Annotated in this window: 93 protein-coding genes and 1 tRNA gene (2 of these 94 only partly in view); 44 read left to right on the top strand and 50 right to left on the bottom strand. The window is 68.6% G+C overall.

The window, feature by feature from the left end:
• The 5 genes from LA521A_RS02175 to LA521A_RS02155 form a co-directional block, all read left to right on the top strand.
• Window positions 1-639, top strand: the final stretch of a protein-coding gene (locus tag LA521A_RS02175; RefSeq protein WP_281780754.1) for a TolC family protein. It extends 639 nt beyond the left edge of the window; only the last 639 of its 1,278 coding nucleotides appear in the window; its start codon lies off the left edge, out of view; it ends in the stop codon at window positions 637-639.
• The gene (locus LA521A_RS02170) at window positions 636-1,886 is read left to right on the top strand and encodes an efflux RND transporter periplasmic adaptor subunit (protein WP_281780753.1); all 1,251 of its coding nucleotides are present in this window, start codon (window positions 636-638) and stop codon (window positions 1,884-1,886) included. The genes LA521A_RS02175 and LA521A_RS02170 overlap by 4 nt, the downstream gene beginning before the upstream one ends.
• 7 nt (window positions 1,887-1,893) lie before the next feature.
• The gene (locus LA521A_RS02165) at window positions 1,894-5,055 is read left to right on the top strand and encodes an efflux RND transporter permease subunit (protein WP_281782163.1); all 3,162 of its coding nucleotides are present in this window, start codon (window positions 1,894-1,896) and stop codon (window positions 5,053-5,055) included.
• Between the two features lie 112 nt (window positions 5,056-5,167).
• Window positions 5,168-6,175 carry an XdhC family protein gene (locus LA521A_RS02160; protein WP_281780752.1) on the top strand — a complete coding sequence of 336 codons (1,008 nt, stop codon included), beginning with the start codon at window positions 5,168-5,170 and terminating at the stop codon, window positions 6,173-6,175.
• Window positions 6,176-6,185: 10 nt separating this feature from the next.
• Window positions 6,186-6,800 (top strand): nucleotidyltransferase family protein, encoded by a 615-nt coding sequence (locus tag LA521A_RS02155; protein ID WP_281780751.1) that lies wholly within the window; start codon window positions 6,186-6,188, stop codon window positions 6,798-6,800.
• 120 nt (window positions 6,801-6,920) lie between these two features.
• On the opposite strand, the gene LA521A_RS02150 is transcribed toward LA521A_RS02155, so the two are convergent.
• From LA521A_RS02150 to LA521A_RS02140, 3 genes are all read right to left on the bottom strand, one after another.
• On the bottom strand, window positions 6,921-7,304 hold the full coding sequence (locus LA521A_RS02150) for an HU family DNA-binding protein (protein ID WP_281780750.1): 384 nt from the start codon (window positions 7,302-7,304) through the stop codon (window positions 6,921-6,923).
• Between the two features lie 192 nt (window positions 7,305-7,496).
• Entirely contained in the window at window positions 7,497-8,132 is a 636-nt protein-coding gene (gene eda, locus LA521A_RS02145; protein ID WP_281780749.1) for a bifunctional 4-hydroxy-2-oxoglutarate aldolase/2-dehydro-3-deoxy-phosphogluconate aldolase, read from the bottom strand.
• A complete protein-coding gene (locus LA521A_RS02140) occupies window positions 8,119-9,126 on the bottom strand; it encodes a sugar kinase (protein ID WP_281780748.1) in 1,008 nt (335 codons plus the stop codon). The genes eda and LA521A_RS02140 overlap by 14 nt, the downstream gene beginning before the upstream one ends.
• Before the next feature lie 268 nt (window positions 9,127-9,394).
• Between LA521A_RS02140 and LA521A_RS02135 the strand changes: the two genes are divergently transcribed.
• Window positions 9,395-12,238, top strand: coding sequence for a TonB-dependent receptor (locus LA521A_RS02135; RefSeq protein WP_281780747.1), 2,844 nt, complete (start codon window positions 9,395-9,397; stop codon window positions 12,236-12,238).
• Window positions 12,239-12,288: 50 nt separating this feature from the next.
• On the opposite strand, the gene LA521A_RS02130 is transcribed toward LA521A_RS02135, so the two are convergent.
• Complete coding sequence (locus tag LA521A_RS02130) at window positions 12,289-12,447, bottom strand: hypothetical protein (RefSeq protein WP_281780746.1); 159 nt, start codon at window positions 12,445-12,447, stop codon at window positions 12,289-12,291.
• A 32-nt stretch (window positions 12,448-12,479) separates the two neighbouring features.
• Here LA521A_RS02130 and LA521A_RS02125 point away from each other — a divergent pair, with 32 nt between their 5' ends.
• The 3 genes from LA521A_RS02125 (at window position 12,480) to LA521A_RS02115 (ending at window position 15,880) form a co-directional block, all read left to right on the top strand.
• A complete protein-coding gene (locus LA521A_RS02125; protein WP_281780745.1) occupies window positions 12,480-13,817 on the top strand; it encodes a pectate lyase family protein in 1,338 nt (445 codons plus the stop codon).
• A gap of 206 nt (window positions 13,818-14,023) precedes the next feature.
• A complete protein-coding gene (locus LA521A_RS02120) occupies window positions 14,024-15,031 on the top strand; it encodes a pectinesterase family protein (protein WP_281780744.1) in 1,008 nt (335 codons plus the stop codon).
• A gap of 93 nt (window positions 15,032-15,124) precedes the next feature.
• Window positions 15,125-15,880: a rhamnogalacturonan acetylesterase gene (locus LA521A_RS02115; RefSeq protein ID WP_281780743.1), complete on the top strand. Its 756-nt coding sequence runs from the start codon at window positions 15,125-15,127 to the stop codon at window positions 15,878-15,880.
• Between the two features lie 157 nt (window positions 15,881-16,037).
• Here the strand turns inward: LA521A_RS02115 and LA521A_RS02110 are convergent, their stop codons facing one another.
• Window positions 16,038-17,414, bottom strand: a complete 1,377-nt coding sequence (locus LA521A_RS02110) for a pectate lyase family protein (RefSeq protein WP_281780742.1) — start codon at window positions 17,412-17,414, stop codon at window positions 16,038-16,040.
• Between the two features lie 105 nt (window positions 17,415-17,519).
• On the opposite strand from LA521A_RS02110, the gene LA521A_RS02105 reads away from it, so the two are divergent.
• The 10 genes from LA521A_RS02105 (at window position 17,520) to LA521A_RS02060 (ending at window position 25,637) form a co-directional block, all read left to right on the top strand.
• Complete coding sequence (locus LA521A_RS02105; RefSeq protein ID WP_281780741.1) at window positions 17,520-18,353, top strand: 2-keto-4-pentenoate hydratase; 834 nt, start codon at window positions 17,520-17,522, stop codon at window positions 18,351-18,353.
• A complete protein-coding gene (locus tag LA521A_RS02100; RefSeq protein ID WP_281780740.1) occupies window positions 18,350-19,360 on the top strand; it encodes a TRAP transporter substrate-binding protein in 1,011 nt (336 codons plus the stop codon). The genes LA521A_RS02105 and LA521A_RS02100 overlap by 4 nt, the downstream gene beginning before the upstream one ends.
• An 8-nt stretch (window positions 19,361-19,368) precedes the next feature.
• On the top strand, window positions 19,369-19,878 hold the full coding sequence (locus tag LA521A_RS02095) for a TRAP transporter small permease (protein WP_281780739.1): 510 nt from the start codon (window positions 19,369-19,371) through the stop codon (window positions 19,876-19,878).
• Window positions 19,878-21,161 carry a TRAP transporter large permease gene (locus LA521A_RS02090; protein WP_281780738.1) on the top strand — a complete coding sequence of 428 codons (1,284 nt, stop codon included), beginning with the start codon at window positions 19,878-19,880 and terminating at the stop codon, window positions 21,159-21,161. The genes LA521A_RS02095 and LA521A_RS02090 overlap by 1 nt, the downstream gene beginning before the upstream one ends.
• Window positions 21,162-21,301: 140 nt before the next feature.
• Entirely contained in the window at window positions 21,302-22,396 is a 1,095-nt protein-coding gene (locus tag LA521A_RS02085; protein WP_281780737.1) for a LacI family DNA-binding transcriptional regulator, read from the top strand.
• A gap of 498 nt (window positions 22,397-22,894) precedes the next feature.
• A complete protein-coding gene (gene kduI, locus LA521A_RS02080; protein ID WP_281780736.1) occupies window positions 22,895-23,740 on the top strand; it encodes a 5-dehydro-4-deoxy-D-glucuronate isomerase in 846 nt (281 codons plus the stop codon).
• A 45-nt stretch (window positions 23,741-23,785) separates the two neighbouring features.
• Window positions 23,786-24,541, top strand: coding sequence for a 2-dehydro-3-deoxy-D-gluconate 5-dehydrogenase KduD (kduD, locus tag LA521A_RS02075; RefSeq protein ID WP_281780735.1), 756 nt, complete (start codon window positions 23,786-23,788; stop codon window positions 24,539-24,541).
• Window positions 24,542-24,730: 189 nt separating this feature from the next.
• Window positions 24,731-25,162 carry a cupin domain-containing protein gene (locus tag LA521A_RS02070; RefSeq protein WP_281780734.1) on the top strand — a complete coding sequence of 144 codons (432 nt, stop codon included), beginning with the start codon at window positions 24,731-24,733 and terminating at the stop codon, window positions 25,160-25,162.
• Window positions 25,163-25,288: 126 nt separating this feature from the next.
• Window positions 25,289-25,471, top strand: a complete 183-nt coding sequence (locus LA521A_RS02065; RefSeq protein ID WP_281780733.1) for a hypothetical protein — start codon at window positions 25,289-25,291, stop codon at window positions 25,469-25,471.
• Between the two features lie 10 nt (window positions 25,472-25,481).
• On the top strand, window positions 25,482-25,637 hold the full coding sequence (locus LA521A_RS02060) for a hypothetical protein (protein ID WP_281780732.1): 156 nt from the start codon (window positions 25,482-25,484) through the stop codon (window positions 25,635-25,637).
• 1 nt (window position 25,638) lies between these two features.
• Here the strand turns inward: LA521A_RS02060 and LA521A_RS18935 are convergent, their stop codons facing one another.
• The 7 genes from LA521A_RS18935 to LA521A_RS02030 form a co-directional block, all read right to left on the bottom strand.
• Window positions 25,639-25,899, bottom strand: a complete 261-nt coding sequence (locus LA521A_RS18935; RefSeq protein WP_425494552.1) for a KUP/HAK/KT family potassium transporter — start codon at window positions 25,897-25,899, stop codon at window positions 25,639-25,641.
• A complete protein-coding gene (locus LA521A_RS02055) occupies window positions 25,815-27,527 on the bottom strand; it encodes a potassium transporter Kup (RefSeq protein ID WP_343226702.1) in 1,713 nt (570 codons plus the stop codon). The genes LA521A_RS18935 and LA521A_RS02055 overlap by 85 nt, the downstream gene beginning before the upstream one ends.
• 81 nt (window positions 27,528-27,608) lie before the next feature.
• A complete protein-coding gene (locus LA521A_RS02050; RefSeq protein WP_281780731.1) occupies window positions 27,609-30,131 on the bottom strand; it encodes a mechanosensitive ion channel family protein in 2,523 nt (840 codons plus the stop codon).
• 103 nt (window positions 30,132-30,234) lie between these two features.
• Window positions 30,235-32,079: a DUF885 domain-containing protein gene (locus LA521A_RS02045; RefSeq protein ID WP_281780730.1), complete on the bottom strand. Its 1,845-nt coding sequence runs from the start codon at window positions 32,077-32,079 to the stop codon at window positions 30,235-30,237.
• A 347-nt stretch (window positions 32,080-32,426) separates the two neighbouring features.
• Window positions 32,427-33,809 carry an aspartate aminotransferase family protein gene (locus LA521A_RS02040; protein WP_281780729.1) on the bottom strand — a complete coding sequence of 461 codons (1,383 nt, stop codon included), beginning with the start codon at window positions 33,807-33,809 and terminating at the stop codon, window positions 32,427-32,429.
• 22 nt (window positions 33,810-33,831) lie between these two features.
• Window positions 33,832-34,263, bottom strand: coding sequence for a VOC family protein (locus LA521A_RS02035; protein ID WP_281780728.1), 432 nt, complete (start codon window positions 34,261-34,263; stop codon window positions 33,832-33,834).
• Window positions 34,260-35,036, bottom strand: coding sequence for an iron-containing redox enzyme family protein (locus tag LA521A_RS02030; protein ID WP_281780727.1), 777 nt, complete (start codon window positions 35,034-35,036; stop codon window positions 34,260-34,262). The genes LA521A_RS02035 and LA521A_RS02030 overlap by 4 nt, the downstream gene beginning before the upstream one ends.
• Window positions 35,037-35,410: 374 nt before the next feature.
• Here LA521A_RS02030 and LA521A_RS02025 point away from each other — a divergent pair, with 374 nt between their 5' ends.
• The gene (locus tag LA521A_RS02025) at window positions 35,411-36,238 is read left to right on the top strand and encodes an adenine nucleotide alpha hydrolase family protein (protein ID WP_281780726.1); all 828 of its coding nucleotides are present in this window, start codon (window positions 35,411-35,413) and stop codon (window positions 36,236-36,238) included.
• 182 nt (window positions 36,239-36,420) lie between these two features.
• On the opposite strand, the gene LA521A_RS02020 is transcribed toward LA521A_RS02025, so the two are convergent.
• The 4 genes from LA521A_RS02020 to LA521A_RS02005 form a co-directional block, all read right to left on the bottom strand.
• Window positions 36,421-38,475 carry a M13 family metallopeptidase gene (locus LA521A_RS02020; protein WP_281780725.1) on the bottom strand — a complete coding sequence of 685 codons (2,055 nt, stop codon included), beginning with the start codon at window positions 38,473-38,475 and terminating at the stop codon, window positions 36,421-36,423.
• Between the two features lie 547 nt (window positions 38,476-39,022).
• On the bottom strand, window positions 39,023-40,567 hold the full coding sequence (locus tag LA521A_RS02015; RefSeq protein WP_281780724.1) for a M20/M25/M40 family metallo-hydrolase: 1,545 nt from the start codon (window positions 40,565-40,567) through the stop codon (window positions 39,023-39,025).
• Between the two features lie 224 nt (window positions 40,568-40,791).
• A complete protein-coding gene (msrA, locus tag LA521A_RS02010) occupies window positions 40,792-41,298 on the bottom strand; it encodes a peptide-methionine (S)-S-oxide reductase MsrA (protein ID WP_281780723.1) in 507 nt (168 codons plus the stop codon).
• 98 nt (window positions 41,299-41,396) lie between these two features.
• Entirely contained in the window at window positions 41,397-41,681 is a 285-nt protein-coding gene (locus LA521A_RS02005) for a hypothetical protein (protein ID WP_281780722.1), read from the bottom strand.
• Between the two features lie 210 nt (window positions 41,682-41,891).
• On the opposite strand from LA521A_RS02005, the gene LA521A_RS02000 reads away from it, so the two are divergent.
• From LA521A_RS02000 to LA521A_RS01990, 3 genes are all read left to right on the top strand, one after another.
• A complete protein-coding gene (locus LA521A_RS02000) occupies window positions 41,892-43,697 on the top strand; it encodes a YbhB/YbcL family Raf kinase inhibitor-like protein (RefSeq protein ID WP_281780721.1) in 1,806 nt (601 codons plus the stop codon).
• 116 nt (window positions 43,698-43,813) lie between these two features.
• Window positions 43,814-44,158, top strand: coding sequence for a gamma-glutamylcyclotransferase family protein (locus LA521A_RS01995; protein WP_281780720.1), 345 nt, complete (start codon window positions 43,814-43,816; stop codon window positions 44,156-44,158).
• Window positions 44,159-44,227: 69 nt separating this feature from the next.
• On the top strand, window positions 44,228-45,787 hold the full coding sequence (locus tag LA521A_RS01990) for an alpha/beta hydrolase (RefSeq protein ID WP_281780719.1): 1,560 nt from the start codon (window positions 44,228-44,230) through the stop codon (window positions 45,785-45,787).
• 796 nt (window positions 45,788-46,583) lie between these two features.
• Here the strand turns inward: LA521A_RS01990 and LA521A_RS01985 are convergent.
• The 5 genes from LA521A_RS01985 to LA521A_RS01965 all read right to left on the bottom strand — a co-directional run bounded on the left by LA521A_RS01985 (window position 46,584) and on the right by LA521A_RS01965 (window position 50,220).
• Complete coding sequence (locus LA521A_RS01985) at window positions 46,584-46,763, bottom strand: response regulator (protein WP_281780718.1); 180 nt, start codon at window positions 46,761-46,763, stop codon at window positions 46,584-46,586.
• A gap of 116 nt (window positions 46,764-46,879) precedes the next feature.
• A complete protein-coding gene (locus LA521A_RS01980) occupies window positions 46,880-47,863 on the bottom strand; it encodes a chemotaxis protein CheB (RefSeq protein WP_281780717.1) in 984 nt (327 codons plus the stop codon).
• A 145-nt stretch (window positions 47,864-48,008) separates the two neighbouring features.
• The gene (locus LA521A_RS01975) at window positions 48,009-48,383 is read right to left on the bottom strand and encodes a hypothetical protein (RefSeq protein ID WP_281780716.1); all 375 of its coding nucleotides are present in this window, start codon (window positions 48,381-48,383) and stop codon (window positions 48,009-48,011) included.
• 305 nt (window positions 48,384-48,688) lie between these two features.
• On the bottom strand, window positions 48,689-48,925 hold the full coding sequence (locus tag LA521A_RS01970; RefSeq protein ID WP_281780715.1) for a hypothetical protein: 237 nt from the start codon (window positions 48,923-48,925) through the stop codon (window positions 48,689-48,691).
• 407 nt (window positions 48,926-49,332) lie between these two features.
• Window positions 49,333-50,220, bottom strand: coding sequence for a LytTR family DNA-binding domain-containing protein (locus tag LA521A_RS01965; protein WP_281780714.1), 888 nt, complete (start codon window positions 50,218-50,220; stop codon window positions 49,333-49,335).
• A gap of 141 nt (window positions 50,221-50,361) precedes the next feature.
• Between LA521A_RS01965 and LA521A_RS01960 the strand changes: the two genes are divergently transcribed.
• Both LA521A_RS01960 and LA521A_RS01955 read left to right on the top strand, forming a co-directional pair.
• Entirely contained in the window at window positions 50,362-51,561 is a 1,200-nt protein-coding gene (locus LA521A_RS01960) for an acyltransferase family protein (RefSeq protein ID WP_281780713.1), read from the top strand.
• A 63-nt stretch (window positions 51,562-51,624) separates the two neighbouring features.
• Window positions 51,625-52,488, top strand: coding sequence for an alpha/beta fold hydrolase (locus tag LA521A_RS01955; protein ID WP_281780712.1), 864 nt, complete (start codon window positions 51,625-51,627; stop codon window positions 52,486-52,488).
• Here the strand turns inward: LA521A_RS01955 and LA521A_RS01950 are convergent.
• On the bottom strand, window positions 52,472-53,593 hold the full coding sequence (locus LA521A_RS01950) for a hypothetical protein (protein WP_281780711.1): 1,122 nt from the start codon (window positions 53,591-53,593) through the stop codon (window positions 52,472-52,474). The genes LA521A_RS01955 and LA521A_RS01950 overlap by 17 nt on opposite strands.
• 96 nt (window positions 53,594-53,689) lie before the next feature.
• On the opposite strand from LA521A_RS01950, the gene LA521A_RS01945 reads away from it, so the two are divergent.
• Both LA521A_RS01945 and LA521A_RS01940 read left to right on the top strand, forming a co-directional pair.
• Window positions 53,690-54,631: a LysR substrate-binding domain-containing protein gene (locus LA521A_RS01945; protein WP_281780710.1), complete on the top strand. Its 942-nt coding sequence runs from the start codon at window positions 53,690-53,692 to the stop codon at window positions 54,629-54,631.
• Between the two features lie 93 nt (window positions 54,632-54,724).
• A complete protein-coding gene (locus LA521A_RS01940) occupies window positions 54,725-55,165 on the top strand; it encodes a helix-turn-helix domain-containing protein (protein ID WP_281780709.1) in 441 nt (146 codons plus the stop codon).
• A gap of 21 nt (window positions 55,166-55,186) precedes the next feature.
• Here the strand turns inward: LA521A_RS01940 and LA521A_RS01935 are convergent, their stop codons facing one another.
• Window positions 55,187-56,014, bottom strand: coding sequence for a PhzF family protein (locus tag LA521A_RS01935; protein ID WP_281780708.1), 828 nt, complete (start codon window positions 56,012-56,014; stop codon window positions 55,187-55,189).
• A 124-nt stretch (window positions 56,015-56,138) separates the two neighbouring features.
• On the opposite strand from LA521A_RS01935, the gene LA521A_RS01930 reads away from it, so the two are divergent.
• Window positions 56,139-57,029: a pseudouridine synthase gene (locus LA521A_RS01930; protein ID WP_281780707.1), complete on the top strand. Its 891-nt coding sequence runs from the start codon at window positions 56,139-56,141 to the stop codon at window positions 57,027-57,029.
• Between the two features lie 5 nt (window positions 57,030-57,034).
• On the opposite strand, the gene LA521A_RS01925 is transcribed toward LA521A_RS01930, so the two are convergent.
• The 14 genes from LA521A_RS01925 to LA521A_RS01860 form a co-directional block, all read right to left on the bottom strand.
• The gene (locus LA521A_RS01925; RefSeq protein WP_281780706.1) at window positions 57,035-57,430 is read right to left on the bottom strand and encodes a GFA family protein; all 396 of its coding nucleotides are present in this window, start codon (window positions 57,428-57,430) and stop codon (window positions 57,035-57,037) included.
• Between the two features lie 66 nt (window positions 57,431-57,496).
• Window positions 57,497-58,192, bottom strand: coding sequence for a phospholipase D-like domain-containing protein (locus tag LA521A_RS01920; RefSeq protein ID WP_281780705.1), 696 nt, complete (start codon window positions 58,190-58,192; stop codon window positions 57,497-57,499).
• A gap of 8 nt (window positions 58,193-58,200) precedes the next feature.
• On the bottom strand, window positions 58,201-59,304 hold the full coding sequence (locus LA521A_RS01915) for a toxic anion resistance protein (protein ID WP_281780704.1): 1,104 nt from the start codon (window positions 59,302-59,304) through the stop codon (window positions 58,201-58,203).
• Window positions 59,301-59,966, bottom strand: a complete 666-nt coding sequence (locus LA521A_RS01910) for a hypothetical protein (RefSeq protein ID WP_281780703.1) — start codon at window positions 59,964-59,966, stop codon at window positions 59,301-59,303. Before LA521A_RS01910 ends, LA521A_RS01915 begins: the two co-directional genes overlap by 4 nt.
• Before the next feature lie 14 nt (window positions 59,967-59,980).
• Window positions 59,981-65,362: a DNA repair ATPase gene (locus LA521A_RS01905; protein WP_281780702.1), complete on the bottom strand. Its 5,382-nt coding sequence runs from the start codon at window positions 65,360-65,362 to the stop codon at window positions 59,981-59,983.
• A 111-nt stretch (window positions 65,363-65,473) separates the two neighbouring features.
• On the bottom strand, window positions 65,474-65,734 hold the full coding sequence (locus LA521A_RS01900) for a hypothetical protein (protein WP_281780701.1): 261 nt from the start codon (window positions 65,732-65,734) through the stop codon (window positions 65,474-65,476).
• Between the two features lie 61 nt (window positions 65,735-65,795).
• A complete protein-coding gene (locus LA521A_RS01895) occupies window positions 65,796-67,826 on the bottom strand; it encodes a flotillin family protein (RefSeq protein WP_281780700.1) in 2,031 nt (676 codons plus the stop codon).
• A 64-nt stretch (window positions 67,827-67,890) separates the two neighbouring features.
• Window positions 67,891-68,538: a hypothetical protein gene (locus LA521A_RS01890; RefSeq protein WP_281780699.1), complete on the bottom strand. Its 648-nt coding sequence runs from the start codon at window positions 68,536-68,538 to the stop codon at window positions 67,891-67,893.
• Window positions 68,535-69,263, bottom strand: coding sequence for a PspA/IM30 family protein (locus LA521A_RS01885; RefSeq protein WP_281780698.1), 729 nt, complete (start codon window positions 69,261-69,263; stop codon window positions 68,535-68,537). Before LA521A_RS01885 ends, LA521A_RS01890 begins: the two co-directional genes overlap by 4 nt.
• Window positions 69,260-69,889, bottom strand: coding sequence for a YjfI family protein (locus LA521A_RS01880; RefSeq protein WP_281780697.1), 630 nt, complete (start codon window positions 69,887-69,889; stop codon window positions 69,260-69,262). Before LA521A_RS01880 ends, LA521A_RS01885 begins: the two co-directional genes overlap by 4 nt.
• A 102-nt stretch (window positions 69,890-69,991) precedes the next feature.
• Complete coding sequence (locus tag LA521A_RS01875; protein ID WP_281780696.1) at window positions 69,992-70,996, bottom strand: OmpA family protein; 1,005 nt, start codon at window positions 70,994-70,996, stop codon at window positions 69,992-69,994.
• 1 nt (window position 70,997) lies between these two features.
• Window positions 70,998-74,375: a hypothetical protein gene (locus LA521A_RS01870; protein WP_281780695.1), complete on the bottom strand. Its 3,378-nt coding sequence runs from the start codon at window positions 74,373-74,375 to the stop codon at window positions 70,998-71,000.
• Window positions 74,372-82,930 (bottom strand): SdrD B-like domain-containing protein, encoded by an 8,559-nt coding sequence (locus LA521A_RS01865; protein ID WP_281780694.1) that lies wholly within the window; start codon window positions 82,928-82,930, stop codon window positions 74,372-74,374. Before LA521A_RS01865 ends, LA521A_RS01870 begins: the two co-directional genes overlap by 4 nt.
• A gap of 294 nt (window positions 82,931-83,224) precedes the next feature.
• Window positions 83,225-83,950 (bottom strand): response regulator transcription factor, encoded by a 726-nt coding sequence (locus tag LA521A_RS01860; protein WP_281780693.1) that lies wholly within the window; start codon window positions 83,948-83,950, stop codon window positions 83,225-83,227.
• A gap of 230 nt (window positions 83,951-84,180) precedes the next feature.
• Between LA521A_RS01860 and LA521A_RS01855 the strand changes: the two genes are divergently transcribed.
• Window positions 84,181-85,767 carry an FMN-binding glutamate synthase family protein gene (locus LA521A_RS01855; protein WP_281780692.1) on the top strand — a complete coding sequence of 529 codons (1,587 nt, stop codon included), beginning with the start codon at window positions 84,181-84,183 and terminating at the stop codon, window positions 85,765-85,767.
• A gap of 53 nt (window positions 85,768-85,820) precedes the next feature.
• Here the strand turns inward: LA521A_RS01855 and LA521A_RS01850 are convergent, their stop codons facing one another.
• The 3 genes from LA521A_RS01850 to LA521A_RS01840 all read right to left on the bottom strand — a co-directional run bounded on the left by LA521A_RS01850 (window position 85,821) and on the right by LA521A_RS01840 (window position 87,975).
• Complete coding sequence (locus tag LA521A_RS01850) at window positions 85,821-86,315, bottom strand: nuclear transport factor 2 family protein (RefSeq protein WP_281780691.1); 495 nt, start codon at window positions 86,313-86,315, stop codon at window positions 85,821-85,823.
• A 64-nt stretch (window positions 86,316-86,379) separates the two neighbouring features.
• Window positions 86,380-86,598 (bottom strand): hypothetical protein, encoded by a 219-nt coding sequence (locus LA521A_RS01845; RefSeq protein ID WP_281780690.1) that lies wholly within the window; start codon window positions 86,596-86,598, stop codon window positions 86,380-86,382.
• Between the two features lie 159 nt (window positions 86,599-86,757).
• Entirely contained in the window at window positions 86,758-87,975 is a 1,218-nt protein-coding gene (locus tag LA521A_RS01840; RefSeq protein WP_281780689.1) for an NAD(P)/FAD-dependent oxidoreductase, read from the bottom strand.
• Between the two features lie 375 nt (window positions 87,976-88,350).
• Here LA521A_RS01840 and LA521A_RS01835 point away from each other — a divergent pair, with 375 nt between their 5' ends.
• Window positions 88,351-88,923, top strand: a complete 573-nt coding sequence (locus LA521A_RS01835; RefSeq protein WP_281780688.1) for a 5-methylcytosine restriction system specificity protein McrC — start codon at window positions 88,351-88,353, stop codon at window positions 88,921-88,923.
• Window positions 88,924-88,994: 71 nt separating this feature from the next.
• Here LA521A_RS01835 and LA521A_RS01830 read toward each other — a convergent pair whose 3' ends face one another.
• From LA521A_RS01830 to LA521A_RS01820, 3 genes are all read right to left on the bottom strand, one after another.
• Window positions 88,995-89,336 carry a hypothetical protein gene (locus LA521A_RS01830; protein ID WP_281780687.1) on the bottom strand — a complete coding sequence of 114 codons (342 nt, stop codon included), beginning with the start codon at window positions 89,334-89,336 and terminating at the stop codon, window positions 88,995-88,997.
• A gap of 68 nt (window positions 89,337-89,404) precedes the next feature.
• A tRNA-Ile gene (locus LA521A_RS01825) sits at window positions 89,405-89,480 on the bottom strand.
• 216 nt (window positions 89,481-89,696) lie between these two features.
• Window positions 89,697-92,051 carry a GH92 family glycosyl hydrolase gene (locus LA521A_RS01820; protein WP_281780686.1) on the bottom strand — a complete coding sequence of 785 codons (2,355 nt, stop codon included), beginning with the start codon at window positions 92,049-92,051 and terminating at the stop codon, window positions 89,697-89,699.
• Window positions 92,052-92,210: 159 nt separating this feature from the next.
• Here LA521A_RS01820 and LA521A_RS01815 point away from each other — a divergent pair, with 159 nt between their 5' ends.
• The 7 genes from LA521A_RS01815 (at window position 92,211) to LA521A_RS01785 (ending at window position 99,057) form a co-directional block, all read left to right on the top strand.
• Window positions 92,211-93,251: a LacI family DNA-binding transcriptional regulator gene (locus tag LA521A_RS01815; protein WP_281780685.1), complete on the top strand. Its 1,041-nt coding sequence runs from the start codon at window positions 92,211-92,213 to the stop codon at window positions 93,249-93,251.
• Window positions 93,248-94,534, top strand: coding sequence for a sugar MFS transporter (locus LA521A_RS01810; RefSeq protein WP_281780684.1), 1,287 nt, complete (start codon window positions 93,248-93,250; stop codon window positions 94,532-94,534). The genes LA521A_RS01815 and LA521A_RS01810 overlap by 4 nt, the downstream gene beginning before the upstream one ends.
• On the top strand, window positions 94,531-95,526 hold the full coding sequence (locus LA521A_RS01805) for a carbohydrate kinase family protein (RefSeq protein WP_281780683.1): 996 nt from the start codon (window positions 94,531-94,533) through the stop codon (window positions 95,524-95,526). The genes LA521A_RS01810 and LA521A_RS01805 overlap by 4 nt, the downstream gene beginning before the upstream one ends.
• On the top strand, window positions 95,523-96,752 hold the full coding sequence (locus LA521A_RS01800) for an AGE family epimerase/isomerase (protein ID WP_281780682.1): 1,230 nt from the start codon (window positions 95,523-95,525) through the stop codon (window positions 96,750-96,752). Before LA521A_RS01805 ends, LA521A_RS01800 begins: the two co-directional genes overlap by 4 nt.
• Window positions 96,752-98,137 carry a glycoside hydrolase family 47 protein gene (locus tag LA521A_RS01795; RefSeq protein WP_281780681.1) on the top strand — a complete coding sequence of 462 codons (1,386 nt, stop codon included), beginning with the start codon at window positions 96,752-96,754 and terminating at the stop codon, window positions 98,135-98,137. Before LA521A_RS01800 ends, LA521A_RS01795 begins: the two co-directional genes overlap by 1 nt.
• A 79-nt stretch (window positions 98,138-98,216) precedes the next feature.
• The gene (locus LA521A_RS01790; protein ID WP_281780680.1) at window positions 98,217-98,594 is read left to right on the top strand and encodes a nuclear transport factor 2 family protein; all 378 of its coding nucleotides are present in this window, start codon (window positions 98,217-98,219) and stop codon (window positions 98,592-98,594) included.
• Between the two features lie 91 nt (window positions 98,595-98,685).
• Window positions 98,686-99,057 carry a SnoaL-like domain-containing protein gene (locus LA521A_RS01785; RefSeq protein ID WP_281780679.1) on the top strand — a complete coding sequence of 124 codons (372 nt, stop codon included), beginning with the start codon at window positions 98,686-98,688 and terminating at the stop codon, window positions 99,055-99,057.
• A 191-nt stretch (window positions 99,058-99,248) separates the two neighbouring features.
• Here LA521A_RS01785 and rpoD read toward each other — a convergent pair whose 3' ends face one another.
• Window positions 99,249-101,108 carry an RNA polymerase sigma factor RpoD gene (gene rpoD, locus LA521A_RS01780; RefSeq protein ID WP_281780678.1) on the bottom strand — a complete coding sequence of 620 codons (1,860 nt, stop codon included), beginning with the start codon at window positions 101,106-101,108 and terminating at the stop codon, window positions 99,249-99,251.
• Between the two features lie 74 nt (window positions 101,109-101,182).
• Window positions 101,183-101,623 (bottom strand): D-aminoacyl-tRNA deacylase, encoded by a 441-nt coding sequence (gene dtd / locus LA521A_RS01775; protein WP_281780677.1) that lies wholly within the window; start codon window positions 101,621-101,623, stop codon window positions 101,183-101,185.
• A gap of 94 nt (window positions 101,624-101,717) precedes the next feature.
• Here dtd and LA521A_RS01770 point away from each other — a divergent pair, with 94 nt between their 5' ends.
• The 3 genes from LA521A_RS01770 to LA521A_RS01760 all read left to right on the top strand — a co-directional run bounded on the left by LA521A_RS01770 (window position 101,718) and on the right by LA521A_RS01760 (window position 104,708).
• Window positions 101,718-102,665: a lauroyl acyltransferase gene (locus LA521A_RS01770; RefSeq protein ID WP_281780676.1), complete on the top strand. Its 948-nt coding sequence runs from the start codon at window positions 101,718-101,720 to the stop codon at window positions 102,663-102,665.
• 38 nt (window positions 102,666-102,703) lie between these two features.
• On the top strand, window positions 102,704-103,210 hold the full coding sequence (locus tag LA521A_RS01765) for a PH domain-containing protein (RefSeq protein WP_281780675.1): 507 nt from the start codon (window positions 102,704-102,706) through the stop codon (window positions 103,208-103,210).
• A gap of 67 nt (window positions 103,211-103,277) precedes the next feature.
• A complete protein-coding gene (locus tag LA521A_RS01760; protein ID WP_281782162.1) occupies window positions 103,278-104,708 on the top strand; it encodes a PH domain-containing protein in 1,431 nt (476 codons plus the stop codon).
• Between the two features lie 13 nt (window positions 104,709-104,721).
• Here LA521A_RS01760 and LA521A_RS01755 read toward each other — a convergent pair whose 3' ends face one another.
• From LA521A_RS01755 to LA521A_RS01745, 3 genes are read right to left on the bottom strand one after another with little or no spacing between them, the layout of a single operon-like run.
• On the bottom strand, window positions 104,722-105,777 hold the full coding sequence (locus LA521A_RS01755) for a CDP-glycerol glycerophosphotransferase family protein (protein ID WP_281780674.1): 1,056 nt from the start codon (window positions 105,775-105,777) through the stop codon (window positions 104,722-104,724).
• Window positions 105,778-105,780: 3 nt separating this feature from the next.
• Window positions 105,781-106,836, bottom strand: a complete 1,056-nt coding sequence (locus LA521A_RS01750) for a CDP-glycerol glycerophosphotransferase family protein (protein WP_281780673.1) — start codon at window positions 106,834-106,836, stop codon at window positions 105,781-105,783.
• A 37-nt stretch (window positions 106,837-106,873) separates the two neighbouring features.
• Window positions 106,874-107,872, bottom strand: a complete 999-nt coding sequence (locus LA521A_RS01745; RefSeq protein ID WP_281780672.1) for a glycosyltransferase — start codon at window positions 107,870-107,872, stop codon at window positions 106,874-106,876.
• Window positions 107,873-108,050: 178 nt separating this feature from the next.
• Here LA521A_RS01745 and LA521A_RS01740 point away from each other — a divergent pair, with 178 nt between their 5' ends.
• The 4 genes from LA521A_RS01740 (at window position 108,051) to LA521A_RS01725 (ending at window position 112,398) form a co-directional block, all read left to right on the top strand.
• The gene (locus LA521A_RS01740) at window positions 108,051-108,902 is read left to right on the top strand and encodes a glycosyltransferase family 2 protein (protein ID WP_425494551.1); all 852 of its coding nucleotides are present in this window, start codon (window positions 108,051-108,053) and stop codon (window positions 108,900-108,902) included.
• 135 nt (window positions 108,903-109,037) lie between these two features.
• Window positions 109,038-110,312 carry an O-antigen ligase family protein gene (locus LA521A_RS01735; RefSeq protein ID WP_281780671.1) on the top strand — a complete coding sequence of 425 codons (1,275 nt, stop codon included), beginning with the start codon at window positions 109,038-109,040 and terminating at the stop codon, window positions 110,310-110,312.
• An 8-nt stretch (window positions 110,313-110,320) separates the two neighbouring features.
• A complete protein-coding gene (locus LA521A_RS01730; protein ID WP_281780670.1) occupies window positions 110,321-111,187 on the top strand; it encodes a glycosyltransferase family 2 protein in 867 nt (288 codons plus the stop codon).
• A 350-nt stretch (window positions 111,188-111,537) separates the two neighbouring features.
• Window positions 111,538-112,398, top strand: a complete 861-nt coding sequence (locus LA521A_RS01725; protein ID WP_281780669.1) for a glycosyltransferase family 2 protein — start codon at window positions 111,538-111,540, stop codon at window positions 112,396-112,398.
• A gap of 131 nt (window positions 112,399-112,529) precedes the next feature.
• Here LA521A_RS01725 and LA521A_RS01720 read toward each other — a convergent pair whose 3' ends face one another.
• Window positions 112,530-114,203, bottom strand: a complete 1,674-nt coding sequence (locus LA521A_RS01720; RefSeq protein ID WP_281780668.1) for an ArnT family glycosyltransferase — start codon at window positions 114,201-114,203, stop codon at window positions 112,530-112,532.
• 67 nt (window positions 114,204-114,270) lie between these two features.
• Window positions 114,271-115,343, bottom strand: partial view of a 16S rRNA (cytosine(967)-C(5))-methyltransferase RsmB gene (gene rsmB, locus LA521A_RS01715; RefSeq protein WP_281780667.1) — the 3' portion only. It continues 247 nt past the right edge of the window; 1,073 of the gene's 1,320 nt are visible here — the last part of the coding sequence; its start codon lies beyond the right edge, outside the window; its stop codon occupies window positions 114,271-114,273.

Here is a 115,343-nt window from a genome sequence, read left to right as displayed (position 1 = left end):
CCGCGCTTCGAACCGGCGGCCGACGACGCGCTCGCGCTGCCCGCCATTCCCGATTTCGACGCACTGGCGACCCTGCTCGACCGCACGCCGGAACTCGTTCGCTTCGCCGACGAACGCCGCATCGGCGAAGCGCGCCTGCAACTCGCGCGTTCGCAGGCGAAGGCGGACCTCGACTGGCAAGTCGGCGTACGCGCCTTCAACGACAGCGACGACGCGGCGCTGGTCGCAAGCGTGTCGATGCCGCTGTCCGGCTCGCGACGCGCGCAGCCGCAGATCCGCGCGGCCCAGGCGGAACTGGCGCTGCTGGACATCGAACGCGAATCGCGCGGGCTTTCGCTCTATTCGACCCTGGTGGACGCGCACGGGCGGTATCGCGTCGCGCAGCTGGAAGTGCTGCGCCTGCGCGACGACATCCTGCCCGCGCTCGCGCGCGCCGAAGCGGCCGCCGAGCGCGCGTATCGCGCCGGCGCGATCAGCTACCTCGAATGGGCGCAACTGCAGTCCGAGCGCGCGGCGCTCGCGCGCCAGCAACTCGACACCGCGCTCGACGCACGACGCGCCCTCATCGAAATCCAGCGACTGACCGGCGAGGCCTTCGTGCAGCCGGCTGCGCGCACCCACACGGGAGCCTCGCCGTGAAGATCGGACTGACTGCTGCCCTCCTCGCGCTGGCGCTCGCCGGCTGCGGGAGTTCCGGACCGGACACCGGCCACGACCACGCCGACGGCGCCGACGCCGCGCATGCGGACGCGCAGGCGCGCGGCGAACACGGCGGCCGCCTGCTGCGGCAGGACGACATCGCCGTCGAACTCGCCATCGCCGAAGACGGCACGCCGCCCAGGTACGAAGCCTGGCTGTATCGCGACGACAAGCCGCTGCCGGCGAAGGCGGGCGAAGTCGATATCGTCCTCACGCGACTGGGCGGCGTGCGCGAAACGCATGCGCTCCGCGCGCGGCGCGATGGCCGGCTGCTGGCCGACACCGTCGTCGGCGAGCCGCATTCGTTCGATGTCGCGGTGACCGCACGCATCGACGGCCGCACCTTGCGCTGGACGTTCCCCAGCTTTGAGGGCCGCACCGTCATCGCCGCGGATGTAGCCCGCGAATCGGGCATCCGCGTGGCGAAAGCCGGGCCGGGCGTGATCGCCGACGAGCACGAAGTGCAGGGCCTGCTGACGCCGGTGGAAGGACGCGTCGCCAGCGCGATGGCGCGATTCCCGGGGCCGATCCGCGCCTTGCGTGCCAACGTTGGCGACACGGTGCGCGCGGGCCAGCCGCTTGCGAGCATCGAAAGCAATCTGAGCCTGTCGACGTACACCGTCGCCGCGCCCATTTCCGGCGTGGTGCTCTCGCGCAACGCCGCGATCGGCGCGGTGGTCGGCGAAGGCGCGCCGCTGTTCGAGATCGCCGATCTGTCGACGCTTTGGGTGGACCTGCACGTGTTCGGCGCCGACGCCACGCACCTGCGCGCCGGCGTGCCGGTGACGGTGACCCGCATGAGCGACGGCGTGCAGGCGCAGACGACGCTGGAACGCGTGCTGCCCGGCACGGCTACCGCCAGCCAGAGCACGGTCGCGCGCGCGACGCTCGCCAACGCCGACGGCCTGTGGCGGCCCGGCTCGGCCGTCAGCGCGAAGGTCACCGTGGCGCGGCAACCGGTCGCGCTGGCGTTGCCGTTGTCGGCGTTGCAGCGGTTCCGCGACTGGGACGTCGCCTTCGTCCGCGTCGGCGATACGTACGAAGTGCGCCCGCTCGAACTCGGGCGACGCGACGCCACGCAGGTCGAGGTCGTGTCGGGCCTGCGCGCCGGGGACGAGGTCGTGGTCGAACAGAGCTACCTGGTGAAGGCGGACATCGAGAAGGCGGGGGCGTCGCATGACCACTGACACCGGCCTGCTCGAACGACTCATCCGGTTCGCCATCGGCCATCGCTGGCTGATGATGGCGCTGACCGCCGCGCTCGTCGCGCTCGGCGTGTGGAGCTTCCAGCGCCTGCCCATCGACGCGACGCCCGACATCACCAACGTGCAGGTGCAGATCAACACGCAGGCGCCGGGGTATTCGCCGCTGGAAGCCGAACAGCGCGTGACCTTCCCCATCGAAACCGCGCTCGCCGGACTGCCGAAGCTGGACTACACGCGCTCGCTGTCGCGCTACGGGTTGTCGCAGGTCACCGTGGTGTTCAAGGACGGCACCGACCTGTTCTTCGCGCGGCAGCAGGTGGCCGAACGCCTGCAACAGGCGAAGTCGCAATTGCCGGAAGGCCTGGCGCCGGAAATGGGCCCCATCGCGACCGGGCTGGGCGAGATCTTCATGTACACGGTCGAAGCCGACCCCGCCGCGCGCAAACCCGATGGCGCGCCGTGGACCGCGACCGACCTGCGCACGCTGCAGGACTGGGTCGTGCGGCCGCAACTGCGCAACACGCCCGGCGTGACGGAAGTGAACACCATCGGCGGGTACGCGCGGCAGATCCACATCACGCCCGATCCCGCGCGGCTGGTCGCGCTGGGCTTCGGCCTGCGCGACGTGGTGGCGGCCGTCGCGTCGAACAACCGCAACGTCGGCGCGGGCTACATCGAACGCAACGGCCAGCAGTTCCTGGTGCGCGTTCCGGGCCAGGTTGCGGACCTGGACGCGATACGCGACATCGTGCTCGACCGCCGCGACGGCGTGCCGATCCGCGTGCGCGACGTCGCGCAGGTCGAGGAAGGCCCGGAGCTGCGCAACGGCGCGGCGACGCAAGACGGCCGCGAGGTCGTGCTCGGCACGGTGTTCATGCTGGTCGGTGCGAACAGCCGCGATGTCGCGCAGGCCGCGGCGGCGAAGGTCGAATCCGCCAACGCGAGCCTGCCCGCGGGCGTGCGCGCGCATGCCGTGTACGACCGCACCGCGCTGGTCGACCGCACCATCGCGACGGTGCGCAGGAACCTCGTCGAAGGCGCGCTGCTGGTCGTCGTCGTGCTGTTCCTGCTGCTGGGCAACCTGCGCGCGGCGCTGATCACCGCCGCGGTGATCCCGCTGTCGATGCTGTTCACCGTCACCGGCATGGTGCGCGGCGGCGTCTCGGGCAACCTGATGAGCCTGGGCGCGCTGGATTTCGGCCTGATCGTCGACGGCGCGGTGATCATCGTGGAGAACTGCCTGCGCCGGTTCGGGCAGGCGCAGCACGCCCTCGCGCGCGAACTCACCGACGAGGAACGCTTCGACCTCACCGCATCGGCCACGGCGGAAGTGATCCGCCCGAGTCTGTTTGGCCTGGGCATCATCGCGGCGGTGTACCTGCCGATCTTCGCCCTCACCGGGATCGAGGGAAAGATGTTCCACCCGATGGCGATCACCGTCGTGCTGGCGCTCACGGGCGCGATGCTGCTCTCGCTGACGTTCGTGCCGGCGGCGATCGCGCTGTGCCTGCGCGGCCGCGTTGCGGAGAAGGAAAGCCGGGCGATCGCGTGGACGCAGCGTCGTTACCGCCCTGCGTTAGCGTGGTCGCTGTCGCATCGCGGCGTGGTGATCGGCGCGGCGGCGGTGCTCGTCGCCGGGTGCGCGCTGCTGGCGACGCGGCTGGGGTCGGAGTTCATCCCCGGCCTCGACGAAGGCGACGTCACCGTGCACGCGATGCGCATTCCGGGCACCAGCCTGGGGCAGGCGGTCACGATGCAGGCGCAGCTGGAACGCAGCTTCCGCGCGATGCCGGAGGTCGAACGCGTCTTCAGCAAGATCGGCACCGCGGAAATCGCCAACGACCCGATGCCGCCGTCGGTCACCGACACCTACGTGATGCTCAAGCCGCGCGACGCGTGGCCCGATCCGCGCAAGCCGCGCGCCCGGCTGCTCGCCGAGATGGAAGCGGTCGCGCAACGCCTGCCGGGCAACAACTACGAGTTCACCCAGCCGATCCAGATGCGCATGAACGAGCTGATTTCCGGCGTTCGCGCGGATGTCGCGGTGAAGGTTTACGGCGACGACCTCGACACGCTGGTGCGCGTGGCGCGCGACGTCGAAGCGGTGATGAACACCGTGCCCGGCGCCAGCGACGTGAAGAGCGAACAGGCCACCGGCCTGCCGCTGCTGTCGATCGCGCCCGACCGTCGCGCGCTGGCCGGGTACGGGCTCAATCCCGGCGACGTGCAGGACACGGTGGCCACCGCGATCGGCGGCGAAGTGGCGGGGCAGCTGTTCGAAGGCGACCGCCGCTTCGACATCGTCGTGCGCCTTCCCGAAGCGTTGCGCTCCGATCCCGCGCGCCTGGCCGATCTGCCCATCCCGCTGCGCGAGGACGGCAACGCCGACGAATCCAGTGCGGATGCGACGTGGGCGTCGGGCGCGCCCCGTACGGTACCGTTGCGCGAAGTGGCGAAGATCGAGACGGTGCTCGGGCCCAACCAGATCAACCGCGAGGACGGGAAGCGTCGCGTCGTCGTGACCGCGAACGTGCGCGATCGCGACCTGGGCGGCTTCGTCGACGAACTGCAGCAGCGGCTGCAGCGTGAGGTCACGCTGCCGGCCGGCTATTGGCTCGGCTACGGCGGCACATTCGAGCAGCTGATCTCCGCCAGCCAGCGCCTCGCGGTGGTGGTCCCGGTCACGCTGGTGGTCATCCTCGCACTGCTGTTCTGGGCCTTCGGGTCGGCGAAGGATGCCGCGCTCGTGTTCAGCGGCGTGCCGCTGGCGCTGACCGGCGGGGTGATCGCGCTCGCGCTGCGCGGGATTGCGTTGTCGATATCGGCCGGCGTCGGCTTCATCGCGCTGTCGGGCGTGGCGGTGCTCAACGGACTGGTGCTGGTGAGTTTCATCCGGCGTCTGCGTGAGGACGGTCTGCCGTTACGCGAGGCGATCGTCGACGGTGCGCTCGGCCGCCTGCGCCCGGTGCTGATGACGGCGCTGGTGGCGTCGCTGGGCTTCGTGCCGATGGCGCTCAACGTCGGCGCGGGCTCGGAAGTGCAGCGGCCGCTGGCGACGGTGGTGATCGGCGGCATCGTGTCCTCGACGCTGCTCACGCTGCTGGTGCTGCCCGCGCTGTATGCGTGGGCGCACCGGCGGAAGGTGATGTGACGGTGCCCCGGGTGCGCTGCACTTGCCCGGGCTACCCGAGCACCGCACCCGTGCGGCGATCCATCGTGCTCCAATCACGCGCCGGCCTCCGCACATCGCCCATCCTAGCCGCATGGACCTTCCGTCGATCTCCGCCGTGATTCCGAGCGCGATGCCGCCCGGCGGCGCGCGCGCCGTGCTCGACGCCTCCGTCGACGCAGTGCGGCGCGGCGTCCCCGCGACGCTCGCGCTCGTGCTGGAAACCAGCGGCTCGACCTACGTGCGCGCCGGCGCGATGGCGTTGTTCGACGGCGACGGGACGCAGGTCGGCTGGCTCAGCGGCGGGTGCCTGGAGCCGGAAATCGCCCGGCGCGCGCAGGACGCCGCGCGCGGGCGACGCCTCGATTTCATGGAAATCGACACGCGTTTCGACGAAGACCTGCTGTCGGGCTCGGCCGTCGGTTGCCGCGGGCGCCTGCGCCTCGCGCTGCTGCCGCTCGCCGCGCTCGGCGACTGGCCCGCGCGCATCGCGGCGTGGCGCGACGGCGCGGCGCTGCATGTGTGCGTGCATCGCGACGGCGCGCTCGACATTGCAACCCGCGACGACACGACGACGCATCGCCTCGCCGTGCTCGATCCCGCCTGGACCGACGCGCCATCGCGCTGGACGCTGGACGTGCCGCCGGCGCCGTCGGTGATCGTGTTCGGTGCGGGTCCGGAAACGCCGTTCCTGCTGCCGATGCTGCGCGCGCTCGGCGCGACGACGACGCTGGTCGAACGTCGCCCGCGCTGGAGCGCCGCCGGCGCGCTCGCCGACCACGCGCCGGACCTGACGCCGACGCAGGCGCTGCTCGCGGCCACGCGGCGGCACGACGTCGCGCTGGTGATGCACCACAACTTCGAACTCGACCGCGAGGCGCTGCACGCGTTGGCGTCCGCGCCGATCGGTTTCGTCGGCCTGCTCGGGCCGGTGCGGCGTCGCGACGACCTGTTCCGCGTGCTGCCTCCGCCGTCGCGCGACGCGCTGCTGCCGCGCCTGCATTCGCCCGTCGGCCTGCACCTGGGCGGCAGCGGCCCGGAAGCGATCGCGCTGAGCATCGCCGCGCAGCTGCAGCGCCACCTCCACGGCGTGCCGGCATGAGCGCGCCCGCATGAAGCACACGGCCATCGTCCTCGCCGCCGGCGGCAGCACGCGGCTGGGGCGGCCGAAACAACTGCTCACGCGCGATGGCGAAGCGCTGGTGCATCGCGCGGTGCGACTGGCGACGGCCACGCATCCGGCGCGACTGGTGGTGGTCACCGGCGCGTACGAACGCGACGTCGCGGGGGCGCTGCAGGTGATCGCGATCGACCACCGGCTGGAAGTCATCGGCAATCCGGACTGGACGCGCGGGCTCTCCACCAGCCTCGCCGCGGCGGCGAACGCGCTGCAGGGCGTCGAGGCGCCGGCGCTGATCCTGGTGTGCGATCAACCCGCGCTGGAGGAACACCACCTGCGTGCGCTGCTCGACGGCGCCGCGCATTCGCCCGTCGGTTGCGCGGCGACGCGGCATGGCGAACGCCTCGGCGTGCCGGCGGTGGTCGATGCGCGGCTGCTGGACGAGGCGCGCGCGTTGCGCGGCGATGCGGGTTTCGGCGCGCGGCTGAGCACGCTGGACGGCGTGTGGACGCTGGATGCGCCCGAACTCGCGCTGGACCTGGATACGCCGGACGACGTGGCCGACGCCGTATCGCGCGGCTGGCTGGACGCAGCCAGAAACGAGTAAAGGCAGGAATCAGAAGTGGGCGGGCAATGGCCCGCGCTCACTGCTCACTCCTGCCTTCACCCGGTACTGCCTTCAAGAGGATGCGGCGGCCTTTTGCGCGCGCCGCATCCTGCGCGGTGATCAGGCCGCGGCGTCCTTCAGCTTCTTCAGCGGACGGACCTTGACCTTCACCGTGGCCGGCTTGGCAGCGAACCACTGCTCTTCCTTGGTGAACGGGTTGATGCCCTTGCGCTTCGGCTTGGCAGCAACGCTGACGGCGGTGATCTTCAGCAGGCCCGGCAGGGTGAACGCACCCGCGCCCTTCTTGCTGATGGACGCGTGCACGGCGCCTTCCAGCGCGGCCAGCACGTTGCGGACGTCCTTGGCGACCACGCCCGTCGTTTCCGACAGGTGCGCGACCAGACCCGACTTGGACAGCACTTCCTTGATCGGCTTCGGAGCGGCCGGCTTGGCAGCGGCCTTCTTCGGGGCGGCCTTCTTTGCCACTTTCTTCGTCTTCGCCATATGTGTCTCGTGATACTCGAATGGTTGATGGATGCCCGTAAACCGCAGCTAGGCAAGCGGAATGTAGGGCAACACAAACGCTGCGCCAAGTGGTTTTTCACGAAAAAGTGCGGGAATTCGGCCAGTTTGGCGATCCGGCCGCTTGGCGGGCGTCGGCATGGTGCTTGGATGTGCGGTTTTCGACGCGCTGCGTCACCGATCCGCGAGCGACGCCGCCTCGCGCGCGAGGCGTTCCACGCGCGCCCAGTCGCCCTCGCGCAACGCATCGGCTGGCGTCAGCCACGAACCGCCCAGGCAGGCGACGTTCGCCCGACGCAGGTAGTCGCCGGCGCGCGCGGCATCGATGCCGCCCGTCGGACAGAAGCTCGCCTGCGCGAACGGGCCGCGCCAGGCGTCGATCAGTTCGAGCGCGTTGATCGGTTCGGCCGGAAACACCTTGAGCAGCCGATGGCCCGCGGCGAGTGCCGCCATGACCTCGCTGCCGGTCGCCACGCCGGGCAGGTAGGCGATTTCCAGCTCGACCGCGGCGTCGAGCAGTTCGCGCGTGCTGCCGGGCGACACGGCGAACGCCGCGCCGATGTCCTTCAGCCGGCGCAGTTGCTCCACCTCGAGCACGGTGCCGGCGCCGATGCGCATGTCGGGCATCTCGCGCACGAGCGCGGCGACCGCGCCCATCGCGACCGGCGTGCGCAGGGTGACTTCGATCGCGCCGATGCCGCCGGCCTGCAGCGCGCGCGCCACGTTGCGCGCTTCCTCGACGCTGGCCGGCGTGTACACGGGCATGATGCGGTGCCCGTGCAGCACGGCGCGTGCGTCAACGGCGGACATGGAAGCCGGCCTGCGAGGTGACGTCGTGGATTTCCTGCGCGCTGGCCAGGCAGAAATCGCCCGGGATCGAATGCTTGAGCACGGCCGCGCCGAGGCCGAAATGCAGCACTTCCGCGGGCGCCATGCCCTGGATGAGCCCGTGCAGCACGCCGCCGGCGAACGCATCGCCGGTCCCGATGCGGTCGACGATGCCGTCGAGCGCGTAATCGGGCGCGCGGCGACGCGAGCCGTCGCGTTCGACCATCACCGCCGACAGCGTGTGCCGGTCGACACTGTGCTGCGTGCGCAGCGTGCAGGTGAGCCAGCGCAGGTTCGGCAACGCGGCGAATGCGCGCGTGGCGGCTTCGGCGACGGCCTGCTCGCCTTCGGAATGCACGCGTTCGCCGAGCACGATGGCGATGTCGCGGTGGTCGGCGAAGACGATGTCGGCCTGTTCGAAGATCTGGCGCAGCAGCCCGGCGGCGTCGCCATCCCACGCCTGCCACAGCTTGCCGCGGAAGTTGCCGTCGAAGGACACCTTGACCCCGAGGCGTCGCGCCGCGCGCGCGGCGTCGATCGTCGCCTGCGCGGTCGCCAGGCCCAGCGCCGGGCTCACGCCGGACAGGTGCAGCCATGAAGCGCCGTCGAGCAGCGCGTCCCAGTCGTAGTCGGCGTTGCGCACGAACGCCGAATAGGCGCGGTCGTACAGCACTTCGCTCGGGCGCTGCATCGCGCCGTGCGAAAGGAAATACAGGCCCATGCGCCCTTCCGACGCGCGCGTCGCGCGCGTGTCCACGCCATGGCGGCGCAGTTCCGCGACGGCCGCGGCGCCCAGCGCGTTGTCGGCGACGGTCGACACCATCGCCGCGTCGTGGCCCAGCTGCGCGAGCAGCACCGCGACGTTGGCCTCGGCGCCGCCGATGTGCACGTCCAGCGACGGCGATTGCAGCACGCGCTCGCGGCCGGGCGCGGACAGGCGCAGCAGCAGCTCACCGAAACAGACCACGCGGCTCACGCCGTGCTCCCCACTACGCCGCTCATTGCGCTCATTGCCTTCCCCATGGAATCCAAACGCGACGATTCTGCCTGCTCCCCGGCCCGTCCCGCCTTACAGCGACCGGGCTCCGGCGGGCTCATGGCGCACCGCAGCATGCGGACGGCCGACTCAGGTGCTAGGGTTTTGACCATCGGTGTCATTTCGCCGACCGGAACACGATAGCAAGCACCGTAAGCCAGTCAACAAGCACCTTTGAGCTGTAGTGCCATATGGGAGGGGAGAACCTATGCAATTTCAGCGTGGACCAAAAAAGACACCGGTTACCTTGCTGGCCGCCTCGATCGGCCTCGCGCTGCAGCTGAGCGCCGCGAGCGCCCTCGCGCAGGACGCCGCGGCCAGCGCATCCACTGCACCGGCCACCACCACCGCCGCCGCGCCCGCCGCGGATGCACCGCCGACCGAACTGGACACGGTCACGGTCACCGGCTTCCGCGGCGCGCTGGAAAAAGCGCTGGACAAGAAGCGCAGCGAGATCGGCGTGGTCGATGCGATCGTCGCCGAGGACATTGCCGACTTCCCGGACCTCAACCTCGCCGAATCGCTGCAGCGCATACCCGGCGTGTCGATCTCGCGCGATGCCGGTGAAGGCCGCAACATCTCCGTGCGCGGCCTGGACAGCCAGTTCACCCGCGTGCGCATCAACGGCATGGAGGCGCTGACCACCACCGGCGGCACCGACAGCTCCGGCGGCGCGAACCGCGGCCGCGGCTTCGACTTCAACGTCTTCGCCTCCGAACTGTTCAACAGCATCACCGTGCGCAAGACCTCCTCGGCCGACATCGAGGAAGGCGCGCTCGGCGCGACGGTCGACCTGCAGACCGCGCGTCCGTTCGACTACGACGGCTTCACCTTCGTCACCGGCGCGCAGCTGGGCTACAACGACCTCGCGTCCGACCTGGATCCGCGCGCGACCATGCTGATCAGCAACACCTGGGCCGACAACCGTTTCGGCGCGCTGCTCTCGGTGGCCTACACCAAGCGCCGCCTGCTCGAGGAAGGCCACAGCACCGTGCGCTGGGACAACGGCACCAGCAGCGGCGGCTTCGCCGGCACGCCGGCGGCCGAATCGACCAGCGTCTTCCACCCGCGCATCCCGCGCTACGGCGTGATGGAGCACGAGCAGGAGCGCCTGGGCGTCACCGCGTCGCTGCAGTTCGATCCGACCGACAAGACCTCGCTCGGCCTGGACGTGATGTACGCCGACCTCGACGCCACGCGCACCGAGAACTTCCTCAACGGCCTGTCGTTCAGCCGTGGCGCGTGCGCCACGGGCAACGCCGGCGCCGCGTGCCGCGCGGCCGGCGCCAGCGGCAAGCCGGAAACGGTGGTGCTGGAAAGCGTGGTCGACGAACGCGGCAACCTGGTCTACGGCCGTTTCAACAACGTCGACGTGCGCTCCGAAGCGCGCTACGACGAGCTGGAAACCAAGTTCACCCAGTTCAACTTCTACGCCGACCACGAGCTCACCGACGACTTCAAGCTGCATTTCGAAGGCGGCCGCGCGAAGTCCGAGTTCGAGAACCCCATCCAGACGACCATCACGCTGGATCGCACCAACGCGCAGAACTACACCTGGGATTACCGCAACAACGATCGCCTGCCGGTCATCACCAACGGCTTCGACGTGAACGACCCGGCGCAGTGGGCGTTCATCAACGGCGTGTCGGAAATCCGCCTGCGCCCGCAGTACGCCGACAACACCATCGACAACGTGTCGCTGGGCATGTCGTGGGCGCTGACCGACAGCTTCACGCTGAAGGGCGGCGGTCAGTTCAAGGAATACACGTTCCAGTCGCGCGAGGAACGCCGCGCGTCCGAGCTTGTCGTCCCCGCGCTGCCGGCCGGCTCGTCCATGGCCGACTTCACCCGCACGATCCAGCTGGAAGACATCGGCAACGTCGGCGACGGCCGCTGGCTGATCCCCGACATCGACGCGTTCAACCGCGCGTTCGACATCTACAGCGACACCGGCATCTTCGCCGTCAGCAACCAGGTGGCCTCGGTGCTGGGCAACAACCGCACCGTGACCGAGCGCGACCAGGGCTTCTGGCTGCAAGGCGACTTCACCACGCAGATCGGCTCGCTTCCGCTGAGCGGCAACTTCGGCGTGCGCCAGGTCACCACGCGGCAGAGTTCCACCGGCTGGTCCACCGTGGGCGGCCAACCCGTGCTGACCACCGTCGAACGCAGCTACGAAGACACGCTGCCGTCGCTGAACCTCGTCGCCGACGTGACGCCGGACTTCCTGATCCGCTTCGCCGCAGCGAAGGTGATGGCGCGCCCCGGCCTGGGCAACCTGACGCCGGGCGTGACGGTGAACGTCTCCGGCGGTAATCGCGTCGTGAACGGCGGCAACCCGCTGCTCGATCCGTTCCGCGCGAAGACCGCGGACCTGTCGTTCGAGTGGTACTTCGCCGAGGAATCGCTGCTCGCGCTGGGCCTGTTCTACAAGGACATCGACAGCTTCGTGCAGACCTCGCGCGAAACGCGGCCGTACTCGACCTCCGGGCTGCCAGCGAGCCTGCTCGACGGCACCGGCGCGACGGTGAACGACGACTTCCAGTTCAACATCCCGCTAAACACCCCGGGCGGTCCGCTGAAGGGCCTGGAATTCACCTACCAGCAGCCGTTCGTGTTCCTGCCCGGCTTCTGGAGCGACTTCGGCGTGCAGCTGAACTACACCTACGTCGATTCGAAGATCCAGTACATGACCGCGGCCGGCGCGACCTCGCTGCGCACGGACCTGACGGGACTTTCGAAGAACGCCTACAACGCGACGCTCTATTACGAAGGCGACAAGTTCAGCGCGCGCGTGTCGGCGGCGTATCGCGACGACTACCTGACCACCGTGCCGGGCCGCAACAACAACGACGTGGAAGGCACGGCCGAAACGCTGACCATCGACATGTCGGCGTCGTACCGGATCAACGACCACTTCGAACTGACGCTGGAAGGCCTGAACCTGACCGACGAATTCCAGGACCAGTGGGTCGATTCGATCGGCGATCGCGCCTCGGTCTACCACCACACCGGGCGCCAGTACTTCCTCGGCGCGCGTTACAAGTTCTGACGGATGGGCGATGGAGAATGGGTGGGAGCGCAGGCTCCCACCCTTTCTTTTCAGCACGGGCCCGCAACACCTGCATCGCCGTCCCTGCGAAGCCGGGAACCCATGGCGGCATACATCACGTAATCGAACGTCCCGGGCGCGTCGGATAGAAGCATTCCGACGCCGCCGAAGCGAGCAACCGCACCAAGACGCAGCACCAGCAGGTTCACGTTCCCCGTTCCTCACCCAAGGAGCCGCAACGATGAGCGTCCGCACCACCTTCGCCACCCTCACCTTCGCGCTGCCGCTGCTCGCGCATGCGGCCCAGGATCCCGCGCGACAGACCATCGCACCGGACGACGGCTGGGCATCGCACCCCACCGCCGCCTTGCCCTACGGCACCACCGGCGGTTCCGCGGCCGATGACGCGCACGTGTTCACCGTGTCCGACCGCAACGCACTCGTGGCCGCGCTGAATTTCCCCGACGCCACGCCGAAGATCGTCCGCATCGAAGGCATGATCGATGCGAACGTCGATGCGACCGGCCAACCGCTCACCTGCGCCGACTACGCCCGCCCGGATCCGCAGACCGGCGAGCTGTACTCGCTGGACGCGTTCCTCGCCGCCTACGACCCGGCGACCTGGGGACGCGTGAATCCCAACGGCCCGCAGGAGCGTGCACGCGCGGCGTCCGCTTCGGCGCAGCAGGCCCGCGTGCGCATCCGCGTGCCCGCCAACACCACGATCATCGGCGCGAACCACGGCGACGGGCTGCGCGGCGCGTGGCTCGACATCCGCCCCGGTTCGACCACCGGCAACCAGCCGATGAACGTCATCGTGCGCAACCTGGTGCTGGTCGACAGCGCCGACTGCTTCCCGCAGTGGTCGCCGACCGACGGCGCCGACGGCAACTGGAACGCGCTGTACGACGCGATTTCGGTGCGCAACGCGACGCACGTGTGGATCGACCATAACGCGATGCTCGACGTCGCCACGCGCGACGAAGATGCGCCGACGTATTTCGGCCGTCTCTACCAGCGCCACGACGGTCTGGTCGACGTCACCAACGAATCGGACTTCGTCACCGTGTCATGGAACCTGATGGCGAACCACGACAAGGCGATGCTGATCGGCTCGTCCGACAGCGCCGTTGCCGATCGCGACAAGCTGCGCGTGACGCTGCACCACAACCTCTTCCACGACCTCGGCCAGCGCGTGCCGCGCGTGCGCTACGGCCAGGTGCACGTGTTCAACAACCAGTACACGCTGACCGCCGATGGCGCGCAGACGTATGCGTACAGCTGGGGCGCGGGCATCGAATCGAAGATCTTCGCGCAGAACAACCACTTCGTCGTGCCGTCGGCGGTGACGCCGGATCTGTTCGCCGAGCGATTCAACGGCACCGCGCTGCATGACGAAGGCACGATGCGCAACGGGGTCTCCAAGCACGCGCGCGTGGACGTGGTCGATGCGTACAACGCGGCCAACCCGGTGCCGCTGTCGAACGACGTGGGCTGGACGCCGACGCTGTATCGGCGCATCGACCCGACCGTTGTGGTGCCGATCTCGGTGGTGCTGGGGGCGGGGCCGTTCAAGTGACGTCGAGTGCGACCTTCGCGCAGCGTCGTCGCTTCCTGCACGCTTCGCTCCTCCCGCCCGCCCTGCTGCTGTTACCCCCTCCCCTGCTTGCAGGGGAGGGTTGGGGAGGGGTCGCGAAGCCGCAAGGCGGCGAGCTCGGCGCTGGCGCGCCTCACAACCTCCTCCCAGCCTCCCCCTGCGAGCAGGGGGAGGGGAGCTGCTTCGACGTGGTCGTTGCCAAGACGCCTCGCGAAGGCACGCCGACCTTCGCCAGCATCGGAGATGCCCTCGCCGCAGCGCCCTCGAACAGTGCCAGGCCCCACCGCATCCTCATCACCCGCGGCCGCTGGCACGAGAAGCTCGTCATCGACAAACCGAACATCCATCTCATCGGCGAAGACCGCGCGGGCAGCGTGCTCACCTTCGACGCCGCCGCCGGCATGGCGCGCCCCGACGGCGAGCCGTGGGGCACGTGGGGCTGCGCGAGCGTCACCGTGCGCGCGCCGGATTTCCGCGCCGCGAACCTCACCATCGAGAACGCCTTCGATTACGTCGGCAATCTCGCGACGCCGAAGTTCGAGCCCGTCGGGCCGAACGCCGCGCAGGCGGTGGCGCTGATGCTCGATGCCGGCTCCGATCGGGCGTCGTTCGAGCGCGTGGATTTCATCGGCCACCAGGACACGCTGTTCGCCGACGCCGGGCGCAGCGCCTTTCGCGATTGCCGCATCAGCGGGAGCGTCGATTTCATCTTCGGCGGCGGCAATGCGCTGTTCGAGCAGTGCGAACTGCATTCGCGCTTCCGCCCGGGCAAGGAACGGCAGGGTTACGTCGCGGTGCCGTGCACGCCGTCGGCGCAGGCGTACGGCCTGACGTTCGTGCGTTGCCGGCTGACGCGCGACGCGGAGATTCCCGACGGAACCGTCGCGCTCGGCCGCGCATGGCGGCCGGGTCGCACGTTTCCCGACGGCAAGTACGGCGACCCGGACGCCGTCGGCGCCGCGGTGTACCTGGACTGCTGGATGGAGGCGCACATCGATGCGCGCGGCTGGGACGAGATGGGCTACACCGCGCGCGACGGCCGCCGCGTGATGCTGCCGCCCGGCGATGCGCGCCTGTTCGAGCACGCGAGCCGCGGGCCGGGCGCGCATCGCTCCGATTCGCGCCGGCTTCTCACGAACGAGCGCGCGCGCGCCTACTCGCGGGAACGCGTGCTCGACGGATGGCAGCGGGGCTGATCGCTTGCCATCGCCATCATGTAGCACGGCATCACATCACATCGTCATCCCGGCGAACGCCGGGACCCAGGCCAGCAGCTTCGGACGACTTCGATGCTCAAACCGCTTTTCACGGCACTGGTGTCGTTCGCACTGCTCGCACCCGCTCGCGCAGCACCGCCGGTCACCATCCACCTCGCCGGCGATTCGACGATGTCGGTCAAGCGCGCGGAAAAGCGCCCGGAAACCGGCTGGGGCGAGTTCCTCGCCGAGCAGTTCCCGCCGGGCACGGTCGTCGTCGACAACCGCGCGATGAACGGCCGCAGCACGCGCACCTTCCTGTCCGAGGGCCGGTGGGACGCCTTGCTGGAATCGACGAAGCCGGGCGACATCGTGCTCATCCAGTTCGGCCACAACGATCAGTCGATCGAGAAGCCGGACCGCTACACGCCGCCGGCGGATTACGCGCGCAACCTTGGGCGTTTCGTCGCCGACGTGCGCACGAAGCACGCGACACCGGTGCTGCTCACGCCCGTGGCGCGGCGGCGCTTCGACGACGAGGGGCGGCTGGTGCCGAGCCATGGCGGGTATCCGGACCTCGTGCGCGCGCTCGCCGCACGCGAGGGCGTCGCGTTGATCGACATGGAGCGGCGCAGTTCGGCCGTGCTGCAGGAGGCGGGCGTCGAGGCATCCAAGGCCCTGTTCCTGTGGCTTTCGCCTGGCGAACACGCGAACTATCCGCAGGGCGTGCAGGACAGCACGCATTTCTCGCCGAAGGGCGCGGCGCGGATGGCGCGGGAGTTCGCAGCGGCGTGGCGGGAGTTGGGGATCGTGTTGCCGGCGGATGCGGCAAGTGGAGCGCCGCTGTAGCCGTTGTAGTCCGGGTAAGCGAAGCGCACCCGGGGGCGCGATCGCTTCTCCGCCCCGGGTGCGCTTCGCTTACCCGGGCTACAAACGCGGAGCGTGTCGCTGTCGCCGTCGAAAGGAAGGCCATGAAGGCCGAAAGCCGAAAGCCAAGGTCGGACGGCTACTTCAATGGTTCCCGCCGCGGCAGGGGCTTCAGCGGTTCCATCGTGTCCAGATCCCAATCCGCCGGCACGAACGCCTGCCGCGTTTCCTTCTGCACCGGATACCCGCCGACCTGCTCCTGGCTGTCGATGATGCGGCCGCGTCCTTCGATCGTATCGGCGAGGATGCGGCGGTCCACGTCGTCGCGATCCCACGGACGCGCGCCCGCGTTCGCGATCACCGCGTCCTGCACCTTCGACGCGGGCAGCAGCGTCACGCCGAACGGCAGCGCCGGCGCACGCGAAATCGCATCCACGCCGATCGGCGTCGTGGTGTAGCGGCCCTGCTGCGGCAGCGGGTTGCCGATGCGGTCGACCGCGAGGTTGTCCTCGAAGAACACGTCGACATCGCCCGAACCGCCCACTTCGAAGAAGGCGACGTCCTCCGTCGAGATGCCCGCGCGCATCACGTTGCCGCGCGCGATGACCTGCCCGCGCGAATACGGATGCCCCAGCCATTCCTCGGCGATCAGGTTGTAGTGCACGGCGCGCTGGCCCGGGTCGTAGATCAGGTTGTTGATCACCTGCCCGCGCGCGCCGCCCTTGAACAGCGGGTTGCGCTCGTAGTTGTGCGCATAGAGGTTGCCGACGATCAGCACGTCGTTGACGTGGTCGTGGATCAGCGACCCCTTGGAATGCTCGCCCTTCTTGTGCGTCGCGTTCGACAGGCCTTCGGCGATGATGTTGTGGCTGTAGGTGATGCGGCGCGACGCCGCCTCCATCCACGCCTTCTCGTCTTCGCCGTAAAAGCGCGTGCTCGACGCCGACAGGTTTTCGTCCGTCGCCCACGTCAGCGAGCAGTGGTCGACGATCACGTCGCGCGCGCCGCGCACGGTGGTGATCGCGTCGATGTCGCCGGAAAACTTCGGCATGCCGCCGTCGCCCGGGCGCATGCGGATGTGGCGGATCACCACGTCGTGCGTCGCGATGGTCAGGCCGCCCTTGATGAAGGTGATGCCCGGCTGCGGCGCGGTCTGCCCGGCGACGGTGAGGAAGGGCTCGGTGATGCGCAGCTCCTTCATCCCCAGGTCGATCACGCCGCCCACTTCGAACACGACGATGCGCGGGCCCTTCGTCGCGAGCGCTTCGGCGAACGAGCCCGGGCCGTCGGCGGCGAGCGTCGTCACGCGCACGATCTTCCCGCCCCGTCCCCCCGGCGTATGCGCGGCCCAGCCCTGCGCGCCCGGGAAGGCGAGGTCGGGTGTCCCGGTGGACAAGGCCTGCAGCCCGGCCGGCGCGGCCGAACTGCTCGCGGCGGCCATCGACACCAGCAGCGCGGCGGTCGCCAGCGCGCGTGCGAACCCGTGAATCCTGCCGTTCCGGTGATGCGTCCCCATCCGTCCCCTCCCCGAGCCGTGTTCCGAGTGTAGTCGCCCGATTGTCAATGACACCGGTTTCCTATACAACATCCCCACAGCCGAATCTCAGGGGATCGCCGCCGCATGGACAAACACGCGCCCGACGCGGGCAGTGACAGCGCAACGATTGCCCGGCGACTGGTCGATGCGCGCCGGCAGGCGCAGGCGCTGCCGGAGTATCCCGGCAGCGTGCCCGCCGGCCTGGATGAAGGCTATGCCTGCCAGGACGCCGCCATCGCGCTGTGGGATCGCCCGGTGGTGGGCTGGAAGGTCGGCAAGATTCCCGCCGACTGGGAAGCCACGCTCGGCGAGGAACGCCTGGTCGGGCCGATCTTCGAAGGCGCCGTGCAGGCGCCACCGCCGGGCGAGGCTTCGACGTTCCCGGTGATCCCCGGCGGCTTCGCCGCGGTGGAAGCCGAATTCGTGTTTCGCATAGCCCGCGACGCGAAGCCCGAGAAGACCGAGTACACCGCGGGCGAGGCGGCCGACCTCGTCGCCGCGCTGCACGTGGGCATCGAACTGGCCGGCAGCCCGCTGCCGCTGATCAACGTGCTCGGCCCGCCGGTGGTGGTGTCGGATTTCGGCAACAACACCGGGCTGGTGCTAGGCACGGAAATCACCGACTGGCAGCGTCGCGGCGCGGACGAACTCACCTGCGAGACCTTCATCGACGGCCACCTGGTCGGCGAAGGCGGCGCGGCGTCGATCGCCGGCGGCCTGCTCGCGGCGCTCGCGTTCGCGCTGTCGCGTTGCGCCAGCCGCGGCCATCCGCTCAAACGCGGCATGCTGGTGACCACGGGCGCGGCGACCGGCATCCACGACATCCTCGCCGGGCAGCGCGCGCGCGTGAGCTTCGGCGAATGGGGCGAGATTCACTGCAACGCCGTCGCGGCCGAACCGTTCGAGGGGCGCGCATGACCGAAGGCCGGCAGGGACAGCATCGACGTCGTTTCCTCGCGGGCCTGACCGCCGCCTGCGCCGCGGGCGCAGTGCCCGATGCGCTGCGCGCCGCCGAGCCGGCGCGCGTACTCACCGCCACCGACGTGCACGTGAAGGACTACCCGACCGTGCAGGCGGTGCAGTGGATCGGCGAACAGCTCGAGCGCGAGACCCGCGGCCGCCTGCGCCTGCGCATGTACCACGCGGGACAACTGGGCCGCGAATCGGAAGCCATCGACATGGCGCGCTTCGGCGCCATCGCCATCACGCGCGTGTACACCGGCGCGCTGAACAACGCCTTCCCGCTCACGCAGGCGCTGTGCCTGCCGTACGTGTTCGATTCGACGCAGCACCTGCGCCGCGCGATCGACGGCGACGTCGGCGCGCAGGTGTTGCGCGGGTTCCAGTCGCGCGGCCTCGTCGGCCTTGCGATCTACGACAGCGGCCCGCGCTGCTTCTACAACATCAAGCATCCGATCGTGACGCCGGCCGACCTGCACGGGTTGAAGATCCGCGTGCCGGTCTCGGACATCTTCATCCGCATGCTGCGCCTGTTCGGCGCGAACCCGACGCCGCTGCCGCTGGGCGAAGTGTTCTCCGGCATGGAAACGCACATGATCGACGGTGCGGAAAACAACATCCGCAGTTTCCAGTCGAGCCGGCACTTCGAGGCGGCGCGCTACTGGTCGCACAGCGACCATTCGTGGGCGCCCGACGTGCTGCTGCTGTCGCGCAAGACCTTCGATTCGCTGGAACCGCGCGATCGCGACACGCTGCTGCGCCTGGCGCGCGAGTCGGTCGGCGTGATGCGCAGGCTCTGGGCGCAGCAGGAAGACGACGCGCGGCGCATCGTGAAGGAGGCCGGCGTGGCGTTCAACGAATGCGACATCCCCGCCTTCCGCGCCGCCGCGCAGCCGCTGCTCGCGCACTACCGCGGCGATCCGGCGATCGACGCGCTGTACCGGCAAATCCGCGATCTCGCGTGAGGATTCCCATGGACGCCACCGTGACCCCGGTTCCTTCCTCGATCCTCCAACGCACCTGCGACCGCCTGGCCGGCTGGACGATCGCCACGGCGGCGTTCGCACTGCTGATGCTCGTCCTGGTGCAGGGCTGGCAGGTGATCGCGCGCTACGTGCTCAACGATTCGCCCAGCTGGACCGAACCGGTGACGCTGCTGATGCTGAGCACCGCGATGAGCATGGGCGCGGCGGCGGGCGTGCACACGCGCCGGCACTTCGCGTTCTCGCTGCTGGCCGATGCGATGGGCCCGCGCGCGAAGCACGCCGTGCACCTGCTGCAATCGGCGGTGGTGGTGATCATCGGGCTGATGCTCGCGTACTGGGGCGGCGTGCTGTTCGTCGATGGCGTGCACATCCCCACGGCCGGCGCGCCGATGCCGGAGAGCATCGACTACCTGCCGCTCGCGGTCGGCGGTGCGCTGATGGCGCTGTTCGCGGTTTCCCAGATGCTGCATGACGCCCCGGCGGCGGAGGTCCACTGATGGCGATCGCACTGCTCTTCGTCGCGTTCGGCGTGCTGCTCGTGCTCGGGGTGCCGGTGGCCTACGCGCTCGCGGCGGCCTCGCTCGCGACGCTGCTGTACCTGGACGTGCCCTCCATCGTGATGGTGCAGCAGGTGTCGGCGGGATCGGGTTCGGCGAGCCTCATCGCCATCCCGCTCTTCATCTTCGCCGGCGAGATCATGATGCGCGGCGGCATTTCCGAGCGCCTCATCAGCCTCGCCTCGTCGCTGGTCGGGCGCATGCGCGGCGGCCTGGGCCAGGTGAGCATCCTCTCGTCGCTGTTCTTCGGAGGCGTGTCGGGTTCGGCGCTGGCGGACGTCTCCGCGGTCGGCGGCACGATGATCCCGCAGATGGTGCAACGCGGTTACGACCGCGACTTCGCGGTGAACGTGTGCATCACCGCCGCGCTCGTCGCGCTGCTCGTGCCGCCGTCGCACAACCTGATCCTGTATTCGGCCGCGGCCGGCGGCGGGTTGTCGATCGCCGACCTGTTCGCCGCCGGCATCGTGCCCGCGCTGCTGATGACCGTGGTGCTGATGGTCACCTGCTACGCGGTCGCGCGGCACCGCGGCTACGGCGTGGAGATCTTCCCCGGCTGGCGCGCCGTCGCGCTGCGCCTGGTGTCGGCGCTGCCGGGCCTGGGGCTGGTCGCGCTGATCTTCGTCGGCATCCGCGCGGGCATCTTCACCGCGGTGGAAAGCGCGGCGATCGCGGTCGTCTACGCGCTGCTGGTCACCAGCGTGCTGTACCGGCAGATGCCGTGGCGCGAGTTCCTCGGCACGGTCGTGCACGCGGCGCGCAGCGCGGGCGCGATCCTGTTCGTGATCGCCACCGCGGCGGTGTTCGGCTGGTTGCTGGCCTACCTGCAGGTGCCGTCGGCATCGGTGGATTTCCTCACCGGGCTGACCCAGGACCGCAACCTGATGCTGCTGCTGATGATCCTGGTGCTGCTGGTGCTGGGCACGTTCCTGGACCTGGCGCCGATGATCCTGATCTGCACGCCGATCTTCCTGCCGGTGGCCCGCGCCATCGGCATCGACCCGGTGCATTTCGGCGTGATCCTGGTGCTCAAGGGCGGCCTGAGCCTGATCAGCCCCCCGCTGGGCTCCGTGCTCTTCGTCGGCACGTCGATCGGCAAGATCAGCATCGGCCAGAGCATGCGCACCATCTGGCCGTTCTGGCTGGCCGGCCTCGCGGTGCTGCTGGTGGTCGCCTTCGTGCCGGCGTTGTCGCTGTGGCTGCCGGCGGCGCTGAAGGCTTGAGGAATTTCGTCGGCATGGATCGTGCGGGACGCGCGATCCGGCCGGAAGGCGGTCGCGTTCACGCACAACGCAGGCGCCATGGCGCACGGGGCATCGATCCGGCAGCGCGGTTCGCGTCGGGGGACGGCTAGAATTCCCGCATGACCGAATCCGCGCCGCGTACCCGCCGTTCCCGCACCGCCTCGCTGCTGCCGGCGCCGGAGGACACCGGGCTGACGGGCAAGGCGACGATCAACGACATCGCCCGCCTCACCGGCGTATCGAAGAAGACGGTCTCGCGCGTCATCAACAACTCGCCGCTGGTGCATCCGGAAACGCGCGAGAAAGTGCTGGCGCTGATGAAGCAGCTGGGCTACACGCCCGATCCGCAGGCGCGCGGGCTCGCGTTCCGGCGCTCGTTCCTGATCGGGCTGGTCTACGACAACCCCACCGCGCAGTACATCGTGAACATGCAGTACGGCGCGCTGGATGCGTTGCGCGACTCGGGCTACGAGCTGGTGGTGCATCCGTGCGATTCCTCCAAGGAGGATTACATCGACGGCGTGCGCCGCTTCGTGCAGCAGCAGAAGCTGCACGGCGTGATCCTCATCCCGCGTGTCTCCGAAGACGAGCAGCTCGCCGCGGCGCTGCGCGAGATCGGCGTGCGCTACGTGCGCATCGCCTCGGTGCCGATGGACGCGGCGGCGCACATGCTGGTCACGCAGGATCGCCAGGCCAGCACGGAAGCGGCCAACTACATCGAATCGCTTGGACATCGCACGATCGGCCTGATCACCGGCCCGCGCCGCTACCGCTCCACCATCGAGCGCGGCGGCGGCTTCCTCGGCGGCCTGGACGCGCGCGGGATCAAGCTGCCGCCGGACTACATCTTCGAAGGCGGCTATACGTTCGACTCCGGCGTGGCCGGCGCGGAATACCTGCTGGCCAAGTCGCCGCGCCCCACCGCGATCTTCGCCTGCAACGACGAGATGGCCGCCGGCGTGTACAAGGCCGCGATGCGTCGGGGGCTGTCGATTCCCGGCGACCTGTCGGTCGTGGGCTTCGACGACAGCCCGCTCGCCGCGCAGCTGTGGCCCGCGCTCACCACCATCCATTCGCCGACGCGCGACGTCGGCCGCCAGGCGGCGCAGATGCTGCTGGGCGAGGAGCCGTCCTCCGAAGCCGCGGCGGTTGCGCCGCGCGCCGTGAACCCGCAGCTCGTGGTGCGTGATTCGACGCAGCGGCCAAAGGGCTGACACGTCGACCCGTCGTCCACCGGGAGACCGGTAGAGAGTCAACGCTCGCGCTTGCGGTGAGCGCCCTGCTCGCGGACGGCAAACATCGAGATGGGTTCCAGCTTTCGCTGGAATGACGGTTGGGAGTGCCCGTGCGATACGGGCCTGGGTCCCGGCTTTCGCCGGGATGACGAACTGTTGGGGCCGCCTATCCCCAACCCCAACACCAACCTCCAACCTCCAACACCCATTCCCAATTCCCTACTCCCCACTCCCTACTCCCGATTCCCTACTCCCGATTCCCAACTCCCGATTCCCGATTCCCGATTCCCGATTCCCGATTCCCGATTCCCGATTCCCGATTCCCGATTCCCGATTCCCGATTCCCGATTCCCGATTCCCGATTCCCGATTCCCGATTCCCGATTCCCTTTTGACACCGGTTACCAAAACCCCGCTATCATCCCCTCACCGCCTGCCGCGCGACGTCCGCGACGGCCCGAACCACCGGAGAGGCCCGATGTTCCGCAAGACCTACCACGCCACCCACCCGGACATGATGGCCGGCGCCAGCAACGACCAGCTGCGCGAGCGCTACCTGATCGACGGCCTCTTCGTCCCGGGCCAGGTCGTCCTGAATTACTCGCACAACGAGCGTTTCGTCATCGGCGGCGCCGCCCCGACCACCGCGTCCGTGCCGCTTCCGCAGCAGACCGAACCGGCGTCCGCCGCGGGCAAGCCGTTCCTGGAACGCCGCGAGCTTGGCATCGTGAACGTCGGCGCCGGTACGGGCACCGTCACCGTCGACGGCGCCTCGTACACGCTGGAACCCAAGGACGGGCTGTACGTGCCGATGGGCAGCGCCGAGGTGGTGTTCGCATCGAACGACGCCGGCCATCCCGCGAAGTTCTACCTCGCTTCCACGCCTGCGCACGCACGTTTCGAGACGAAGCACATCTCCATCGCACAGGCCGTTCCGCTCGAGCGTGGCGCGCTGGAAACCTCGAACGAACGCACGATCTACCAGTACATCGTCCCGGCGACGGTGAAGTCGTGCCAGCTGCTGCTGGGTCTGACGATCCTCAAGCCCGGCAGCGTGTGGAACACCATGCCGCCGCACCTGCACGACCGTCGTTCCGAGGTCTATTTCTACTTCGACCTCGCCGACCAGCGCGTCATGCATTTCATGGGCGATCCGGCCGACATGCGCCACCTGGTCATCGCGAACGACGAAGCCGTCGTGTCGCCGCCGTGGTCGATCCACATGGGCTCGGGCACGAAGAACTACTGCTTCATCTGGGCCATGGGCGGCGAGAACCTCGACTACACCGACATGAACCAGCTGGACATCTGCCAGCTGAAGTAACCGCGTCGCCGCCGCATTCGCACACAGGACAAGGGGAAACGATTCATGGCCAATCCGTTCAGTCTGCAAGGCAAGGTCGCGCTGGTCACCGGCGCCAACACGGGCCTGGGCCAGGGCATCGCGGTGGCGCTCGCCGAAGCCGGCGCGGACATCGCCGCCGCCGGCATCCAGGCGCCGACGGAAACCGGGGAGAAGGTGCGCGCGCTCGGCCGCCGCTTCGTGTCGATCGAAGCGAACCTGTCCAGCGTCGAGCCGGTGGAGCGCATCGTGCGCGAAACGCTGGACGCGCTCGGCGGGCTGCACATCCTGGTCAACAACGCCGGCCTGATCCGTCGCGCCGATGCGGTGGATTTCACCGAGAAGGACTGGGACGACGTGATGAACGTGAACATCAAGGGCGCGTTCTTCATGGCGCAGGCGGCGGGCCGGCACATGATCGCGAACGGCGGCGGCAAGATCGTCAACATCGCCTCGATGCTGTCGTTCCAGGGCGGCATCCGCGTGCCGTCGTACACCGCGAGCAAGAGCGGCATCGCCGGCATCACGCGCCTGCTCGCCAACGAATGGGCGAACAAGGGCATCAACGTCAACGCGATCGCGCCGGGTTACATGGCGACCGACAACACCGCGCAGCTGCGCGCGGACGAAGCGCGCAGCGCGGCGATCCTCGATCGCATTCCCGCCGGGCGCTGGGGCGAGCCGTCGGATCTCGGCGGCGCGGCGGTGTTCCTCGCGTCGCGTGCATCGGATTACGTGAACGGCGCGATCCTGCCGGTGGATGGTGGTTGGCTGGCGCGTTGAACACGGCGGTGCGGTGGTAAGCATTGGCTCGTTGCGCTTTGAGCCCCTCTCCCACCGGGAGAGGGGTTGGGGTGAGGGTCGGGACGCGCGATGCAGCCCGCACTCGCATTGCCCACGTTGTAGTGCCGCCAACGCGTTACCGGCCTGGCTCCCGGGCTTCGCCGGGATGACGATCAAGGGAGAGTAGACGTGAACCGGTGCATCCACCTCATCGCGCTGGCAATGCTATCGGCCGCGTGCGCCACGGCAAACGCCGCCGAACCCCGTCGCGACTCCTACGTCGAGAACGCACGCGACATCGCCGTGCAACAGCCCGGCCCGCACGAAGGCGAAGGCACCACCACCGCGTATCCGTTCTTCGAAGCGGCCGACGGCTTCGACATCGTGTTCCGCCAGCGCGCACTGCATCGCGGCGCGACGATCGGCGAGCATCGCAACGACAAGGACGAGATCTACTACGTGCTGTCCGGGCGCGGCGAACTGCGGCTCGACGGCAAGCGTCGCGACGTCGGGCCGGGCGATGCGATCCTCACGCGCGACGGAAGCACGCATGCGCTCGCGCAACGCGGCGAGGAAGACCTCGTCATCATCGTGGTGTATCGCAAGCGCGCAACGCGATGATCTCGCCGCCGCGCGCGCGGTGAAGACGCCGTGACGTAGCGCCTGAACGAAGGCCGCGTTCATTCGCCCCGTCTTAACCGCGCACCACCGAGCATGGACCCATCGTCCAGTGAAGGGAGCACGTCGATGGCATCCAGCAAGCGCGAACTCATCGCCCCCAACGGCGACAAGCGTTACGTGCGTCGCGACGAGAAGGGGCGTTTCAAGGAATCCGACGACGTCGGCCGCTCGCTGTCGCAGGACCAGCAGCGCAGCTCGAAGAACGAGGCCGAACCCGGCCAGGGCGATCGCGGCGACCGCAAGCACTGAGGCGGGGGCGATGAACTCCCGCCAGATCCTGATCGCGATGGCCATCATCCTGGCCGTCGCGATCGTCGGCTACATGTATCTGCACAGCCGCGAGGCGGCCCCGTTGCAGGATCCGTCCCCAGACGCGACGAGCGCGCTCAGTATCGGCGCTCCGTCCGCCACCTGACTCAGATCGCCACGCGCCGGCCGATTTCGATCAGCCGGTTGTCGGGTATCTGGAAGAACGACGTCGCCGGCAGCGCGTTGCGCGTGAGGAAGGCGAACAGCTGGTCGCGCCACAGCGCCATGCCGGTGCGGTCGCCCGCGATGACGTCCTCGCGGCTGGTGAAGAACGTCGTCTGCATCAGGTCGAACTCGAGCCCGTGCTCGCCGCACGCGGCCAGCGCGGCGGGAACGTCTGGCGTTTCGGCGATCCGTAGCGGGCGCATATCCGGTGGAAGTCCTCGCCGTGCGCATCGATCCGCACGCGTTCGTGCGCATAGGGTTCGTCCACCATTTCCACGGTCAACAGCGCGTTGCGCTCGTGCAGCACGCGGTTGTGCTTGAGGTTGTGCAGGAGCGCCTGGGGCGCGAAGTCCGGATCGTTGGTCAGGAACAGCGCCGTGCCCGACACGCGCGTAGGCGGGTGGTCGCTCAACGACCGCACGCACGGCCCGAGCGGGAGGCTGTCGCTGCGGTTGCGCTGGGTCAGCAACTCGCGGCCACGGCGCCAGGTGGTCATGACGATCAACGCGATGATGCCCAGCAGCAGCGGGAACCAGCCGCCGCTGGCGAGCTTCATCAGGTTCGCGCCGAAGAAGGCCAGGTCGATCGCCAGCATCGCGACGCCCAGTGGCACGACCGCGATCCACGGCCACGTCCACACGCGGCGCATGACGACCACGACGAGCACCGTGGTCGTCAGCATCGTGCCGCTCACCGCGATGCCGAACGCGGCGGCGAGCGCGCCGGACGTGCGGAATCCGAGCATCGCCGCCAGTACGAGGAGCAACAGCAATCCCGACACCAGCGGCAGGTAGATCTGGCCGCGCACGCGCGATGAGGTGTGCAGCACGCGCATGCGCGGCAGGTAGCCGAGCTGGATGCACGCACGGACCATCGAGTACGCGCCGGCGATCACCGCCTGCGAGGCAATCACCGTCGCCCCCGTCGCAAGCGCGATCATCGGGAACAACGCCCAGTGCGGCACGGTGCGATAGAACGGTCGCGCCGCCGCCGTGGGATCGAGCAACAGCATCGCGCCCTGACCGAAGTAGCTCAGCAGCAGGCACGGCAGCGCGATCGTCGTCCACGCGACGCGGATCGGCCGCGCACCGAAGTGTCCCATGTCGGCGTACAGGGCTTCGGCGCCGGTCAGCACCAGCACCGTCGCCCCCAGCGTGGTGAATCCGGCGAACCCGTTGCGTGCGAAGAACGCCCACGCGTGCAGCGGATTCATCGCGGCGAGGATCTGCGGCTGCCGCAGCATCGCCAGGAAGCCGAGCACGCCGGCCGCGAGCAGCCACGACAGCATCACCGGCCCGAACCATCCGCCCACGCGCGCACTGCCGAAGCGCTGCAGCGCGAACAGACCGATGACGATCGTGATGCCCAACGGCAGCACCCACGGCGCGAGCTCGGGCGCGGCGATTTCCAGCCCTTCCACCGCCGACAACACCGACACCGCCGGGGTGAGCACGCTGTCGCCGAAGAACATCGCCGCACCGACGAGCCCGGCGACCACAACCCAGTGACGCCGTCGCGGCCGGTGCATCAGCGACGAACGCGCCAGCGCCAACAGCGCCATGATCCCGCCCTCGCCCTTGTTGTGCGCGCGCATGATCAGCAGCACGTACTTGAGCGACACCACGCCGACCAGGGCCCAGAACGCCAGCGAGACCACGCCGACCACGTTCGCCGGCGTCGGCCGCACGCCGTGCGCGCCGAAGGCTTCCTGCAACGAGTACAGCGGGCTCGTCGCGAGATCACCGAACACCACGCCAAGCGCGGCGAGCATGAGCCCGGGCAGCGCGGCGGGCGGCTTGCTGTCGCAGCGGGTGCATTCGTCGTTCCGCATCGGTCCGCCCGCGAGGGGTCCGATGCCAGTACAGCGAAACGCGGGTGACGGGAGGGCGTGCGGACTGAACCGCAGCCCCGCTCACGCCCGCGGCTGCGAGCCCTCGCCTTCGTCCGCGGCGCCGCGCGCCGGCTTGCGTCGCAACACTTCGCCGGCCGCCTCCGACACCGAACGCAGGTGGATGTCCTGCTGCGGGAACGGCATCTCGATGCCGGCCTCGTTCAGCGCCGCGTAGATGCGCGACACCAGGTCGCTGCGGATCGTCGCCGAGTTGTCGTAGTCGTACGTCCACGCACGCACGCCGAAGTTGAGCGCGCTCGCACCGAAGCCGAGGAACAGCACCACCGGCTCCGGACTGCTCACGATGCCCGTCGTCTGCAACGCCGTGCGCTGCAACAGCGCCGACAGCTGCGCCGGGTCGCTGCCGTAGGCCACGCCGATGTCGATGTCGAGCCGGCGGTTGCGATCCAGCAGCGTCCAGTTGGTCAGCTTCTCCGACAACAGCGTGCCGTTGGGCACGACGACGTCGGCGCCGTCGAAGGTCTTGATCGTCGTGGCGCGCATGCCGATCTCGCGCACGCGGCCCGACGTGCCGGTGATCTCCACCACGTCGCCCGGCTGGATCGGGCGCTCGAACATCAGGATCAGCCCGGACACGAAGTTGTTCACTACGTTCTGCAGGCCGAAACCGATGCCCACGCCGAGCGCGCCGAAGATGAAGGCGAGCTGCGTCATCTTGAAGCCGGCCGCCGTCAGCGCGACCAGCGCGCCGAGCAGCAACACCGCGTAGTAGGTGAGCGAGGCCACCGAGTTGCCCACGCCGCGCGGCAGCGACATGCGCGTGAGCACTTCTTCCTGCAGCAGGTACCGCGTCGCCTTCGCCGCCCAGAAGGCCACGTAGATCGACACGAAGAACACCAGCACGTGGCCCAGGCTGAGACCGATCTCGCCGATCTGGAACGTATGGGTGAGGATCGATTCGAAGAACGCGTAGACCGGCCGGAACACGCGGAACCGGTTCATCGCGAAGACGACCCAGCCGGCGATCGCGGCAAGCGTGAGCAGCCGCTGGATCAGCGCGAACAACGGCGTCGCGTTCTCGCGCACCACGCGCAGGCGCGCATCGCCGCCGCGCGCGAGCAGCAGCTGCAGCAACGCGATCGCCACCGTCATGCCCGCGTACAGCACGAGACCGAGGTAGCCGCTGTCGATCACCGCGCTGCTGAGCATTTCGGCGAGCGAGACGTTGCCCACGACGTTGGAGACGAGCGATATCGCCAACGCCACCACGCTGACCCACGCCGCGATGTGCACCGCGCGGCCCATGCGCCCTTCCAGCCCGGCATGCTCGTGCTGGCGCGACCGCCACAGCAGGCCCAGCGTCAGCAGCAGCGCCAGCGTCGCGAGCACGAGGTGGTACCAGCGGTACACCAGGGCGTTGGCGAGGAAGAAGATCGCGATGCGTTCGAGCAGGTACAACGCGGTGGCGACGTAGGGCCAGACACCGAGCAGGCGCCTGCTCTCCGGCGGCAGCAGGCGAAGCACCGGGATCAGCGCGATCAGCATCGCGAACTGGTGCGCCAGCAGCGGCGCGTCCGGCTCGAACGCGAGCACGCCCATCATCGACAGCAGCAGCCACGACGAGAACGGCCGCTGCAGCACGCGCGTGGTCGCGTCCAGCGGGCTGGGGTCTAGGCCGGCTTTTTCGGCCTCGCGACGCGCACGGCGCGCGCGCCACGACAGCCACAGCAGCACCGGCAGCAGCAGGACCTGCAGCACGTGCAGGGCGCGCTGGTTGCCGAAGTCGGACGCGCCGTATTCGGTCAGGAACCGCGCCTCGATGCCGATGCCGTTCTTGATCGACGTCATCGCGTCGTCCGAACCGGTGGTGTCCTGGCGCGCTTTCCACAGCGGCGGCGAATCCAGCCGGATCAGGCGGCTGTCGATGTAGTCGATCGCCTCGGCCACCGAACGCAGGCCGACCTGGATGCGCGCGTCGACCAGGTTCGCGCGGCGGCCCAGCGCGATCTGCCGCGCGAGCGGTTTGGACAGCGCCTGCTCGGCGGCCTTCAGCTGCGCGACCAGCGCGTCCACGCGGCTGGCCAGCGCGGCCGGCATGTTGCCGCCGCGCGCCATCTGCTGCGTGGCTTCCCAGTCGGCGCGACGCTGCGCCAGCTGCGCCGCGCTCTGCCCGTACGGCGCGGTCGCGGCACGCATTTCGTCCTGCCAGCGCGCGAAGCGTCGCGCATCGAACTTCCAGTGCCGTTCGAAACTCTCCAGCCGCATCACCGGCAGCGCGCGCAGGTCGCCGGTGCGGAACATCTTCGCCTTCTCGTCCACCGATCGCGCGATGGCGTCCAGCTGCGGCGCGAGGCGGTCGGTCGGGTCTTCCTGCTGCGCGCGCAGGGTGACGCCTTCGGCGAAGCGCTCGTCGGTGTCGGCGCGCAGCGGGATGTCGGCCACCGGAATGGCGACCGGTGCCTTGGGGCCTTCCGGCGCGACCGGAAGCACCGCGGCGGCCTTGGTCTGCGCGATCGCGGGCGCGAACGCCGACAGCGCCAGCGCGGCGCCCAGGACGAGGGTGCGGAACGAGAGCAGCATCATGCCTCCGGCGACTTCCCGCGGAGTCTATCGCGGTGGACCGGGCGGCACCGCCCGGCCGGCGGGCGCCGCAGCCCGCGCGTTCGCGCGCGGGCGCGGCGTCATCTCACTTCGATGCGGCGCGCGTGCCGCCGCCCTGCTGCGTCGCGATCCAGTCGTCGATCGAGGCTTCGAGCACCGCCAGCGGCACGGCGCCGTTGCCGAGCACGAGGTCGTGGAAGGCGCGGATATCGAAGCGATCGCCCAGTTCGCGCTTGGCGCGGTCGCGCAGTTCGACGAACTTCAGGTGGCCGATCTTGTACGAGCACGCCTGGCCGGGCTGCACCAGGTAGCGATACACCTCGCTGCGCACTTCGCTCTCCGGCATGCCGGTGTGCGCGCGCATGTAGTCGATGGCCTGCTGCGGCGTCCAGCGCTTGCGATGCAGGCCGGTGTCGACAACCAGCCGCACGGAGCGGAACAGCTCCGCGCGCAGGCGGCCGATGTCGCCCCACGGATCGTCGCGATACAGCCCCATTTCCGCGCCGAGCTGCTCGGCGTACAGCGCCCAGCCTTCGGTGAACGCGCTGGGATTGAGGCTGCGGCGCAGCATCGGCAGGTCGGTCAGCGTCTGCGCGATGGAGATCTGGAAGTGATGGCCCGGCGAGCCTTCGTGGTACGTCAACGTCGGCAGGCTCCAGCGCGTGTTCGCCTTCAGGTTGCCGAAGTTGACGAAGAAGATGCCCGGCCGCGAGCCGTCCATCGCCGGCTGGATGTAGTACGCGCCCGGCGCGTTGGCCTCGGCCTGTTTCGGCACGGCGCGCACGTCCAGCGGCTGCGGCGGCGTGCGGCCGAAGTACTCCGGCACGTGCGGATCGAGCTTGGCGAGGTTGCGACGGATGTCCGCGATCAGCGCCGCGTGGCCGGCGTCGGTGTCCTCGTACTGGAAGCGCGGGTCGGTCACCAGCGCGGACATGCGCTCGCCGACGCTGCCCTCGCGCCGGCCCTGCGCACGCAGGCGCGCGTCCATCTCGCGTTCGATGCGCGCGACTTCCGACACGCCGAGCGCGTGGATCCGGTCGGCATCGAGGTTGGTGCTGGTGTTCCAGCGCAGCGCGGCGTCGTAGAACGCGGCGCCGTCCGGCAGCGCCCACACGCCGCGATCGCCCGGCTGCTTCGCGATCTCCTCGTCCAGCCGCGCGAGCAGGCGCGCATACGCGGGGTTAGCATCGTCACGAACCGCCTGCACGGCCTGCGCGAGCAGCGCGTCGCGACGTGCGTCGGGCAGCTTCAGCGCCGCGAGCTTGGGCTCGAACGAGGTCACCAGCGGGCTCTTCGCCGGATCGACCGAGATCAGCGCGCGGATCTGCGACGCCGCGCCTTCCATCGCGGTCTGCGGCGGCAGCACGCCCTGCTTGGCCTGCATGTCGAAGTTCGCGCGCACCTGGTCGATCTTCGTTTCGACCGCGCGCAGGCGCGACACGTACGACACCGCGCCGGCTTCGTCGCGCACGGGATGCTGGTTTTCGAGGAAGCCCGGCAGCGACACCGGGATGCTGAAGAGCTGGTCGACCGCATACGTCGAGGCGCCCGCCGGCAGCCATGCGGGCGTCCAGTCCGGCTTCATCAGGTCGATCTGGGTCTGGTAGAACCAGCTCAGCAGGCCGTAATTCCAGCGCTCCTGCCCCGTGAGGCGCGCGGGATCGAAGCGCTTGAGCTCGTCGAGGTTGCCCTGCATGCGCGCCCGCAGCTCGGCGCGCCGCGCCAGGCCGACGTCGGTGAGCTGGCCCGACAGGTCGATGCCGTCACCCGACAGGCCGAGCAGCGTGCGCAGCTCCGGATTGCGACGGACCTCGTCCATCGTCTGGCGGTCCATCATCGAGCCGACGGTTTCGGCCTGGTCGAACGCGGCGACGGGCGAGGCCGCCGCGAGCGTCGCGGACAGCACCACCGCGAGGGAAAGACGGGTCATGCGCACTCCGTTTGCTCCGGGCGGCATGCCCGGCGAGGGCGACATCGTCGTTGCCAATCGCCCCGGCGTCGAGTGCCTTGCGTGGCGTGGACGTGCGAAGTGAGAAGCGGGCACGCAGAACACAGTGGATCACGCCGCGCCTGCCGCGCATCACCGTCATTCCGGCGAAGGCCGGACCCCAGGCCCGTAGCGCACGGGCACTCCAATATTGGCAAACCACCCCACCGTCATTCCAGCGAAAGCTGGAACCCATCTTGATCTGCCTGCCACAAGAACCGCAGCGACGTCACGCCTCGCCGGCCTGGGTCCCGGCCTTCGCCGGGATGACGCGCCGCGTGGCTGCGCACTCAGTCGGAACAGAACCGATCCACCACCGCAAGCGCTTCATCGACGATCGCCAGCCCGTCGCGCAACGTCGCCTCGTCGATATTGAGCGGCGGCACGACGTGCAGGCGATTGCCCATCACCAGCGGCCACACGCCCAGCCGTCGGCATTGCGCCCCGAACTGCTGCATCGGCGCGTTGGCGTCGCCGCTCGCGTTGAACGGCACCATCGGCTCGCGCGTGTCGCGATCGCGCACCAGTTCGATCGCCCAGAACGCGCCGAGCCCGCGCACGTCGCCGATCGACGCATGCCTGGCCTGCATCGCGCGCAGTTCGGGCCCGATCACGGTGTCGCCCAGCGCACGCGCGCGTTCGATCAGGCTCTCCTCGCGATAGATGCCGATGCACGCGACCGCCGCCGCGCAGGCGAGCGGATGGCCTGCATAGGTGAGCCCGCCGGGATACGCGCGCTTGGCGAAGCTCGCGGCGATGGCATCGGAGAGGATCACGCCGCCCAGCGGCACGTAGCCGGAGTTGACGCCTTTGGCGAAGGTGATGAGGTCGGGCACGACGTTCCACCGGTCGATCGCGAACCACTCGCCGCACCGGCCGAAGCCGGCCATCACTTCGTCGGCGATCATGACGATGCCGTGCGCGTCGCACAGTTCGCGAACGCCTTGCAGGTAGCCGTCGGGCGGAACGAGGATGCCGTTCCCGCCGACGACGCTTTCCATCAGGATCGCGGCGATGGTGTGCGGGCCTTCGATGGCGATCGTGTCGGCCAGGTGCGCGAGCGCACGCGCGCACTCCTCGCGTTCGTCGCGCGCATGGAACGCCGAGCGATATGGATACGGCCCCCAGAATCGCGCTATGCCCGGCATTCCCGGTTCGGCCGGCCAGCGTCGCGGATCGCCGGACGCGGTGATCGCGCCGGCGGTCGCGCCGTGGTAACTGCGGTACATCGTCAGCACCTTGTGGCGACCGGTGTGCAGGCGCGCCATGCGCATGGCGTTCTCGATCGCCTCGGCGCCGCCGTTGGTGAAGAACACACGGTTGAGATCGCCCGGCGCGACCTCGGCGATCAGGCGCGCGGCTTCGCTCGTGGCCTCATTGGCGTGGTACGGCGCGATCGTGCAAAGACGCGCGGCCTGCGCCTGTATCGCGGCGACGAGTTTCGGATGCTGGTGCCCGACGTTGACGTTGACCAGCTGGCTCGACAGGTCGATGTAACGCCGGCCGTCCTCGTCCCAGAAGTGCGAACCCGACGCGCCCGCGACGACGGTCGGGTTGAGTGAATCGATCGCCGACCACGAATGCAGCACGTGCGCGCGATCGTCGCGGCGCGCAGCCGACGCAGTGGAGTCTTGCGCGGCAACGCCGGCGCCTTGCAGGGAAGCCTCGCGCATGTCGCTCGCCTCGACGGTGGCGTCAGGGAATGAAGGTCTGTTCGGGATCGTCGAACGATTTGAATTCCAGCGCGTTGCCGGACGGGTCGAAGAAGAACATCGTCACGTGCTGGCCGGGCTTGCCCTTGAGGCGCAGGTGCGGCTCTTCGGCGAATTCCACGCCCGCCTGCTTCACGCGCGTGGCGAGCGTTTCCCACGCGTGGCGGTCGAGGTTCATGCCGAAATGCGGCACCGGCACGGCTTCGCCGTCGAAGCGCCCGGTCTGCAGCGGCGCGCCGTCGGGCGCGATGTGCGCGACGAGGTGGTGGCCGAAGAAATCGAAGTCCTGGTACGACACGTCGGTGCGCCCTTTCGGGCAGCCGATGACCTCGCCGTAGAAGTGGCGTGCCTCGTCGAGGTCGCGCACCGGGAAGGCGAGATGGAACTGGGTGATCTTCCGCGGCGATTCGCTCACGAAACGGCACTCCGTTGCGGTGCGCAGTAATCGAAGATGTTCTGCCAGAAGCGGTTCCACGCGGTGATGCTGCGCTCGTAGCCCTGCGCGAGTTCAGGCAAGGCGCCCGGCTCGTCCTGGATGTACCGGTCGATCGCCGCGCGCGTGAGTTCGCCGTGCACGATGTCCTCCTCGCCGGTGTGGATCGTCCAGAACTCCCAGTCGATCAGGTGCTCGTTCTCGCGCATGTACGGATGCACGCGCAGGTGCTCGAACATCACCGACAGGTAGGTCTGGCACAGGCATTCGCCGCCCATGCCGCGCAATCCCACGCCGAACGCGGGCTCGCGCTGGTTCATCTCCTGCGTCAGCGCGCCGAGGATGCGGCGGTTTTCCGGCAGCGCGCGATCCAGCCGTTCGCGCGGCACGCCGATGCTGAGGAGGAAGCGATCGTAGATTTCCGGATGCGCGCGCGAGGCATCGCCTTCGCCGAGTTCTTCCGAGAGGATCTGGCTCAACAGGCTGCGCAGGCCGCCGAACGGAAGTTTCGCCAGCAGCAGCGCGAGGTCGCTGATGTATTCGATGGTGAAGAAACGGTACTGCGTGCAGAACTCGCGCAGCGCATCGACCGGCATGTTCTCCAGCGCCTTCATCTTCTGCGCCGCGAGCGCTTCGGTTGCCTCCTTGGCAGCATCGGCGAACGTCCAGAAGCTGTCCCGATCCCATTGGCCGCTGTGCATGGCGACGGGGAAGGTAGGCGTTGCGAGTGGGCTCAGGCTGTTTTCCAGGGACATGCATCCGGTCCGGTAGAGGCGCATCGCATGCATCGGAAGCGAGCGCGTGGAAGGGAGCGATTCGGGAAGTGCGGCTGGAGCATACTCTGCGGGAATCATGGCAAGGTTCACTCGCCTTTGACCACGAACTCTCGTTTTTGGCGTATTTGCGCGGTGTTCAATGACTCCGCTCACGTTTGCGAAGACATGCTTCACACGGCGGCGCATTCATGTTCGTATGCGAACAGCTTGCGTTCATCTGGCGCCGACGGATGCGTGCGAGGCTCGATCCGAATCGCATCGCACGCGTTGTTCGCGATGCATACCACCTGCATGCCTGCCTGATGGGGACCGCTCCACCACGCGAGGGATCTAGCGATGAGGAGCCGCGCCCGATGTCGACGCCGCGCGTCCAGGGATACGACGACACCACGGTGAATCTGCTGTGGACCGGCGGATGGGATTCGACCTACCGCCTGCTGCAATTGCTGCTGCGCCACCGCGTTCGCGTGGCGCCCTGGTACCTCGAGGATCCCACACGCCCGTCGACGCAGATCGAGATCGCGACGATGGCGCGCATCACCAGCGCGTTGCACCAGCGCTTCCCGCATACGCGCGAGCTGCTGCAGCCGCTGCGTCGGGCCGCGGTGACGGATATCGACGTGGACGACGACATCGCCGACGCGTTGCGAGAGATCCGCCGGACGATGTTCATCGGCAGCCAATACGCGTGGCTACCCGCGTTCTGCCGGCGCGAGTCGCTTGACGGCATGGAGCTGGGCGTGCACGTCGACGACAAGGTGCAGGCTGTATTGCGCGACTGCTCGGAAGAGTTCGATCACCCCGCGGGATTCCGCAGCATCCGCGTCGATCCGGCGCGTGCCGGCACGGCCGAGCGTGTGCTGTTCGGCCGCTTCACCTTCCCGCTGTTCCGGGTGGACAAGCGCGACATCGAGCGCGACGCGCTGGACGCGGGCTGGGGCGAGCTGATGGAGATGACGTGGTTCTGCCACAAGCCGGTGCGTGGACGCCCGTGCGGTTTCTGCCCGCCGTGCGTGTACACGATCGAGGAAGGGCTCGCGCGACGCGTGCCGCAATCGCGACGCATGCTGTCGTTCTTCTATCGCAGCGTCGCGTTGCCGCTGAAGACCTCACTGCGCCAGATGCGCGCATCGCGGCAGGGACGGAGGTCGTCGCCGGAGTCGCGGGCGCGCAACGGCTGATCGACGTGGCGTTTGCAGCCGGGTGAGCGAGGCGCACCGCGCCTCGGTGCAACTCAGTTGCGATAGTGATGAACGCGCCTCAGCGCGCTGCACCCTCAACATGCGTGCGTCTTGGGGACTCATCACGGCAACCCGGGTGCGCTTCGCTTACCCGGGCTACAAGAGCACTGGACGCGTGCCGATTACCAGATGCGCACGCGCTTTTCCGGCGGCAGGTACAGCGCGTCGCCCGGCTTGACGTCGAAGGCGCGGTACCACGGATCGAAGTTGCGCACCGGGCCGTTCGCGCGATACATGCCGGGCGAATGCGGGTTGGTCTTGATCAGGTTGAGCAGCGATTCGTCGCGGTACTTGCCCTTCCAGATCTGGCCGAACGCGAGGAAGAAGCGCTGGTCGCCGGTGAGACCGTCGATCTTCGGCGCCGGCTTGCCGTCCAGGCTCAGCTGGTAGGCGGTGTACGCCATCGAGATGCCGCCGAGGTCGCCGATGTTCTCGCCCATCGTCAGCGCGCCGTTGACGCACTGGCCGTCCAGCGGGCAATAGCTGTCGTACTGCGCGCCCAGCGCCTTGGTGCGTTCGTCGAAACGCGCGCGATCCGCATCGGTCCACCAGTTGCGCTGCACGCCGTCGGCGTCGGACTTGCTGCCCTGGTCGTCGAAGCCGTGGCCCATTTCGTGGCCGATCACCGCGCCGATGCCGCCGTAGTTCACGGCCGCGTCCGCGTTCACGTCGAAGAACGGGGGCTGCAGGATCGCCGCCGGGAACACGATCTCGTTGAAGGTCGAGTTGTAGTACGCGTTCACCGTCTGCGGCGTCATGCGCCATTCGTCGCGATCGGTCTTCTGGCCGACGCGGCGGTTTTCATCGCGGCGCTCGAAGCGGCGCATCTCGACGGCGTTGGCGACGAGGTCGCCCGGCACGATCGTCACGCTGGAGTAGTCGGTCCACTTCTCCGGATAGCCGATCTTCGGGCGGAACGTGGAGAGCTTGCGATAGGCCTCGGCCTTGGTCGACTCGCCCATCCAGTCCAGCTGCTGGATGTTCTGGCGCAGTGCGGCGCGCAGGTTTTCCACCAGCTTGTCCATGGCGGCCTTGGATTCGGGCTTGAAGTAGCGCGCGACATACAACTCGCCCACCGCGTCGCCGAGACCGCCGTCCTTCGCGCCGACGATCGCGACGGCGCGCTTCCAGTCGTCCTTCTGCGCCTTCTGTCCGGCGAGCACCTTGCCGTTGAATTCGAACGATGCGTTGTCGATCTCGCGGCTCAGCAGCTCGGCGTTGCCATCGACGGCGTGGAAGGCGAGGTAATCGCGCCACACCGGCAGCGGCGTGGCATCGACGACGTCGAGCACCGGCTGCACGGCGTCGGGCGTGACGACGTTGACGCGATCGGGCTGCGGCATCTCCTGCGCCTTCAGGTGCGCGGCGAAGTCGTAGGAGGGGAACTGCTTTTGCAGATCGGCGAACGTGGAGACGTTGTAGGTCTTGTCGCGGTCGCGACGCTTCGCGCGCTCCCATTGCGGCTTGGCCAGTGCGGTTTCGAGTTCCAGCACCTTCTGCGCGCGCGCCTGCGCATCCTTCGCACCGGTGAAGGCGAGCATGCGCGCGATGTGCGCGACGTAGGCTTCGCGGATCTTGACGAAGCGCGCGTCCGGGTTGGTGTAGTAGTCCTTGTCCGGCAGGCCGAGGCCGCCGACGTTGAGGCTCACCAGGTATGCATCGGGGTTCTTGCGATCCAGGTCGACGCCCAGTCGCACGGGCGAGGCGCTGGCGTCGAGGTCGGCGTTGGCGAAGGCGTTGATGAGCTCGCGCTTCGACCTGATCGCGCCGATGCGCCCCAGCACCGGCTGCAGCGGCGCGATGCCCTTCGCATCGCGCGCGTCGCGATCCATGTAGCTGGCGTAGAAGTCGCGCACCTTCTGGTCGTTGCTGCCGCTGGCGACGTCGCCCTTCGTGCGCAGCCCTTCGATCAGTTCGTGCACCTGCTCCTCGGAGCGGTCGCGCAGCGCGTTGAAGGAACCGAACGAGGTCTCGTAATCCTTGAGCTGGTAGCTCTTGAGCCACGCACCGCTGACGTAGCCGTTGAAGTCATCGCCGGGCTTGACCGACAGGTCGCGGGCGCTGAGGTCGACGCCGAAGGAACCGAGCTCGGGCTTGCCGGCCGGGTTGCCGGCGGCGAAGGAGGCGGTGGATGCCAGGCCGAGCGCGAGGGCGAGGCTCAGGGACGAGAACTTCATGGGTGGTTCCGGGTGCTGAGGAACCGTCGAGGCTAGCGGCGCGGCACGGGGCTGTCGCGTGACTTTGGTGGGGTTTCCGGGGTGCGAGTGCGATGCGCGCTGTGGGCGCCAGTTGCGGCAAAGCGTGCGTGCCCGGACGACGTCCTTTTTACTCCGTCATCCCGGCGAAGGCCGGGACCCAGGCGCGTTGCGCCGGCCGTTCGCATCGAACAGCTCTTCGGAAAACGGGTCAGCCTGGGTCCCGGCCTTCGCCGGGATGACGGTACGTTGCGCCGGCCGTTCGCATCGAGCTGCTCTTCGGAAAACGGGGCGGCCTGGGTCCCGGCTTTCGCCGGGATGACGCGTGCGTTGCGCCGGCCGTTCGCATCGAGTTGCTCCTCGGAAGACGGGTCGGCCTGGATCCCGGCCTTCGCCGGGATGACGCCTGTTTTTTGCGGGCCGGCAGCTGATTCCACCGGACGTCCCGCCCCTCGCCCCAACCCCCCTCCCGACGGGAGAGGGGAGAAACCCGGCGTGCTCGCCCAGGACGCTGACGTCAGCGATGGATTCACTTCGCCGCAGCCGAACTCCCGCCCGCCGCGCCCAGCTCGTACAGGTAATCCACGTACGACATCACCGCGCCGTCGAAGCCCTGCACCTTCGGATTGGTCGACTCGATCAGGTAGAACTCGTCCGGCGCGTGCGCGCCACCGCCGTGGCCCAGGCCGAAATGGCCGGCCGGCAGCGACAGCGGCGGCTGGGTGAACACGAAGCCGGGATACGAGCCGGCCAGGCGCGGCCACAGCAGCGGTTCGATGCCGTTGCGCTTGAGCACCGCGATCTGCGCCTGGATCAGCTTCGAATCGGCATCGGTCGTGGTCGGGTCGTAGCCGCCGCTCACGTTCACGGCGATGTCGCCGTAGCCGCGCTTTTGCAGATGCGACTTCAGCGCCGCGACCGCGCCGTCGCGCGTCATAGGCGGGACCAGTCGCATGTCGATCTTCGCCACGGCGCGGTACGGCAGGATGGTCTTGCCACCGGGGCCGGTGTAACCGCCGACGAGGCCTTCGATGTTGATCGTCGGCTGCGAGACCAGGCGTTCGTTGGCCTTCTCCCACGACAGGTCGTCGATCCAGTGCGGCACGCCGAGCGACTTGCGCGCGGTGGCTTCGTCGCGCGCGGCGACGGACGCGGCGATCTGCGCGCGTTCGGTCACGGTCAGCGGCGTCGGCTTGGGGAAGCCGTCCACCGTGATGGTGTTGCCGTCTTCCGATACCAGCGTGTCGAGCGCCTTCACCAGCCGCCATGCGGGGCTGTCGACCATCGCCTTGAGCGAGGAATGCACGTCCTTCGACGGGCCGCGGCCCCAGGCGTTGCCGTCGGCGACCAGTTCCAGTTCCACCACGCCCTTGGCGCCGAGGTTCACCGTCACCGCGCCATCGGGATCCTGCAGGCCCATCGGCATGAACACGCCGATGCTCTTCTTCAGCGCGGCCTGCACGTCGGGCCGCAGCACCAGCTTGCCGATGTTGGGCGAACCGATTTCCTCCTCGCCCTCGGCGACAAGCACCAGGTTCACCGGCAGCTTCTGCTTCGCGTCGCGGATCGCATGCAGCGCGGTGAGGAAGGCCATTTCCGGGCCTTTCTGGTTGGCCGCACCGCGGCCGACGATCGCCTTGCCGAGTCCGGGCTTGTCGACCAGTCGCGCTTCCAGCGGCGGCGACGACCACTCGGCCGGATCGAACTGCTTCACGTCGTACATGTAGTACACGCCGAGCGTGGTCGGCGCGCCGGCATCGAGCGTGGCGAACACGCCGGGCTTGCCGCCGGTGTCGACCACTTCGACCTTCTGGAAGCCGGCTTCGCGCGCAAGCTTCGCCATGTAATCGGCGCCCTGCTTCGCGTTGAGGTCTTCCGCGGCGATCGACGGCAGCGCGATCCAGTCCTGCAGCGCCTTCACCGCGGTGTCGTGCCGCCTGGTCACCTGCTCCTGGATCGCCGCGCGATCCGGCGCCTGTGCGTATGCCATGCCCCACGCCATCGCCGACAACGCGATGGCGGCCAAACCGATCGAGCGGACCTGCGCGGAACTCGCGAAAACCGATGCAGCCATACACCGTCTCCCCAGCCGTGGTGGTGTCGGGAGTCTAGCCGGGGATCGGCGCGCGTGTCGGGAGGGGGTGGCGCTTCACGCGAAGCTCATTGGCCGAAACGGTGGGCTGTTGCAGCGGTTGTGGCCCGGGCAAGGCCGAAGGCCGCACCCGGGTCTGCCGCTGCGCCACGCGATGCCCGGGTGCGCTTCGCTTACCCGGGCTACAAGAGCGCGACGTGAGGCAGCTACGCCCGGCGGCGCAACTTCCAGTCCGGCCGCACGAAGTGGCAGGTGTAGCCGGTCGGGTAATGCTGCAGGTAATCCTGGTGCTCCGGTTCGGCCTGCCAGAACGGACCGGCCGGCGACACCTCGGTCACCACCTTGCCCGGCCACAGGCCCGAGGCCTCGACGTCGGCGATGGTGTCTTCGGCCACGCGCTTCTGCTCGTCGCTGGTGTAGAAGATCGCCGAACGGTAGCTCGTGCCGATGTCGTTGCCCTGGCGGTTCTTCGTCGTCGGGTCGTGGATCTGGAAGAAGAACTCGAGGATCTCGCGATAGCTGAGCGTGTCGGGATCGAACACGATCTCGATGGCCTCGGCGTGCGTGCCGTGGTTGCGGTACGTCGCATTGGGCACGTCGCCGCCGCTGTAGCCCACGCGCGTGGACACCACGCCGGGCATCGCGCGGATCAGCTCCTGCATGCCCCAGAAGCAGCCGCCGGCAAGCAGTGCGGTTTCGGTACGGGCGCTCATGGTCGGTCCTCTGCCTCATCGTGGGACGGTTCGTCCGGTCCCTCCACGATGGGGGCGTGAAGACGCGCCCGCAAGCAAGGCCGCGCGCCGCCTGCAAGCTATCGGCGGGACGAATCGTCCTGCTCGGGCGCTTCGGGCGCGCTGTCCTGTGGCGGCGTGGTTTCCGGCGGAGGATTGGACGCGCCCGGCGCCGTGGAGTCGTTGCTGGACGCTTCCGGCGCCGGCGCGGTGGGCTGCTCGGACTGCACCGGTTCGGACGCATCGCCCGCCGTCGGCGGCGTGGTCGAGTTGCCGTCGGTTTCGCGGCGATCGCAACCGGGCATCGCCATCGCGACGCCCAGCAGGAACAGCAGGACATGCATGCGGCTCATCGTGCGCTTCATGAGGGGGCTCTCCGTGTTCGACGTATCTGCGTTCGATGGATCACGCTGCGATGGAAACGCATGCGAAGACACGAAGCCGTGAACATGCGCGAGCGTGAACCACGAGCGGCACGCGGTGATGGCGACGTGAGAGAAGCGTTGCGTGGACGCGACCGCGACGCGCGCGCTTCTAGTGTCGCCTATCGAACACGCGCATCCACGGAGCACACGATGAACAGGACGAAATTCGCGGGGACTCAATCGCTACTCTGCCTCGCACTGCTGAGCGCACTCGCCGCACCGGTATTCGCGCAGGACGAGAAGACCGAAACGCGACAGAACGAAGCGAACATCCTGCGTCCGTCGAAAGTGGACGCGACGCCCGAACGCATCGCGAGCCTGAAGGCCGCCGACGGCCTGGAAGTGAAACCCTTCGCCACGGGCCTGAAGAACGCGCGCATCCTCGTCGTCGCGCCCGATGGCACGGTGTACGTGAGTCGTCGCGAACAGGGCGATGTGCTCATGCTGCGCGATGCGAACGGCGACGGCATGGCCGATGGCGAACCGACCGTCGTCGCGACGCGCCCGAGCGTGCACGGCCTCGCCCTGCACGAGGGCAAGCTGTACATGGCGACGGTGAAGGAGATCTTCGTCGCGCCCATCAACGCCGATGGCACGCTCGGCGAAGAAACCATGCTCGTCGGCGACCTGCCCGACGGCGGCCAGCATCCCAATCGCACGCTCGCGTTCGGCCCCGACGGCATGCTGTACGTCAGTGTCGGTTCGACCTGCAACGCGTGCACCGAAACCAATCCGGAGAACGCGACGCTGCTTCGCATGTCGCCGGACGGCAAGATGCGCACGATCTTCGCCAGCGGCCTTCGCAACACGATTGGTTTTGGCTGGCATCCGCAGACCGGCGAGTTGTGGGGCGCCGATCACGGCATCGACCTGCTCGGCGACGAGCAGCAGCCCGAAGAGTTCAACCGGGTCGAAAAAGGCAACCAGTACGGCTGGCCGCATGTGTACGGCAAGGGCGAACTCAATCCGCAGAGCGCGCCGCCGCCGGGCGGGATCACGCGCGAGCAGTGGGCGGCGATCAGCACGCCGATGGCGCTGGGCTACACCGCGCACGCGGCGCCGATGCAGATGGCGTTCCACCCCGGCGGAGGCGCGGTGCCGCCGGATTACGCCAACGATGCCTTCATCGCCATGCGCGGTTCGTGGAATCGCGCGAAACCGTCGGGTTACGAGCTGGTGCGCGTGCACTTCGCGAACGGGAAGCCGCAGAAGATGGAGCCCGTCCTCACCGGCTTCCTCGTCGACGGCGGGCAGCATCAGTTCGGCCGACCGGTCGGCGTCGCCGTGGCGAAGGACGGCGCGTTGCTCGTCGGCGACGACGTCAACGGCGTGATCTACCGCCTCGCCAGTCGCGATGGAAGCGGCGCGGCGAAACCGCTGTCGCCGCCGCCGGGCCCGATGAAGACGCAGGCGAACCAGGGCGTGGGCGTGCCCATCGCCATGCAACGCAAGGAAACCGCGGCGAAGGGCGCGCTCACCGTCGAGGCACCGACGATTCCCGCCGACGGCCCGATTCCCGCCAAGCACAGCGAATACAAGGACGGCGTGTCGCCGGCGCTGTCGTGGACCTCGGTGCCGGGCGCGAAGTCGTACGCGATCATCATGGAAGACCCGGACGCCAAGCCGATCACCCCGTTCGTGCACTGGGTGGCCTGGAACATCCCCGGCGAGGTGACCTCGCTGCCGGAAGGCCTGCAGGAGCAGATGCGCCTCACCAAACCCGAAGGGATGATGCAGGGCAAGACCAGTCGCGGTTCGGTCGGCTACTACGGACCGCGCCCGCCGGTGGGCGATCCGCCGCACCACTACCACTTCCAGATCCTCGCGCTCGACACCGTGCTCGATCTGCCGCCGGGCGCCGATCGCGACCAGGTGCTCGCCGCCGCGAAGGGCCACGTCATCGCGAAGGGCGAACGCGTCGGCACGTACCAGCAGACGGTCGCGCCGTTGAAGTGAGCGTGAGGGATGGGGCGGGGAGCGAGCGGCGATATGCCGCTCGTTTCCGGTGCCTGATGTCTCTCGTCCTGTCTTCCGCTCACGGCGTGACGCCTCCATCCGGCTAAGCTGCGGCCATGACCACGCACCTGTTCGTCTACGGCAGCCTCGCGCCCGGGCGCGACAACGCGCACGTACTCGCGGACGTGCCCGGCCAGTGGCGGCCGGCGACCGTCGCCGGCACGCTGCACGCGCAAGGCTGGGGCGCGGCGCTCGGGTTTCCCGGCCTCGTGCTCGATCCGCATGGCGACGACGTGCGCGGGCTCGTGTTCACGTCCGACGAACTGCCCGCGCATTGGCCGCGTCTGGACGAGTTCGAGGGCGAGGGCTACCTGCGCGTGATGACGACCGCGCGGCTGGACGACGGCTCGCGCGTCCAGGCGCACGTGTACTGCCTCGCGCCCGATTCCGACGCGCCCTGACGGCGGCGACTTGATCCGCCCTGCGTCGCGCAGGCACCATGCGGCGCATCCGCGACGCGGGAGCCGCCCATGGCCTTGCCCGAAGACGAAATCCGCGAGCATCCCGGTGTCGACGACGCCGACGACGACCTCGACGGACGCTCGCACGCGCAGGGCCTGACGCAGCTGATCCGCCGCTCGCTCGGCGGCCTGGGCACGTTCGCGAAACGGCTGCTGCTCGGCATCGTGCTGCTGGTCGTGGCGCTCATCGCCATCCGCGCATACCTGTCCACGCAGGGGCCGCCGCTGCGTCCGTGGCAGACGATCGTCCCCGTCGAGCCCGACGCCGCCGACATCGCGAAGATGGACTGGCGCGCGTACACGCAGGCCGAAGCGGCGATGTTCGACGACGTGCATCGCAAGCTGCAGGCGAAGCTCGACGCGCACGACCGCACGCCGCTCAACCGCTATTTCGATGCGAGCCTGACCTCGCCGCTGCGCTTCGAGCGGGACTGGAACCGGTCGTTCGTGTTCGAACCGCGCGGTGAACCGCGCGGCGTCGCGGTGATGCTGCACGGCCTCACCGATTCGCCGTACAGCATGCGCAGCCTCGCGGAGCTGTACCGTGCGCGCGGGTTCCTGGTGCTCGTGCCGCGCCTGCCGGGCCACGGCACCGTGCCCGCGGGCCTCACGCGCGCCGGACGCGAGGAATGGAACGCCGTCGTCGACATGACGATGCGCGAAGCGCAGCGTCGCGCGGGGACGGAGCGTCCGATCCATCTCGTGGGTTATTCGAACGGCGCCGCGCTCGCGTTGCTGCACGAGATGCGCTGGATCGAGCGCGGCCAGCGCAGCGACGTCGACCGCATCGTGCTGCTGTCGCCGATGATCGAAGTGAACCGCTTCGCGCGTTACGCGGGGCTTGCGGGCGTGCCGGCGTTCTTCACCCGCTACGCGAAGTCCGCGTGGCTCGACCTGCTGCCGGAGTACAACCCGTTCAAGTACAACTCCTTCCCCGTGCGCGCGGCGCGCGAGTCGTACCTGGTCACGGCGGACCTGCAGCGCTCGCTCGACACCGTCTCGCGGCAGAACCGCCTCGCGCAGCTGCCGCCGGTCCTCGCGTTCCAGTCGGTCGTCGACGACACCGTTTCCGCGCGCGCGGTGATGGGCCGGCTGTTCGACGCGCTGCCCGACAACGGCAGCGAACTGGTGCTGTTCGACGTGAACCGCAGCCGCGTGATGGCGCCCATGCTGCGCGCCGCCGCGACGGACTGGGCGCGCGACGTGTTGCGTCGCCCGCGCACCTACACGCTGACCGTGCTGGGCGTGGCGTCGCAGGACGACGCGACGGTGCTCGCGCGTTCGCGCGCGGCGCATGCACCGGCGATCACGGCGCAGCCGATCGGCATGTCGTACCCGGGCGAGGTGTATTCGCTGTCGCACGTCGCCCTGCCCTTCGCCGACGACGACCCGCTGTACGGACTGCATCCGGCCGGCCAGGGCGGATTGCGCCTGGGCGCGGTCGCGGTGCGGGGCGAGCGCAACGCGCTGGTGGTCTCGCAGGACGCGCTGAGCCGGCTGGGAAGCAACCCGTTCCATGCGTATCTGCTGGCGCGGGTTGGGGAAGTGATCGGGGAGGAGCGTCGGTAGGTTGGGGGGGGCTGTGGCTAGAGTCGTCATCGAGGCGCGCACTGACTCCCGGCTCTTGTAGCCCGGGTAAGCGAAGCGCACCCGGGTTGGGAAGGTGATCGCGTCCCCGGGTGCGCTTCGCTTACCCGGGCTACAAACGCTCGGCGCCCTACCGTTGTTGTTGTCGTTGTTGTTGTTGTTGTTGTTGTCGTTGTTGCTGTTGCTGTTGCTGTTGCTGTTGTCGTTGTTGTTGTTGTCGTTGTTGTTGTTGTCGTTGTTGCTGTTGCTGTTGAACAGCCAATCAGGTTCCTAGCCCCAAAGGGCGTCGCACAGGACGTGCGGCGGTGAGCGCCGAGCCATGGATGGCGAGTCGCGAACGCGCCTTTTCGCCTTCTGGTCGTGGGATTGGTTTGTCGGGGAACTGCCCTTTCTTTTGGTTACTTTTTGACCGAAGGGAATCCAGTAGGACTTGGGCAAGCAAAGAAAAGTGACCCGAGCGCCGCAGGCGATCGGAAGCTTGGCTGGTGATTCTTTTTCTGATCTGAAGGGCTCGCGACGGAGCGTGAAAAGTCCCTGGATCGCCGCCTTCGCGGGGAGGACGATCAAGAGCTGAAGCCAAGCAGGCGAGAGCAGCAGCAAAGACGAAGGCAACAGCAAAATGGGTTCCAGCTTTCGCTGGAATGACGAGGGGGTTGTTTACCCGTGCGGGAATGCCCTGGCGTTACGGGCCTGGGTCCCGGCTTTCGCCGGGATGACGATCAAGCCAACAGCAAGTCCAACAACAACCCGCGACCACTGGAAGCAGCCCACCCCGGAATCAGCCGCCCTCACCCTCACCCAACTGCTGCACGATCGCCTCCACCACCTCGTCGCACGTGTACGGCTTGGGCACCATCGGCACGTCGCGGTAGCGCTCGGCCAGGCCCTCGGTGCCGTAGGCCGAGGTGAAGAAGAACGGCACGCCGCTTTCCTGCAGGCGTTCGCACAGCGGGTACACCTGCTCGCCGTGCAGGTTGATGTCGAGGATCGCGCAGTCGATGCGCTCGCGTTCCGGATCGGCGCAGGCGTCGGGACGAGACGTTCAGTATCCAGCAAGGGGTTTTAGCGGGGCAATCAGGCGGAGACGAGTTGCTGCAGCTGTTGCGCATGCACGGCGAGGTGGTCGGCCTCGGCGTCGGCACGATCGGCCTCGTCGAATGCCTCGCGCCGTCGATGCGCCGTGGCGACGATGCGCAGCAGGCGCTCGCGTTCCTGCAGCGCGCGCAGCGCGCTCCACAGCGTCTGGTCTGTGCGCGTGTTCTGCGCCTGGTCGAGCGAGCCGATCGTGTACGCGTGGCCCGTATGGCAGCGATAACGCGGCGGCTGCGCATCGCGCAGTTCCCACAGCACGCCATTGCATTCGGGACAGGTAAGCCGCGACGGCGAGCCGATCTGGTCGAGGGTGCTCATGGGGTCGTCTACCTCACCGGTGCTGATTGCGTGTTCCTCGATGAGCCGCGCGGGCACCGATGGCGCGCCGCGTACGGGCTGCGAGACCATGATCGTGAGCGCGTCGGCGATGTCCGACGCCGGCAGCACCGCATCCACGGCCACGTAGTTGCGCGCGTTGCGGGGCATGTCCGGCACTTCGGCGTCGAGCGGGTCCTGCACGATCGCCAGACCGCCGCAGGCCTTGATCGCCTGCAGCCCGGCGACGCCGTCGTCGAGCATTCCGCTGAGGATCACGCCGATGACGCGCGGCCCCTTCGCGATCGCCGCCGAGCGGAACAGCGGATCGATCGCCGGACGCGCGTAGTTTTCCTTCGGGTCCTTGGTCAGTCGCACCGCGCCGTCGGTGACGAGCAGATGGTGGTCGGGCGGCGCGACGTAGATGACTCCGGGCTCCAGCAACCGGCCCGATGTGGGGAACATCGCCGGCAACCGGCCCCGACGGTTGAGCAGCTCGGGGAGCGTGCTGGCCTGCGCGCCGATGTGTTGCACGATCAGCACCGAGGCCGGGAATCGCGGCGGAAGGTTCCCCACCAGGTCCAGCAGCGGCTTCACGGCGCCGGCCGATCCTCCGATGACGACGAGGTTGCGCTGCGCCGGTGGCGGCATCGGAGACATCCTCCCGTGGAACTGACGAGACTGGGTTACCGGCCGTGAGCCAGCGGTGTCGGGAGGGTGAGGAGGGCGTTGAGCCCGCTGACGGCGGGGTCGCAGCCGGACGTGCATTCGTCAGGCGCGTCGTCAGGCACGCGCGTCAGATGCGCGCCCAACCCGAATGCGCTAGATCGCGCACGCGGATCCACGGCGTGTGTCCGCCGGAGGCGCTGGCGTGCCACGCATCGACGAGCGTCGGTTGCAGTTCGTCCCAGCTCATCGCCGGATGATGGTCGCGCGCAACGCGCCCCAGCGCGATCGCGAAGACGCGCGACGGCGTGGACACCCGCCAGCTGCGGATCGCGATGCTGCGCGCCTGCCGCCATTCGCATCGCCCCGCAAGGCCGCTGGCGTACCAGCAGGCTTCCAGGCGGGGGTCTACGTCGCGCAGGCGCGAGCAGGGAAACGCCTTCCGGCCGTTACGGCCCAGCGCTTCAAGGAAGTAACGCTGCATCGTGGTGATGGCGGTGGCCATGAGCCGATCGTACGCATGCATTCACGCCTTCATGGACCTTCCATCGGACGGTTGCGGCCTCCATCGGCGAAGGTGCGTGACATCGCGCGCGTCACGCGGCTGCCATCGGATCGACACATGCGTTCGAAACGCCGCCGGGCGATCAGGTCATCGCGTGCCGTGCACTCCGCGCCGTCGCGGGAAGCACGCAGGCGCCGGCAGCGCGCGTCATGGTGAATTGCTTGTAATCGCACGGCGCCTGCCATGCGATCCGCACGCGATGTCTGCGCGTGCGCGCCACGCACATCGCGCGATGACTGCGCGATTCATTCCTGCGACTTGTCGCCCGGCTCGCCCGCACTACGCCATGCTTCGCGCACGCGTTCGGCGACCTGCGGCCAGTCGAGGCCGGTGGTCACGGCATACAGGTGCCACAGGCTTTCGGCGCGCGCCTGCACCGATTCCCACGTCGTGTTGCCGTGCACCTCGCGGATGCCCTGGCCTACCGACCGGATCAATATCTCGTAGGAAGCCAACGCGGCTTCGGAAGCGTCTTTGCTCATTGCAACACAGGTCCATGCGCGAGACAGCGGACCGCAAGGCCTCGCGAAAAAAGAACAGTGCACGCGCCCGAAACAGGCGCATGCATCGCATCGGATGTGAGCTCATCCCCGATCCCACTGCGTTTCACTTAAACACAGCAACCTGAACGATGCAAATCGCGAGGTGAGGATTCGTGCGCGATTCCAGTGTTTTTCGACGTGCGAGCACATCATCCGCCGTGCGCGCGCCTACCGTAATCGCGTCATGCGGAATGTTGCCGATCATGTCCTGTGCAATGACGCATGCGGCCGTAAAACGCGTGTTTCCTCGCGCGCCCCGCATTCATCGACGCTGACGCCGCGCTATCGACAAGCGCGCAAGGATGCGATGCACGTGCGATCGCACGCGCGACACCGTCGATGAAAGATCACGCGAAACCCGCGCGTTCGCGCAGCGCATCGCGATGACGACGACTGCACGGAAGCACCGTGCCATCGGCCAGGTGCACGCGTGCATCGCCGGTGTCGAGCGGTTCGATCGACGCGACCTGCCCGAGGTTCACCATGTAGCTTCGGTGGATGCGTGCGAAGCGCGACGGATCCAGGCGTTCCTCGATCGTCGCCATCGTGCAGCGCAACGGGTAGTCGTGGCCGCGCACGCGAAGGTTCACGTAGTTGCCGGCCGCCTGCAGCCATTCGACGTCGATCGCGGCGACGAGGAATTCGCGACCGAGCTTGCGCACGAGGAAGCGTTGGGGTCGTTCTACCGGCTCCACCGGCGGGCCTTCGTCGGGTTCGCCGAGCAGGCTCGCCTCGCCCTGCAGGCGCCGGCGGATGAAGCGATAGCCTTCGATCAGCACCACCATCGACGCGTAGCTGCGCCAGTCCTTGAGGTATTCGTAGAACAGCTGCTGCAGCCACGGGCCGAAGTCGTATTCCGTCCCGTAGGCGGCATAGACGACCTCGCGGATCGCCACCATGCCCAGCACGTGGACCACGCTGAACACGACGCTGGCCAGCGCGTGCAGCACCAGCGCGCGACGCCAATTGTCCCAATGCAGCGGCACCTTGCGGGTGAACCAGACCACCGCCGGGACCAGCGCCAGCATCACCACGCCGCTGGACCATTCCCAGGTGACCGGCTCCCACGGCTGGAACGCGAGCCCGTTGCGGCGGATGTCGATGAGCACGGTCGCGCTGTTGCTCACCGCGTTGATCACCGTGGTGACGACCCAGATGCCGATCTCGAACGTGCGACGCCACGCGTGCGAGGGGAACGGGACGGGCGACGGCGTCGGGGCGATGGGCGCGTTCATCCGGCGGGATTGTAGGGGCACGGGCGCGCGGCGCCGCCCCGATCCGTCCCTGCAGGCCCGCGATTCGTCCCAAAGCCCCGCCGGGTGGTCACTTCACGGTGGAAGCGCCGCGTCCGCGCGCCGAGGGTGGAGGCACATCCAATGCAGGAGCGCACCGCCGTGAGCCGCCGCTATTTCCTCGACTGGGTCCGGATCGGCGCCTTCGCGCTGCTGGTGCTCTACCACGTCGGCATGTATTACGTGACCTGGGGCTGGCACGTCAAAAGCCCGTTCGCGAGCCACGCGCTCGAGCCGTTCATGCTGATGACCTCGCCGTGGCGGTTGTCGCTGCTGTTCTTCATCTCCGGCGTGGCGACGGCGTTCCTATTTGGCAAGACGCCGCAGGGCTTCCTGCGCAAGCGCTCGTGGCGGCTGCTGGTGCCGCTGGTCTTCGGGATGCTGGTGATTGTCCCGCCACAGTCGTATTACGAGGTCGTCGAGCGGCTGCCCGGCGGCTACCACGACGGCTATCTCGCCTTCTGGTCGCGCGACCTGCTCAACGACCAGAACTTCTGCCGCGACGGCGAATGCCTCGACGTCCCGACCTGGAACCACCTGTGGTTCGTCGCCTACCTGTGGGTCTACACGGTGGTGCTGTGCCTGCTGCGATGGCTCGCGCCCAAGACCCTTTCGAACCTCGCCGAACGCGTCGCCGGCGTCTTCGGGCGCGGCATCGGCCTGCTGCTGTGGCCGGCGTTGTTCCTGATCGTGGTGCGCATGGCGATGGTCGGCCGTTTCGAATCCACGCATGCGCTGGTGGACGACTGGTACAACCACGCGCAATACCTGCCGCAGTTCCTGCTCGGCTTTGCGGTGGCGAAATCGCAGCCGGTGTGGGACCGCTTCGCCGCATTGCGCAAGCCTGCGGCCGTCGTCTCGCTCGTCGCGTATGCGTTCATCGCGTGCTATTTCACCGCGTACAACGGCGATGCGACGCCGCCGGACTGGCTGCGCGACGTGCAGCGCGTGGTGTGGGGCACGTTCCAGTGGTCGGCGATCGTGGCCATCATCGGGTTCGCCGCGCACTGGTCGCCGGGCGACAGCCGCGCGCGGCGCTATCTCACCGAAGCGGTGTTCCCCGTCTACATCCTCCACCAGACGATCATCGTCGTGCTCGCGCACAACCTGCAGTCGCTGGCCCTGCGGCCGGCCGTCGAGGGCCCGCTGCTGGTGGTGGCGACATTCGCGCTGGCGTTCGCCGGGTTCGAGCTCGTCCGCCGCATCGCGTGGATGCGCCCGCTGCTGGGGCTCGGGCCGCGCGAGCCGCGCCGCGAGACGAACGCCGTCGCGGACGCGGCCTGAGCGCATCGTCGTCACGCATGCACCGATAGGATCGGCCGCGCCACGGAAGGTGCGGAGGCGCCCGTGCAGCAACGGATCGTCATCGACGGAACCGCGATCGCGGTGCGCCTGGCCGGCGACATGAACCGGCCGGCGATCCTGCTGCTGCACGGCTTCCCGAGTTCGTCCGCATCGTTTCGCGAGGTCATCGAACCGCTCGCGACGCAGTGCTTCGTGATCGCGCCGGATCTTCCGGGTTTCGGTCATTCCGCGCCAATCGAGCCGCCGTCGTTCGCGCGCTTCGCCGACCTCGTCGAACGCCTGCTCGCGAAGCTCGACGTGGCGTCGTTCCATCTGTACCTGCACGATTTCGGCGCCGCCGTGGGCCTGCACCTGGCGACGCGCGCGCCGGACCGCGTCCGCAGCCTGATCGTGCAGAACGCGAACGCGCACGCCAGCGGCATGGGCCCGGCATGGGATGCGACGCGCGCGTACTGGGACGACCCGACGCCGCAGCGCGAAGCCGAGGCGACCGCGCACCTCACGCTGGAGGGCACGCGCGCGCAGTACGTCGGCGACGTGCCCGACGACATCGCCGCGCGCATCGATGCCACGCGCTGGGAAGAGGACTGGCGCGTGATGTCGCTGCCGGGGCGCATCGCGATGCAGCGCGCGCTCGTGTTCGACTACCGCCACCACGTGGCGCGATTCGACGAGATCGCCGCCTTCCTGCGGCGCCGCCAACCGCCCGCGCTGATGCTGTGGGGCCGGCACGACGCGTTCTTCGCGCTGGACGAAACGCTGTCGTGGATGCGCGACCTGCCGCGCATGGAGGCGCACGTCCTCGACGGCCCGCATTTCCTGCTCGAAACGCACGCCCCGCAGTGCGCCGCACGGATGCTCGACTTCGTGCGGCGCGTCGACGGACGACTCACGCCACGCGCGTGAAGTCGCTCACCCAGTTGGTTTCCCATGTCGCGCCGCCGTCGGCGGAACTCGCCTGTTCCCAGCGCGCGGAGGTCGGCGTGATGCGCGACCACAGCACGCGTGTTTTCACCTTGCGCTCGCCCACCGTGTCGTCGCCGACGAAGGTGCCGATGCCGTCGGCGAAGCGACCGCGCACCGGCTCGGCGATGGTGGACGGCTCGCGGCCATCGAGCCACCAGCTCGACCACTCGCCGCTGGCCTCGTCGAACGCGCGCAGTCCCACGCCGCGCACCGTGCCGGCCGGGAACTCCATGACGTTGTCGCCGACGTTGCCGCGACCGCCCAGCACCGGCCAGTTCACCAGCGTGCCGCCGAACTCGTCCCACTGGTCGCTGCCGACCAGGCGTTCGCGCAGGCGGCGATGACGCACCTTCCAGCGGCCGACGAGGAAATCCCAGTCCTTCGGCGCGTTGGCGAACTTCGGCAACGACGTGGGTTTCGCCGACGTGCGCGTGAAGTAGTTGCGCCAGTTGACCTCCCAGCTCGCGCCGTCGTCGGGCGAGAACGCCTGCTCCCACCACGGCCGCGCGCCGTGCACGTCGTTCCAGCGGAACCGCATGATGATCGGCCGACCCTTGTAGGTATCGCGACCGGTGAACACGGCGTTGTCGTGGTCGAAACCGCCGCGCACGGGCGGATCGATGCGCGTCGGGTTGCGGCCGTCGAGCCACCAGATCGCCCACGTGCCGGTGCGCGGATCGAACGCGCGCACGCTCAGGCCGCGATACGTGCCAGACGGGATATCGACGATGTTGTCGTCCACGTTCCCCAGGCCGCCCATCGTCTGCCAGAACACGCTCTTGCCGGGGAACTCCTCCCACTCGTCGCTGCCGGCGAGGCGGTCCTTCAGCCGCCGGTGCCACACGTCCCAGTTACCCACCAGCCATTGCCAGTCCCTCGCATGTGCCGGCGCGCCCGGCGACGGCGCGAAGGCGAACGCCGGCAAGGCCAGCGAGCACGTCGCCGCGCCCGCCACGCCGGCGAGGAACCGCCGCCGCGAAACGCGCGGCGCATGGAGGTCGAAGCCGGCGCGATCGCGGTCGCGCGTGAAGGTCGGTCCTGACATCGGGGCGCTCCTGTCCGGTGGATACGTGGGCCGATCATGGGGAGCGCCGGGCCACGTTGACCACTCGAAAACCGGCCCGCACACTCAGCCAGACTTATGGTCAGCGACCGCCGATTCCCTTCGCTCATCGCCATCCGGGCGTTCGAAGCCGCCGCCCGGCTGGGCAGTTTCGCGAAGGCCGCGCAGGAGCTGGACACCACGGCGGCGTCGGTCAGCTACCACGTGCGCCGGCTGGAGGAGCAGATCGGCGTCGCGCTGTTCCTGCGCCACGCCAACCACGTGATGCTGACGCGCTCGGGCGACATCGTCGCGCGCGAGGCCATCAACGCCTTCGCCGCGTTGCGCGCGAGTTTCGTGCAGGCGGCGCAGGTCGACGACACGCACCTGTCGCTCACGACCTTGCCATCGCTCGGCACGAGCTGGTTGACGCCAAAACTGGGGCGATTCCGCGCGAAGCATCCGGACATCGCGCTCGAACTGGACCTGTCGGCGATCGCCGAAGACCTCAGCGGCGGCCGCTACGATGCGGCGATCCGCAACGGCCACGGCCACTGGCCCGGCCTGCGCACGGTGGAACTGCTGCCGAGCCTGTTCATGCCGCTGTGCGCGCCATCGTTGCGCGCGGCCGTGGCGGAGCTGGGTCGCGATCCGCGAACGCCGCTGCCCGTCCCGCTGCTCGGTCGCCCCGACTGGTGGTCGCGCTGGTACCGCGCGCTCGGGTTCGATGCGGATATCCCGCCGGGCCGCTTCGGCACGCAGCTGTCGGCCGAATACCTCGACATCGCCGCGGCGATCGCCGGGCAAGGTGTCGCGATCGGTTCGCCCATCCTGTTCCGCAACGAGATCGATGCCGGTCGCCTCGTTCCCGCGCACGACATGGTGGTGAGCGACGGCCGCGCGTTCTGGTTCACCTACCCCGCCGCGCGGCACGAAAGCCGCAAGATCGCCAGCTTTCGCGAGTGGCTGTGCACCGAAGCGACGCGCGATTGCGATGCGGCGCGTGGGTTCATCCGGCGTGCGGTAGTGGTGGAGGGCTGATGGGGCGGCACGCCGCCGATCCTGCGTCAGCCGGATGCCGATCACGCCGGGGTGTTAGCTTATTGGGCTTCTCCCACCAGATGATGACCAGGCATGCCGAACCTCGGAACCGTGCTCAAGGCTGAAATTTCCCGACTCGCACGCAAGGAAGTCCGTGCGGAAGTTGAGACGCTACGGAAGGCCAGCGGCACCTATCGCCGGGAAATCGCCGAATTGAAGCGCCAGGTCGCGCAACTGGAACGCAGCCTCAGGCAGGCCGGCAAGGCGCGCCCCGCGGCGGCTTCGGTGGCGGCATCGAAGGACGAGGAATCGTCCTCGCGCCTGCGCTTCAGTGCGAAGGGGCTGCAGTCGCTGCGCACGAAGCTGGGCCTGTCGGCCGCGGACTTCGGCAGGCTCACCGGCGTGAGCGGCCAGTCGATCTACCACTGGGAACAGGGCAAGTCCCTGCCGCGCAAGTCGCAGCTGCCCAAGCTCGCCAGCGTGCGTGGCCTGGGCAAGAAGGAAGCCCGCGCACGCCTGGATTCGATGGGCTGATACGCGGCGCCCTGCGCCCGGTCAGATCGCCACCGCCGCGCCGCTGACGCGCACGCCGTCGCGAAGGTCCTGCGGGACGGCGACGTCGAGGCGGCTCGGGCGGCCGATTTCGACGCCCTGGTGGATCACGAACCCACGCGTCGGTGGCAACGCGTCGCGTGAGGCGAGGTAGGCGCCGAGTGCCGCCGCGGCGGCGCCGGTCGCGGGGTCCTCGACCACGCCGCCGGGCGGGAACGGATTGCGCGCGTGGAAGGTCGCCTCATCCTCGCGATACACGAGGTTCACCGTCGTCCAGCCGCGCGCGTCCATGAGCGCGGCGAGCGCGTCGTAGTCGTAATCCAGCCGCGCGAGCCGATCGCGCGTGGCCACGGCGATCACCGGATGCCACGCGCCCGCGTACGCAAGCGCCGGCGGCAACGCGGCATCGAGTTCGTCCTCGCGCCAATGCAACGCGGCGAGCACCGCGCGCAGGTCGTCGTCGGCGAGCGCCGTCACGCGCGGCTCCACACTTGTCAGCGTCGCGCGTTGCCCGTTATCTACGTCGACGCGAACCAGGCCGGCAGGCGTGTGCAGGCGTCGCTCGCCGGCGCCGTGGCGCTGCGCATGTGCGATGACGGCGGCGACGGTGGCATGCCCGCAGAAGGAGACTTCGGCGCGCGGGCTGAAGTAGCGCACATCGAACGCGCCGTCCTCGCGCGGCGAGAAGAACGCGGTTTCCGAATAGCCTATGTCGGCGGCGATCTCCTGCATCCGCGCATCGGTGAGCCCGCGCGCATCGAGGACGACGCCGGCGGGGTTGCCGCCGGCCGGATCGGTGGTGAATGCGGTGTAGCGAAGGAGTTCGGTCATGGCGCGCGTCCGGTGCAGGTCGAGATGCCTTAGGTAGCACCGGGTCCGTCGTGCAACAAGGCGCGCTGGACAACGCAGCGTCCCGTCGCGACGACCTCCTTCACCTGCATGCCACACTCCGTGCATGCGCACACCGCCTCCCGACATCGACGGACTCGCCGCCAGCACGCTGCAGCTGCCGCCCGGCGCGTGGGCGACCGTGCTCGATTGCCTGTGCGACCGGTTCCCCTCGGTGTCGCGCGCGCAATGGCTGGACCGAATGGCGCGCGGGCGCGTCGTGGATGCGTCCGGGAACCGGCTCTCGGCCGACACGCCGCATCGCGTCGGGCTCGAGGTGCACTACTACCGCGAAGTCCCCGACGAGCCGGTCATCCCGTTCGAGGAAGTCGTCCTGCATGTCGACGACGATCTGCTGGTGGCGGACAAGCCGCATTTCCTGCCGGTCGCGCCGGTGGGCGCACACGTCCACGAAACGCTGCTGGGCCGGCTGGTCCGTCGCACCGGGAGCACCGCGCTGGTGCCGCTGCACCGCATCGATCGCGAAACCGCCGGGCTCGTGCTGTTCTCCACCAACCCGGCCACGCGCGCGCATTACCAGGCGCTGTTTCGCGAGCGGCGCATCGAAAAGCGCTACGAGGCGATCGCGCCGGCGTTGCCCGATGTCGCGTTTCCCTGCCTCCGCGCGAGCCGCATCGTCGCGGGCGAGCCGTTCTTCCGCATGCAGGAAGCCGACGGGCCGGCGAACAGCGAAACGCGCATCGAGGTCCTTGCGCGCGACGAGGCACGCTGGCGTTACGCGCTGTGGCCCGTCACCGGCCGCAAGCACCAGCTGCGCGTGCACATGGCGGCACTGGGCGCGCCGATCGCGAACGACCCGATGTATCCATCGTTGTCGTATCGAGCTGCCGGCGATTACACCGCGCCGTTGCAACTGCTCGCCAGCGAGCTTGGTTTCGCCGATCCGCTCACCGGTGCGCAGCGCCGCTTCCGCAGCGGCCTTTCGCTGGACGGTTGATCGCGTCAGTCCTCCGAGCCGATGCCGTCCGGCAGCCGCACCCACGCATGCTTGCGGCTTCCGTATACCGACACGAACGGCGCCGGGAACGTCGGGTCGGCGAACACGCCCACCGGGATCGCGACGAAACCCGGGGCGGCGTCCATGCGATAGAACACCGTCGCGCCGCAGTCGGGACAGAAGTGGAACCGCGCCGTGGTGCCGTCGTCGCCGGTGCGCGCGAACTGCGTGCTGCGGCCCGCGATGGTGACGGCGTCCTCGGGAAACCGCGCCTGCACGCCGAATACGCTGCCGGTGCGCTTCTGGCATTCCAGGCAATGGCAGATCGAGATGCGGCCGGGCTCGCCGCGCGCGATGGCGGTGAGCTGGCCGCAGTTGCAGGACGCGGTGCGTTCGGTCATGGCGGAACTCCCGCGGCCCCGCGGCCGCGTCGCGCGCAATGTACCAACCAGCGGTGAAAGCGCGCGCTACGGCGACAGCGTCGGGAACTTCGACCACATCTGCTCGAACTGCCCGCCGAAGCAGCGCACCAGGTACGTGTCGCGGCTCACGACGAGGTTCTCGTGGTTGGACGTGCTCGCGGTGCGCGTCCAGTTGAAGCTGCCGTTGGCGACGACCTTGCCGTCGAACATCGCGAACTTGTGGTGCATGTGGAACGGCGAATCGTCCAGGCGCACCTCGATGCCTTCGCGCGCAAGCCGCGCGATGTCGCTGCCGTCGTCGAAGCGCTTGTCGTTGTCGCTGATGATGCGCACCGCGATGCCGCGCTTGTGCGCGGCGGCGAGTTCGTCCGAAAGCCGGTCGTCGGCGATGGTGAACACGCAGGCGTCGATGCGCTCGCGCGCGCCGCGGCACAGCTCGCGCAGCTTGTTCAGGCAGCTGTCGCCGGGGCTGAAGAAGGCGGTGGTGCCGGCCGCCGCAGGCAGCGACGACAGGTCGAGCGTGCGCACGACCTGCTCGAGCCAGCGCAACACCGCGCCCGCATCGCCGCTCGGCGTGGCGACCAGCTCCTGCGCCATGTCGAAGGCGCGGTTGCGCAGGTAGCGGATGCGGTCGGCATCGATGCGTGCGCCGAGCTCGCGCAGCTCGAAGCGCTCGCGCTCGTCCAGTTTCATGTCGACGGCGCTGTCGCGCAGCGCGGAGTCCAGTTGCGTGAAGTCCATGCGCGCGCTCAGGCCGGACGATCCACGGCCGGCGCCGCCAGGCGCTTCTGTACATCCTCGCGCATCCGCACCAGGTCGCCCTCGGCCTGGCGGCGCTTCTCGACGCCTTCGCGATGGATCGCGCGCACGTCCTCCACCGTTTTGATCAGCTGGTCGTGCACGTACTGCAGCGTTTCCATGTCGATCACGCCGCGCTGGTTCGCCTTCGCGGTGGCGACGGAGTTCTCGTGCAGCAGGCGCGCGTTGTTGCGCATCATCTCGTTGGTCGCGTCGTCGATCGCGGTGGCGAGTTCGACCGCGTTCTTCTGCTCCTCCAGCGACAGCTGGATCGCGAAGCTGCGCTTCCACGAGGGAATGGTGATGTCGCGCACCGCGCCGAACTTCTCGATCAGCAGGATCGCGTTGGCCTGGATCATGCGGATGGTCGGCAACGACTGGTCGGCGGCATGCTGCAGCAGGACGAGGTCGCCGATGCGCTTGTCGAGCAGGCGCATCGCGTTGTCGAGCTCCGACCGGCGCGTGCGCGCCTGCGGATCGTCCTGGCCTTCCAGCGCCTGGCGATCGGCGTGCAGCTGCTCCATGCGCAAGCGGCCGGCGGCGACGTGGATGCCGAGTTCGCGGCGCTCTTCCAGCACGATCTCGTGCATGCGGTCGAAGTCCTTCACGCGCTTGCCCAGGTCGTCCTGCTGGCGCGTGACGTCGCGCATCAGGTGTTCGATCTGCTGGTTGGTGCTGCTGAACTTCTGCACCAGCTCGCCCTTGGAGGCGCGCATGCGGTCGATCAGCGGGCCCACGATCGGCAGGCGCGAACGCGCGCCGAGCTTGCGCAGGTTCAGCGTCCGCGCGATGCGCACCACGTCGCCCAGCGTCTGCCCGGTGGCATCCAGGTCGCGGTTGCGCACCTGGTCGAGCAGCTGCGAGGAGAACTCCGTGGTCTTGCTCGCAACGTCCTTGCCGAAACCCATCAGGCTGGTCGGCGCGATGTCCTGCGTGGCGCGCGCGACCTCGTGGATGCGCGCGACGTCGGCGGCGCCGAGGCCGAGCGCCGACAGTTCGGCCTCGCTCGGCGAGCGTTCCGCGGGCACGGCGACGGCGTCGGTGGTCGTGTTCATGGCGAAGGCTCCTGGGTGTCGGCATCGCGGATCGCGGGCGCCGGGTCTTGGGACGGATCGGTGGACGGAACGGGGGTCACGGCGGCAGCGCGCAGCGCGGCGATCTGGCTGCGCAACGCATCGTCGAGGCGAACGATGCGGGCGGTGCCGCCGCGCGCGGAAATCGCGGCCTGCTGGCGCCACGCCGGCACCAGCACGTCGCGCACCTGCGCATGGCGTCGCAGCAGCTGCGCGGCGTGTCCGCGCACGAGTTCGACGTGCGCGGCGGCGGTCTCCCACGTGGCGGCGATCGCGGCGCGACGCTGCGGGTCGTCGGTCGCAGGATCGGTCGTCGAAGAACGCAACTGCACGGCCTCGTCGCGAAGCCGCGACGGTACGGATTCGAGTTGCGCGGCCTGGTCGGCGAGCTGCGCGGCTATGTCGTGCGCGGCGGCCAGGTGCAGGCGAACGCGCGTGTCGGCATCGCCCGCCTGCGCCTGCGCGACGAGATCGCGGGCCAGCAGCAGGCCGAGGAAACCGCTGCGACGACGTTGCCGCGACGGATCGCTGCTGTCGATCGCGGCGAGGATCGCATCGAGCTGCGCTAGCAGTGCGCCGGTCGGCAAGTGCGCGAGGCATGCGTTGATGGCGTCCAGGTCGACGGCGCCCGATGCGTCCTGCATTCGTGCGATCCGGCTCACGGCTTCTTCGGCTCGCCGCGGCTGATTTCGGCCAGCGTCATGCCGCTGAACTGCTCCAGCGCGGCATCGAGCGGCTGCTCGGTTTCGGTCGGACTGTGCTGGCGACGGCCCGTCGGCTTCGCCTTGCCCGGTGCCGCGACCACGCCTTCGCGCAAGGCCTGCGCGAGCGCGAGCAGCGCGTTGCCGACGTGTTCCTGCCCGGCGTGGCTCGCACGCACCGCGTCGAGCAGCGGCGCCATCGCCGCGCGCATCGATTCGGGCAGCGCATCGGCGAGCGTTCGGTCGCCCGCAGGCGGCGCAACGGGCGCGGCAGGCGATGCCGGCGCGTCGTCGCGTCGCTGTGCCATGCGTTCGAGCTGCGCGAGGATCGCCTCCCACGGCGGCGATTCCTGCACCGGCGCGGGCGCCACCACGGGCGCAGCGGGCACCTGCGCCGCCTGGCCGATCGCCTGCAATCCGCCGGCGATGTCCGCCAGCTGCGCTACCACGCGACCGCCGACGTCGTCCTCCTCGCCACCCATCGCCTTGTTGCGCAGGAAATCGCGCTTGATCTGCGCCCAGCGCGCGGACGTGGCCTCGTCGAGCGTGCCGCGCAGTTCGGCGAGCTTGAGCAGGTTTTCCTCCGCGCCGGTCGTGAGCAGTTGCGCCTCGCCGAGATAGTGGTCGGCGATGAGCTGCTGCAGTTCGGCCTCGTTGAGCACCGGCGAGATCTTCTCCGCGAGCTTGTTCATGTTGCGATAGCTGCCCTGCAGGCGGAACGGCGGCTCGGTGCGGTACTTGTCGGCCTGTGCGGCGCTCGCGATGTACTGCTGGTTCACGCGGTACACCACGTCGCGCACCTGCATCATGCGTTGCAGCGTCGCGATGATCTCGGCGGTCTCGGCCGCGCTGTACGCGTGGCCGAGCTGGTTGAGCGAGACGTCCTTTCCGCGCGCCTTGTCGACGAGCAGGTACAGGTCGGCCATCTCGCGCGTCGCCAGTGGCGCGAGCACCGCGTTCGAGGTCAGGCTGTTCTCGAGGTAGCTCAGCGTGAACGCATCTTCCATGCCGCCCAGCACGTCGCCGAGGTTGTAGATGTCGGCGCGGTTGGCGAGCATGTCCGGGATCTTGAACACCTCGCCGGACTCGGTGTACGGGTTGCCGGCCATCACCACGCAGAACTTCTTGCCGCGCAGGTCGTAGGTGCGCGTGCGACCTTTCCACACGCCCTCGATGCGGCGCGTGCCGTCGCACAACGAGATGAACTTCTGCAGGAATTCCGGGTGCGTGTGCTGGATGTCGTCGACATACAGCATCACGTTGTTGCCCATCTCCAGCGCGAGGTTGAGCTTTTCCAGCTCCTGGCGCGAGGTCGCGTCCGGCGCCTGCGCCGGATCGAGCGAGCGCACTTCGTGGCCCAGCGCGGGACCGTTGACCTTCATGAAGATCAGCCCGAGCCGGTGCGCCACGTACTCCATCAGCGTGGTCTTGCCGTAGCCGGGTGGCGAAATCAGCATCAGCAGGCCCATCAGGTCGCTGCGCTTGCCCTCGCCGGCGGTGCCCATCTGCTTGGCGAGGTTGTCGCCGATGATGGGCAGGTAGACGTCGTTGATCAGGCGATTGCGCACGAACGAACTGAGCGGCCGCGCGTGGAATTCCGACAACCGCAACGCCTCGCGTTCGCGCGCGAGCGTTTCCTGGCGGATCGACTGGAAGCGCCGATACCCCGGCAAGAAGCGTTCGCGGTGCGCGCGCAGCCGCGCGGACAGGTCGTCCGCCGCCAGCGCCATGCGCCCGCCTTCGATGCGCGGGTGTTCACCGAGCAGGCCGTCGAGCGTGCCCAGCAGCGCGGCGTCGTTGTTGCGTTGACGCACCGAGCTTTCGGTGATCAGGAACGCGGCGGCTTCCGGCGCGTAGGGCGCCAGCGCGGCGAACGCCGGCTGCGAACACAGGCCTTCCAGCCATTGCAGCGCATGCGCCCAGCGCGCCGGCAGCGGCAGGCTGGCGAGCGTGCGATCGAAGCTGTCCTGCGCGCCGCCGGCCTTCAGGCGCTCGCGCAGGCCATCGACGAGTTCGCGCGCGTAGCGCGACGACTGCAACGCGACGTCCGCCTCGCCCAGCTCGTCCATCAGGTAATCGGCGGCATCGTCCGCGAGCGCGGCGTCGATCGGAAGCGACGTGGCGTCGATGTGCGCCGACACCGCCGACGCGATCTCCGCACGCAGCGCGTCCAGCCCCGCACGGTTGCCGAACAGCTCGCGCATCATGCGCGCGCCGGCCAGTCGCTGCGCCCACGCGCGTGCGGCGTCGCCGGCGTGCTGAGCCCAGAACAGCGTCGCCAACGCACGTGCAAGCGGCGCGTGCACCAGGCTGCCCGCGGCGGCGCGCTGCGTGAGCAGCACGCGCAGGATGCGCGCGGCGTCGTGGTCGTGGATGCCGCGCTCGTACCCGTCGCGATAGCGCGGTGCGGCGAAGTCGCGCACCGTCTTCGCCAGTGCGTCCGCGTCGCTTACCTGGCTTTGCAACAACTTGATCGACAACCCGTCGACGCCCGCCTCGGCGGCTTCGAGCACGGCGCCGGCGAGGTATTCGCCGCGATACAGCGCCGGCGATTCGGATTCCAGCGTGATCGGCCAGAACTCGCGCAGCGTAGCGAGCTCGTCGCTGCGCACGGGCTCCATGAAGTCGGTGCCGGTGAGGTGCAGCGCCAGCTCGTCGCCGCGCGGCAGCAGCGTGAGATCGAGCGGCTGCGTGTTGACGCTGAAGCGATGGCGGCCGAGCCGGATGACGTTTCCGCCGTCCTCGAACAGCTCGCTGCGATCGCGCAGGCCGCGCACGGCCTGGTCGCGCGCGCCCTTCAGGCGCGCCTCGACGTCGTCGGCCTTCACGGTGTCCTTCAGCGCGCGCAGGCGCCCGGCCAGCTCGCGGATCTTCAGGATCAGCGGATCGCCGGCGAAGAACGCGTTGAGCTCGTCCATGCCGGCGAGCTTCGCCGTGCGTCGCGCGAGGCCTTCGAGGATGCGGTTGGCCGCATCGAGCACCGCCTGCGCCTTGCGCTGGCGGTCGTCGAGCAACGCCTGCTTGTGCGCGTCGAACGCCTCGAGCAGCTCCTCGCGCTTGGCGAGGATGTCGCCGAGGAACTGCTCGTGTTCGCCGAACTGGCTCTCCAGTTCTTCCAGCTGGACCATCAGGCGCGACAGCTGCTCGTCCGCGCGCTCGGGATCGGTCGCCATCGCCAGCGCGTTGGTGACGGCCTGCCCGAACAGCGCGAACTGCGCGCCGAACTGCGCCACCGCCTCGCTGGAACCGAGCGACTTGCGGCGTTGCTCGGCGCGTGCGCGCGTCTGGTTCAACTTTGCGTAGATCAGCGAGATGGCTTCGACCACGCGCGTGCGCTGGGTCGCGTCGTCCACCGCGAGGCCGGCGACGAGCTCGGACAGCATGTCCAGCTCGCCCGAGCGCGCCTGCAGCGCGGCGATGTGTTCGGCGAGCTGCTTGGCGGTCTGCGCCTGCTGCGCGGCGGCGTCGAGTTCCTCGACCTGCTTCGCGAACGGCGCCAGCGCCTTGTCGTGGCCGAGGAACGCGCCCGTCGCCTGCCCGATGCGTTCGTGCGCGGCCTGCAGTTGCGCGCCCATCTCGTCGATCGCGGCGACGTCCATGTAGCGGTATTCGCGGATCGTCAGCAGCTGGCCGCGCAGCCGCCCGATCGCGCCGAGCGCTTCGACGAACTCGGCGATCTGCGTCCAGTTTTCCGGCAGCAGGCGGCCCATCAACGCCTTGTGCTCGGTGCGCGCCTTCGCGATCGCCGCGTCCGCCTGGCGACGGATGTCCTGCACCTTCTCGAACTCGTCCAGCACCGATTCGCCGGTCGCGCAGATCTCGCGCAGCAGGCTGGCGGCACCGTCGCAGTTCGCATCGTCGAGCCAGTGGTGCGCGTCGAACAGGCGGCGCGCATGCTGCACCAGCAGCTGGTAGCGCGACATCGAGACGTCGGGGTCGTCGATGCGACGCGCCAGGTCGATCAGGTTCGACAGGCCGCGGACCATCTCGGCGTTGCCGATGCGCCCCATGAAGCTGGTGCCCGGCGGGCGGCTCGCGGCGAACTCGTCGCTGGCGAACGGCGTCTGCCACACCTGCATCGGATGCACGCGCGTGGCGCCGTCGCCCTCGGCATGGAACAGCACCATGCGCCCGTCCGGCAGCACCGCGTGGCCGTGGCCGAACAGCGGGTTCTGCAGGCTGCGCTGGATCATGTTGTAGACGAACAGCGCGCTCCGGCCTGCTTCGGGCTCGTAGAACGCGTACATCACGTCCTCGCCGTTGGGCGAGCGGATCGCACGCTGGAACTGCATCGCGTCCATGCGCGCGTCGAAGGTCTTGTTCTCCCCGCTCTGCAGGTAATAGCCGCCCGGGAAGAGGATGCCGTGGTCTTCAGGCAGCTGCACGCACGCCTGCGTGATCGCGTCGTTGCGCGTGACCGTGCCGGTGAGCGTGTTGTAGACCAGCCCGCGCCATTCGGTCTCGCGGTACGGCAGCACCTTCAGCAGGATCAGCGACCCCACGCGCGCGTATTCGATGGTCGCGTCGTCCAGCGACTGCGTCTTGTCCTCCACCGGCTCGCTGTAGATGCCCTCGCCGCGCTCGGTGTTGTTCTCGACCTTGATGGTGAGATCGCCGCCGGTGGTTTCGACGAAGAGCGTGTCGAGGATGTTCAGGTGCGGAAAGCGCCCGCTGACCATGCGCTCGCGCGTGGCGCGCGTCCAGTCGAAGTCGAAGGGCGGCGGCAGCACGAGGTCCTGCGCGCCGCGCGTGTCGAGGTAGGTGAGCTCGCCCTGGTTCGATATGGCCCAGCGGAACACGCGCACGTCGGTGGCGCGCTCGCCGATCTGGAACGCGGCCAGCAGCTTGCCGCCGGCGACGTCGAGCTGCATGAGCCGCGCGTTCTTGTAGTACGCGTACAGCTCGTCGAAATCTCGGGTGAAGGCGGCATCGCCGAGGAAGCTGCCGGCGATCTCCACCGGCGCGACGTCGAAACCGTCGGCGCCTTCCACCAGCCGATACAGGCCGAACACGTCCTGCACGCGCGTGACGGTCTTCAGGCCCATGAACACGTTGTAGCCGAACAGCAGCATCTGCCCGACCGGCACGATGTCGCGGCCGATGCAGTTGTTCTCGGTGCGGATGCGTAGGCGGCCGATGACCTCCAGCCGGCTGTCGCCGAACTCCTGCAGACGCCGCTGGTTCAACGCGTCGGCCAGTTGCTGCAGGCGCTGGCCCTGCGTGTCCAGGCGACGACGCAGGACGTCGTACGCGCCGCCTTCGGCGACGGCCTGGTCGACCTGCGCTGCGACGGCATCGGGCGCGTTGGCGGCGTGTTCTTCGGTGACGGCTTGCGACATCGTGTTACCTCGCCCGGTCCTGGGCGTTCTCAAAGCGGCGGCTCAAGGTCGGTCCGGACCTCGCGGTGTGCGCCGGCCATGCGAGGCCGGCGCGTTGCATCGCTCACGTCGTCAGGCCGAAGCCGGCACCGCGATGCCGAACTTGCGCGCGATCGCGTCCAGCTGCGCCTTCATCGCGGCGTCGATTTCCTCCGGGCGGATGCGCGCGATGATGTTGCCGAGCACGCGACGCTCGTTGTCGTCGGTGACGCCGTTGCGTTCGGCGATGGCGAGGATGCGGCCGAGTTCGGCCGCATCCAGGCGCCCGTCGTCGCCGAAGCACTGGATCGAGTGGAAGGCCATTTCCAGGAAGTCGCGGTTCTCTTTGCTCATGTCTGAAATCCTTGTCGTTGGGCGGTAACAGCAAGCGGAAATACGGAAGGCCTGCGGCGCATCAGGCGCCGATCGGCTCCTGGCGCGTCTTCTCCGCGGCGGTGATCGGCACCACCGGCGCGGCGGCGCCTTCGATCACCGGCTCGCGCGGCGCGGGACGCGCGACGCCGAGGTAGCGCTCGAGCAGGTCCTGCACGATCGGGCTCTTGCCGGCGAAGCCTTCGATCGACTTGCCCAGCGACAACGCCTTGCTGAAGCTCTCGAACAGACCGCCGTCGCCGCCGACCAGGTCGATGTTGGCGTTGCGCAGCGCCGATGCGATGACTTCGGCGTTCTCCTTGGACACCTCGCGGCCGGCCTCGATCGCGGCCATCGCCTGTTCGAGGTGCGTTTCCAGCGTCATGCGGAACTCTTCGTGCGCACGCGCGGTGTCGGTGAGGGAGTCGATCGCCTCGAACTTCGCGGTCAGGCCTTCGGCCTCGGCGGTGAGCTTCTTCACCGTGACGTTGGCTTCGGCGACGCCGACGGATTCGACGGCGGTCGCACGGGCGCGGCCCATCTTCTCCTCGCCTTCGGCCCGCGCGGCGAGGTTCTCGGCGAGCACGCGCGCCTCGTTGCTGCCCTGCTTGTAGGTGGCTTCGGCCTTGGCCTCGATCACGCGCGCCTCGGCGACGCCGACCTTTTCGATGGCGCTCGCTTCGGCTTCGCGCACCTGCGCCTCGGCCAGGCCCGGGGCGGCGGATTCGGCGCGCACGCCTTCGGCCAGCAGCTTCTTGGCGTCGGCATTCTTGGCGGCCGCGTCGAGCTCGGCCTGCGCGATGGTGGTGATCTCGTTGGCCTTGAAGCGCGCGGCGGCTTCGGCGGCCTCGGCTTCCTTCACCGTGCGCACCAGGTCTTCCTGCGCCTGCGCCTCGGCGGCGATCACGCGCGACTGGCGCTCGCGTTCGGCTTCGGACACCACGCGCACTTCCTTGATGCGCTCCTCTTCCTGCGCGACGGTCTTGTCGATGGCGATGCGCTCGCGCGTGATGTTGGCCACGTCCATCTTGCCGTTCTCGACGACCTTGTCGCGCTCCACGCCCTGCAGCTGCACTTCGCGGTCGGTGGTGACCTTTTCCAGCTGGCGCGCGCGATCCACGCGCTCGGCCTCGATGGCGACGGCGCGCTGGCGGTTCTGCTCGGCCACTTCGACCTCGCGCTGGCGGTTCTGGTCGCGGATCTGGATCTGCTCCTCGGCCGCAAGGCGCGCCTGTTCGGCGAGCAGGCGCTGCTCTTCCTTGACCTTCTGGGTCTCGGCTTCCTCGCGCGCGCGGATGGTCTCGACCTCGCGCTTCTGGCGGGCTTCGGCCTCGGCCTGCTGGCGTTCCAGCGCCAGCGTCGCCTCGCGCGCCTCGACGTTCTTCTTGGTGATCGCCAGGCGCTCGTTCTGCTCGAGCTCGTTGGTGACCACGTTCTGCTGCGCGGTCAGCTCGGTGATCTTGCGGATGCCTTCGGCGTCCAGGATGTTGTTCTGGTCGAGCAGGTGCTTGGGCGTCTGTTCGAGGTAGTCGATCGCGACGTCCTCCAGCACGTAGCCGTTGAGATCGTTGCCGATGATCTTGATGATCTCGTCGCGGAACTCCTGGCGCTGTTCGAACAGCTCGGTGAACTGGAACTTCTTGCCGACGGTCTTGAGCGCCTCGGAGAACTTGGCGTTGAACAGCTCGTCCACCGCGTTCTTGTCGGACGCGCGGTCGGCGCCGATGGCCTTGGCCACGCGCAGCACGTCGGCCTGCGTTTCGTTGACGCGCAGGTAGAAGGCGACGGTGATGTCGGCGCGCATGTTGTCGCGGCAGATCAGGCCTTCCTTGCCGCGGCGGTCCACCTGCAGCGTGATCAGGCTGATGCGCATGTGTTCGGCGCGGTACAGCACCGGGATGATGAGCCCGCCGGTGAAGCGCACCTTCGGCGTGGAACTCATGTCGTTGACGATCAGGGCCGTGCCCTGGTCGACCTTGACGTAGAAGGCCTTGAACAGGCCGAACAGCCCCAGCATCACGACGAGCAGGATGCCCGCCCCGATCAGGAAGGGAAGGACCAGGGACACGCTCATTGCAACTTCTCCTTGTTGAATCGTTCTACTGCGCCGCCACGGTGCGTCCGGCGCTACGGGTGGATCACAGACGCTGGAACTGCTCGTCGGACACGACGCGGTACGCATGCTGCGCGCCGAGGTATTCGATCAGCACGACGCGGTCCCCGCGCTTGAAGCGCTCGGCCTGCGCGTCGCGGATCTGCAGGACGAGCCCGGCGCCGCCGTCGTCGACGGTCGCCTGGCCATAGCCCGCATCCACCGACGGCGTGCTGACGATCGCCACGCGACCGAGGATCGAGGCTTCCGTCGGCGGGCGCAGGCGCAGCAGCAGGCGGCTCAGCGGCCGCAGCAGCAGCGAGGTGGCGAACACGCCGGGAACGAGCATCGCGATGGCGACGCCGATGCCGGCGAGCAGGCGGAAGGCGTCCGGCAGCGAACGCAGCACCAGCAGGTGCACGAAGTACGTGCCGAGCCAGCCGAGGAACGCGAGCACCGTGAGCACGATCATCACCGGCACGCCGCTCAGCCCCAGGCGCGCGATCATCGCCGCGATGCTGCTTGCGTCGCCGTCGTGGCCGTGGCCGTGGCTTTCGCCGCCGATGAGGCCGTCGGGGCCGTCGGCATCGACCAGGCCGGTCGCGGCAAGCAGCCAGTACACGACGCACACCGCCAGCACGATGCTGTAGAGCAGCGTCGGGAAGGTGAGCGCGGTGGTGAGGAAGTCGTTCATCGTGAACCCTTCGGTGTCCTGGCCTGTCTGCTTCGACGCCGCGCGGGTGGCGTCGTGTCCGTCATCCGCTGCGCCAGCCGGTCGAGCACGAGCTGCGCACGGGCGTTGCGTTCGTCGATGCCGGCCGCGCGCAGGCGCGCGTCGAGATCGGGATTCCCGGCCGGCTCGCTGCCCGCGTCGCCGGATTCGCGCGGCGCGGATTGCCGGCGCGCACGCAGCAGCGATTCGATCGCGTTCTGCGGCAGCCCGTTCTGGCGGCCGGCCACGGTTTCCTGCGCGCGTTGCACGGTTTCGGCGGCGCGTAGCGCGTCGAGTTGAAGCTGCAACCGGCGCAGGCCGTTCTCACCTTCCTCGACCAGGTGACGCAGCTGCGCGATGCGTCCGTCGAGCTGCGCGACGAACGCCTGCTCGTCGTCGCGGGCGTGTTCGAGTTGCACGATGTCGGCGGCGACGTCCTGCGCGAGTTCGCGCTCGCCGGCCTGCAGCGACGCGACCGCCTGCGCCTCGCGCTGCACGATCGCGGCGATGGTCTGGTCGATGCGTTCGATCGCGGTGAAGCGCCTGGCCTGCAGCTCGGCGAGCGCGGCGCGAAGCTCGCGCACGCGGGCATCGCTGGTGCGGATGTCGTCGTCGAGGTCGCGTTGCGCGTCGGCCGGCGCGATGGCCTCGCCCAGCTCGGCCAGTTGTTCGCGCACGCGGCCGAAGATGCGGGACAGCGCGCTCATGCCACGCCCTCCAGCAGTTCCTCGCGAAGGAACGGCGCGTAGGCTTCGGCCGCGTTGAGCACGTTCTCGGCGAGCGTCTCGATCTCGAAGATCACGTTGGCGAGGCTGGAATGCGTGTCCAGCGCGCCGTACATGATGTAGCAGGCGACGCCGCCGATGGTTTCCACCGCCATGTTCGACAGCGGCAGCACCTTGTGCGTGCGCAGCACGTGCGCGTTGAAGGCGGCGGTGTCGAGCACGTCGGCCACCGGCCACATCAGCGATTCGACGATGATCTGCTCGCCGCTGACGGCGACGAACACCGGCAGGTCGCCGTGTTCGTGCATCACCAGATGGAGGCTGGGCTGCACGCCTTCGAGCAGCTCCAGCGAGACGTACCCCGCACGGACCGGGCGCGATTCGGCCAGCGCGGCCTGCAGGCTGCGCGCGGTCCACGCCGTCGCCGCGCCCTCGGTCCCGCGCGTGTCGGCGCCCCCCGGAAGTCGCAGGCGGCGCTCGACGGCGCTCAGCTCCTGCGCATGCTCCGGGAGGATCCAGACATCCTTCTTGACGAAGCCTTCCTGCCGCATCCGTTCGCGGAATTCCCGGACGTACTCGGTGGACGACTTCGGGCGAGGTCCTTTCATGAAACTTACAGTAGGTATTTCATGAAAGGTTCGTCAATGGGGTGTGAAGCCCGATCCGACGAACGGCAGGGCGGCCTCCCCCGCCCCGCCGGCAGCAGCGGCTTACCTCGCCACTTCGAACTTCACCTCGACCCGCCGGTTCGGCAGCAGGCACTCGCGCAGCGCCTCGCGGTTGCGGATGCCGTCGCACGCCTGCACCTGTTCGGTATCGCCGCGGTACTCGTACGCGATGCGCGACGTATCGACGCCCTGCGCGATGAGGTACGCCTTCACCGTTTCCGCGCGATCGCGCGAAAGCGCCTGGTTGTAGTCGAAGCCCTGGCCCTGCATGCGGTCGGCGTGGCCGATCAGCCGCACGGCTGTCAGCGTGAGGTTCTCCTCGCGCACGCGCGCCAGCGCGCGATCGACGGTGCGCAGCGAATGCTCGCGGACGTCGGCGAGCGCGCGACGGTCGAACTCGAACAGCACGTTCGCCGTCAGCGCCATCGGGGCCGGCGACGACGCGGCGCCTTCGACGTTGCCGCACGTGCGCGCCATCGCCTCGGCGTCGGACACCATGTCCTCGGCGATCTGGATGTACGGCTTCGCGTGGCGCCACTGCTGCTGGTTGAACTCGTTGCCCGCGTGGACGAGTTCGACTTCGCCGCACGCCACCGCCTGCTGCGCGCACGCGAAGCCCGGCGTGCCATGGATCGCGCCCAGGCGCTTCCAAAGATCCTCGCGCAGGCGCGCGGCGCGGTTCACCAGCGGCGTGTCGGTCAGGATCGGCGAGACGCCCTGCTCCATCGCGACGATCAGCTTCACCGATTCGTCCAGCGCTTCCTGCGGGAAATCGCTGCGATCGTTGCGCGTGTACTCGTGGAAGGACACGTCGAGCCAGCACTGCGCCTTCGACAGCGCGTAGTCGCGTACGGGACGGCCCGCGTCGTTGAGCGCCTGAATGCGGTCCTGCGTCGCCTGGTACGTGGCATGGTCTGCGTGGATCGCTTCATCGGTGGTGCGTTCGCGCTGCGGCGCGAGCGACGCAGCCTGCGCGAGTCCGGCGGCGAGCGCGAGCGACAGCGCGGCCACGGTGAGTGCGGTGGTGTGCATGGTCATGGCGTTCATCTCAATGCTGGGGTTGCCGGTAGCGGCGGTCCTCGCGGCGGAACAAGTCCTCGTCGAACTTGAAGCGCAGGCGCAGGAACAGGCCTTCCTGGGTGTATTCGTAGCCGCTGAGGTCGTCGTCGCCGCGGAAGCCGGTCCAGTTGTAGCCGGCCGACAGCCACAGGTTCTGGCGCAGCAGGCGGCCGACTTCGACGCCGGCGGCGTACTGGTCGGCGCCGCCCTGCCCGCGGAACGACGCGGCGAGTACGCCGACGTCCCAGTTCTCGGTGATGTCGTACACGACGCGGCCCGACAGCAGCACGCCACGGAAGCGGCTTTCGACGCGATTGCCGTCGGCGTACAGGAACTGGTCGCGCTGCCACTTCGCCGCGACGCGGCCGGTCAGCCACCACGGACGCGACGGATGCCAGTCCGCGTGGGTGCTGACGATGTGCGCCGCCACGCGAAGGTCCTGGCCGCCATCGCCCGACGTCGCGCTGCCGGTGACCAGCCCGCTCTCGTCCTTCTCCAGCTTGTACTCGTAACGGGCGAGCGCGTTGACGCGGTTGCGGTCGGTGTCGCGGTACGCCACGCCGAGCTGGAAGCGATCCTGCAGCACGTCGCCACGGGCTGCGTAATCGGTGTGCAGCAGGTAGTTGCGCGCGAGCAGCGTCCAGTCGCGGTTGAGCTTGCGCGCGGTCATCAGCTGCAGCAGCGTCGTGTCGAAGCGCTCGTCGGTTTCGGTCTGGCGAACGTCGCCGGAGATGCGGTGCTCGATGCGCGCCGCCCCGCGCCACAGCGGATTGGCGCTGTAATCCAGCGCGAACGCCAGACCCGTCGCATCGCCGCTCTGCCCGTCGTACACCTTCACGTGTTCGGCCGAACTGCTCAGGCGCAGGCCTTCGCTGACGTCCCACTGGTTGCGGATGCCCGACGCGGCCTGCAGGTCGCGACCGGAAATCGCATCGCGCATGCGGTATTCGCTGAACACCTGCGTGTCGCGCAGGTAGCTGGTGTCCACGCCGAGCACCAGCGCATCGCTTTCACCATGCGCCTGCGTGATGCCGTACGCGCTGGTCAGGCCGGTCTGCTTCTCGTAGCGGCCGTACAGACGCGTGCGTTCGCGCCACTGGTAGTCGGCGCCGAGTGCGACGCGATTGCGATCCTCGCCGCGCACGTCCTGTTCGGCCTCACCGCCGATCACGATGCGATCGCTCGCCTTGTAGCCAAGGCCGAGTCGAACGGTGTCGGACGACAGCTCGGTGCCGATCGGCAGGTCGCTCGTCGGCACGGTGCCGTTGCTGCGGATCACCGGCAGACCGCTGAGCGGGTCCAGCGGCTGCTGGCCGTAGCCCAGCGCGCCACCGGCCGCGCCGGTCGCATAACCGCCGCTGAGGCCGCCGGTATCGCCGAACGGCGTCGCGCTCGACCACGTCGAATACGCGCCGACGGTTTCGCGGATCGCGCGATAGCCGCCGTCGAGCGTGATGCGCTCGGTTGCCTGGTAGCGCACGCCGGCGCCGGCCGCATCGCGTTCGCCACCGTCGGGGTTGCGGTCCTCGCTGCGCAGCGCCTCGACGTACAGCTCGGTGCGCTCGCCTGCGCGATACGTGGCCTCCGCGCTGTATTCGCCACGACCGCCGTACAGCGGCGATGCCGCGTTGTTGAATGCAGGGTCGGTCTGCGCCGCGAACACGCGCGCGTCGAAATCCCCGCCCGCTTGCGCGAATTCCAGCCGGTACGCATCGCCTTCCACTTCGCCGCTCAGATCCTGCAGCGCCGGCGTCGAATACTGGTTGATCGGATTGGTATTGACGTCGCTGCGCGTGCGCGCGGCCTCGAGCGCCAGGTACGTGTTCCTGCCCAGGCGGACGCCGACATTCGCGCTGCCCATCTCGAAGGCGGCGAACGGATTGCGGTCGTCGACGTAGCTGCCGCCGACCTCGAGGTGCTCGTTGATGCGGAACTGACCGTCGCCGCCAACGACCCAGAACTTCTCCGTGCCCTGGTCCAGCTCGTACGTCACGCGCAGCGACACCGGATTGAGGTCGCTGTCGAACGCGGGCAGGAACTGATTGAGCAGGATGCGCCCGGAGAACGGCTCGAAGCTGTAGTCCACCAACCGCGCGAGCGGACGCACGGACACGATGCGCGAGGGCTGGTTGCGATCGCGCACGATCGCTTCCACGCGTTCGCTGCCTTCCAGCACCGCGTTGTTGCTCAGGCCGTACGGGCCGCTGCCCTGACTCGGGATCTCGTCGATGACCTGGCGCAGCGAGTCTTCGATGGCGAACACGTTGGTGCGCACGCGATCGTTCTCGTAATGCCAGCCAAGCCCGGTCGCGGTGCGGTTGTACGTGCCCAGGCTGCGCTGCGGGATCGCCCCGCCGCGCGTGCCCACGCCGGTGGTGCTGGCCAGGCCGTCGCCGGTCTGGAAGTCGCCATACAGCAGGTAGCTTCGCTTGTTGTCGACGCGCACGTACAGGCGCTGCGCCGATCGCGCATCGAAGCCGCGCAGCGACGAATCGCCGTATACCGGATAGAACTCCTCCGGATCGATGTCGCGCAGCAGGCGGCCACGCACGTCCTTGTCGGAGTCGTAGGCCGCGGTGAGCAGGTACTCGCCCTTGATGCGGCCCTTGACGAAGAACGCTGTACGCGCGGCGGCGTTCGCCTTGCCGTTGTTGAACTGCTTTTCCCAGCGGCGGATGTCGCGCTCGAAACCGTCGTCGCTGCGCACCGGGTCGATGACGCTGTTGCGGTCGCGCTTGAAGTTGACGATGCCTTCGATCAGGCCCGTCGCGATCATCTCGCGCATTTCCGGCAGGAAGCTCACCACGCCTTCGGCGGTCTCGCCGCCGGCGGTGATGCGCAGCAGCACGTCCTGCGGATCGTGCGGCGCGAGCAGGTCGAACTCGGCGAGGCCGTCGACGACACGCAGCTGCACGCCGGGCGTCGCGCGATCGGCATCCAGATGCGCCGGGCCGAGTTCGTCGGTACGGGCGCCCGGGAGCTTCACGCGGCCGCCGGAATGCTCGATCGTCGCGAAGCTTTCGCCACGCAGCGGCTCGCCGTCGTTGCCGCGGATGCGCACGGTCACGTGCACCGGCGACTGGCCGTCGGCCGGCACGCCATCGCGATCGAGCTCGACTTCCACCCGCGCGGTCTGTGCGTTGACGGCGTAATCGACGTCACCCGATGCGACGGCGGTGACGCGCGGCGGCGCATCGATCGACGTCGGCGCGCGCGGATACAACGCGTCGGCCTCGCCCAGCACCGGCGTGAAGCGACCCGGCTGTCCGACGGTCTGCGCGAAGGCCGGCAGCGCGAGCAGCGCACAGGCGAGCGTGGTCATGCGCAGCATCGGTGCGCGCGGGTGTTTCATGCGTGCACGGCTCATGGCTGCGTCTCCGTGTTGCGCGCGTCATGCGTTGGCGTTTGCTCCGCCGGGCGCCCGGTTTCGCGCGGCTCGACGATCCGCGGCGACTGCTTGGACGAGTCGGTGCCCTGTTGCGGCCAGCGCGGCGACTTGCTGTCGAATCGCAGCGGCTTGCCGGTTTCGGTTTCCGGCGCGCGCACCTCGCCCTGCGTGCGGCGCGCCTTGACCTGTTCGAGCACCGGGTTGGAGCAGCTGCCCTCGATGAAGTCGGCGCGATGCAGCTCGCCGTTCTTCAGGTCGATGAAGAGGCTGTCGGCATCGCCAAGGTTGCGGTTGCTGCTGGTGGTCAGGCGCGAGCCCACCGGCAGGGTCGAAGCGTCGACCTTCAGCGTGTGGCTCTTCGGCGGCAGGCCGCAGTAGCTGTACTTGCCTTCCGAGTCGGACACCATCCAGGTGCCGTCCTCGAAGTACATGCGCACGCCCGGCACGCCCAGTTCCTCGCGGTCCTGCACGTGGTTGTTGTTGCAGTCCACGAAGACCTTGCCGAGGACGCAGCCTTCCTCGGTGAACACGCCACCGGTGACGCGCACGCGGTACTCGGCGCGGTTGGACGCCACGGCGCCAGCGCGCGGTTGCAGCGAGTTCGCGTCGATGCAGCCGCCGGCGATGTTGCAGCCGTGCGCCTGCGCGCGGTTGATGCCGTCGCCCTGCTGGCTGCCGACGCCCACGCGGACGCGGTAGTTCAGGACGATCTGCTCGCCGATGCGCAGGCCGCCGGCCTGGAACGACAGCAGCGGGCCGGGCTTGCCGAGCGGTTCGGCAATCGCCGCCGCGTTCGCGCGCGCCGTGCCCTCGATGTAGGTGAAGCCCGGCGGCAGGCGGTCGAGCACGTTCACCGACGCCAGCGCGTTGCCTGCGGTCTGGCGGATCGTGATCGTGTACAGCAGCGTGTCGCCGACCTCGACCGTCTGGCGGTCACCGGTCTTGCTGATCACCAGGCCCGGCGCCACGGCCGGATCGAGCGGGATGTGGTTGTGGATGATCCCCGCGGTGCCCGAACCGGCCACCAGCGAGAGGTAGTAGCGCGTGCCCTCGCCCACCGCGCCCGACGGCGGCGTGGACTGCGGCTGCACCGGGTAGCTGTTGCCGACGCCGCCCGGCGCGGTGAGCGTGCCGGCCTGCGGCGCGATCATCTGCGACTGGAAGGCGTAACCCGACGGCGGCGTGACGGTGAGGCGGAATTCGCAGCTCGCCGGCGCGGCCGGACCGAACAGGAACTGGTAGAAGCCGTCGTTGCCGACGGTCATCGACACGCGGTTGCCATCGACCGTGTAACCGCCGCCGGCGACGTTGAGCAGCGAGGTGTTGGGATCGAAGTCCGGGCACACGCCCGCCGGTTCCAGCGTCACCACCGAGCCCGGCACCGGATCGCGCGAAACCGCGTCGTAGACGACGCCGCTCGGATCGATCGGCAGGCTCTGCTGCGGCAGGTTCTCGCCGGAGACGAGCACGACTTCCAGCTGGCTCACGCCGTTACCGGTGTTGCGGCACGACGAGGCGTGATGGTTCGCCAGCGCGCCGGCGGTGTCGCACGCGGCGACCGGGCCGCTGGCGGTTTCGCCCGTCACCGGGAAGCCCCACAGCGCGCCGGCGTTGGGATCGCGGAAGCGCACGTTCCACTGCACGCCCGGCACGAGGTCGGCGACGCGGTAGCTGCCGTCGGCGGCGGTGGTCGTGGTGGCGACGACACGTCCCGTCGCCGGATCGACGACTTCCACCGTCCAGCCCTGCAGGCGGCGGTCGCCGCCGTCGAGCAGGACGTCCTCGTGGCCGATGTCGAACCACACCGTGCCCGACAGGGACGCGGCGGCCTGCACCGGCGTGTCGATGCGGCACGCGTTGTGCGCGATCGCCGGGTCGCACACCGGCAGCTTCGAGGCGTCGCCTTCGAACGCGGCGCGCTCGTCGGGGGTCGGCGAATGCTGCGCGTCCTCGCCACCGCCCTGCACGAGGACGGCGTTGCGGAGGGTCGAGGCCGACGCGGCTTCGGCGCCGATGCGCACCGGCACGGTGATCGCATCGGCCAGCGAGGCGCCCGAGGCGATGGCGGCCGTGGCGACGCAGCGCAGGCGCGAATCGCCCGCGGCGCCGGTGCACGTCCAGCCGTTGCCGGTGGGCGTGGCGGCCAGCGTCACGCCGGTCGGCAGCCGGTCTTCGACGACGTAGTCGCCGACGGTCGCCTTCGGACCGATGTTGCGCACGCGGATCGCATACGTCGCGTTGTTGTTGACGGTGAAGCGCTCCGGCGTCGCCGACTTGCTGACGACCAGGTCCGGCGAATCGGCGACTTCGCCGAAGTCGTTCCCGACCGAATCCTGGCCGGCGGCGACGGCGATCGCGGAGATCGCCGACGGCACGACGGTTTTCGCCGTCGCGATGCCGACGCTCGCGCCGTTGATCGAGCCCGCGGTGGTGATGCCGTTGGTGCTGCCGGCCGGCTGCGTCGGTTCGGTCACCACGTAGGTGCCCGGACGCAGGTTCGCGAACGCGTAGCGGCCGTCGGCGTCGGTGGTGGTGGCCAGGTCGATCGCATTGCCGAGTTCGTCCGTGCCGGTCAGCACGAGCGACACGTTGGCGATGCCGACTTCATCGGCGGCGTCGATCGCGCCGTTGTCGTTGTTGTCGAAGAACACGCGGCCGGCGATGGACGCGCCGCGCTGCACGGGCGTTTGGATGCGGCACGCGTTGTGCGCGATGGCCGGATCGCACACCGGCAGCGTGCCGACGGTGCCGGCGAAGGCGTCTTCCTCGGCCTGCGTGGGCACGCGCGCCGGCGTTTCGCCGCCGCCGCGCACGAGCACGGCGTTGACGACCGGCGACGCCGCAGCCGCCGCATCCGAGACCGCGACCGGCACGGTGATGTCGGCCGCGTGCGTGGTGCCCTGCGCGATGACGTCGGTGCCCGTGCAGCGGAAACGGTCCGCGCCGATGGCGCCGACGCAGGTCCAGCCGGTGCCGGTCGGCGTGGCCGACAGGGTGACGCCGGTCGGCAGGCGATCCTCCACCTCGTACTGGCCCGCGGTCGGCGCATTGCCGGCGTTGCGCACGCGCACGACGTAGCGGCTGTCGGTGCCGACGGTGAACGTCGCCGGCGTGGCCGACTTGCTCACCAGCAGGTCCGGGGAATCGGCGATCTCGCCGAAGTTGTTCTCCACCGAGCTCTGTTCCGGCGCGAGCACGATGCCCGCGATCGCCGACGGCACGACGGCGCGGCCGGTGGCCGTACCCGTCGCGACGCCGCCGATGTGGCCCGGCGTGGTCAGGCCGTTGCGGGTGTTCGCCGGCTGCGTCGGCTCGGTCACCGTGTAGGTGCCCGGACGCACGTCGAGGAACGCGTACGCGCCGTTGGCGTCGGTCGTGGTGGTGCGATTGACCAGCGTGCCGTCGTCGGCGGTGCCGGCGAGCACGATCTGCACGCCCGCGATGCCGGTTTCGCCCGCATCGACGTTGCCGTCTTCGTCGTGATCGAAATACACGCGGCCGCTGACGGACGCCGGCTGGATCTCGCCGAAGTCGTAACCGGTCGCGGCCTGGTTGGCGGCGAGCGCGATCGCGGTGACGCTCGAGGGCGTGACGGACGGAACGCTCGCGGTGCCGCCGACCGAGCCAGCGATCGTGCGGCCGTTGAGCGTGCCGGTGGGCTGCGTCGGCTCGGTGACGGTGTAGTTGCCCGCCACCAGCGTGTTGAACGAGTAGCTGCCGTCGGCGGCGGTGGTCGTGGTCAGATTGACCGCGACGCCGTTGCGATCGGTACCGGTGAGCGTCACGGCGACGTTCGCGATGCCGGTTTCGCCGGCGTCGATCGCGCCATCGTTGTCGATGTCCAGCCACACGCGGCCGGCGAGGGACGCGCCGTTGGCGGCTTCGCCGAAGTTGAACTCGGTGCCGTTGACGCCGGCGGACAGGTCGATCTGCGCGATGCGGTCGGTCGTGGCGGCATCCGGCGCGATGCCGGTGCCGGCGACGCAACCGGCGGCGCACGCGGCGCCGGCGACCAGGCCGGGGTTCACCGCGCTGGGGCGGTTCACGTAGCGGCCCGCCGGCAGCGGTTCGCGCAGCGTGTAGGCGATGGTCGGGTCGAGATCGGTGAACTGATAGAAGCCCGACGCGTTGGTCACCTGCGTCGCGACGACGGCATTGGTGTCCGCGTTGAGCAGTTCGACCGTGGCGCCGGCGATCGCGCCGTCCACGCCGGGATTGCGCACGTTGTCGAAGTTGTCGTCGGAATAGACGAAGCCCGACAGGCTCGGACGGCGCACTTCGGGGAAGTGGTAACGCGTGGCGGTGACGCCGGCGCCCAGGACGACCGCGGTGTATGCCGAGTTCGGCGCGCCCGCATCGAAGGTGCCGCCCGACGACGGCGCGTTGGCGCCGGAGGTCGGCGGGTTCACCGGGCCGTTGACGTAGCCGGCCGGCTGCGTCTGCGTGACGGTGTAGCCGGTGGCGTCCGACGGCGCGAGGTCGGCGAAGCTGTAGTTGCCGTTCGCGTCGGTGGTCGTGGTGCGGTTGACCGCGTTGCCGTACGCGTCGACGCCGGCAAGCGTGATGGTCACGTTCGCCACGCGCGGTTCGTTCGCCGCGGCCTGCGGCGTGCCGCCGTCGGTGCCGATGCGCTGGCGGTCCTCGAACACGGTGCCGGCGAGGCTCGAACTGACGATGCTCAGCGGCACGGTGACGTTGTCGTTGCCCGGCACCGGGTCGACCTGCTCGCTTTTCACGTTCGCGCTGTTGTTGCTGGTGCCGCCGGCGGGGACGGCGTCCCAGCGCGCGGGCACGAGGATGCGCACGCGGCCGCGTTCGCCCGGATCGAAGGTGACGTCGCCCAGGTTGCAGGTGACGAGGCTGCCCGCGCGGGTGCACTGGCCCGTGCCGTTGGGTTCCTGGCCGCCGGCGTTGACGCCGCGCTTGCGCCAGGTGATCGGACCGGTGACGACCACGCCGGCCGGCAGCGTGTCGGTCACGACCGTGCCGGTGCCTTCCAGCGGGTTGTTGCCGCTGCGGTCGAGCGACAGGCTCGAACCCGGGCCGTTGTTCACCACGTCGATGACGTAGAAGAACGGCTGCAGGATCGACACCTGCGTCACCGACGCGGGCAGCGGGACGGCCGGATCCTGGTCGGCGGTGAGCACCATCGTCTTGCTCACGCCCACGTCGGCGCGCGAGCGGATGGAGGTGTTCTCGCCTTCGGAATTGTTGGCCGGCTGCGTGTCGACCTCGTCGGAGCTGGCGACGGCGACGTTGGTGACGGTGTCGCCGGTCGCGCCCGGCGCCGTGTCGTAGCGGTAGCGCAGATAGATCGTGCTGGTCTGGGTGACGCCGACGACGCCGTTGACGTTGGTGGCGAAGCCGATCCCCGGCATCACGCAGTCCAGTTCCAGCGGCGCGCCGGTGGTCGGATTGCTGCCGCCGGCGACGGTGCAGCGCGGCGTGCCTTCCAGCGCGCCGCCCGCGGTGAGCGAGGTGCCGAGGAAGGTGACGGTGCGGCCGGCGATCGGCGACATCGTGTCGCGGATGCGCACGTTGTTGGCGACCGACGGGCCCTGGTTGGTCACCGTCACGCGGTAGTTGATGAGGTTGCCGGACGGGTTGGTCTGGTCGAAGCCGAGCGGATCGACGCCGCCGGTGAAGCCGGTGTCGACCTTGTTGGTGATCAGGTCGACCGCGTTCGCCTGGAAGGTGAGCGAGGCGGTCTTCTCATCGTCGGCGACGGTGGCGACGCTGTTGTAGTCGAACGCGCCATTGCCGTCGCTGCCGTTCGAGACGGCGGTGAAGTCGAAACCGGCGAGGTTGTCGATCTGGCGCCCGGCGCTGCCGCCCGGCTGGTTGTTCGGACGGATGGTGACGGTAAGGCTTTCGTTGACGCCGTTGCCCATGTTCAGCGCGGGGCACGTCACGCTGACGGTGCCCGGCGCGCCCGACGTCGAGTACGAATTGCCGCCCGCGGCGGTGACGACGTTCACCTCCGGGCTGCGGGCGATCGCGCAGGCGGTGTTGCCGCTGCCGCCGGTGGTGCGGTTCGCGGAGATCATCACGAAGCCGGCGTCGTTGGCCGGCAGGGTGAAGACGTCGCGGAACACGACGCCGACCGCGGTGGAAGGCCCCTGGTTGTCGTAGTCGATGCGGTAGACGCTGTTGACGCCTTCGCGGCCGACCGCGCCGCTGGTGATGGTCTTCGCGCGCGTGCGCACGTTGGCCACGCGCGGCACGCGCACCCAGTCGGACGCCGAGTTGTTGGTGGTGTTGACCTCGCCGACCGCGCCGGCGATCGAGGCGTCAACGCCCACGCCGGCCGTGCCGCAGCGGATGCCGTTGAGCGTGGTGCCTGCGCAGGCGACGTTGGTCGTGCCCGCGCTGTCGTTGAACGGACCCACCGCGTGGATCGTCAGCACCGCCGACGCCCCGGAGGCGAGCACCGTGTTGTTGGAGCGGCACTGCACGCTGCCGTTCGTGGCGACATTGCAGGACCAGCCGGCGGGCGTGGTGACCGTCGCGCTGGAACGACCGGTGAGGTAGCCCGGGATCTGGTCGTTGACGACGACGCCGGCGGTGCCGTCGGGGCCGTCGTTGGTGACGGTGAGCGTGTAGTCCGCGCCGGTGTAGCCCAGCGGCAGGGTGTTGTCCGCGTCGCCCGCGCCGTTGGTCTGCTTGGCGATGCGAAGGTCGGCGCGCTGCGTGGTGGTACGCACGCCGGCGCCAGCGCAGTCGTTGGCGGTGTTGCCGTCGACGTCCACGCCGTTGCCCGTGAGCGGTTCGGCCGAACCGCCGCTGCCGCCGGTGCACGCGTTGTTGGTGAGGGTGCCCGCGGCGCGTGCGCGCGTGACCAGGACGAGGTCGGGTGCGAGCGGATTGCCGGCGCCGTTGGCGACCGCCAGCGGCAGCGAACCGACATTGAGCGAACACACCACGAGCTGGCGCGCCGGCGGCGGCGCATACGCCGATTGCGCGGCGCAGGTCCACGACGTGCTGGGCGACGACAGGAACTCCTCGCCCGCGGCAAGGGTGTCGGCGATCTCGACCTGCCCCGTCGCCGGACGCGGGCCGCGGTTGCGCATGCGGATCGTCGAGGTCATGCGGCTGTCGGAATCGTCGCCGCTGCCGCTCCACGTCGCGACCACGCCCGGCGCCTTGGTCTTGCTCGCCAGTTCCAGGTCGGCGCCGTCGGCGAGCACGGTGAAGGTGACGCTGCCGGTGTTGTTCGCCGGCGTTGGATCGGCCGTGCTGCTGGTGATCGTCGCGGTGTTGGTCTGGTTGCCGCTGCTGCCCTGGCCCGACGACGGCACCATCGCCTGGATGGTGAACGTGTCGCTGGCGCCGGACGCGTAGGCGCTCGTGCGTGCGCAGGTGCGCGCGGTCTGGTCGGCGGTGGTGGTGCAGGTCCAGCCGGCGGGCTGGTTGCCGCCGGTGATCAGGAAACCCGCCGGCATCGTGTCGGTGAAGCTCACGTTCGCCGCGGCGCTCGGGCCGCGGTTGAGCGCGTTGAGCGTGAAGGTGATCGGCTGCCCGCCGGTGGCCGGCGTCGGCGAGGCGGACTTGGTGATCTCCATGTCCGCGCCGGCGATGACCGTCGCGCCGACGTCGTCGGTGTTGTTCGCGATGACCGGGTCGGGCGTCGCGCCGGCATTGACCACGGCGCTGTTGACGATGGTGCCGCCGGCGGCGGTCACGCGCGCGGTGAACTGGTAGGTCGCCGTCGCGCCGGACGCGAGCGAACCGGTGTACGTGCCGTTCGCGCCGGAGAAGTTCCAGCCGGTGCCCGTCGCGGGGCCGACGAACGTCGCGCCCGACGGCAGCGTGTCGACCACGCTGAAACCGCTGCTCGCGCTGGGGCCGTTGTTGCGCACGCTGAGCGTGTAGGTGATCAGCGAACCGGCGACGACCGGATCGGCGTTCGCGGTCTTGGTGAGTTGCAGGTCGCCCGCGCTGGTGAGCGTGGTGGTCTGGTTTTCCTTGTTGTTGGCGACGTTGGTGTCGCTGATGAAGGGCGCGCCGATGGCGGCCACCTTCGTCGAGGCCGCGGGCGCCGGGCCGCTGCCCACCGCGCCGGCGATGGCGATCGGCGCCACGGGCATGCCCGCCGTGCTGACCTGCAGTTCGAACGTCACCGGCGCGCCGCCGCCCAGCGTGCCGAGCACGTTGCCGTGCGCACACACCACGCGCGTCGCGTCGCCCGCATCGACCGAACAGAACGCCGGAAGATTGACGGCCGTGCTGCCGGCAGGAAGATCGAACACGCTGCGGACGTCGCTCGCGGTGTCGGCCGCGGCGTTCTCCAGCGTGACGCTGTAGGTCACGATGCTGCCGGCCGGCGTCGGATCGGAGCCGTCGTCGGACAGGTTGGTCAGCTGCAGGTCGACCGCCCACGCGAGTGGCGAAAACATCGCCAGCACCGCCGCGGTGGCCAGTGCGCGCACGACGCGACGCGCGCCACCGCGCGGCAGCTTCGCGCCATTGGCGTTTTCGAGCGTGCACAACCTCGACCCGCGCGCGAAGCGGCGGGTGGAACGGACCGGACCCATTGCATATCCCCTGTTTTTTTCGACACAGCGCCGGCGATGGGCCGACCTGTCGCTCAGCTCACGGCAACGCCATGCCGCAGCCCGCCGGGCGGGCTCGTACGTTGCAAGGGATGTGCCAGAGATAGCCCCACTGGAACGCGACGCAAGGTCGCCATGCACGCATGGTCGACGTCACCGGTCGCTGAGCGGGCGGCACTGTATATGTGACGCACCGCACACTGCAATGACCAAAACTTTTCAAATCTTTCAAAATCTTTCGAAGCGACCGATTCGATCAACCCACGCGCGATGCGATCAGGCCGACGTTGCGTCGGCCTGGAACACGTACCCGCTGCGATACAGCGTGCGCAACGGCAGGCGGCGGCCGAGCTGCGCGACTTTCTTGCGAAGTCGATGCACGACCATGTCGAGCCGCTGCGGATCGACTTCCTCGTTCGCGCGATCGAAGCGTTCCAGCAACGCTTCGCGCGTGACCACCCGACCGGGCTCTTCCATCACGCCCTCCAGCAGCAGGCGCTCCTGCACGCTGAGTTCGACGATGCCGCCATCGGGCGCGCACAGCGACCAGCCATCGCCGGTCAACCGCCACGCGATCGCCGGCGCGACCGGCTGCATGCGGCGCACGACGCTGCGCAGCGTGGCCGCGAGCACCTGCAGGTCCACCGGCTTGGACAGGAACGCATCGGCGCCTTCGGTCAGGCTTTGCGCGTGATCGGCCGGCAACGTGCGCCCGGTGAGGACGACGACGCCGACGCCCGAGGTCGCGCGCAAGCGACGCAACACCGACAACCCGCCTTCGCCCGGCAAGGTCAGGTCGAGCACGACGAGGTCGAACGGCGTGTGCGCGCGTTCGCGCCAGAACGCTTCGGCGCTCGCGCAGGCGATCACGTCGAAGCCGGCATCGTCGAGATTCACCGCCAGCACTTCGCGCAGGTGGGGATCGTCTTCGACGAGTGCGACCTTGGGCCGGTGGAAGTCGCGCGGTGCCGCCGCATGGGCGTGGTCAGGACGGTTCGGCATGCGCCGATGGTAAGACCGGACGCGTCAACGTGTTCTTTGCCGAGTGTGCGGGTTGGATACGACGCGTCGATGCCACCTGGTGCGCACCGGTTCTTCACACGGCGCATGACAGGGATGCCACGCTTGTCGACACGGCGCGCACGCGCGCAGCGAGCATGATTCCACGGTCGGGCCCGCTTCGGCCCGGGCCGGGCTACAGTGGCCGGCCAACGCCATCGCAGGAGAACCGGATGTCCCGGTATGCCGCTTACATCGCGAGCATCGCGCTCACGATGTGCTTCGCCTTCATCGCCTGGCTCGACGCGGACTGGTGGTGGGTGGCGGTCGTGTTCGGCGTGCTGGCGCTGCTGGGCACGTGGGACATGCTGCAACGCCGGAGCACGCTGCGGCGCAATTACCCGATCCTCGCGCACTTCCGCTACGGCCTGGAGTCGATCGGCCCGGAGATGCGGCAGTACTTCATCGAATCCGACACTGCCGAGGTGCCGTTCTCGCGGCAGCAGCGTGCCCTGGTGTACCAGCGTTCGAAGGCGGTGAACGACACGCGGCCCTTCGGCACGCAGCAGGACGTGTACGGCGCCGATTACGAATGGATCAACCATTCGGTGGTGCCCACGCGGATTCCGTCGCACGATTTCCGTCTGATCATCGGCGAGCGCGCGAAACAGCCCTATTCGGCAAGCGTGTTCAACATCTCGGCGATGAGCTTCGGTTCGCTGTCGGCCGCGGCGATCACCGCGCTCAACGAAGGCGCGAAGCGCGGCAACTTCTACCACGACACCGGCGAGGGTTCGATTTCGCCGTACCACCGTGCGCCCGGCGGCGATCTGGTGTGGGAACTGGGTTCGGGCTATTTCGGCTGCCGCGACCTGGACGGCCGCTTCGATCCGCAGCGCTTCGCCGATGCCGCCGCGCTGCCGCAGGTGCGGATGGTCGAGATCAAGCTGTCGCAGGGCGCGAAGCCCGGGCACGGCGGCGTGTTGCCCGGCGCGAAGGTGACGGCGGAAATCGCCATGACGCGCGGCGTGCGCGAAGGCGTGGACTGCAATTCGCCGTCGCGGCATTCGGAGTTCTCCACGCCCATCGAACTGCTGGAATTCGTGGAGCGGCTGCGCGTGTTGTCGGGCGGCAAGCCGGTGGGCTTCAAGCTGGCGATCGGCCATCCGTGGGAGTGGTTCGGCATCGCCAAGGCCATGCGCCAGACCGGGATGCTGCCGGACTTCATCGTCGTGGACGGCGCCGAAGGCGGCACGGGCGCGGCGCCGGCGGAGTTCATGGACCACGTCGGCGTGCCGATGCACGAATCGCTGATGCTGGTGCACAACACGCTGGTCGGCCTGGACCTGCGCGACAAGGTGCGCATCGGCGCGGCCGGCAAGATCGTCAGCGCGTTCGACATCGCCCGCACGATGGCGATGGGTGCGGACTGGTGCAACGCCGCGCGCGGTTTCATGTTCGCGCTGGGCTGCATCCAGTCGCAGAGCTGCCACACCGACCGTTGCCCGACCGGCATCGCGACGCAGGATCCCTCGCGCTGGCGCGCGCTCGACGTCCCCGACAAGGCGACGCGCGTGTTCCAGTTCCACCAGAACACGCTGAAGGGCCTGCGCGACCTGCTGTGCGCGGCCGGGCTGGAGCATCCCGAGCAGATCGACCCCGAGCACGTGCTGCGTCGCGTGTCGCAGGTGGAAGTGCGTTCGCTCGGCGCGCTGTACCGCTTCCTGCAGCCGGGCGAATTGCTTTCCGGCATTCCGGAGCACGCGGTCTTCCGCAAGTTCTGGGACCTGTCGCGCAGCGATTCGTTTGCGCTGAAGTAGTCGTGCTGTTGCGCCGCGGGTAAAGCGAAGCGCACCCGGGGAATCCCGCCGACTCAGTCGTTGGCGCGATGCCCGTAACTCAGCACGCGCGTGATCCGCCATGCGCCGTCGCGGTTCTCCCACACGATGGTGAAGTCGGCGATGCCTTCGCACTTGCCGCTGCCGAACTGGCAGAAGCGGTGCGTGCCCTGTTCGATGGCGCCGAATTCCTTGATCGGGAACACCTTCAGCGAGCCGGGCACGAGTTCGCGACGGAACTTCCCGCACACGTACTGGCGCGTGTTCGCGAGCATCTCCTCGCGCGACCAGGTGACGCCGCCGGTGTCGTGGTAGAACTCGACGTCGGGCGCGAAGTAGCTGGCGTGCTTGCGCAACTGCACGGGGACGTCGCACCGGTTGAATGCGTCGAACACCGCGGTATCGAGCGACGCGATGGTGCGCGACAGGCCGGCCTGCTCGGTCGATGGATCACGCGGCGTGCGCGCGACGGTCGTGCTCGATATGGTCGCGGCCATCAGAACGGCCGCCACGGACATGAACTTCTTCATGTGCTGCTTCCCTGTAATCGATGTGGTGATGCCCGATGCGGGCGTGCTGCCCGTGCGGTAGAGGTCAGGCCGGCGCGGCGTGCGGACGCCAGCCGAGCAACCGTGCCGGCAGCGTCAGCAGCGCATGCGCGAACGCGAACAGCGCCGAGAACGTGATGCCCACCAGCCGGAACGGCAGCGACACCAGCCAGACCAGCGGCCACAACACCAGCGCCAGCAGCGCGAGCGGCCAGCACAGAACCAGCAAGACGCACCACGCCAGGAGCGCGATCAGGGTTTTCATGGTCGGCCTATCTTCGCCACACGCGCCGGACATCCGGCGGGCAACAGGCTGCGACCGCGCGCCGCGCTCCATCCACCGGATTGCGACGAACCGGGGGATGGGGCGACGAAAGCGGGGAATAGCGCGACGGCTCCGGCGGCTGCACGGACCCGCGATCGGCTACATGCGCCGCAGCCGGTCGAAGCCGAACAACCGGGACAACGGGTGCCGCCTGCGTTCGATCGTGGCGCGCAGCAGCGTCGCGCCGATGGCGCTGTAGGTGATGCCATTGCCGCCATAGGCCATCGCAAAATGCACGCGCCCGCCCCATCGCGGATGCGGCCCGAACCACGGCAGGCCATCCCGGGTTTCGGCGAACGTGCCGCCCCATGCGAACGCCGGCTCCACGGTCAGGTGCGGCGCTCGACTGGACAACTGCTTGAGCAGCACCCTCGCCTTCTTGTCCACGCGCGCATCGCGTCGGGCCGGTACGTCGACCGCGTCGTCCGCGCCGCCGACGAGCAGCCGGTGGTCGCGGGTGCTCCGCAGGTACAGGTACGGACGCGCCGATTCCCAGACCAGCGTTCGATCCAGTTCGCCGAGCAGCGCGGGATCCAGCGGGTCGGTGATGAACGCGTAGCTGCTGCGGTTTTTCGCCAGGCCGCCCGGCAGCCACGACTGCGCGGCGTATCCGGCTGCGACGACGACGTGCCGGGCCTCGACGACGGGCCCATTGGCGGTGACGAGGCGGACACGTCCGCGAAGCGGCTCGATGCGGACGATCTGCGTGCGATCGAACACGTCCACGCCCTGTCGTGCCAGGCGCGCCAGCAGTCGGTACGTCATCCGGTACGGATCCACTCGCGCCGCCTTCTCACTCAGGATCGCGCCGGCCGCGTCGATGCGATACCGCGCCCGCACTTCCTCCGCGTCCAGCCACTGCGCGGCGATCCCGTGGCGCGTTCGCAGTCGGGCTTCTTCCTGCAACGTCGCGACGTGACGCGGCGCGCTGGCCAGATAGAGGCTCTGCTGTGTCTTGAAATCGACGTTGCCGAGCGTGCTGGCGAGGCGCTCGAAGATGTCGAGCCCTTCGATACAGGCACGATAGGCCAGCACGCCATCGGCTTCGCCGTATCGCTTGCACAGGTCGATGAGGTGCGTGTCGATCTCGTACTGCAACAGCGCCGTACTGGCCGCCGTGCTGCCCCAGCCGATGTCGCGCTGCTCCAGCACGACGACGCCATGACCCGCCGTCGCAAGCTCGTTCGCCACCAGCGCGCCGGTGATGCCGCCACCGATCACGGCGACGTCCCCGCGCCACTCCTGGTCGATTCGCGGAAACACCCGCATCAGTCCGTTCCGGATCGCCCAGTACGGGTAGCCGCTCTTCAGATCCATGCGGAGGCTTCGGCCATCGTTTGCACAGAGGGCAGGATGCGAAGGCGGCGTCGAGGTGGGGTGATCGTGGGTCGGCGGCTGCGTGGGTGCGGCGGTGGCGGGTGTCGCAAGCCCTGCTGTCTGAGGATGCGTACAGCCCTGCTCGGCGCCTCGAACGCAAACCCAAGCCCACAAGAACGCGCCGGGTAACCGGAGCAGCGCTAGGCGGATTCGCAATGCGCCATTTCCCGCCTCAACGTACGACTCAATCTTCTTGCGTGCCACATGTCTCACGCCCTTTGCATTCGAGGTGAGGACGAGCGGGGCGGCGTGCCCCCCCGCGCAAGAGCATACGCAGTCCTTTGTCGCCAGGTTGCGCGAGCATCATGGAAACCCTTGCACGAGCTTTCCATCGACGTCCTTGGAGGACTGGGCCTCAACTACAAACAGGGTCAAGCGCACGCGCCTGGCTACCTGGTTTCGACCTGGCGGGTGTGGGAAGACTTGCTAACGGTGGCGGCTCGTCTCGGATTCGGGCGTTCGGCAGTGGTGCCGCAAAAGGGCTTCACCCTTGGCACCAAAACTAAGATGGGCACGGGCGCCGTGACCAAGCTATCGGTCTTTCCCGACTGCGTGATTGAGGCTGATGGCGCAAGACCCCGCTTACTCCTAGATGCCAAGTACAAGGGCCACGTAGAGAAGGGGCAGCTTCGCATATCGGAAGCCGACATGTACGAGGCACTAGCGTTTTCTAAGGCTACAGGTTGCAACCTGGTGGTTCTTGCGTACCCGGCCCAGCCAGGTGATGTACCGCAACCTGTGGGTACGTGTACCGCGTTTGAAAGCGTGCAGGTAGACGCAGTACGAATCGTGGGTATTCAAGTCGAAACTCGCCACATTTCGAGGGCTGGTGCTTTGAAGGCTTTTGCCGGCAACTTGGCCGATGGAATCGTAGAGAGTTTTCAGTAGTTCAGTGAGCTGCCGTCCTCGTTTATTCGGCTACTGACAGAACCTTCATCGGTATCCGGCAGCAGGGACGATCACGATCTCGCGAACCTCACGTCGCACAGCGTCGCCGCAGTGATTTTGCCGGGATCGTTGGATTCCACTTCGTACCCAAGCACATGCACCAGGATGACGGCCTTGCGCACTTGGGGTTGCAGCGTCTGCATTGCCCGCTGCACCTCGTGCCCGAGAACGTGCGATTCCTGACCGGGCCGGGTTCGATAAGCCTGCGACACCGCCGCCAGTACGTCGTCGTCCAGTGCGACCTCCTCGCCGTGAGTATCCCGCTGAGCGGAAACGTCGACGAGCTCGTCGTCCTTCGCACGATTGATCGCTATTTCGGATTCAACTGGACAACCATGGACATGTGTGCACAAAAAACCCCGCAGTTTGCGGGGTTTTGTGCCGACAGCTGGACCAGCATGGGCAACGTTGGACGCTTGGGTGGTGGGCCCACCAGGATTCGAACCTGGAACCAAGGGATTATGAGTCCCCTGCTCTAACCGTTGAGCTATAGGCCCGTGGGGTGCGGAGTTTAGCAGCCGGTGGGGGTGGGTCGGGCGCGCGGGAGTCTCACGCGCGTGGGGGCGCAGGTGTCCGAAGCGAGCGAGCCCCGGGTGCGCTTCGCTTACCCGGGCTACAGGAGCTACAAGAGCGCGCATCGCAGCTTGGCGTAATCGCCTCGCACGTCGCATGCTCGAACGCGCCGCGCGTCATTTGCAGCGCGCCATGCGAGGTCAGTGCGCCGACATCGAATAGGGCCGCTTCGCCGGGTCCGTCGCCCATTGCGTGTTCGGCTGCGCCTGCATGGTGAAGCGCAATTCGCCGCCGGCCATGAGTTCCTCGTGGCGCAGGAACGCGCGATCCAGCGGCTTGCCATTGAGCGTGGCGTTGCCGATATAGAGGTGCGCGTCGTCCAGGCCGTCGGCGATGACGGTGAAGCGCTTTCCGTTGGGCAGGTCGAGCGTGGCGCGCGGCAGGAAGGGGCGGCCGATGACGTACTCGTTGCTGCCCGGCGCAACGGGATAGAAGCCCAGCGCGGTGAACACGTACCACGCCGACATCTGGCCGAGGTCGTCGTTGCCGGCCAGGCCATCGGGGCGCGGCGCGTACTGCGTCTTCATGATGTGGCCCAGGCGCGCCTGCGTGCGCCACGGCTGGCCGGCGTACGCATACAGGTACGCGACGTGGTGGCTCGGTTCGTTGCCGTGCGCGTACCAGCCGATGAGGCCGGTGATGTCTTCCATGTGTTCGAAGATCTTCGGATCGACCTTCGCGTCGAACACGGCGTCCAGGCGCGCAAGCAGTTTGTCTTCGCCGCCGTGCGCCTTCGCAAGGCCCGCGACGTCCTGCGGCACGTACCAGGAGTACTGCCACGCGTTGCCCTCAGTGTAGTCGGTGCCGTAACCGCTGGCACTGGGGTCGAACGGCTCGCGGAAGGCGCCATCGCGCTTGCGTGCGCGCATGAAGCCGGTGGATTCGTCGAATGCGTGCTGCCAGTTCGCGGCGCGCTTGTTGAACTGCTTCGCGATATCCTTCCGGCCCATCGCATCGGCCATGCGTGCGATGGTCCAGTCGTCGAATGCGTATTCCAGCGTCTTCGATGCGGCCTCGCCTTCCTCGTCGATCGGCACGTAACCCAGCTGCATGTACTGCGCAATGCCGTCGTACGGGCCGTAGCTGGCGCTGGCGACCATCGCGTCGAGCGCTTCGTTTGCGTCGTAGCCGCGGATTCCCTTCATGTACGCGTCGCTGATGACCGGCACCGCGTGGTAGCCGATCATGCACCACGTCTCCAGCCCGTGGAACGCCCACACCGGCAGCACGCCGTACGCGCTGTGGCGGCGCGACGCGAGCAGCGAATTGACGAAGTCGTTGGTGCGCTGCTCGGGCTGCACGATCGTCAGCAGCGGATGCAACGCGCGGTACGTGTCCCACAGCGAGAACGTCGAATAGTTGGTGAAGCCCTTCGCCTGGTGCACGGCGTTGTCGGGGCCGCGATAACGACCGTCGGCATCCATGAACAACGAAGGCCCCATCAGCGTGTGATACAGCGCGGTGTAGACGCTGCGACGCATCGGTTCGGGCGCATCGACGTCGAGCGCGCCCAGCGCCTGCGACCACTGCGCCTTCGCATCGTTGCGCACGGCATCGAAATCGAAACCGGGCACTTCGGCATCGAGGTTGGCGATGGCGCCTTCCTCGCTCACCGGCGAGATCGCGACCTTCACGACCATCGTGCCGCCCTGCGCGTCGTCGAAATCGAGCGCGCCGACGAGCTGGCGTCCTTCGATCTGCGCACGCTGGCGCGGGTCTTTCTCGCCCGGCGGCGGAAAGCCCTTGTAGACGACGTTTTCTTCGGTGTCGTGGAACTGATGTCCGCTGACCGGCCTGGAGAATCGCATCGCGAAATACAGCTGGCGACCCGGCGCCCAGCCGCGCGTTTCGCGGAAACCGGTGAGCGTGCCGTCGGGACGCAGGCGCAGTCGCGACCACTGCACCTTGCCGGGGTAGTCGTACATGCTCGTGCGCAGATCGACGAGCACGTGCGCGGGTTTGCCCTTCGGGAACGCATAACGATGCACGCCGACGCGCGGGCTCGCGGTGAGTTCGGCGCGAATGCCGTAGTCGCGCAGCGTCACGGCGTAATAGCCGGGCTCGGCCTTTTCGTCCTTGTGGTCGAATCGCGAGGTGTAACCGCTGCCGGGCTTGTCGATGTCGCCGCGTTCGAGCTTCACCTCGCCCGCGATGGGCATGACCAGCACGTCGCCCAGATCCGAATGCCCGGTGCCGGAGAAATGCGTATGCGAGAAACCGACGATGGTGTGGTCGTCGTACCGGTAGCCCGCCGCCCATCCGTAGCCTTCCTTGCGCGACTTGATCTGCGTGTCGGGGCTCAGCTGCACCATGCCGAAGGGAACCGTCGCGCCGGGGAAGGTGTGGCCTTCGCCGCCGGTGCCGATGAAGGGATCGACCGAGGCGAATGCCTTTGCACCGGCGCCGGACGGCGTGGCCGCTGCGGCGAGCCCGCTGGCGAGCGCCAGCGCGGCTCCGGCCAGGCGCAGGGAATGGGAACGGGCACGACGGGACATGGGCGCTCCGGGAACGAAGGTTGATTTGGATCGTTCTAAACGCCGGACCGTAGCACGATGGAACGCGCCGACTCATGTTGCAGCGCAAGATTGCGTCGCGCCGGTCCGGTCCGCAGGATGGCCCGATTTAGAACGATCCAAATGCCGGAGCCGCCTTCCATGCCCGCCCCCGCCCTCCGCGGCCGCGTGACGCTGACCGACATCGCCGACGCCTGCGACCTGTCGCGGGCGACGGTGTCGCTGGTGCTGCGGGGCAGCCCGCTGGTGAACTCGCAGACGCGTGCGCGGGTGGAGGCCGAGATCAAGCGCCAGGGTTACGTGTACCACCGCGGCGCGGCGAACCTGCGGCGCAAGGTTTCGTCCACCGTGGCGCTGGTGATCAACGACCTGTCCAACCCCTTCTTCGCGGAATTCGCCGCGGGCGTGGACGAAGCGCTCGGCGCCGCCGGCTACGTCACGCTGCTCGGCAGCACCGGCGAATCGAGCGAGCGCCAGCAGGCGGTGCTCACCTCGCTGCTCGAACACGATCCCGCCGGCATCATCCTCTCGCCCGCCGAAGGAAGCGACGCGGCGCGGCTGCGGCCGCTCCTCGGCGCACGCACGCCGATGCTGGTGTTCAACCGCGCGCTCGGCGACCAGTGGGATTACCTCGCGCTCGACAACGCGCACGGTGCGCGGCTCGCGACCGAACACCTGCTGGCGCAAGGTCATCGACGCATCGCGTTCTTCGGCGGACATGGCGAATCGAGTTCATGCGCCGAACGTCGCAAGGGTTGGCGCGCAGCGCTGACCGAAGCAGGCATCGCGCCGGAACCGCAATGGATCGTCGAATGCGCGCCGACGCGCCTTGAAGCCGCGCGGCAGACCGGCGCGCTGTTCGTGCGCGATCCGGCGCCGACCGCGGCGGTCTGCTACAACGACGCCGTCGCGCTGGGGCTGATCGCCGGGCTTGCCACGCGCGGACGTCGCGCCGGCCACGATTTCGCCGTCACCGGTTTCGACGACATTCCCGAAGCGTCCGTCAGCGCGCCGCCGCTGACGACGATTGCGGTCGATCCACGTGCGCGCGGCCGCCAGGCGGCGGAGCTGATCCTGCAGCGCCTGCGCGACACCTCGACGCCGCCCGCCACCACCATCGCCCCCGTGCGCCTGTTCGTGCGCGCGAGCAGCCAGTTCACCCTGCCCGGAGACGCCGCATGAGCGGTCGACCGCTGTCCAACCGCACCGCCATCGCGGTGCTCACCATGATCTTCTTCACCTGGGGCGCGCTGACCAGCCTCAACGACGTGCTGATCCCGCACCTGAAAGCCGTGTTCGAGATGAACTACGCGCAGACGATGCTGATCCAGTTCACCTTCTTCAGCACGTACCTGCTGATGTCGGTGCCGGCGGGCAAGGTCGTCGCCGTCGCCGGCTACAAGCGCAGCATCGTGATCGGCCTGTGCGTGGCGGGCATCGGTGCGTTGACGTTCTTCCCGGCAGCGAAGATCCCGTCGTATCCGCTGTTCCTGTTCGCGCTGTTCGTGCTCGCCAGCGGCATCACGCTGCTGCAGGTGTCGGCGAACCCGTACATCGCGCTGCTCGGCGATTCGCAGACGGCGTCGAGCCGCCTGACGCTCGCGCAGGCGTTGAACTCCGCCGGCCACACGCTCGCGCCGTTGCTGATCGGGCCGCTGATCCTGTCGGTCACGGTGATCGGCGCGGCGGATCTCGCGCTGATGCCGGAAGCGCAGCAGACGGCGTATCGCGTCGCGCAGGCCGAATCGGTGCAGCTGCCGTACCTGGGCATCGCGGCGGGCTTGTTCCTGCTGGCGGTGTTCGTCGTGCTGTTCCGGCTGCCGGCCTTGACCGAGGCGACCGAGCGCGCGGACCACCAGCGCCACACGTTCGCCGAAGTGCTGCGCCATCGTCACCTGCGCTGGGGCGTGGTGGGCATCTTCGTGTACGTCGGCGCGGAAGTCGCGATCGGCAGCTTCCTCATCAATTACATCAGCGACCCGCGCATCGGCGCGCTGGACGAAGCCACGGCGACGCGCTACGTCGCGTGGTATTGGGGCCTCGCGATGGCGGGACGTTTCGTGGGCTCGTTCCTGTTGCGTCGCATCGAACCGCGCGTGCTGCTCGGCGTTTTCGCCATCGGCGCGATGGTGCTGCTGTCGACGACCATCCTCACCGAAGGCCACGTCGCCGTGTGGAGCGTGGTCGCCATCGGCCTGTTCAATTCGATCATGTTCCCGACGATCTTCACGCTCGGCATCGACGGCCTCGGGCCGATGACCAGCAAGGCGTCGAGCCTGCTGGTGATGGCCATCGTCGGCGGCGCGGTGGTGCCGCTGTTGCAGGGGCTGCTGGCTGACCGCATCGGCGTGCAGCTGGCGTTCGTGCTGCCGCTGGTGTGTTACGCGTTCGTCGCGTGGTACGGGTTCAACGGCGCGCGGCGCACGCACGCGGACGTCGAGGCGGTCCCGGTGACGCAGGCATGAGTGCAGTCGTGGAACGCAAGGCGATCGTGTGCTTCGGCGAGGCGTTGATCGACTTCCTCGCGCTGCCGGCGTTGCCGGGCAAGCCGCGTCATTTCGTCGAGTACGCCGGCGGCGCGCCGGCGAACGTGAGCGCCGCCGTCGCGCGCATGGGCGGCAGCGCGCGCTTCGTCGGCATGCTGGGTGTCGACATGTTCGGCGAGTTCCTGATGTCGCAGCTGCGCGCGTTCGGCGTGGACACGCGATTCACCGTGCACACCGGCGAGGCGCGCACGGCGCTCGCGTTCGTCTCGCTGGACGAGGAAGGCGAACGCAGTTTCAGCTTCTATCGCCCACCGGCGGCGGACCTGCTGTTCCGCGTCGAGCATTTCCGCAGCGAGTGTTTCGCCGATGCGGCCGCGCTGCACGTGTGCTCCAACAGCCTTACCGAAGCGGACATCGCGCAGACCACCGTCGCCGGCATGCAGCTCGCACGCGAGCACGGCGCGCTGGTGAGCATGGACCTCAACCTTCGTCCGTCGTTGTGGCCGGAAGGATTCGACGCGGCACCGCGTTTGTGGGAAGCGCTGGCTGAAGCGGACGTCATCAAGCTGTGCCGCAGCGAAGCGGATTTCCTGATCCGCCGCGCCGGCCATCACGACGCGATGCTGCAACGGCTGTGGCAAGGCCACGCGCGGCTGGTGCTGATCACCGACGGTGGCAAGCCGGTGCGCTGGTACACGCGTGGCGCGCAGGGCGAAGTAGCGACCTTCCGGGTGTCGGCGGTCGACACGACGGCGGCCGGCGATGCGTTCGTGGCCGGGTTGCTACGGCGCCTGGTGGAGCGCGGCGTGGATGCAGCATCGTTCGACGCGTTCGTCGGGGACGCGTCGGCCATTGCGGACGCGCTTCGCCACGCCGCCGCAGCGGGCGCACTGGCCGCGACGAAGCATGGCGCGTTCGCCGCGATGCCGACGCGCGACGACATCGAAACCCTCCTGCGAACCGACTCATGACCACCCTGCACACGACGGAACCGCAGTTCCGCAGCGAAGCATTCCTGCGCGCGCATATCGCCGACACGATGGCGTTCTACCACCCGCGCGCGATCGACGCGCGCGGCGGCTTCTTCCACTATTTCCGCGACGACGGCAGCGTTTATGACGCGTCGCATCGCCACCTGGTGAGCAGCACGCGCTTCGTTTTCAACTATGCGATGGCGGCACGCGAGTTCGGCTACGCGGAATACCTCGATGCCGCGCGCCACGGGCTGCGTTATCTGCGCGAGGTCCATCGCGACGCGGCAAGCGGCGGCTACGCGTGGACGATCCGCGATGGCGCTCCGGAAGACCGCACGAACCACTGCTACGGTGTGGCGTTCGTGCTGCTCGCGTACGCGACGGCGCTGAAGGCGGGCATCGAGGACGTCCGCGCGTGGATCGATGAAACCTGGGATCTGCTCGAGCTGCGCTTCTGGGACGACGAGGCCAGGCTGTATCGCGACGAAGCGGATGCGCAGTGGAACTTCTCCGCCTATCGCGGCCAGAACGCGAACATGCACATGTGCGAGGCAATGCTCTCCGCGTACGAGGCCACGCGCGATGCACGCTTCCTCGACCGTGCCCTCGTGCTCGCGCAACGCATGACGCAGCAGCAGGCGGCGAAGGCCGGCGGTCTGGTGTGGGAGCACTACGACCGCGATTGGAACGTGGACTGGGATTATCACCGCGACGACCCGAAGCACCTGTTCCGCCCGTGGGGCTACCAGCCGGGCCATCAGACCGAATGGGCGAAACTGCTGGTCATCCTCGACGGGCACCTGCGCGAGCGGAACACGCCGGTCGACGGGTTGGTCGACACCGCGCGGCATCTGTTCGACGCCGCGGTGCAGCGCGCGTGGGACGAGGAATTCGGCGGGCTCTGCTACGGCTTCGGCCTCGCGCCGGAGTTCGCCGTGTGCGACGACGACAAGTACTTCTGGGTGCAGGCCGAATCGCTCGCGGCCGCGGCGCGACTCGCCGACGCCACGGGCCAGGTGCGCTACTGGGACTGGTACGAGCGCCTGTGGGCGTATTCGTGGCGGCATTTCGTCGATCACGAGCATGGCGCGTGGTATCGCATCCTCGATCGGCGCAACCGCAAGTACAGCGACGAGAAGAGTCCTGCCGGCAAGACCGATTACCACACCATGGGCGCGTGTTACGACGTCCTGGCCGTCCTTCGTCACCGCGGAGCACCCTGATGCGATTGCACGCTGCGTTGTTGTCCCTGCTGCTGGTTCCGGCGGCCGCCGTCGCCGCCGACCCGAAGACGTCCGAGGCGCCCGCGACCGCGGAGTTCAGCGACAAGCGCGCCGCGCGCAGCGCCCAGGAAGTGAAGGCGCAGTTCCTGCACGCGTGGCGCGGTTATCGCGAGTATGCGTGGGGGCACGACGGCCTCAAGCCGCTCAGCAACATGCCGCACGACTGGTACGGCGAGCCGCTGCTGATGACGCCGGTCGACGCGCTCGACACGATGATCCTGATGGGCCTGGAGGAGGAAGCGGCCGAAGCGCGCGAGCTGATCGCGACGAAGCTGTCGTTCGATCGCGACCTCGACGTGAAGCATTTCGAGATCGTGATCCGCCTGCTCGGCGGCCTGCTGTCGAGTTACCAGCTCACCGGCGACCAGCGCCTGCTCGACCTGGCGGAGGATCTGGGCACGCGCCTGCTGCCCGCATTCGATTCGCCCACCGGCCTGCCGTACGTCTACGTCAACCTGCGTACCGGCAAGGCGCACGGCAACGAGAGCAATCCGGCCGAAGCCGGCACGCTGCTGCTGGAATACGGCACGCTGAGCAAGCTCACCGGCAACCCGGTGTTCTACGAGAAGGCCAAGCGTGCGCTGGTGGAAACCTACAAGCGACGTTCGAAGATCGGCCTGGTCGGCGAGCGCTTCGACGTGACCACCGGCGAATGGACCAACACGCGCAGCCACGTCGGCGCGCGCATCGACTCGTACTACGAGTACCTGTGGAAGTGCTGGGCGCTGTTCGGCGACGAGGATTGCCATGCGATGTGGAAGGAAAGCATCGCCGCGGCCAACCGCTATTACCCCGAGGACGTCGACGGCGCGCTGTGGGTCGGCCACGTCGACATGCACAGCGGCGAACGCGTCGCGAGCCGCTACGGTGCGCTCGATGCGTTCTGGCCCGGACTGCTCGCGCTGACGGGCGACGTGGCGCCGGCGCGCCGGCTGCAGGATTCGTCGTTCGCGATGTGGCGCAAGTGGGGCATCGAGCCGGAGGCGTACGACTACCGCAAGGGTGAAGTGACCTCGCCGGGCTATCCGCTGCGGCCGGAGATCATCGAATCGGCGTGGTACCTGCACCGCCTTACCGGCGACGCGAAGTACCGCGCGATGGGTCGCGAGATGTTCGACGATTTCGTGCGTTACACGCGTACGAACTCCGGCTTCGCGACGCTGGACAGCGTGATCACGAAGGAGCAGGAGGACGACATGGAAAGCTTCGTGCTCGCCGAGACTTTCAAATATTTCTACCTTCTGTTCGCGCCGCCGCAGACGCTGGACCCGGCGAAGGTGGTCCTCACGACCGAAGCGCATCCGCTACGGCGGACGTGGAAGTAAGGCGAGCGGTCCGACTGACGCGGCCTTAGCAAGCCCGGGCGTAGGCTCCTTGCGCATCCGCCGCGCAAGGAGCGTCGCCATGACCACGCAGACCGTCGCCAGGCGACTGGTGGAGTTGTGCAGGGCGGGCCAGTTCGAACAGGCGCAGCAGGAACTGTTCGACGAGGACGCCGTCAGCATCGAGCCCGAGGCGGTGCCCGACGGCATCCTCTCCGACGAGACGGGACTGCCGGCGATACGCGCGAAGGGTCGGCGCTTCTGGGGCGGCGTGGAGGCGTTCCATTCCGTGCGCTGCACCGAGCCGGTCATCGCGGGCAACTGGTTTTCGATCGCCTTGAACGTGGAAGCCACGTTCAGGAGCATCGGTCGCATCACCATCCGCGAGCTGTGCGTGTATCGCGTGGAGGACGGGAAGATCGTCCGCGAGCAGTTCTTCTACGACGAGTACGAACCCTGAGGGTGAGGGTCCCCGCTCGCCGCACTGCTGACAGCACGCTGTCAGCGGCGGGCCGTAGGCTGTCGCTTTCCCAAGGCAAGGAATGGCAGCGATGGATACCCGGCAGATTGCGCAGCGGCTGGTGGAACTGTGCCGCGAAGGCAAGTACGACCAGGCGCAGCAGGAGCTGTACGCGAGCGACGCGGTCAGCATCGAAGGCGACGGCCAGAAGGCCGAAGCGGTGACGCGCGGTTTCGATGCGATCCGCACCAAGAGCAAGGAGTGGGCCGACAACCTCGTCGAGATCCACGGCGGCAGCGTGGGCGAGCCGATCGTCGCCGGCAACTGGTTCAGCGTCGTCATGGGCCTGGACGCGACCTACAAGGACATGGGCCGCGTGGCGATGAACGAGATCTGCGTGTACCAGGTGCGCGACGGGAAGATCGCGCACGAGCAGTTCTTCTACGACATGGGCGGGGCGTAAGGCGCCCGTCGCAATCGCTGAAGTCTGGACGCGCGGCGAAGCGGGACGCGGAGGCATCGCCGCATCGCTCCTCCTTTCACCCCAACCCCTCTCCCCGTGGGAGAGGGGCTCGAAGGCAGAGGGGCGGTGAACGCGCAAAGAAAAAGCCCCGCCGAAGCGGGGCCTTCTCGATGGAGCGACCAAACCGCGCGTCAGTCGATATCGAGGAACGAACGCAGCTGCTCCGAACGGCTCGGGTGACGCAGCTTGCGCAGGGCCTTCGCTTCGATCTGGCGGATGCGCTCGCGCGTGACGTCGAACTGCTTGCCGACCTCTTCCAGCGTGTGGTCGGTATTCATGTCGATGCCGAAGCGCATGCGCAGCACCTTGGCTTCGCGCGGCGTGAGGCCGGCGAGGACGTCGCGCACGGTCTCGGTCAGGTTGATGTTGGTGGTCGCCTCGACCGGGGACTCGATGTTCGTGTCCTCGATGAAATCGCCCAGATGGGAATCCTCGTCGTCGCCGATCGGGGTTTCCATCGAGATCGGTTCCTTGGCGATCTTCATGACCTTCCGGATCTTGTCCTCCGGCATGTCCATTTCCTTCGCCAGCTCTTCCGGAGTCGCTTCGCGGCCGTACTGTTGCAGCATCTGGCGGCTGATGCGGTTAAGCTTGTTGATCGTCTCGATCATGTGCACCGGGATACGGATGGTGCGCGCCTGGTCGGCGATCGAACGCGTGATGGCCTGGCGGATCCACCACGTGGCGTAGGTCGAGAACTTGAAGCCGCGGCGGAACTCGAACTTGTCCACGGCCTTCATCAGGCCGATGTTGCCTTCCTGGATCAGGTCGAGGAACTGCAGGCCGCGGTTGGTGTACTTCTTGGCGATGGAGATCACCAGGCGCAGGTTCGCCTCGACCATCTCCTTCTTCGCCTTGCGCGCCTTGGCTTCGCCATAGGCCATCTGGCGGGAGATGTCCTTGATGTCGGCCAGCGTCAGGTAGGACGACTTCTCGATCTCCATCGTCGCCTGCTGCTCGGCGATGATCTGGTCCTTCACTTCGCGCAGGCCCGACGACCACTTCTGCTTGCGCTTGAGCAGCTCGTCGACCCACTCCAGGTTGGTCTGGTTGCCTTCCCAGGCGCGGATGAAGTCCTTGCGCGGCATCTTGGCGACGCGCGTGGACAAATCGAGGATGCGACGCTCGTGGTCCTTGATGCCGTTGACCACTTCGCGCAGGTTGCGCACCAGCACGTCGGTCAGCGGCAGCGGCAGCTTGAAGGTGACGAACACCGCGGCCATGTCCTCGCGCAGCTTCAGCACCGACTTGTGCGCGGCGCCGTGCTTGGCGTGGGCCTTGAGGAACTTCTGGTAGTGGTCGGCCAGGGCTTCCATGCGCGAGGCGACTTCGACCGGATCCGGGCCGCTGACGACCTCCTCGGTCTCGCCCTCGGCGACTTCTTCCTCGTCCTCGTCGGACTCGGCGTCGCCGTCGCTGGCTTCGGCCACCACGGGCGCCGGCGGTTCCGGCACGTCGTCGAGATGGTCGTTGAAGCCGACGATGATCTCGGCCAGGCGCTTCTTGCCGGCCTTGTGCTGTTCGTAGTCCTCGAGGATGGAGGCGATGGTCGCGGGGAACACGCCCAGCGATGCCTGCACCTGGCCGAGGCCTTCCTCGATGCGCTTGGCGATGGCGATTTCGCCTTCGCGGGTAAGCAGTTCGACCGTGCCCATCTCGCGCATGTACATGCGCACCGGGTCGGTCGTGCGGCCGCCTTCGCCGTCCAGCGCGGTGAGCGCGGCGGCGGCTTCTTCGGCGGCGGTATCGTCGACTTCACGGTTACCCGTGCCGCCGTCGGCGAGCAACAGCGTTTCGGCATCGGGGGCCACTTCGTGGACCTCGATACCCATGCCGTTGATCATGCCGATGATGTCTTCGATCTGCTCGGCGTCGACGAGGTCGTCGGGCAGGTGGTCGTTGACCTCGGCATAGGTCAGGTAGCCCTGCTCCAGGCCCTTGCTGATCAACTGCTTGATATCGGAGGAGGGGGGCTGACGTTCGTTGGCCATGTGCTGCGCCACCGCGCTAATGGGAAGGGATGGGAACGTTCCAGTATATCAGGCCGGACCGGTCGGGTTGGCCATCAGGACCGCAGGAGGAAGGTGACCGGGCCGTCGTTGACCAGGCTGATCACCATATGGGCACCGAACCGACCCGTTTCCACCCCCCCGGCGTGCTTTTGCCTGCAGATCCCGACCAGTCTGCTGAACAGCGGTTCAGCCACTTCCGGCGCCGCGGCCGTGCTGAAGCCCGGGCGCATGCCGCTTCGGGTGTCCGCGGCCAGGGTGAACTGGCTGACCAGCAGCAATCCGCCGCCGGTCTGGGCCAGGCCCAGGTTCATTCGGCCTCCCTCGTCGGCGAATACACGGTATCCGAGCAGCCGGTCGGCCATCCGGGCGATCTGGACCTCGCCGTCGCCGGGTTCGACGCCCACCAGCGCGAGCAGTCCCGGTCCGATCGCCCCCACGACTTTGTCTTCCACCCGGACGCTGGCTTCGGTCACGCGCTGGATCAGGGCGAGCATGGGGCTCCACGGGCGATCGGATGGAGCGCCGATGCTGTCGGCCCGGGCGCGAGGGGTCAACCGGAGCCGACGACGCGGCCGTTAGACTGAATGGATGAACCGCCTCGCCGCACGCCTGCTGTATTTCGTCGCCGCACTCATCGGCCGCCTGCCCTGGCCGGTGCTGCTGCGCCTGGGCGATGCGCTCGCGGCGTGGTGGCGCTGGCGGGACGTGCGCGAAAGCCGCGTCGCGCGGATCAACCTCGAACTCGCCTACCCCGACCTGCTCCCTGCGCAACGCACGACGCTGCACGCGGCGATCCTGCGCACCACCGCGCGGCAGGTGCTGGAAACCATCCGCCTGTGGACCCGCCCGCACGCCGAGAACCTGCAGCTGCTGCGCGAGCAGCACGGCACCGCGCTGATGGACGAGGCCATCGCGGCCGGTCGCGGCGTGATCATCGCCGCGCCGCATCACGGCAACTGGGAACTGCTGAACCAGTGGCTCGCGTGGCGCACGCCGCTGGCGATCCTCTATCGCCCGCCGGAGTCGGAGGTCGTCGAGCACTTCCTCAACCTCGTGCGCGCCGACCACGAACAACCGGGCGACGGAGCCCACGCCCAGCAGGAGCGCGTCACCCAGGTGCGCGCCGAAGGCCCGGCGATCCGCCAGTTGTTCAAGCGCCTCAACGATGGCGGCGTCGTCGGCATCCTGCCCGACCAGCAGCCCAAGGCCGGCGATGGCGAATTCGCGCCGTTCTTCGGCGTGCAGGCGCTGACGATGACGTTGCTCGGCCGCCTTGCCTCGCGCACCGGCGCGACGGTGCTGTTCGCGTGGTGCGAACGCATCGACACGCACGCCGAACGTCCCGGCTTCGCGCTGCACCTGCAGGCGGCGCCAGCGGCGATGTCCGATCCCGATCCGAAGGTCGCCGTCGCCGCGCTCAATGCCGCGGTCGAGGCCATCGCCCGGCGCGATCCCGCGCAATACCAGTGGACCTACAAACGCTATACCCTCAGGCCGCCGGGTTCGGGGGAAGAGAACCCGTACTGGAACCGGTGACGGCGCGCGCCGTCGCGAACGCCGACAGGAAGCACACCATGGCCGATCACGACGAAGCCGCCGCGGCGGCCGCACCGCCCGCCGACTGGCACCGACTGCCCGACCGCGCGCGGCTGCCGAGCATGCTCACGCCGATGCTGCCGTTCGCCATCCCCGGGATGGCCGGCGGCTTCGTGCTCGCCGGCGTGTTCGGGCTGTGGTTCGCCCCGCCGGTACTGGCGCTGGTCGGGCTGGCGATCGGCGCATGGGTCGGCCTGAAGCACCACCGCAACACCTTCTGGCGCCTGGACGCGGACGGGCTGGCCGTGCGCCGCGGGCGCCTGTGGCAACGCGAAACCCGCGTCCCGGCCACGCGCGTGCAGCACCTGGACCTCAAGCGCGGGCCGCTCCAGCGCCAGCGCCGGCTCGCGACGCTGATCGTCCACACCGCCGGCACGCGGCACAGCGCCGTCACCGTGCCGCACCTGGACGTCGACGACGCCGAGCGCCTGCGCGACCTGCTCGCCCGTCCCGTCGAGGCGAACGACGCCGATGACGACGCCTGACGCCGGCGCGCCACGGCCCGACGCCGCGCCTGACGCGACGGTCGCGGCCGAGCGCCGCCTGCATCCGATGTCGTGGCTGTTCGTGCTGCTCCAGCAGCTCAAGCAGTTCGTGCTGCCGCTGATCGTGCTGCTGGTGTTCGGCCGTGGCGATCGCAACGAGCTGTGGCCGCTCATCGGCGTCGGCGTGCTGGTCGTGCTCTCGCTATGGCAGTACTTCACCTATCGCTATGGCGTCGCGGGCGATCGGCTGGTGATCCGCAGCGGCCTGTTCGAACGCAGCCTGCGCGTGATTCCGTTCGCGCGCATCCACAACGTCGCGCTGCAGCAGTCGGCGCTGCACCGCGTGTTCGGCGTGGCCGAAGTCCGGCTGGAGTCGGCCGGCGGCAGCAAGCCCGAAGCGCAGATGCGCGTGCTCAAGCTCGACGACGCGCTCGCGCTGGAAGCGCTGGTACGCCATCGCGGCGCGACGCCGACGACGGCCGCGGGCGAGCCGGAAGCGACCACGCTGCTCGCGCTGTCCTTCGGCGAAGTCGTGCGATTGGGGCTCGTGTCGAATCGCGGCCTGGTCGTGGTGGCGGCGGCGTTCGCGGCCATCGTGCAGATCAGCCAGCGCGCGGTGCTCGACACGTTCCGTTCGATCGGCAAATGGTTGTTCGGTTTCGTCGGCGAACACCACTTCGGCGTGCTGCAGTACGTGGTTTCCGCGCTGGCGCTGGTGCTGTTCGCCATCGTCGTGCTGCGCGGATTCTCGATCCTGCTCGCGCTGCTGCAGTACCACGGCTTCCGGCTGAGCGAGATCGGCCGGCGCCTGACGGTCGAACGCGGGCTGCTCGCACGCTGGCGTACCAGCGCTTCATGGCGGCGCATCCAGGCGTGGACGCTGCGCGAAGGCACGCTGCATCGGCTGCTGAAGCGTCGCAGCCTCGACGTCGACACCGCCGTCGCCGAGGAACACCAGCAGCAACGCGCCCTGCGCGAACTGGCGCCGATCGCCACGCCGGCCGCGTGCGACGCGCTGATCGAGCACCTGCTGCCGCGTGCGGGCTGGTCGCGACTGGACTGGCGCGCCCTCCCCGCCTCGAACTGGTGGCGGCTGGTGGTGCCGGCGGTGCCCGTGGTGGCGGCCATCGCGGTAGGCGCGAGCTGGCGTTTCGGCGCGTGGGGCCTGCTGGTGCTGGCCTGGCTGCCGTGGGCGGCGTTCGTCGCGCACCGCCGCGCGCAGCGCATGGCGTATGCCGCCAACGCCGAGGTGATCGCCGTGCGCGAAGGCTGGTGGACACGCCACTGGCGTTTTGCCGAACTGGACAAGTTGCAGGCGCTGCAGCTCACGCGTTCGCCGCTGGATCGTCGCTGCGGCACGGCGACGCTGCACCTGGACACCGCCGGAAGCAGCGCGTTGTCGCCGCCGCTGCGCGTGCGCTTCCTGCCGCACGACGAAGCGCTGGCGCTCTACGCCTCGCTGTCGCGCACGCTCGCGCGGCGGCCGTTGCGCTGGTGATCGACGCGCAGGATCAGCCCGGCAGCAGTTCCCGCATCGCCTTCCACGAACGCCAGAAGCGGCGCCACGGTTTTGCGTGTCGGCGGCGCGGCGGGCGCAGGGTTCCGTCGATCAGCGATTCCACCGCGTCGAGCACGCGATCGGACGCGTGCCCGTCGCGCATCGGATGCAGCGAATCGGCGTAGACGTTCGCCAGTTCGCGCCGCGCGCCGGGCGATGCGAGTGCCGCACGCAACGCGTCGTCGATGCCGTCCGGTCCCGCGACGTCATGCATGAACGGCTGTGGCTTGCGGTGGCGCACCGTCACCACCGGCTTGCCGACCAGCGCCATTTCCTCTGCCACCGACGTCGTGTCGCACACCAGCGCGTCGGCAGCGTGGAGCATGTCGATCAGGCGCTCGGCTTCCAGATACACCGCGTTCGGGCCGGCGAGTCGGCGGTAGCGCGCGATGCGTTCCGGTGGCGACATCGGATGCAGCGTCAGCAGCCAGTAATGGTCCCCGCGCGCGACGAGGCGTGCGATCTCGTCGAAGCACTCGCCCGAACAGCTGAGGGGATCGTTGAACGTCGAGGCGAACATCACGACGGGACGATGGCCAGCCTGGGCCCGCAGCGCGCGCGCTGCGTCGGATGGCCCACCGAACAACGCATCGAGCTTCGGCCAGCCGGTTTCGACCACGACGAAATCGCCATGCTCGCGCGCCTGCGCCTGCATGGGGCCGGTCGTCGCGGGCCCGTGCGTGCAGTACAGATCGAACAGGCCCTGCACGCGATGGTGCCCCTGCGCGGGATCGCGCTTATGCAGGTTCAGGCCGTGGAACAGCTGCACCTGCCAACCCGGAAAGAACGGCGGAATCCGATGCACCGTCGCGAACACGGCCTGCGGCGCGAACGCTTTCAGCGCGCGACGGCTCCGCAGCCGATGCTCGTCGGGGGCCAGGCGCGCGGCCATCGCGTCGTTGGCGACCCACGCGACCTGGTGTCCACGCGCGAGCGCCTGTCGCGCGAGCGGACGCAGGATCGGCAGCGAATACGGCTCGGACGCGATCAACACCAAGCGATGCGCCATCGCTCAGCCCAGGCCCCAGTAGCCCATGCGCTGGCGGATCTGCAACGCGCGCAGGCGCGCCGCGAGCGGTTTCGCCCTCAGGCGGCCCAACTCGCCGGCCAGCAGCGCGTCCGTCGCGGCGATCACGCGCGTGGACGAACGCCCATCGCGATACGGATGGATCGCGTCGGCATACGCGGCAAGCGCGCGCTTCAGTGCGTCGTCCGGCGCGAACGCGCGCGCGAGCATCTGCGGCAACTGCGCGGGATCGTCGAAGTCGATCATGTGCGGCTTGGGCGCGCGGTTGCGGAAGGTCACCACCGGCTTGCGCTGCACGACGAATTCCGACACCACCGACGTCGTGTCGGCAAGCAGCACGTCGGCGGCGCGCTGCGCGGTGACGAGCTGCTCGGTCTCGAAGAACACGGCGTTCGGCCCCGCGAGCGCGCGATAGCGCTCAAACAGTTCGGGCGCGCACTTCGGGTGCAGCGTCAGCAGCCAGTAGCGGTCGCCACGCGCGACTTCGGCCGCGATGCCGTCGAACAGGTGCGGCGCGGCGCTCAGGCGCTCGGTGAAGGTGGAGGCGAACATCACCACCGGCCGGTCGCCGGCCGGCGCGCGCATCGCCGCGGCTGCGCCGCCGTCGTCGCGAAACAGCGGATCGAGCTTGGGCCAGCCGGTTTCGACGACGGCGAAATGCCCGGCCTGCGTGGCCAGTTCGCGGAACGGCGCGGTGGTCGCCGGACCCTGCGTGCAATACAGGTCGAACAAGCCGCGCACGCGGAAATGACCGCGTTCGTCGGAGCGCTTTTCCACGTTGAAGCCATGGAACAGCTGCACCTTCGCGCCCGACACGAACGTCGGCACCCAGTTGGCCGCACTGAACACCGCGCGCGGCTTCAACGCGACCGCGTCGCGCAGACCGACCGGCCGCACCGGCTCGGGCAGCCGTGCGCCGCTTGCGCCATCGACGAACCACGCGTGCACGCCGTGGCCCGCGGCGGCGAGCGCTTCGGCCAACGGTTGCAGGATCGGCAGCGCGTAGCGCTCGGTGGCGAACAGCAGGTAATCGGCCATCAAGGGTCCGTCGGCGGGAATCGAGGCGGCGTCGGCGCCGCTAGGGGATTATCGCGTCGGCCGCGTCCAGCGGGCCACTTTGGCGCTGCAATCCCGGCAGTTCGTCGAACACCGCCTGCAGGCGCACGCGGAAGGCGCGGTCGTTCTCGAGGAACCGCGCCCGCGCGTGCTCGCCGAGGAGCACACAGGCGGCCTCATCCATCGATAGCGCGTGCGTCACCGCCGCTTCCACGGCCTCGACGGAAACCAGGTGGCGGACGTCCAGGCCGAGGCGTTCGCCCGGGCTGCACGGCAGCAGCAGCCCGCATCCGGGCGCGACCAGTTCGTTCATCGGCGCCGCATCGGTGGTGATCACCACCGCGCCGGCGCTCATCGCCTCGGCGATGTAGTGGCCGTAGCCCTCCACTTCGGACGGGCACAGGTGGAAGCGGTGCGCGTTCTGCAGGCGGCGCAGCTCCGCGTCGTCGAGATGACCGACACGATGGTCGATGTTGGCGGCGACGACGCGATGGCGGGCCTTTCGGGCGCACTGGACGACGGTGAGTCGCGGCCATTCGGGATGCCGGCGCCATGCCTCCAGCACGACCCGTGTGCCCTTGGCCGAACTGCGCCCGGCGAGATGGAAGAACGCGCGCTCGCGCGGGACGGCGGAATCGAGCCGATCCTCGCTGGTGAAACCGGTGTAGGTCGTGGCGCAACCCAGGCGCTGGAAGATCTCCACCGCATGGCGCGACTTGCACAGCACGCGCTCGAAGCGAGGCAGCAACGCCGTCCACGACGGCCGGAACCATTCCGGGTTCGGCATCAGCAGGTTGCTGCGCGCCGAGGCCAGCGTGGGCTCGTAGATGCGTTCGACCGACAGTTGCGCATCGACGGCGCCCCAAAGGCGCGCCGCCATGCGTATCCGCCATTGCGCGATGCGGTTTCCAAGGCGACCGCTGCCCAACCCGACCGGGGCCACGTCGTGGCCATGGCGCAGGACATCGGCAATCAGACGCAGGTCGCGACTCAGGCCAGCGCCGTTGTCGCGGGTGATCACGCGCAGCTTCCCCAAGCTCGCCCCCCGGCTTGCTCCCCGGGCGATACGCCGCCACGCCCGGGATCCTTCCCCAGGGCCATTCTGCGTGGAACGCGCCGGCTTGCAAGCGCCACGCGGAGCCCGGGATGCGGAACGTGAAGGCGCTCACGACTTGTGGCGAACGGTTGGCGGCTGCACGATGACGCCACTCCCGCCCGGAACGCCCGCCATCAACGCTTCGCCCGCCCCACCGGCGCTGTCGGCCTGCATCATCGCGTTCAACGAAGCCGACCGCATCGCCGACTGCATCGCCTCGCTCGCCTTCTGCGACGAGGTGGTCGTCGTCGATTCGCATTCCACCGACGACACGGCCCGCATCGCCGCGGAGCTCGGCGCGCGCGTGATCCAGCGCCCGTTCGACGGCTTCCGCAGCCAGAAGCAGTTCGCCATAGAACAGGCCGCGCACGACTGGGTGCTGTGCCTGGACGCCGACGAGCGCGTGGGCGACGCGCTGCGCACCGCGATCGAAGCCGAACGCGCGCGCGGTTTCGACGGCGCGGCGGGGTACCGGTTCGCGCGGCTGAGCGAATATTTCGGCAAGTTCCTGCGCCACGGCAACGCGTACCCGGACCGCGTGCTGCGGCTGTTCGACCGGCGCCGTGGCGGCTGGCGCGGCAAGCGCGAAGTGCACGAAGCGGCGAGCGTCGACGGTCCGGTGCGCACGCTGCCGGGCGACCTGATCCATTACCCGTACCGCTCGCTGCAGGCGCAGCTACAGAAAACGCAACGCTACGCGCGCATGATGGCCGAGCACGACTTCGCGCGCGGCAAGCGCGCGACGCTGGGCAAGCTGGTGCTGTCGCCGGCGTGGCGCTTCTGGCGCGGCTACCTGTTCCGCGGCGGCTTCCTCGACGGCTGGCACGGCCTGGTCTACGCCTACGTCCGCGCGAACTACGTGCGGCAGAAAACCATCATGTTGTGGCTGTTGCAGAACGGCGCAGCGATTGAAAGCGCGAAAATGTCGGCCCCCACCGATGCGGGAAACGACTGACATCCGCATGTCGCCACGAGATAGTACCGGCGCTTGCCTCGGCCCCCATCCGGCCCTCCGCCTCATTCTTCTCCGCTAGCGCGCCGTCAAGGCGCGTCTGACGCGGATTCCGGGCGCGGTACCAGCGAGCACTTAATGGCGCTCGCGATGCACTCGGACTCAGACAGAAAACCCTCCGCCTCGTCGGGAATCGGCGATACCGCGGTCGCGCTCGGGCGGTGGTCCGCGGTTGGCACGCTTCTGGTTGCGCCAATCAACAAGCCGGCGACGAGCATATTGGTTGGACTGTGCCTCTTCTTCTCGATCGTGGGCACCGACGCAACGGAACGATGGCGCTGGGCTTCGCGCCAATCCGTTGTCAGGGGATTTCTGGCGTGGGGGGCGGTTCTGATCGCCAGTTCACTTCGAGCTTCCGATCCCCTTGCGTGGGCCAACTCATTCACGTTGGTCTGCAGCTATCCATTGATCGTGGCATCGGTGCTGCAGGACACGCGCTGGGCGCGGCGCGCGCTCATGGCGTTCGGGCTCGCGATGTTGTTCACGACGCTGGTGTCGTACGGCATGGAGTGTGGGCTCGTCCCGCAGCGTTCGATCGTGTCTATTGCGCCGAACATGCGAAACACCGTCTTCAAGGAATACACGCAGCAAGGCCTTGCGACGCTCATCCTCGGATGCATGGCCCTGTCGGCGTCCGTAACGACCCCCTCGAGGCGCCAACGATGGCTGCTATGGATGGTGGGCCTTCTGGCGGCTATCAACGTTGCGATCGTTCTGGGAAGCCGCACGGCGCACATCGCGCTCATCCCGCTCGTGGCGTACTGGGCGTGGCGGCTCTCGGCCCAACATCGGCTGGTTGTGCGATCGTCGCTGATTGCCGCCTCTCTAGTGCTGCTGATGTCGCTGGCGCTCCTGTCGCCCGTGGTACAGCAACGCGTCGTGAGCTCGCTTCCGGATGAGGCCACCCCTTACATCCAGAGCGAATCGCCCACGGCGGCAGGGATTCGCATGCAGTTGTGGCGCCGGACGATCGAACTCGTCGCTGAAGCGCCGGTACTGGGACACGGTCTGGATCAATGGCGACCTGCCTATCGGCGCTTGATGAACTCGCACGGCGATGATGCAGCCTTCCTGGCTGGGCATCCGCATCAGGAAATGTTGTTGATCCTGGCCGAACAGGGCGGCGCTGGCCTTGTCATCTATCTCGCCCTGCTGCTGGCTCTGGTGAAGCGGATCCGCAACCTGGAGCCACCTTGGCGCGACTTCTACCTGTGCGTCGCCGGGATTTACATCAGCGCAGGGCTAGCGAACTGCCTCTGGGGCGACTTCACGCACCGACACACGTTCGTCCTGCTGGCCGCATGCCTGCCCGCGGCGATGCAAGCGCGGCCCCGGACCAGGGGACTCGCGTGAGCGCGACAGTGGCCGACCAGGTAACGGTCGTGAGTGTCACATACAAGAGCGCGCGCCTGGCAGAACGCATGGCGGCGACGTTGTCCCCGTTCAAGCACGTGGTGCTCGTGGAGAACGGAAGCCTTGATCGCTGTCCGGAACGGATGCGGGAACTGCTGCCGCACGCCACCATCATCGAGCGTCGCCATAACGGCGGATTCGGCAAGGCATCTAATGAGGGGGCCGCGGTCGCAACGACGCCCTTCGTACTGCTGTTGAACCCGGATTGCCACGTCGACGAGAAGGCCGTCGCAACCCTGGTGGAAGCGCTTCACCGCTGTCCTTCGGCGGGCATCGTGGCCCCGCAGAGCTGGACCGGGGCCGGAGAGCCTCAGATGTCGTACCGGCATGCCTTCTTCGAGCACATGCCCCGGTCGTCGTATCGTGTGCCCGACGCAATCTGCTCCGCAAAGTGGCTGCACGGCTGTTGCCTGCTGATACGCGCGGATGCGTTTCGTGAAATCGGAGGGTTCGACGAGCGATTCTTCCTCTATTACGAGGACGATGACCTCTGCCTTCGGATGCGGCTGGCAGGATTCGAATGCCTGCTCGAACCCGCCGCCCATGCGGTACATGCCGGCGGCGGGTCCTCCGGGACCAGCATGCGCGTCGCGTTCATCAAGGCGTACCACTACGCGCGCTCTCGACACCTCGCCATCCGGAAATATCAGGGCTATCCGGCGGCCTTGCGCTACCGGGTAAAGACGCTACTGGGCGCGTTCACTGCAGTGCCCCTCTACGCGCTCCTGCTGCAGCGCAATTACGTGATCCGTTGGCTCGGCTGGGGATCTGCGGCTTTCGTGTGCTTCTGGCGCGAGCCGCGTCCCGCTCCCTAACTATTCCGCGCACGGCGGGCCGTGCTCGCCACGAACGACTGGGTTTCCGGTGCCGCCGCTAGCAGCGACGGTACGCTCGCGCGTCAAGCGCACACGCCCTAGGCGTGACTGCCGCCTCACCCATTAATCCAGTCCCCCAGCAATCCGCACGGGGCGCGCGCGGCGCCGGCCACCTGAATGGCCTCAAGGCTCCCTCTCCCTGTATCCCGGTCGACCTCCAACCTGCCGGCGATACACGTCGGGAGAGCCGAAATGGCAGGACCCGAATTCAGCTCTTGGCGGCATGACTGACTTGTTTTGTCCACCGTTAGTACGCAACCTGTTGAGACTTTTTCTACTCGACAGACTGCATGCCCGGTCCGACGTCACCCTCGGTCTCCGTCGTCATCTCCACCTACAACTGGCCGCAGGCGCTGGAGCTTGCGCTGGAAGCGCTTGCGCGCCAGACGATGCTGCCGCATGAAGTGATCGTGGCCGACGACGGCTCGCGGGACGACACGCGCGCGATGCTCGAGCGACTTGCGCGCGACTACCCCGTGCCGCTACGGCACAGCTGGATCGAGGACAAAGGCTTTCGCCTGGCGCTGGCGCGCAATCGCGCCATCGCCGCGACGACGGGCGACTACGTGCTGATCCTCGACGGCGACATGCTCCCGCATCCGAAGTTCGTCGAGGACCAGGTGCGCGCCGCCGAACGCGGCAGCTTCGTGCAGGGCATGCGCGTGCTCACCGACGAGACCGGTCGCGACCGCCTGCTGTCGCGCGAGGTGCGGCAACTGGGCTTCTTCGATCGCGGACTGACGCGTCGCCGGCACACGCTGCGCATTCCCGCGCTGGCGGCGCTGTCGTTGCGTGTGACGCGCAACCAGAAGACCAGCTCGATCAAAGGCTGCAGCCAGGCCTGGTGGCGCGACGATCTGGTCGCGCTGAACGGTTTCGACGAGCGTTACGAAGGGTGGGGCCGCGAAGACAAGGACCTGGCGGTGCGCGCGTTCCACCACGGCCTGATGCGGCGGATGCTGCGGTTCGGCGGGCTGGCCACGCACCTTTACCACCGCGAGCGGCACGAAGACGGCGCGAGCCCGAACGATCCGCTGCTCGCCGACACGAAGGCGACCAAACGCGTGCGCAGCCCGCTGGGGCTGGATCGTCACCTGGAGGAATTCGCGCGCGAGCCGTTGCCGGATCTGCGCGAGAGCGTGCGGAGGTAGTTTTTTGCCTTCACCGTTGCCGTTGCCGTTGCCGTTGTAGCCCGGGTAAGCGAAGCGCACCCGGGAACCCGTAACGCCAAAGCCCCGGGTGCGCTTCGCTTACCCGGGCTGCAGAGCGAAGCGTTAGCGGTTCACCGGCAGCCCGCCGCCGCATCGCCCGGCACCAGGGTCCATCCGCGCCGGTTCGCGTTGCCCAGATGCTGCGTGCGCGCCGCGTCGATGCACGATGCCAACGCGACGTCCTGCACCAGTAGCCAGCGCGTCGCCGGCGCCTCACGCTGCCAGCGCAGGCCGCGCTGCATCTGTTCGTCGAAATCGACCTTGAAGCCGAATTCGGCGACGCGGCGATCGGCCATCAGCAGGTTCTGTTCGCGCCACGCGACCAGGCCGAGTTCGGCGTCGGGGCCGATGCGTCGGCCTACTTCGGTCATCAGCCCGCGCGCGGACGAGGAATCGTTGAGCAGCGGCGCGAGCATCAGGCCGAAGGCGACCCACAGGCCTGAGAGCAGCGCGATCATCCCCGCGAACGGGCGGCGCGGTCCTGCCCACAGCAGGCACAGCACGCCCCATACGCCGACCGCCGTGATGCACATCGCCAGCGCGGTCGATTCGGCTTCCAGGCTGCGCTCTTCGACGAAGCGCCGCTCGAACCCCGGGTCGCCGAACCACATCGCAAGCCCGCCCAGCAGCATCGCGAGCGCGAACACCGCGGTGAACCCGAACGCGGTGCGGCGCACGCCCGGCTTGCGCATCAGCCCCGGCAGCAGTGGGCCGAGCGCCAGCGCCATCATCGGCAGCGCCGGCAGGATGTACATGTCGCGTTTGCCGGCCGGAATGCTGAAGAACACGATCACGAGCAGCCACCACACGAGCGGCAGCAGGTAACGCGGATCGCGACGGCGCAGGCGTCGACGCCACGCGGGGATCGCCCACGGCAGCGCGAGCACCGTCGGCAGCCACATCGTCGCCATCACTTCGAGGAAGTACCAGACCGGCTGGCCGTGGTCCCACGACGCGCCGTAACGCTTGGCGGTCTGCCGCACGAGGATGTCATCGACGTAGGCGCGATATTCCGGCCCTGCGTTGCCGATCGCGGCGATCAGCATCGGCACCAGCCACACGCACGCGGCGAGCACGAACGCGAGCGGTCCGAGCCAGAAGCGCGCATCGCGCACGTGCACTTTCACGTTCCAGCCGCGCAGCGACGCGACGCCCGCCGGCACCAGCATCAGCAACGCGAGAAAGCCGACGCCCTTGCTGATGACGCCCAGTGCGGCCGCGGCCCAGCCGAGCATCCACATCGGCCAGTTCGGCCCCTGGTTACGTGCGGTCTGCAGCACATGGCGCAACAGGCCGTAATTGCCGAGCGTGATCCAGAACACCACCAGGGGATCGATCTGCGCCTTCTTCGCCTGCCAGGTGAACTGCAGCGCGAACAGCAGCGCATAGCCGGCGTACACGCCGACGCGGCGCGTCCACAGACGCGTGCCCAGATCGACCACGCACCACAGCGTGCCCAGCGCGGCGAGCAGCGACGGCAGCAGGAACGCGACGCGCCAGTTGCCGAAGATCGTGTACGCGATCGCCTGCAGCCACATGAAGACCGGCGGCTTGTCCGAATACAACTCGTGGCCGCGATGCGGGAACAGCCAGTCGCCGCTTTCGATCATCTGCCTGGCGACGAGGGTGAAGCGCGGCTCGTCGGCCGGCCACGGATCGCGCAAGCCGAGCCCCGCTCCCAGCACGAGCAGGGCGATGATCCAGAACAGCCAGGTGTCGCGGGAGCGGGCGGTGGTCGGCAGCATCCGCGGATGATATCCGCCGGATGTTGTCGGAACGTCGGAATGCCCGCGGCGGCCCGCGGCCATGCGCTTACGCGGAACGCTTGCGCAGTCGCGCGTAGTAGAAGCCGTCGTAGCCGTGTTCGCCCGGCAGGCGCTGTCGACCGGCACCGGCGGGACGGCCGAAGCGCCCGTCGAGCGGCTCGGCGACGGCATCCGGCGTACGCGAAAGGAACGCTTCGACCTGCGCTTCGTTCTCGGCTTTCAGGATCGAACACGTCGCGTACAACAGCACGCCGCCGGGTGCGACGGTGGTCCACAGCGCATCGAGCAGGCGCGTCTGCGTGGCGATGAGCGCGTCGAGGTCGGACGCGCGGCGGTGCTGCAGCACGTCGGGCTGGCGACGCACGATGCCGGTCGCCGAACACGGCGCGTCGAGCAGCACCGCATCGAACGGCACGCCGTCCCACCACGCCTTCGTGTCGGCTGCATCGACCGCGGCGAGCTGGATGCTGCCGCCGAGCTTCAGTCGCGACAGGTTTTCGCGCACGCGCACCAGCCGCTGCGCATCGATGTCGATGGCCGAAAGGCGCAGGGTCGCGTCGCGTTCGAGCAGATGCGCGGCCTTGCCGCCGGGCGCGACGCAGGCGTCGAGCACGCGCGCGCCGCTCGCGGGCGACATCGCATCGATCACCAGCTGCGCGGAGGCGTCCTGCACGGAGACGTCGCCATCGGCGAAGCCCGGCAAGGCGGCGACCGCGACGGGCGGTTCCAGACGCAAGGCGTCCGCCGCGTTTTCGTCGAGATCGGCCGCGATGCCTGCGTCGCGCAGGCGTTGCAGGTAATCGGCCGGCGTCGTGCGACGGCGGTTCACGCGCAGCCACATCGGCGGCTCGGACACGCTGGCGTCGAGGATCGCGGTTTCATCCTGCGGCCAGTCGGCGGCGATGCGCTCGCGAAGCCATGCCGGCCAATGCGCATGCGCGTCGCCGGCGGGAACGCCTTCGCGTTGCGCGCGACGCAGCAGCGCGTTCACCAGTCCGGCCTGGTGCGTGCGTCCGATCGCACGCGCCGCATCGACCGTGGACGCGAGCGCCGCGTGCGCCGGCAACTTCAGCGGATCGAGCTGCGCGAGGCCGACGAACAGCAGCGCCTTGAGCTCGC

Origin of the sequence: Lysobacter auxotrophicus (genome assembly GCF_027924565.1) — a bacterium.
Taxonomy (GTDB): Bacteria; Pseudomonadota; Gammaproteobacteria; order Xanthomonadales; family Xanthomonadaceae; genus Lysobacter_J; species Lysobacter_J auxotrophicus.
This window is presented reverse-complemented; position numbering and strand designations above follow the sequence as displayed.

Coding starts and splice junctions, on each gene's coding strand:
- LA521A_RS02160 (WP_281780752.1), top strand. CDS start 5,168: ATGGACCTTCCGTCGATCTCCGCCGTGATTCCGAGCGCGATGCCGCCC.
- LA521A_RS02155 (WP_281780751.1), top strand. CDS start 6,186: ATGAAGCACACGGCCATCGTCCTCGCCGCCGGCGGCAGCACGCGGCTG.
- LA521A_RS02150 (WP_281780750.1), bottom strand. CDS start 7,304: ATGGCGAAGACGAAGAAAGTGGCAAAGAAGGCCGCCCCGAAGAAGGCC.
- eda (WP_281780749.1), bottom strand. CDS start 8,132: ATGTCCGCCGTTGACGCACGCGCCGTGCTGCACGGGCACCGCATCATG.
- LA521A_RS02135 (WP_281780747.1), top strand. CDS start 9,395: ATGCAATTTCAGCGTGGACCAAAAAAGACACCGGTTACCTTGCTGGCC.
- LA521A_RS02125 (WP_281780745.1), top strand. CDS start 12,480: ATGAGCGTCCGCACCACCTTCGCCACCCTCACCTTCGCGCTGCCGCTG.
- LA521A_RS02115 (WP_281780743.1), top strand. CDS start 15,125: ATGCTCAAACCGCTTTTCACGGCACTGGTGTCGTTCGCACTGCTCGCA.
- LA521A_RS02110 (WP_281780742.1), bottom strand. CDS start 17,414: ATGGGGACGCATCACCGGAACGGCAGGATTCACGGGTTCGCACGCGCG.
- LA521A_RS02105 (WP_281780741.1), top strand. CDS start 17,520: ATGGACAAACACGCGCCCGACGCGGGCAGTGACAGCGCAACGATTGCC.
- LA521A_RS02100 (WP_281780740.1), top strand. CDS start 18,350: ATGACCGAAGGCCGGCAGGGACAGCATCGACGTCGTTTCCTCGCGGGC.
- LA521A_RS02095 (WP_281780739.1), top strand. CDS start 19,369: ATGGACGCCACCGTGACCCCGGTTCCTTCCTCGATCCTCCAACGCACC.
- LA521A_RS02090 (WP_281780738.1), top strand. CDS start 19,878: ATGGCGATCGCACTGCTCTTCGTCGCGTTCGGCGTGCTGCTCGTGCTC.
- LA521A_RS02085 (WP_281780737.1), top strand. CDS start 21,302: ATGACCGAATCCGCGCCGCGTACCCGCCGTTCCCGCACCGCCTCGCTG.
- kduI (WP_281780736.1), top strand. CDS start 22,895: ATGTTCCGCAAGACCTACCACGCCACCCACCCGGACATGATGGCCGGC.
- kduD (WP_281780735.1), top strand. CDS start 23,786: ATGGCCAATCCGTTCAGTCTGCAAGGCAAGGTCGCGCTGGTCACCGGC.
- LA521A_RS02065 (WP_281780733.1), top strand. CDS start 25,289: ATGGCATCCAGCAAGCGCGAACTCATCGCCCCCAACGGCGACAAGCGT.
- LA521A_RS02060 (WP_281780732.1), top strand. CDS start 25,482: ATGAACTCCCGCCAGATCCTGATCGCGATGGCCATCATCCTGGCCGTC.
- LA521A_RS18935 (WP_425494552.1), bottom strand. CDS start 25,899: ATGCGCCCGCTACGGATCGCCGAAACGCCAGACGTTCCCGCCGCGCTG.
- LA521A_RS02055 (WP_343226702.1), bottom strand. CDS start 27,527: ATGCGGAACGACGAATGCACCCGCTGCGACAGCAAGCCGCCCGCCGCG.
- LA521A_RS02050 (WP_281780731.1), bottom strand. CDS start 30,131: ATGATGCTGCTCTCGTTCCGCACCCTCGTCCTGGGCGCCGCGCTGGCG.
- LA521A_RS02045 (WP_281780730.1), bottom strand. CDS start 32,079: ATGACCCGTCTTTCCCTCGCGGTGGTGCTGTCCGCGACGCTCGCGGCG.
- LA521A_RS02040 (WP_281780729.1), bottom strand. CDS start 33,809: ATGCGCGAGGCTTCCCTGCAAGGCGCCGGCGTTGCCGCGCAAGACTCC.
- LA521A_RS02030 (WP_281780727.1), bottom strand. CDS start 35,036: ATGTCCCTGGAAAACAGCCTGAGCCCACTCGCAACGCCTACCTTCCCC.
- LA521A_RS02025 (WP_281780726.1), top strand. CDS start 35,411: ATGTCGACGCCGCGCGTCCAGGGATACGACGACACCACGGTGAATCTG.
- LA521A_RS02020 (WP_281780725.1), bottom strand. CDS start 38,475: ATGAAGTTCTCGTCCCTGAGCCTCGCCCTCGCGCTCGGCCTGGCATCC.
- LA521A_RS02015 (WP_281780724.1), bottom strand. CDS start 40,567: ATGGCTGCATCGGTTTTCGCGAGTTCCGCGCAGGTCCGCTCGATCGGT.
- msrA (WP_281780723.1), bottom strand. CDS start 41,298: ATGAGCGCCCGTACCGAAACCGCACTGCTTGCCGGCGGCTGCTTCTGG.
- LA521A_RS02005 (WP_281780722.1), bottom strand. CDS start 41,681: ATGAAGCGCACGATGAGCCGCATGCATGTCCTGCTGTTCCTGCTGGGC.
- LA521A_RS02000 (WP_281780721.1), top strand. CDS start 41,892: ATGAACAGGACGAAATTCGCGGGGACTCAATCGCTACTCTGCCTCGCA.
- LA521A_RS01995 (WP_281780720.1), top strand. CDS start 43,814: ATGACCACGCACCTGTTCGTCTACGGCAGCCTCGCGCCCGGGCGCGAC.
- LA521A_RS01990 (WP_281780719.1), top strand. CDS start 44,228: ATGGCCTTGCCCGAAGACGAAATCCGCGAGCATCCCGGTGTCGACGAC.
- LA521A_RS01980 (WP_281780717.1), bottom strand. CDS start 47,863: ATGCCGCCACCGGCGCAGCGCAACCTCGTCGTCATCGGAGGATCGGCC.
- LA521A_RS01975 (WP_281780716.1), bottom strand. CDS start 48,383: ATGGCCACCGCCATCACCACGATGCAGCGTTACTTCCTTGAAGCGCTG.
- LA521A_RS01970 (WP_281780715.1), bottom strand. CDS start 48,925: ATGAGCAAAGACGCTTCCGAAGCCGCGTTGGCTTCCTACGAGATATTG.
- LA521A_RS01965 (WP_281780714.1), bottom strand. CDS start 50,220: ATGAACGCGCCCATCGCCCCGACGCCGTCGCCCGTCCCGTTCCCCTCG.
- LA521A_RS01960 (WP_281780713.1), top strand. CDS start 50,362: ATGCAGGAGCGCACCGCCGTGAGCCGCCGCTATTTCCTCGACTGGGTC.
- LA521A_RS01950 (WP_281780711.1), bottom strand. CDS start 53,593: ATGTCAGGACCGACCTTCACGCGCGACCGCGATCGCGCCGGCTTCGAC.
- LA521A_RS01945 (WP_281780710.1), top strand. CDS start 53,690: ATGGTCAGCGACCGCCGATTCCCTTCGCTCATCGCCATCCGGGCGTTC.
- LA521A_RS01940 (WP_281780709.1), top strand. CDS start 54,725: ATGCCGAACCTCGGAACCGTGCTCAAGGCTGAAATTTCCCGACTCGCA.
- LA521A_RS01935 (WP_281780708.1), bottom strand. CDS start 56,014: ATGACCGAACTCCTTCGCTACACCGCATTCACCACCGATCCGGCCGGC.
- LA521A_RS01930 (WP_281780707.1), top strand. CDS start 56,139: ATGCGCACACCGCCTCCCGACATCGACGGACTCGCCGCCAGCACGCTG.
- LA521A_RS01925 (WP_281780706.1), bottom strand. CDS start 57,430: ATGACCGAACGCACCGCGTCCTGCAACTGCGGCCAGCTCACCGCCATC.
- LA521A_RS01920 (WP_281780705.1), bottom strand. CDS start 58,192: ATGGACTTCACGCAACTGGACTCCGCGCTGCGCGACAGCGCCGTCGAC.
- LA521A_RS01915 (WP_281780704.1), bottom strand. CDS start 59,304: ATGAACACGACCACCGACGCCGTCGCCGTGCCCGCGGAACGCTCGCCG.
- LA521A_RS01910 (WP_281780703.1), bottom strand. CDS start 59,966: ATGCAGGACGCATCGGGCGCCGTCGACCTGGACGCCATCAACGCATGC.
- LA521A_RS01905 (WP_281780702.1), bottom strand. CDS start 65,362: ATGTCGCAAGCCGTCACCGAAGAACACGCCGCCAACGCGCCCGATGCC.
- LA521A_RS01900 (WP_281780701.1), bottom strand. CDS start 65,734: ATGAGCAAAGAGAACCGCGACTTCCTGGAAATGGCCTTCCACTCGATC.
- LA521A_RS01895 (WP_281780700.1), bottom strand. CDS start 67,826: ATGAGCGTGTCCCTGGTCCTTCCCTTCCTGATCGGGGCGGGCATCCTG.
- LA521A_RS01890 (WP_281780699.1), bottom strand. CDS start 68,538: ATGAACGACTTCCTCACCACCGCGCTCACCTTCCCGACGCTGCTCTAC.
- LA521A_RS01885 (WP_281780698.1), bottom strand. CDS start 69,263: ATGAGCGCGCTGTCCCGCATCTTCGGCCGCGTGCGCGAACAACTGGCC.
- LA521A_RS01880 (WP_281780697.1), bottom strand. CDS start 69,889: ATGAAAGGACCTCGCCCGAAGTCGTCCACCGAGTACGTCCGGGAATTC.
- LA521A_RS01875 (WP_281780696.1), bottom strand. CDS start 70,996: ATGAACGCCATGACCATGCACACCACCGCACTCACCGTGGCCGCGCTG.
- LA521A_RS01870 (WP_281780695.1), bottom strand. CDS start 74,375: ATGAGCCGTGCACGCATGAAACACCCGCGCGCACCGATGCTGCGCATG.
- LA521A_RS01865 (WP_281780694.1), bottom strand. CDS start 82,930: ATGGGTCCGGTCCGTTCCACCCGCCGCTTCGCGCGCGGGTCGAGGTTG.
- LA521A_RS01860 (WP_281780693.1), bottom strand. CDS start 83,950: ATGCCGAACCGTCCTGACCACGCCCATGCGGCGGCACCGCGCGACTTC.
- LA521A_RS01855 (WP_281780692.1), top strand. CDS start 84,181: ATGTCCCGGTATGCCGCTTACATCGCGAGCATCGCGCTCACGATGTGC.
- LA521A_RS01850 (WP_281780691.1), bottom strand. CDS start 86,315: ATGAAGAAGTTCATGTCCGTGGCGGCCGTTCTGATGGCCGCGACCATA.
- LA521A_RS01845 (WP_281780690.1), bottom strand. CDS start 86,598: ATGAAAACCCTGATCGCGCTCCTGGCGTGGTGCGTCTTGCTGGTTCTG.
- LA521A_RS01840 (WP_281780689.1), bottom strand. CDS start 87,975: ATGGATCTGAAGAGCGGCTACCCGTACTGGGCGATCCGGAACGGACTG.
- LA521A_RS01820 (WP_281780686.1), bottom strand. CDS start 92,051: ATGTCCCGTCGTGCCCGTTCCCATTCCCTGCGCCTGGCCGGAGCCGCG.
- LA521A_RS01815 (WP_281780685.1), top strand. CDS start 92,211: ATGCCCGCCCCCGCCCTCCGCGGCCGCGTGACGCTGACCGACATCGCC.
- LA521A_RS01810 (WP_281780684.1), top strand. CDS start 93,248: ATGAGCGGTCGACCGCTGTCCAACCGCACCGCCATCGCGGTGCTCACC.
- LA521A_RS01805 (WP_281780683.1), top strand. CDS start 94,531: ATGAGTGCAGTCGTGGAACGCAAGGCGATCGTGTGCTTCGGCGAGGCG.
- LA521A_RS01800 (WP_281780682.1), top strand. CDS start 95,523: ATGACCACCCTGCACACGACGGAACCGCAGTTCCGCAGCGAAGCATTC.
- LA521A_RS01795 (WP_281780681.1), top strand. CDS start 96,752: ATGCGATTGCACGCTGCGTTGTTGTCCCTGCTGCTGGTTCCGGCGGCC.
- LA521A_RS01790 (WP_281780680.1), top strand. CDS start 98,217: ATGACCACGCAGACCGTCGCCAGGCGACTGGTGGAGTTGTGCAGGGCG.
- LA521A_RS01785 (WP_281780679.1), top strand. CDS start 98,686: ATGGATACCCGGCAGATTGCGCAGCGGCTGGTGGAACTGTGCCGCGAA.
- rpoD (WP_281780678.1), bottom strand. CDS start 101,108: ATGGCCAACGAACGTCAGCCCCCCTCCTCCGATATCAAGCAGTTGATC.
- dtd (WP_281780677.1), bottom strand. CDS start 101,623: ATGCTCGCCCTGATCCAGCGCGTGACCGAAGCCAGCGTCCGGGTGGAA.
- LA521A_RS01770 (WP_281780676.1), top strand. CDS start 101,718: ATGAACCGCCTCGCCGCACGCCTGCTGTATTTCGTCGCCGCACTCATC.
- LA521A_RS01765 (WP_281780675.1), top strand. CDS start 102,704: ATGGCCGATCACGACGAAGCCGCCGCGGCGGCCGCACCGCCCGCCGAC.
- LA521A_RS01760 (WP_281782162.1), top strand. CDS start 103,278: ATGTCGTGGCTGTTCGTGCTGCTCCAGCAGCTCAAGCAGTTCGTGCTG.
- LA521A_RS01755 (WP_281780674.1), bottom strand. CDS start 105,777: ATGGCGCATCGCTTGGTGTTGATCGCGTCCGAGCCGTATTCGCTGCCG.
- LA521A_RS01740 (WP_425494551.1), top strand. CDS start 108,051: ATGACGCCACTCCCGCCCGGAACGCCCGCCATCAACGCTTCGCCCGCC.
- LA521A_RS01735 (WP_281780671.1), top strand. CDS start 109,038: ATGGCGCTCGCGATGCACTCGGACTCAGACAGAAAACCCTCCGCCTCG.
- LA521A_RS01725 (WP_281780669.1), top strand. CDS start 111,538: ATGCCCGGTCCGACGTCACCCTCGGTCTCCGTCGTCATCTCCACCTAC.
- LA521A_RS01720 (WP_281780668.1), bottom strand. CDS start 114,203: ATGCTGCCGACCACCGCCCGCTCCCGCGACACCTGGCTGTTCTGGATC.